Origin of the sequence: Klebsiella sp. GW_Kp182 (assembly GCF_040062275.1) — a bacterium.
Taxonomy (GTDB): domain Bacteria; phylum Pseudomonadota; class Gammaproteobacteria; order Enterobacterales; family Enterobacteriaceae; genus Klebsiella; species Klebsiella michiganensis.
Genome location: NZ_JBEAFQ010000044.1, coordinates 1 through 100107, shown reverse-complemented (window position 1 = coordinate 100107; position 100107 = coordinate 1). Strand labels below are relative to the sequence as shown.

The 100107-nt window shown below is 55.1% G+C and carries 87 protein-coding genes, 1 tRNA gene and 1 pseudogene; 45 read left to right on the top strand and 44 right to left on the bottom strand.

Features of this window, described 5'->3' with window-relative positions:
• The 6 genes from ABLU88_RS19435 to ABLU88_RS19410 all read left to right on the top strand — a co-directional run.
• A partial coding sequence (locus tag ABLU88_RS19435; protein WP_348837641.1) for a type I secretion C-terminal target domain-containing protein occupies positions 1 to 5864 on the top strand: 5864 nt, incomplete at its 5' end.
• Between the two features lie 167 nt (positions 5865 to 6031).
• Positions 6032 to 7468 (top strand): TolC family outer membrane protein, encoded by a 1437-nt coding sequence (locus ABLU88_RS19430; RefSeq protein ID WP_014228671.1) that lies wholly within the window; start codon positions 6032 to 6034, stop codon positions 7466 to 7468.
• Positions 7465 to 9612 carry a type I secretion system permease/ATPase gene (locus ABLU88_RS19425; protein WP_348837638.1) on the top strand — a complete coding sequence of 716 codons (2148 nt, stop codon included), beginning with the start codon at positions 7465 to 7467 and terminating at the stop codon, positions 9610 to 9612. Before ABLU88_RS19430 ends, ABLU88_RS19425 begins: the two co-directional genes overlap by 4 nt.
• A complete protein-coding gene (locus tag ABLU88_RS19420; protein ID WP_004849542.1) occupies positions 9609 to 10814 on the top strand; it encodes an HlyD family efflux transporter periplasmic adaptor subunit in 1206 nt (401 codons plus the stop codon). Before ABLU88_RS19425 ends, ABLU88_RS19420 begins: the two co-directional genes overlap by 4 nt.
• A 197-nt stretch (positions 10815 to 11011) precedes the next feature.
• Entirely contained in the window at positions 11012 to 14155 is a 3144-nt protein-coding gene (locus ABLU88_RS19415; RefSeq protein WP_348837636.1) for a glycosyltransferase, read from the top strand.
• Positions 14156 to 14197: 42 nt separating this feature from the next.
• Positions 14198 to 15136, top strand: coding sequence for a peptidase (locus tag ABLU88_RS19410; RefSeq protein ID WP_048263197.1), 939 nt, complete (start codon positions 14198 to 14200; stop codon positions 15134 to 15136).
• Positions 15137 to 15149: 13 nt separating this feature from the next.
• Here the strand turns inward: ABLU88_RS19410 and ABLU88_RS19405 are convergent, their stop codons facing one another.
• The 3 genes from ABLU88_RS19405 to rlmI all read right to left on the bottom strand — a co-directional run bounded on the left by ABLU88_RS19405 (position 15150) and on the right by rlmI (position 17890).
• Positions 15150 to 15851, bottom strand: a complete 702-nt coding sequence (locus ABLU88_RS19405; protein WP_032749730.1) for a helix-turn-helix domain-containing protein — start codon at positions 15849 to 15851, stop codon at positions 15150 to 15152.
• Positions 15852 to 16309: 458 nt separating this feature from the next.
• The gene (gene hspQ, locus ABLU88_RS19400; protein ID WP_009651933.1) at positions 16310 to 16627 is read right to left on the bottom strand and encodes a heat shock protein HspQ; all 318 of its coding nucleotides are present in this window, start codon (positions 16625 to 16627) and stop codon (positions 16310 to 16312) included.
• A 60-nt stretch (positions 16628 to 16687) separates the two neighbouring features.
• The gene (rlmI, locus tag ABLU88_RS19395; protein WP_064358353.1) at positions 16688 to 17890 is read right to left on the bottom strand and encodes a 23S rRNA (cytosine(1962)-C(5))-methyltransferase RlmI; all 1203 of its coding nucleotides are present in this window, start codon (positions 17888 to 17890) and stop codon (positions 16688 to 16690) included.
• A gap of 191 nt (positions 17891 to 18081) precedes the next feature.
• Here rlmI and ABLU88_RS19390 point away from each other — a divergent pair, with 191 nt between their 5' ends.
• Genes ABLU88_RS19390 through yccX form a run of 3 tightly spaced genes read left to right on the top strand, consistent with a single transcriptional unit; the run spans position 18082 to position 19772 of the window.
• Positions 18082 to 18636 (top strand): YbhB/YbcL family Raf kinase inhibitor-like protein, encoded by a 555-nt coding sequence (locus ABLU88_RS19390; protein ID WP_014228676.1) that lies wholly within the window; start codon positions 18082 to 18084, stop codon positions 18634 to 18636.
• 16 nt (positions 18637 to 18652) lie between these two features.
• Positions 18653 to 19441: an AraC family transcriptional regulator gene (locus ABLU88_RS19385; protein ID WP_064377507.1), complete on the top strand. Its 789-nt coding sequence runs from the start codon at positions 18653 to 18655 to the stop codon at positions 19439 to 19441.
• A 49-nt stretch (positions 19442 to 19490) separates the two neighbouring features.
• Complete coding sequence (yccX, locus tag ABLU88_RS19380) at positions 19491 to 19772, top strand: acylphosphatase (RefSeq protein ID WP_004849561.1); 282 nt, start codon at positions 19491 to 19493, stop codon at positions 19770 to 19772.
• On the opposite strand, the gene tusE is transcribed toward yccX, so the two are convergent.
• Both tusE and yccA read right to left on the bottom strand, forming a co-directional pair.
• Positions 19769 to 20098: a sulfurtransferase TusE gene (gene tusE / locus ABLU88_RS19375; protein ID WP_004849563.1), complete on the bottom strand. Its 330-nt coding sequence runs from the start codon at positions 20096 to 20098 to the stop codon at positions 19769 to 19771. The two genes, yccX and tusE, sit on opposite strands and share 4 nt — an antisense overlap.
• An 88-nt stretch (positions 20099 to 20186) precedes the next feature.
• On the bottom strand, positions 20187 to 20846 hold the full coding sequence (gene yccA / locus ABLU88_RS19370) for an FtsH protease modulator YccA (RefSeq protein ID WP_004100829.1): 660 nt from the start codon (positions 20844 to 20846) through the stop codon (positions 20187 to 20189).
• Positions 20847 to 21113: 267 nt separating this feature from the next.
• Here yccA and ABLU88_RS19365 point away from each other — a divergent pair, with 267 nt between their 5' ends.
• From ABLU88_RS19365 to ABLU88_RS19350, 4 genes are all read left to right on the top strand, one after another.
• A complete protein-coding gene (locus ABLU88_RS19365; protein WP_348837630.1) occupies positions 21114 to 22742 on the top strand; it encodes an ABC transporter substrate-binding protein in 1629 nt (542 codons plus the stop codon).
• A 141-nt stretch (positions 22743 to 22883) separates the two neighbouring features.
• A tRNA-Ser gene (locus tag ABLU88_RS19360) sits at positions 22884 to 22971 on the top strand.
• A gap of 326 nt (positions 22972 to 23297) precedes the next feature.
• Positions 23298 to 24089 carry an ATP-grasp domain-containing protein gene (locus tag ABLU88_RS19355; RefSeq protein ID WP_348837628.1) on the top strand — a complete coding sequence of 264 codons (792 nt, stop codon included), beginning with the start codon at positions 23298 to 23300 and terminating at the stop codon, positions 24087 to 24089.
• Between the two features lie 53 nt (positions 24090 to 24142).
• Positions 24143 to 24601, top strand: a complete 459-nt coding sequence (locus ABLU88_RS19350) for a hypothetical protein (protein WP_048263191.1) — start codon at positions 24143 to 24145, stop codon at positions 24599 to 24601.
• A gap of 245 nt (positions 24602 to 24846) precedes the next feature.
• Here the strand turns inward: ABLU88_RS19350 and ABLU88_RS19345 are convergent, their stop codons facing one another.
• The 11 genes from ABLU88_RS19345 to ABLU88_RS19295 form a co-directional block, all read right to left on the bottom strand.
• The gene (locus tag ABLU88_RS19345; RefSeq protein ID WP_102803828.1) at positions 24847 to 26139 is read right to left on the bottom strand and encodes a haloacid dehalogenase-like hydrolase; all 1293 of its coding nucleotides are present in this window, start codon (positions 26137 to 26139) and stop codon (positions 24847 to 24849) included.
• Between the two features lie 441 nt (positions 26140 to 26580).
• Positions 26581 to 27993, bottom strand: coding sequence for an OprD family outer membrane porin (locus ABLU88_RS19340; RefSeq protein WP_049083500.1), 1413 nt, complete (start codon positions 27991 to 27993; stop codon positions 26581 to 26583).
• 50 nt (positions 27994 to 28043) lie between these two features.
• Positions 28044 to 28802 carry an SIS domain-containing protein gene (locus ABLU88_RS19335; protein WP_049083501.1) on the bottom strand — a complete coding sequence of 253 codons (759 nt, stop codon included), beginning with the start codon at positions 28800 to 28802 and terminating at the stop codon, positions 28044 to 28046.
• On the bottom strand, positions 28799 to 29965 hold the full coding sequence (locus ABLU88_RS19330; protein ID WP_064405583.1) for a glycoside hydrolase family 88 protein: 1167 nt from the start codon (positions 29963 to 29965) through the stop codon (positions 28799 to 28801). Before ABLU88_RS19330 ends, ABLU88_RS19335 begins: the two co-directional genes overlap by 4 nt.
• Before the next feature lie 9 nt (positions 29966 to 29974).
• Positions 29975 to 30679: a sugar isomerase domain-containing protein gene (locus ABLU88_RS19325; protein ID WP_024359662.1), complete on the bottom strand. Its 705-nt coding sequence runs from the start codon at positions 30677 to 30679 to the stop codon at positions 29975 to 29977.
• 3 nt (positions 30680 to 30682) lie between these two features.
• A complete protein-coding gene (locus ABLU88_RS19320) occupies positions 30683 to 31174 on the bottom strand; it encodes a PTS sugar transporter subunit IIB (protein WP_025106174.1) in 492 nt (163 codons plus the stop codon).
• Between the two features lie 27 nt (positions 31175 to 31201).
• A complete protein-coding gene (locus tag ABLU88_RS19315; RefSeq protein ID WP_348837623.1) occupies positions 31202 to 31981 on the bottom strand; it encodes a PTS system mannose/fructose/sorbose family transporter subunit IID in 780 nt (259 codons plus the stop codon).
• The gene (locus ABLU88_RS19310) at positions 31974 to 32756 is read right to left on the bottom strand and encodes a PTS sugar transporter subunit IIC (protein ID WP_014228687.1); all 783 of its coding nucleotides are present in this window, start codon (positions 32754 to 32756) and stop codon (positions 31974 to 31976) included. Before ABLU88_RS19310 ends, ABLU88_RS19315 begins: the two co-directional genes overlap by 8 nt.
• Positions 32757 to 32759: 3 nt before the next feature.
• A complete protein-coding gene (locus tag ABLU88_RS19305; RefSeq protein ID WP_014228688.1) occupies positions 32760 to 33197 on the bottom strand; it encodes a PTS fructose transporter subunit IIA in 438 nt (145 codons plus the stop codon).
• The gene (locus ABLU88_RS19300; protein WP_014837997.1) at positions 33194 to 33925 is read right to left on the bottom strand and encodes a GntR family transcriptional regulator; all 732 of its coding nucleotides are present in this window, start codon (positions 33923 to 33925) and stop codon (positions 33194 to 33196) included. Before ABLU88_RS19300 ends, ABLU88_RS19305 begins: the two co-directional genes overlap by 4 nt.
• Positions 33926 to 34249: 324 nt before the next feature.
• Entirely contained in the window at positions 34250 to 35458 is a 1209-nt protein-coding gene (locus ABLU88_RS19295) for a pyridoxal phosphate-dependent aminotransferase (RefSeq protein ID WP_014837999.1), read from the bottom strand.
• A gap of 68 nt (positions 35459 to 35526) precedes the next feature.
• On the opposite strand from ABLU88_RS19295, the gene ABLU88_RS19290 reads away from it, so the two are divergent.
• Positions 35527 to 36624 carry a hypothetical protein gene (locus ABLU88_RS19290; RefSeq protein ID WP_025106176.1) on the top strand — a complete coding sequence of 366 codons (1098 nt, stop codon included), beginning with the start codon at positions 35527 to 35529 and terminating at the stop codon, positions 36622 to 36624.
• Here ABLU88_RS19290 and ABLU88_RS19285 read toward each other — a convergent pair.
• The 7 genes from ABLU88_RS19285 to ABLU88_RS19255 are packed head-to-tail and all read right to left on the bottom strand — an operon-like array spanning position 36608 to position 43287.
• Positions 36608 to 37531 carry a dihydrodipicolinate synthase family protein gene (locus ABLU88_RS19285; RefSeq protein ID WP_103815017.1) on the bottom strand — a complete coding sequence of 308 codons (924 nt, stop codon included), beginning with the start codon at positions 37529 to 37531 and terminating at the stop codon, positions 36608 to 36610. The genes ABLU88_RS19290 and ABLU88_RS19285 overlap by 17 nt on opposite strands.
• Before the next feature lie 10 nt (positions 37532 to 37541).
• Positions 37542 to 38711 carry a Xaa-Pro peptidase family protein gene (locus ABLU88_RS19280; protein ID WP_143439684.1) on the bottom strand — a complete coding sequence of 390 codons (1170 nt, stop codon included), beginning with the start codon at positions 38709 to 38711 and terminating at the stop codon, positions 37542 to 37544.
• A complete protein-coding gene (locus ABLU88_RS19275) occupies positions 38698 to 39798 on the bottom strand; it encodes a mandelate racemase/muconate lactonizing enzyme family protein (RefSeq protein WP_348837619.1) in 1101 nt (366 codons plus the stop codon). Before ABLU88_RS19275 ends, ABLU88_RS19280 begins: the two co-directional genes overlap by 14 nt.
• Positions 39795 to 40970, bottom strand: coding sequence for a M20 family metallopeptidase (locus tag ABLU88_RS19270; protein WP_109240754.1), 1176 nt, complete (start codon positions 40968 to 40970; stop codon positions 39795 to 39797). The genes ABLU88_RS19275 and ABLU88_RS19270 overlap by 4 nt, the downstream gene beginning before the upstream one ends.
• A gap of 13 nt (positions 40971 to 40983) precedes the next feature.
• Positions 40984 to 41724: an amino acid ABC transporter ATP-binding protein gene (locus ABLU88_RS19265; protein WP_004849580.1), complete on the bottom strand. Its 741-nt coding sequence runs from the start codon at positions 41722 to 41724 to the stop codon at positions 40984 to 40986.
• Positions 41721 to 42446 (bottom strand): amino acid ABC transporter permease, encoded by a 726-nt coding sequence (locus tag ABLU88_RS19260; protein ID WP_348837616.1) that lies wholly within the window; start codon positions 42444 to 42446, stop codon positions 41721 to 41723. Before ABLU88_RS19260 ends, ABLU88_RS19265 begins: the two co-directional genes overlap by 4 nt.
• Before the next feature lie 28 nt (positions 42447 to 42474).
• Positions 42475 to 43287, bottom strand: a complete 813-nt coding sequence (locus tag ABLU88_RS19255; RefSeq protein ID WP_009651954.1) for an ABC transporter substrate-binding protein — start codon at positions 43285 to 43287, stop codon at positions 42475 to 42477.
• A gap of 191 nt (positions 43288 to 43478) precedes the next feature.
• Here ABLU88_RS19255 and ABLU88_RS19250 point away from each other — a divergent pair, with 191 nt between their 5' ends.
• Positions 43479 to 44375 (top strand): GntR family transcriptional regulator, encoded by an 897-nt coding sequence (locus ABLU88_RS19250; RefSeq protein ID WP_154920323.1) that lies wholly within the window; start codon positions 43479 to 43481, stop codon positions 44373 to 44375.
• Between the two features lie 51 nt (positions 44376 to 44426).
• On the top strand, positions 44427 to 45212 hold the full coding sequence (locus ABLU88_RS19245) for an SDR family oxidoreductase (protein ID WP_064375155.1): 786 nt from the start codon (positions 44427 to 44429) through the stop codon (positions 45210 to 45212).
• Positions 45213 to 45376: 164 nt separating this feature from the next.
• Here the strand turns inward: ABLU88_RS19245 and ABLU88_RS19240 are convergent, their stop codons facing one another.
• Positions 45377 to 46813 carry a DHA2 family efflux MFS transporter permease subunit gene (locus ABLU88_RS19240; RefSeq protein WP_154920325.1) on the bottom strand — a complete coding sequence of 479 codons (1437 nt, stop codon included), beginning with the start codon at positions 46811 to 46813 and terminating at the stop codon, positions 45377 to 45379.
• 164 nt (positions 46814 to 46977) lie between these two features.
• Here ABLU88_RS19240 and ABLU88_RS19235 point away from each other — a divergent pair, with 164 nt between their 5' ends.
• Both ABLU88_RS19235 and ABLU88_RS19230 read left to right on the top strand, forming a co-directional pair.
• On the top strand, positions 46978 to 47568 hold the full coding sequence (locus ABLU88_RS19235) for a TetR/AcrR family transcriptional regulator C-terminal domain-containing protein (RefSeq protein ID WP_025106185.1): 591 nt from the start codon (positions 46978 to 46980) through the stop codon (positions 47566 to 47568).
• A 90-nt stretch (positions 47569 to 47658) separates the two neighbouring features.
• Positions 47659 to 48021 carry a RamA family antibiotic efflux transcriptional regulator gene (locus tag ABLU88_RS19230; RefSeq protein WP_154920327.1) on the top strand — a complete coding sequence of 121 codons (363 nt, stop codon included), beginning with the start codon at positions 47659 to 47661 and terminating at the stop codon, positions 48019 to 48021.
• A gap of 183 nt (positions 48022 to 48204) precedes the next feature.
• On the opposite strand, the gene ABLU88_RS19225 is transcribed toward ABLU88_RS19230, so the two are convergent.
• Complete coding sequence (locus ABLU88_RS19225) at positions 48205 to 49512, bottom strand: alpha-glucosidase/alpha-galactosidase (RefSeq protein WP_064377365.1); 1308 nt, start codon at positions 49510 to 49512, stop codon at positions 48205 to 48207.
• A 200-nt stretch (positions 49513 to 49712) separates the two neighbouring features.
• Between ABLU88_RS19225 and ABLU88_RS19220 the strand changes: the two genes are divergently transcribed.
• The 4 genes from ABLU88_RS19220 to ABLU88_RS19205 all read left to right on the top strand — a co-directional run bounded on the left by ABLU88_RS19220 (position 49713) and on the right by ABLU88_RS19205 (position 55704).
• Complete coding sequence (locus ABLU88_RS19220; RefSeq protein WP_046877475.1) at positions 49713 to 50552, top strand: AraC family transcriptional regulator; 840 nt, start codon at positions 49713 to 49715, stop codon at positions 50550 to 50552.
• Between the two features lie 275 nt (positions 50553 to 50827).
• Positions 50828 to 51442: a TetR/AcrR family transcriptional regulator gene (locus ABLU88_RS19215; RefSeq protein WP_014838012.1), complete on the top strand. Its 615-nt coding sequence runs from the start codon at positions 50828 to 50830 to the stop codon at positions 51440 to 51442.
• 75 nt (positions 51443 to 51517) lie between these two features.
• On the top strand, positions 51518 to 52627 hold the full coding sequence (locus tag ABLU88_RS19210) for an efflux RND transporter periplasmic adaptor subunit (RefSeq protein ID WP_200913724.1): 1110 nt from the start codon (positions 51518 to 51520) through the stop codon (positions 52625 to 52627).
• Entirely contained in the window at positions 52624 to 55704 is a 3081-nt protein-coding gene (locus ABLU88_RS19205; RefSeq protein ID WP_048263160.1) for an efflux RND transporter permease subunit, read from the top strand. Before ABLU88_RS19210 ends, ABLU88_RS19205 begins: the two co-directional genes overlap by 4 nt.
• A 191-nt stretch (positions 55705 to 55895) precedes the next feature.
• Here ABLU88_RS19205 and ABLU88_RS19200 read toward each other — a convergent pair whose 3' ends face one another.
• The 4 genes from ABLU88_RS19200 to ABLU88_RS19185 form a co-directional block, all read right to left on the bottom strand.
• Positions 55896 to 56123 carry an aromatic amino acid transport family protein gene (locus ABLU88_RS19200; protein ID WP_277395117.1) on the bottom strand — a complete coding sequence of 76 codons (228 nt, stop codon included), beginning with the start codon at positions 56121 to 56123 and terminating at the stop codon, positions 55896 to 55898.
• Between the two features lie 179 nt (positions 56124 to 56302).
• Positions 56303 to 57532, bottom strand: a complete 1230-nt coding sequence (locus tag ABLU88_RS19195; protein WP_348837610.1) for an aminotransferase class I/II-fold pyridoxal phosphate-dependent enzyme — start codon at positions 57530 to 57532, stop codon at positions 56303 to 56305.
• A complete protein-coding gene (locus ABLU88_RS19190; RefSeq protein WP_048263153.1) occupies positions 57505 to 58644 on the bottom strand; it encodes an MFS transporter in 1140 nt (379 codons plus the stop codon). Before ABLU88_RS19190 ends, ABLU88_RS19195 begins: the two co-directional genes overlap by 28 nt.
• A 44-nt stretch (positions 58645 to 58688) precedes the next feature.
• Positions 58689 to 59591 (bottom strand): DMT family transporter, encoded by a 903-nt coding sequence (locus ABLU88_RS19185; protein WP_103815028.1) that lies wholly within the window; start codon positions 59589 to 59591, stop codon positions 58689 to 58691.
• A 213-nt stretch (positions 59592 to 59804) separates the two neighbouring features.
• On the opposite strand from ABLU88_RS19185, the pseudogene ABLU88_RS19180 reads away from it, so the two are divergent.
• Positions 59805 to 60900: pseudogene (locus tag ABLU88_RS19180) on the top strand (iron-containing redox enzyme family protein).
• Here the strand turns inward: ABLU88_RS19180 and ABLU88_RS19175 are convergent.
• From ABLU88_RS19175 to ABLU88_RS19155, 5 genes are all read right to left on the bottom strand, one after another.
• The gene (locus ABLU88_RS19175) at positions 60876 to 61454 is read right to left on the bottom strand and encodes a TetR/AcrR family transcriptional regulator (RefSeq protein WP_004849617.1); all 579 of its coding nucleotides are present in this window, start codon (positions 61452 to 61454) and stop codon (positions 60876 to 60878) included. The pseudogene ABLU88_RS19180 and the gene ABLU88_RS19175 overlap by 25 nt on opposite strands.
• A gap of 433 nt (positions 61455 to 61887) precedes the next feature.
• A complete protein-coding gene (locus ABLU88_RS19170) occupies positions 61888 to 62853 on the bottom strand; it encodes an aminotransferase class IV (protein WP_348837646.1) in 966 nt (321 codons plus the stop codon).
• A gap of 15 nt (positions 62854 to 62868) precedes the next feature.
• The gene (locus ABLU88_RS19165; RefSeq protein WP_014228719.1) at positions 62869 to 63648 is read right to left on the bottom strand and encodes an amino acid ABC transporter ATP-binding protein; all 780 of its coding nucleotides are present in this window, start codon (positions 63646 to 63648) and stop codon (positions 62869 to 62871) included.
• 16 nt (positions 63649 to 63664) lie between these two features.
• The gene (locus ABLU88_RS19160) at positions 63665 to 64330 is read right to left on the bottom strand and encodes an amino acid ABC transporter permease (RefSeq protein WP_014228720.1); all 666 of its coding nucleotides are present in this window, start codon (positions 64328 to 64330) and stop codon (positions 63665 to 63667) included.
• A gap of 13 nt (positions 64331 to 64343) precedes the next feature.
• Complete coding sequence (locus ABLU88_RS19155; protein WP_025106197.1) at positions 64344 to 65015, bottom strand: amino acid ABC transporter permease; 672 nt, start codon at positions 65013 to 65015, stop codon at positions 64344 to 64346.
• Positions 65016 to 65157: 142 nt separating this feature from the next.
• Here ABLU88_RS19155 and ABLU88_RS19150 point away from each other — a divergent pair, with 142 nt between their 5' ends.
• The gene (locus ABLU88_RS19150) at positions 65158 to 66567 is read left to right on the top strand and encodes an MmgE/PrpD family protein (RefSeq protein WP_348837605.1); all 1410 of its coding nucleotides are present in this window, start codon (positions 65158 to 65160) and stop codon (positions 66565 to 66567) included.
• A gap of 4 nt (positions 66568 to 66571) precedes the next feature.
• On the opposite strand, the gene ABLU88_RS19145 is transcribed toward ABLU88_RS19150, so the two are convergent.
• Positions 66572 to 67396, bottom strand: a complete 825-nt coding sequence (locus ABLU88_RS19145) for a transporter substrate-binding domain-containing protein (RefSeq protein WP_024359628.1) — start codon at positions 67394 to 67396, stop codon at positions 66572 to 66574.
• Positions 67397 to 67796: 400 nt separating this feature from the next.
• Positions 67797 to 68723: a LysR family transcriptional regulator gene (locus ABLU88_RS19140; protein WP_004131117.1), complete on the bottom strand. Its 927-nt coding sequence runs from the start codon at positions 68721 to 68723 to the stop codon at positions 67797 to 67799.
• Positions 68724 to 68881: 158 nt separating this feature from the next.
• Here ABLU88_RS19140 and ABLU88_RS19135 point away from each other — a divergent pair, with 158 nt between their 5' ends.
• From ABLU88_RS19135 to ABLU88_RS19080, 12 genes are all read left to right on the top strand, one after another.
• Positions 68882 to 69970: a 4-oxalomesaconate tautomerase gene (locus tag ABLU88_RS19135; RefSeq protein WP_033836551.1), complete on the top strand. Its 1089-nt coding sequence runs from the start codon at positions 68882 to 68884 to the stop codon at positions 69968 to 69970.
• A 94-nt stretch (positions 69971 to 70064) separates the two neighbouring features.
• Entirely contained in the window at positions 70065 to 71303 is a 1239-nt protein-coding gene (locus ABLU88_RS19130; RefSeq protein WP_004849622.1) for an MFS transporter, read from the top strand.
• A gap of 79 nt (positions 71304 to 71382) precedes the next feature.
• Complete coding sequence (locus ABLU88_RS19125; protein ID WP_032749698.1) at positions 71383 to 72285, top strand: fumarylacetoacetate hydrolase family protein; 903 nt, start codon at positions 71383 to 71385, stop codon at positions 72283 to 72285.
• 21 nt (positions 72286 to 72306) lie between these two features.
• The gene (citC, locus tag ABLU88_RS19120) at positions 72307 to 73380 is read left to right on the top strand and encodes a [citrate (pro-3S)-lyase] ligase (RefSeq protein ID WP_049080255.1); all 1074 of its coding nucleotides are present in this window, start codon (positions 72307 to 72309) and stop codon (positions 73378 to 73380) included.
• Positions 73381 to 73404: 24 nt separating this feature from the next.
• The gene (gene citD, locus ABLU88_RS19115) at positions 73405 to 73695 is read left to right on the top strand and encodes a citrate lyase acyl carrier protein (protein ID WP_032749693.1); all 291 of its coding nucleotides are present in this window, start codon (positions 73405 to 73407) and stop codon (positions 73693 to 73695) included.
• The gene (gene citE, locus ABLU88_RS19110; protein WP_348837644.1) at positions 73695 to 74570 is read left to right on the top strand and encodes a citrate (pro-3S)-lyase subunit beta; all 876 of its coding nucleotides are present in this window, start codon (positions 73695 to 73697) and stop codon (positions 74568 to 74570) included. Before citD ends, citE begins: the two co-directional genes overlap by 1 nt.
• A gap of 33 nt (positions 74571 to 74603) precedes the next feature.
• On the top strand, positions 74604 to 76124 hold the full coding sequence (gene citF / locus ABLU88_RS19105) for a citrate lyase subunit alpha (RefSeq protein WP_032749691.1): 1521 nt from the start codon (positions 74604 to 74606) through the stop codon (positions 76122 to 76124).
• Positions 76121 to 76669 carry a citrate lyase holo-[acyl-carrier protein] synthase gene (citX, locus tag ABLU88_RS19100; protein ID WP_014228731.1) on the top strand — a complete coding sequence of 183 codons (549 nt, stop codon included), beginning with the start codon at positions 76121 to 76123 and terminating at the stop codon, positions 76667 to 76669. Before citF ends, citX begins: the two co-directional genes overlap by 4 nt.
• A complete protein-coding gene (citG, locus tag ABLU88_RS19095) occupies positions 76644 to 77516 on the top strand; it encodes a triphosphoribosyl-dephospho-CoA synthase CitG (protein WP_348837599.1) in 873 nt (290 codons plus the stop codon). The genes citX and citG overlap by 26 nt, the downstream gene beginning before the upstream one ends.
• Positions 77517 to 77548: 32 nt before the next feature.
• Entirely contained in the window at positions 77549 to 78115 is a 567-nt protein-coding gene (locus ABLU88_RS19090) for an alpha/beta hydrolase (RefSeq protein WP_014838027.1), read from the top strand.
• Positions 78116 to 78183: 68 nt separating this feature from the next.
• A complete protein-coding gene (gene acnB, locus ABLU88_RS19085) occupies positions 78184 to 80784 on the top strand; it encodes a bifunctional aconitate hydratase 2/2-methylisocitrate dehydratase (protein ID WP_348837596.1) in 2601 nt (866 codons plus the stop codon).
• Positions 80785 to 80892: 108 nt separating this feature from the next.
• Complete coding sequence (locus tag ABLU88_RS19080) at positions 80893 to 82326, top strand: anion permease (RefSeq protein ID WP_049080260.1); 1434 nt, start codon at positions 80893 to 80895, stop codon at positions 82324 to 82326.
• A gap of 137 nt (positions 82327 to 82463) precedes the next feature.
• On the opposite strand, the gene ABLU88_RS19075 is transcribed toward ABLU88_RS19080, so the two are convergent.
• Positions 82464 to 82676: a cold-shock protein gene (locus ABLU88_RS19075; protein WP_004849644.1), complete on the bottom strand. Its 213-nt coding sequence runs from the start codon at positions 82674 to 82676 to the stop codon at positions 82464 to 82466.
• A 664-nt stretch (positions 82677 to 83340) separates the two neighbouring features.
• Between ABLU88_RS19075 and ABLU88_RS19070 the strand changes: the two genes are divergently transcribed.
• The 3 genes from ABLU88_RS19070 to ABLU88_RS19060 all read left to right on the top strand — a co-directional run bounded on the left by ABLU88_RS19070 (position 83341) and on the right by ABLU88_RS19060 (position 85740).
• On the top strand, positions 83341 to 83562 hold the full coding sequence (locus tag ABLU88_RS19070) for a cold-shock protein (RefSeq protein ID WP_004849645.1): 222 nt from the start codon (positions 83341 to 83343) through the stop codon (positions 83560 to 83562).
• A 580-nt stretch (positions 83563 to 84142) separates the two neighbouring features.
• Positions 84143 to 84520, top strand: coding sequence for a RidA family protein (locus tag ABLU88_RS19065; protein WP_048263131.1), 378 nt, complete (start codon positions 84143 to 84145; stop codon positions 84518 to 84520).
• A gap of 191 nt (positions 84521 to 84711) precedes the next feature.
• Positions 84712 to 85740 carry an LLM class flavin-dependent oxidoreductase gene (locus ABLU88_RS19060; RefSeq protein WP_014228742.1) on the top strand — a complete coding sequence of 343 codons (1029 nt, stop codon included), beginning with the start codon at positions 84712 to 84714 and terminating at the stop codon, positions 85738 to 85740.
• Positions 85741 to 85783: 43 nt separating this feature from the next.
• On the opposite strand, the gene ABLU88_RS19055 is transcribed toward ABLU88_RS19060, so the two are convergent.
• The 5 genes from ABLU88_RS19055 to ABLU88_RS19035 all read right to left on the bottom strand — a co-directional run bounded on the left by ABLU88_RS19055 (position 85784) and on the right by ABLU88_RS19035 (position 90210).
• Entirely contained in the window at positions 85784 to 86119 is a 336-nt protein-coding gene (locus tag ABLU88_RS19055; protein ID WP_014228743.1) for a gamma-glutamylcyclotransferase family protein, read from the bottom strand.
• 107 nt (positions 86120 to 86226) lie between these two features.
• The gene (gene dsbG, locus ABLU88_RS19050; RefSeq protein WP_109240741.1) at positions 86227 to 86985 is read right to left on the bottom strand and encodes a thiol:disulfide interchange protein DsbG; all 759 of its coding nucleotides are present in this window, start codon (positions 86983 to 86985) and stop codon (positions 86227 to 86229) included.
• Positions 86986 to 87029: 44 nt separating this feature from the next.
• A complete protein-coding gene (locus ABLU88_RS19045) occupies positions 87030 to 87752 on the bottom strand; it encodes a DsbA family protein (protein WP_046877440.1) in 723 nt (240 codons plus the stop codon).
• A 6-nt stretch (positions 87753 to 87758) separates the two neighbouring features.
• Complete coding sequence (locus ABLU88_RS19040; protein ID WP_275050520.1) at positions 87759 to 89783, bottom strand: protein-disulfide reductase DsbD domain-containing protein; 2025 nt, start codon at positions 89781 to 89783, stop codon at positions 87759 to 87761.
• 46 nt (positions 89784 to 89829) lie between these two features.
• The gene (locus ABLU88_RS19035; RefSeq protein WP_032719734.1) at positions 89830 to 90210 is read right to left on the bottom strand and encodes a hypothetical protein; all 381 of its coding nucleotides are present in this window, start codon (positions 90208 to 90210) and stop codon (positions 89830 to 89832) included.
• Between the two features lie 908 nt (positions 90211 to 91118).
• On the opposite strand from ABLU88_RS19035, the gene leuO reads away from it, so the two are divergent.
• The 5 genes from leuO (at position 91119) to ABLU88_RS19010 (ending at position 96960) form a co-directional block, all read left to right on the top strand.
• A complete protein-coding gene (leuO, locus tag ABLU88_RS19030) occupies positions 91119 to 92066 on the top strand; it encodes a transcriptional regulator LeuO (RefSeq protein WP_014228748.1) in 948 nt (315 codons plus the stop codon).
• A 509-nt stretch (positions 92067 to 92575) separates the two neighbouring features.
• On the top strand, positions 92576 to 93055 hold the full coding sequence (locus ABLU88_RS19025; RefSeq protein WP_162557613.1) for a hypothetical protein: 480 nt from the start codon (positions 92576 to 92578) through the stop codon (positions 93053 to 93055).
• A 261-nt stretch (positions 93056 to 93316) separates the two neighbouring features.
• Complete coding sequence (locus tag ABLU88_RS19020) at positions 93317 to 94333, top strand: iron ABC transporter substrate-binding protein (protein WP_025106214.1); 1017 nt, start codon at positions 93317 to 93319, stop codon at positions 94331 to 94333.
• 23 nt (positions 94334 to 94356) lie between these two features.
• Entirely contained in the window at positions 94357 to 95931 is a 1575-nt protein-coding gene (locus ABLU88_RS19015; protein WP_032749680.1) for an iron ABC transporter permease, read from the top strand.
• Positions 95932 to 96960, top strand: a complete 1029-nt coding sequence (locus tag ABLU88_RS19010; protein WP_275050519.1) for an ABC transporter ATP-binding protein — start codon at positions 95932 to 95934, stop codon at positions 96958 to 96960. It begins immediately after the preceding gene.
• A gap of 10 nt (positions 96961 to 96970) precedes the next feature.
• On the opposite strand, the gene ABLU88_RS19005 is transcribed toward ABLU88_RS19010, so the two are convergent.
• Together ABLU88_RS19005 and hpxD are read right to left on the bottom strand one after the other, a co-directional pair.
• Entirely contained in the window at positions 96971 to 97939 is a 969-nt protein-coding gene (locus ABLU88_RS19005) for a PDR/VanB family oxidoreductase (protein WP_046877436.1), read from the bottom strand.
• Positions 97940 to 97952: 13 nt separating this feature from the next.
• A complete protein-coding gene (gene hpxD / locus ABLU88_RS19000; RefSeq protein ID WP_014228754.1) occupies positions 97953 to 98990 on the bottom strand; it encodes a molybdenum cofactor-independent xanthine hydroxylase subunit HpxD in 1038 nt (345 codons plus the stop codon).
• Positions 98991 to 99115: 125 nt separating this feature from the next.
• Here hpxD and hpxR point away from each other — a divergent pair, with 125 nt between their 5' ends.
• Entirely contained in the window at positions 99116 to 100048 is a 933-nt protein-coding gene (gene hpxR / locus ABLU88_RS18995; RefSeq protein WP_025106218.1) for a LysR family hpxDE operon transcriptional regulator HpxR, read from the top strand.
• Positions 100049 to 100107 lie beyond the last annotated feature (59 nt).

Here is a 100107-nt window from a genome sequence, read left to right as displayed (position 1 = left end):
ACAGCGACTCGGACTCGGATAGTGACTCGGATTCGGACAGCGATTCGGACTCCGATAGTGACTCCGACTCTGACAGCGATTCGGACTCCGACAGTGATTCGGATAGTGACAGTGATTCGGATTCCGACAGCGACTCCGACTCCGACAGCGACTCGGATTCTGACAGTGACTCGGATTCTGACAGTGACTCGGATTCCGACAGCGATGCCGATTCCGACAGCGATTCGGACTCGGACAGCGACTCGGACTCTGACTCTGACAGTGATTCGGACTCCGACAGTGACTCGGATTCTGACAGCGACTCGGACTCCGACAGTGACTCCGATTCTGACAGCGACTCTGACTCTGACAGCGACTCCGATTCCGACAGCGACTCGGATTCTGACAGTGACTCGGATTCCGACAGCGACTCCGACTCTGACAGCGACTCGGATTCTGACAGCGACTCCGATTCAGACAGCGATTCGGATAGTGACAGCGACTCTGACTCCGACAGTGATTCGGATTCAGACAGCGATTCGGACTCTGACAGCGACTCGGATTCCGACAGCGACTCGGACTCCGACAGCGATGCCGATTCAGACAGCGATTCGGATTCTGACAGTGATTCAGACTCTGACAGCGATTCGGATTCGGACAGCGACTCGGACTCCGACAGTGATTCCGACTCTGACAGCGACTCTGACTCCGACAGTGATTCGGACTCTGACAGTGACTCGGATTCTGACAGCGATTCTGATTCGGACAGCGACTCGGACTCTGACAGCGACTCGGATTCGGACAGCGATTCGGACACTGACAGCGATGCCGATTCCGACAGTGATTCGGACTCCGACAGCGATTCGGATTCTGACAGCGATTCGGACTCTGACAGTGACTCGGATTCCGACTCAGACAGCGACTCCGACTCAGACAGCGACTCCGATTCCGACTCCGACAGCGATGCTGACTCCGACAGCGATTCCGATTCTGACAGCGACTCGGACTCGGATAGTGACTCGGATTCCGACAGCGATGCTGACTCTGACAGCGATTCGGATTCCGACAGCGATGCCGATTCCGACAGCGATTCGGACTCCGACAGTGATTCGGATTCTGACAGCGACTCGGACTCCGACAGCGATTCCGACTCTGACAGTGATTCGGATTCGGACAGCGATTCGGACTCTGACAGCGATGCCGATTCCGACAGTGATTCGGATTCTGACAGCGATTCGGATTCTGACAGCGATTCCGATTCTGACAGCGACTCGGACTCGGATAGTGACTCGGATTCGGATAGCGACTCCGATTCTGACAGTGACTCGGATTCCGACAGCGACTCGGATTCCGACAGTGATTCGGATTCTGACAGTGACTCGGATTCTGACAGCGATTCGGACTCTGACAGCGACTCCGATTCCGACAGCGACTCGGACTCTGACAGCGATTCGGATTCTGACAGCGATTCGGATATCCCGCAGGCCAATGCGGATACCAATACCGCGCTGATCTCTGAGAACCATGACAATCTCGACGGGGTAAACGGTACGATTACCCAGCTGACAGGCGTGAACCTGCTTGGCGTGGTCGATGTTTCGCTGCTTAGCGGTAATAACTTTGACTTTACTGTCGCGAGTGGAACGACTCAGGATGTGGCACTGGATATTTCCGGCGGCACCACGCTGAGCTCGGCGGCGCTGATTAATACGCTACTGCTGCTGCTGGGTGGAACGAATACCTTCCAGGCCGATCTCGCGGTGGTGAATACGGTGACCGGAGAAGTGGTTGCGCTGGCGTCGAATGCGGTGACTATTACGGCGGGAGGCGTCAGCCTGGATTACAGCGGTAGCGCCAGCTTCAGCGACCTGCCGGAGGGGAACTATACGGTAGTGATTTCGTCGCCAACGAATACCGGGCTGCTGCCGACGCTGGTGAATTTCCTGGCGAATCTCAGCGTAGCGACCGCGGTGGATGTGGCGGTAACCGACTCCGTAGGATACGAGTCCGCGATTATCAGCGGTAACGTACTGCAGACGGATGCGGGTGGGGACGTCGGCGATACCGGTACGGATATTACTGTGACCAGCATCATTGTGACCTCGGTTCCGGGGGCAACGGCGGAACCTGTTAGCTCGGGGGGGACGATCGTTGAGGGCGCCTACGGTACGCTGGTGATCTATGCCGATGGTTCTTACACCTATCACGCGACCGGAGACGCTGACTCTGTCGGTCAAACGGAGGTCTTTACCTACACCATTACGGATGCGGATGGCGATACGGCAACGACGACGCTGACCATTAATATTGGCCTGGCCGATGATACGGATAGCGATGCTGATTCCGACTCCGACAGTGATTCAGACTCTGACAGTGACTCGGATTCTGACAGTGACTCGGATTCCGACAGCGATTCGGATTCTGACAGTGATTCCGACTCCGACAGTGATTCGGATTCCGACAGCGACTCTGACTCCGACAGTGACTCAGATTCTGACAGTGACTCGGATTCCGACAGCGATTCGGACTCTGACAGTGATTCCGACTCCGACAGCGACTCGGACTCCGACAGCGACTCCGACTCCGACAGCGACTCCGACTCCGACAGCGACTCTGACTCCGACAGTGATTCGGACTCAGACAGCGACTCCGATTCCGACAGCGACTCGGATTCTGACAGCGATTCTGATTCCGACAGCGATTCCGATTCTGACAGTGACTCGGACTCAGACAGCGACTCGGACTCTGACAGCGACTCGGACTCTGACAGCGACTCGGATTCTGACAGTGACTCTGACTCGGACTCAGACAGCGACTCGGACTCTGACAGCGACTCGGATTCTGATAGTGATTCCGACAGCGACTCCGACTCTGACAGCGACTCGGATTCTGATAGTGATTCCGACTCCGACAGCGACTCGGATTCCGACAGCGATATCGAGGCCATCCCCGATAGCAACAGCCCGGACGTTGTCGCGCTGGAAGGTAACCTGAACAACGTCAGCGGTACCAGCGGTCAACTGGTTGGCCTGACGTTACTCAGCACCGTCGATGTCTCGCTGCTGTCGGGCAATAATCTGCGCTTTAGCGTGGGTTCCGGAACCGTTGAGGATATGACGGTATCGGTGAACGGCAACTCGCTGCTGACGGCGAGCGGATTGCTGACCACTATCGTCAACCTGCTGGGGGCAGGAAATACCCTGACGGCCGATCTGTCGGTGGTGAATACGGCCACCGGCGAAGTCGTGGCGATTGCGGAAAACAGCGTCTCTATCTCGGCGAGCCTGCTTGGCGGGCTCTCCTATAACGGTACGGTCTCCTTCGCCAATCTGCCGGCGGGCGACTACACCATGGTTATCTCTGCGCCGGAAAGTAACGGCCCCCTGGTATCGTTGATCAACGCGCTGGCGGCGGCCCAGGTGGCAAGCTTCGTCAACGTGGACGTGACGGATTCGGTTGGCTACAGCGTCGGCGCCATTGAAGGTAACGTGCTGGATACCACCGCCAGCGGCGATATGCAGGATAGCGGTCAGGGCATCTCGGTCACCAGCGCGGTATCGGACTCCGTCGACGGATCGACCCCGGTTAACGTGACCAGCGCTGGCGTCAATATCACCGGGGCTTATGGGGTACTGACGATTCACTCTGATGGCAGCTATAGCTACCAGTTGACCAAAGGCGGGGCCGCTATCGGTCAATCGGATGTCTTTAGCTATACCATTACCGATGAAGCGGGCAATACCTCGACGACTAACCTGACGATTAATATCGGCGGCAACATCGAACCGGCGCAGGCCAATCCGGATGCTCAGGAAACGGATCTGACCGCGACGTTCGATACGCTCAACGGAGAAAGCGGTACCGTTGGCCAACTTGTCGGCGTCTCGTTACTCGGTTCCGTCAACGTTGGCTTACTCAACGGCAATAGTTTTGACTTTGACGTCGCCGCGGGGGCAAACGAAAAAGTGCTGCTCGCTGTCTCTGGGACCACCGGCCTGAGCCTGGGCGCGGCCCTGAGCACGTTGCTGAGCCTGCTGGGTGGCGCATCGTCCTTTACGGCGGATCTCTCTATCGTCGATAAGGCGACCGGCGAAGTGGTGCAGGTTCTGACCAACGCCGTCAACATTAATGTTAATGGACTCGGTCTCAGCCTGGGCTATAGCGGCGGCGGCTGGTCCTCAATGTTACCTTCAGGGTCGTACACGGCGGTGGTCTCTTCACCGAATACCGGCGGTCTGTTGGGCGCGCTGCTGGACCTGAACCTGGGCACCTTTGTCAACGTGTCGGTCACCGACTCTGAGGGCTATCACACCGACAGCCTGACGGGGAACGTCCTGCAAAGCGATGGCGACGGCGATGTGGCGGACACCGGGGTAAATATTAAGGTGACGAGCGTCACCGCCACCTCGGTGACCGACGCCGATCCGGTATCGGTCACCAGCAGCGGAACGACGATAGCCGGTGCCTGGGGATCGCTGACCATCCATAGCGACGGTAGCTATACCTATCAGCCGTACGGCGGAGTGAATAGTGTCGGCCAATCGGAGGTCTTTACCTACACCATAACCGACAGTCTGGGCCACACGGCGAGCACGACGCTGACGATCGATATCGACAGCCCGGCTTCGCTGGCGGTGAATGATGTCGTTGCGCTGAACGTGGCAACGGCGCTGGCAACGGTGAATGTTCCGGCGATTGACACCGCGGGGCTGAACACAAGCGGTAAGTCGACAACGGGCGGAGTATCAGCGAGTAAGTCGATTAACTTTAGCGTGGGGGCCGATCGCGAAATGGATACCCTCTCGGTGAATGTGAACTACACCGCGAGTGGATCGGTGGTCAATACCGTCAGGATTGACAGCACGGTCAGCATTTATCACGTACTCAGCGACGGCAGTAAGGTTCTGGTGTGGCAGGGGGCACCGACAGAAAATCTGACCACGATTATCGGCGCAACAGCCAGCGCTACGGATACGCTAACGCTAACGGGTGTGGCATTGAGCGAAGGAAATTACGAGATGGTCCTGGCTTCGAAAGCCACCGCCACTCTGGATTCTTTCTTAACGCCAGCGCCGAATTATACGGTTGGAGCTTCTATCACCGGTACGACGTTCGATACCGCAACGCACTATACGGTGGCAGGAACCAACGTCAGCGGGAATATCCAGAACGGAAACAACTCGGGCGGTACGGAAGATTTCCATGGCGTGCTGTATGCCTCATACACCGTCGCCGGACATACTTCCACTGGCAGTGCCGAATCCTGGACCTTCAACAGCAATGGCAGTATCACCACCAGCAACGGTAGCGCAGTAACCGGAAGCAGCGTCACAATTTACGGTGACTATGGCACCCTGACGATGGCGAATAATGGTTCTTATACCTACAGTCTGAAGGCAGGGATGGATGTGTCGACAATCACGCACAAGGAGGTCTTCGCCTACACGGTAAACGACAGCAATGGCGTTTCTTCCGCGGCGACGCTGACCATCGATCTGCATCCGCAGATTACCGGCAGCGTGAACGGCGACGATATCCACAGCACCGCTTATGACGATACCTTCACCCTGGGTATCGGGGCCGACACGGTGGTTTACAACCTGCTGGCCGATGACAATACCGGCGGCAACGGCAGCGATACCTGGAAGGATTTCTCGGTTGCGCAAGGGGATCATATCGATGTGTCGGCGCTGCTGGTTGACTGGGATGGGAACAGCAGCAGTCTGGGCAACTATGTGACCCTGAGCTACGTTGGCAATAACACGGTGGTATCCATCGACCGCGACGGCGGGGCCGGTGACCATCAATCAACAACCTTAATTACGCTGGAAGGGGTGCATATCAATTCGCTCAACGAGCTGCTTGATACAAATAACTCCAACTAATCGGCGTTATAGTGAACGGCACACGGAAGTGCCGTCCAGATTATTTATTGCGGAGGAATGAATCGGGCAGCGATCCGGGAGATAGCAGACCGTTATTTAATAAAAATAATGATGCGGAAATTATTATATCCGTTTTTTCAGTGCGTGAATTCTGAAGGGTAAATTTGATGCGTCTATTTAAACAAAAAAGGAATGTCATAACCTGCGGCTATACCGCTCTCTTTATTGCTTTGAATCCGCCGTTTTCAGGTCATGCGGAAAATTCATACTTGATGCCGAATGATATTAGCAGCCAGCGTTTAACCGATAGCCAACAGGTCGCGGGGTACAATGAAGAGATTATTAATAGCCAGACCCGAATATCCGGCCCGCTGGATATTAAAAAAGCGGTAAAAAATGCGGTCAACTGGCATCCGGCGATTACCCAGGAGGTCAGCAAACTCCAGGAAATGGCGCAGAAAGTTGACGTGGCGAAAGCCAAATATTACCCGCAAATTAGTGCGGGTATGAATAATGGTTATAGTAATACTTATTCTGATGCCGGATATACGCCATCGCTGGTCGTCTCGGTATCGCAAATGCTTTACGACTTCGGCAAAGTGTCCAGTTCGGTCAGAGCCGCCGACTCCGGCGTGGCCCAGCAGCAGGCCACCGTCATGCTGAATATCGACCAGGTCGCTCACGACACCGCCGCGGCGGTAGTGCAGGTGCAGGGCTATCAAAAGCTGGTCGACATCGCTAAAGCGCAGGTCGATTCGCTTAAACAGATTGGCGATCTTATTCGCCAGCGCAACGATGCGGGGGCGTCATCGTTATCGGACGTTGTGCAGACCGATACCCGCGTGGAGGGCGCGCAATCTACGCTCCTGCAATATCAGGCGGCCCTTCAGCGCTGGAAAGCCACGCTCGCGACCTATATCGGCATCGGCGGCATTGCCACGGTGACGGATGACCTTCCGCAGGGGATGGACGCCGCCTGCGCGGTATCCAAAATCGATTACCGCTCTGTTCCGGCGGTATTAGCGGCGCTGGCCCAGGCCGGCCAGGCTCAGGCTCAGCTGGATAACGCCAACGCGCAAATGCTGCCGACGATTTCCCTTGAGCCGGAAGTCACCCATTACCTCAACGATAACTACGCCAACAGCGCGGTACTGAATAAAACGCAATACTCCGCCTGGGTGAAAGTGCAAATGCCCATCTATCAGGGCGGTGCGATGACCGCCTCCCGCGACGCCGCCCAGCAAAGTCTGGCGGCGGCGAATGCGGCGATAAAAACCGCCCAGTTGGACGCCAGCCAGAAGCTGAACGCCTCTCGCGATGAAGCGGTTAATCTTGCCCAGTCGCTGGGGATTCAGAAACGTCAGCAGCAGCTGGGTGAGCAAACCCGGGCGCTGTATCAGGATCAGTATCTTCAGCTCGGCTCGCGGCCGCTGCTGGATCTGCTCAACGTCGATCAGGAAATTTACCAGGCCAGATTTAGCCAGGTCCTGACGGAATCACAACTGCGTTCGCTGGAGCTGGACTGCCTGTTCAGCACCGGCAAGATGCGCTCGGTGTTCGCGCTGGAAAAACAAAATATCCAGGGCGTGGAGATCCGCCCATGACCTCACAAAACGAACGCGCCGGGATACCGCATTTGCTCGATTGGTCTAATGCGATTGCTTTTATTGCCAACCACTATCGACAAAGCTTTTCTCCCGGCACGCTGCATGCCGCCGCCGAGTGGGCGACGCAGAAAACCCTGCCGGAGGCGCTCCGGCACCTGGCGCGCCACGCCGGGCTAAACTGCCAGTTTTTATCTCCGGGCGATGAGAAAATGTCGGCCTGGCGGCTACCGCTGGTCGTCCAGCTGCGCGACGGGCAAGTCGCCGTGCTCGAAAGCTTTGACGTTAATAACGCCGTCGGGGTGCGGTTTGTGAAGGAGCTCGCGCTGCTCAGCTACTGCCCGCTGGAAACCCTGCTGCCGGAAATTGAAAAGACCATTGCGTTTCGCCCGTCAGCGCCGGAAAGGGATATTCGCACCGAGAGCTACCTGGCCCGCTTTCAGCCGGACTGGCTGCGTAAAATTGTGCTGAAAGATATTCGCCCCTACCTGCACGTGATGCTGGCGTCTTTTGCCATAAACGTTCTTGCGCTGAGCGGTATTCTGTTTTCGATGCAGGTTTACGATCGGGTGATCCCGGCGCAGTCTTATCCCACTCTGTATGTCCTGTTCAGCGGCGTATTGCTGGCGGCGGTATTTGCTTTTGTGCTGAAAATTATGCGCGGGCACGTCACGGATCTGCTCGGCAAACGCGGGGATATTCGCGTTTCTGACCGGGTCTTCGGCCACGCGCTGCGCCTGAAAAACAGCGCGGTACCGCGCTCGACGGGGAGCTTTATTTCGCAAATCCGCGAGCTGGAGCAGGTGCGCGAAATGATGACCTCAACGATGATGACCATCGTAGCGGATTTACCGTTCTTTTTGCTGTTTCAGGTGGTGCTGTTTATCGTCTCGCCGTGGCTAAGCTGGATTGCGCCGGTGGCGACGATTCTGATGATCCTGCCCGGCCTGCTGCTGCAGCGCAAGCTCGCGGCGCTGGCCAATAAAAACCAGCATGAAAATACCTTGCGTAACGCCATTCTGGTGGAAAGCATTCAGGGGTTGCAGGACATCAAAATGATGCAGGCGGAAAGCCGCTTTTTGCATCAGTGGAATAGCTATATTGCCATTACCGCCGAGTCGGGGGTCAAAACGCGCAGGCTCACCCACGGCCTGGTCAGCTGGGGAATGTCGGTGCAAAACCTGCTCTATGCCACGGTGGTGGTGGTCGGCGCGCCGCTGGTGATTAATGGCGACATCACCACCGGGGCGATGGTGGCGGCATCAATGCTCTCGACCCGCATGGTGGCGCCGATGACCGCGCTGTGCGGCGTACTCGCTCGCTGGCAGCAGGTGAAAACGGCGAAGGCCAGCCTCGATAACCTGATGGCGCTGCCGGTCGAAGGGGGGCAGGACGAAACCCGGGTTCACCGCGCCGTGCTGCACGGCAATTACGAGTTCCGGCAGGCGGAATTCCGCTACGGCCTTAACGATGCCGCGATCCCGCTGCGTATCAACCAGTTATCCATAAAAGCCGGCGAGAGAATCGCCATCCTTGGGCGAATCGGCGCCGGTAAATCGACCCTGCTGCAGGCGATGATGGGCAACGTCGAGCTGGTTTCGGGCGAGCTGCGGCTGGATGATTTAAGCCTGCCGCAGCTCGACCTCGCGGATATTCGCCGCAACGCCACCTTGCTGACCCAGGAGGCGCGGCTGTTCCACGGCACCCTGCGCGAGAACCTGATCCTCGGGCGACCGGCGGCGACGGATGATGAAATCTTCTCGGTGCTTACCCTGTGCGGCGCGCTGGAGTTTGTGCGCAAACTGCCCCTCGGTCTTGAACACGTCATTATGGAAGGCGGGCTGGGGCTTTCAGGCGGCCAGCGGCAGTCGCTGCTGCTGGCCAGGACGCTGCTGCGCGATCCGAACATTATCCTGCTCGATGAACCGACCTCGTTTTTCGACGAGCGAACGGAAAAGGCCTTTGTGGAACAGCTGGCGCAGTGGGCCGGCGATCGAACGATGATCATCGCCACGCATAAAGCGGCGGTGCTTAATATCGTCGACCGGATCCTGGTTATCCAGGACGGGCAGCTGGCGCTGGATAAACCCAAAGCAACGGTTTTTGAGCAAGAGAAAGCCCGCGGCCAGGTGGTGAATATATGAATAAAATCCCCCTGATGGCCGATCACGACCCGGTGGCGCTGCTGCCGGATAGCGAAGAAGACGAGGCGAAAATTGTTAAATCGCGGCGGCTGATTCTCCTGCTGGCCGTTATGCTGCTGGTGGGCGGCGTCTGGGCATGGTTCGCGGTACTGGACGAAGTCTCAACCGGTACCGGAAAAGTGATCCCCAGCTCGCGGGAGCAGGTGATACAAACCCTCGACGGCGGTATTTTAACCGAGCTGAACGTACGAGAAGGCAGCAAGGTACAAGCCGGACAGGTTGTGGCGCGCCTCGATCCCACCCGCAGCGAATCTAACGTCGGCGAAAGCCAGGCGAAATATCGCGCCTCGCTGGCGGCGAGCATTCGCTTAACCGCCGAGGTGAACAATCAGCCGCTGGCGTTTCCCGACTCCCTGAAAGCCTGGCCCGCGCTGCTGGCGGAGGAGACGCGTCTGTACCATAGCCGCAAAGAGCAGCTGAGCAAATCGACGCGCCAGCTCGACGAGTCGTTAAAACTGGTGAATAGCGAACTGGCCATCACCGAAAGGCTGGCGAAAACCGGGGCGGCGAGCAATGTCGAAGTGCTGCGTCTTCGCCAGCAGGTCGCGGATATTAGTTTTAAAAAGATCGATCTCAATACCCGCTATTTTGTTGACGCGCGTGAACAGCTGTCAAAAGCCAATGCCGACGTGGCCAGCCTGGCGGAAGTGATAAAGGGGCGCGCCGATTCGGTCACGCGCTTAACCGTCCGTTCGCCGGTGCAGGGGATCGTTAAAAATATTAAGGTCAATACGATTGGTGGGGTTATTGCGCCCAACGGCGAGCTGATGGAAATTGTTCCGGTCGATGGCCGGTTATTAATCGAAGCGCGGATTTCACCTCGTGATATCGCTTTTATTCATCCTGACCAGCAGGCGCTGGTGAAAATTACCGCCTATGATTATGCCATCTATGGCGCGCTGAACGGCGTGGTGGAAACCATATCGCCGGATACCACTCAGGATGAAGCTAAACCGGATGTTTACTACTATCGGGTGTTTATTCGCACTGACTATGATTACCTGGAAAATAAAAGCGGCAAGCGTTTTTTAATTGGCCCGGGAATGATTGCCACCGTTGATATTAAGACCGGCGAAAAAACGGTCATGGATTATTTGGTCAAACCGTTTAATCGGGCAAAAGAAGCCTTAAGGGAACGTTAATCAACGGGCGAGCTTCTTATCGGCTACGGGCCATCGCCGTTTGCGGTCCGCCAGCCCGGACAAGACGCGTTGAGCGCCGCCTCCGGGGAGTGTGCCGGGCCGAGCCATCGGCGCAATATCTAAAATGGGTTTGTATGCAGTCTCTGATAATAATTTTTAAACATTCAACGCATTCTTGAATAAACGGAGAGGGGAAGATGGCGCTAAGTGATTTACTGCAACAAGCCTGCTTTCAGGCGAAAAAATTAAAATCCACCGTATTGCCCTCTGACTATCCGGCATGGGTAATCTTCTTTAGCGTCAGCGATGGCCAATCACGCGCGCATATGCATATTTCTCGCGGTACCAGCTTCGATCTCGCGTGGCTGGCGGGGGCCAGAGCGCTGCAGGAGTGGCGTAAAAAACAGGACAGCGAACCGCAGTGGCTGCGGGTTGACGTCGTGGACAGCGTGGAAAAGCTCAGCTGGCAATCCCTCAATGAAAAATTCATGGTCACCAAGCGTAACTATTTTCGCTTTGGCCTCGCGTTTGACCCGCAGTTTAATTGCGCAATGCTCGAGCAGGAAATTGCCGGCAACGCGCTGCTCTACGATGGCGATAACGGCGTCGTGGCGCCGAATAGCGTCAATCTGGAAAACTACGCCCGGCGGCGGTTTAAACAGACGCTTAGCTGGCCGCAGGATCCGCAGCAGCCGCTCTGGCGCTTTAAAACGCAGGGGATCTTCTGCGATCGTTTTGGGACAAAAGTAATGGAGCAGAGCGGGCGAGGTTCCGGCTATCGCGTTATCGGGGAAAACTGGCAGGACGAGTGCCTCGCCGAGGTGATTAAAAAAGGCACCGATTATCTGGCCCGTCAGGTAAAGCAAGACGGCCTCTACCATTACGGCTGGTTTCCCTGTTTCGACCGCCCGGTCCGATCCTATAACGCGCTGCGCCACGCCAGCTCCACCTATTCGCTGATCGAGGGCTGGGAAGCGACCCGTCAGCCGTCGGTTCGTCAGGCGATAGACCGCGCGATTGCGTACCTGGTTAACACGCTGATTGAAGTAAGGACGCTGGACGATGGCCGCGAGGCGGCGTTTCTCTGCGACGTGGGCGATGAGATCAAGCTCGGCGGTAACGCGGTAAGTATCCTGGCGCTGGTGAAATACACCGAAACGACCGGAGACCGGCAATATCTGCCGCTGATGGCGCAGCTGGCGACCGGCATCGCCTTTATGCAGGATCCGCTCAGCGGCCAGTTTGTTCACGTATTGAATAGCCACGATCTGTCGCTGAAAGCCAAATTCCGCATCATTTATTACGATGGCGAAGCGGCTTTTGCCCTTATGCGCCTGTACGGCCTGACCAAAGCGCCGCAGTGGCTGGAGATGGTGGAAAAAGCCTTCGCCTATTTCATTAAAAATAAGCACTGGCAGCACCATGACCACTGGCTGAGCTACTGCGTTAATGAGTTAACCCGCTTTCGCCCGGAAGAGAAGTACTTTCGCTTTGGCCTGAACAACGTGCGCGATCATCTTGATTTTGTGCTGCATCGCGTCACCACCTATCCCACGCTGCTGGAATTAATGATGGCGGCGTCTGAGATGGTGACCCGTCTGGACGCCTCGCCCGAGCATCGCCATCTGCTGGCGAATTTTGACCAGCAAAAGTTCTGGCAGGCGCTGGAAGTTCGGGCGCGCTATTTGCTGAACGGCTTCTTCTGGCCTGAGCTGGCGATGTTTTTTAAAAATCCCGCACGGATCGTCAACAGCTTCTTTATTCGCCACCACAGCTACCGCGTGCGTATCGATGACGTCGAGCACTACCTTTCCGGCTTTATCGCCTATCAGAAATACCATTTAGCGGCAAAAAAGCCGCTGCTCCCGCAGGACGAAGCGCCGCCGTCGAATAACGCGATCCCCGTTTTTCTGCTGGAGACGCTGCGCGACGTCGGCAACGGTATTGAGGTGGCGGCCATGCGGCGGGCGAAGCTCTTTACCGAACATTTGCGCACCGTGCCCTGGATAGTTACGGCGACGTGGAATCCCGAATTGTCCAGAGCGGTGCGGGCGCTGAAAGCACGCGGCGCGCTGCCCGAAGAGGTGCCGGTTTATAACCTCTATGAGTGGCTCAGCGATTGCTTTGAGATGAACGCGATCGCTGCGCTGGCGCCGCTGGTGGGCAATATCGAGCTCAGGCATGCCGTCAATCCCGGCGCGGATGTCGCGGTGGGTAAACACAACTTCCTGCTGCGTCCGCAGGGGAGAATCATCGAAGACTACATTGATAGCGCCGGCAATATTCTGCTGCGCAAAAGCTTTGACGAGAAAAAGGGCAACGTGCAGCTAAGCCATCTTGAAATTGCCCTGGCGGGCGGTGAAGTCAAACGCTTTGCTCAGGAAGAGGCGTTTTATGCGTGGATGCTGGAAACCCGGCTGGCGGAAAAAGGGCGCTGGCATTTTATCGTCGATAAAAATAAAACGTGGAAAAGCTTCGTCTGCTCGCGGCCCGCACAGCGCATGGCGTGTACGCTGAGCGCGATTATTCACTCCCATCATCAGCTGTCTAACGGCGCGCTGAAAAGCTCCTACCGGCATATCCTCGAACAGCCGGAGCTTGTCGATCGGCTGATTGTCCTCACCGATGAGCAGTGGCAGGACCTGCAGCTGGAGGGTTTCCCGGCCGCGCGGATGGCGGTGATCCCCAATCATCTCGATAACGGCAATATTCCGGCGAACCCGCAGAAAGCGCCGTCGCAGACGGTCATTTATCTGGCGCGCTACTCGGAAGAGAAGCAGCATGCCTTGCTGCTGAACGCCTTTCGTAAAGTGCTGACGGCGATCCCCGATGCGCAGCTGCACACCTACGGGGTCGGTCCGCTGCGGCGCAGCTTAAGCGCGCGGGTGGCGGAGTGGGGGCTGGAGAAGGCGATCCATATCAACGGCTTCACCTCCGACATCGCGCAGGCGCATAAAACGGCCTGCTGCGCGGTACTTTGTTCGACTCAGGAGGGGCAGTCTCTCTCCGCCGTGGAGGCGATGGCCTACGGTACGCCGCTGATTAGCTTTGCCATTAAGTACGGTCCGCGCGACATCCTGCAGGACAGGGAGGCGGGGATTCTGGTGCCCTGCGGCGATGAGGAGGCCCTGGCGGCGGCGCTGATCGCCGTTATCTCCGACAAGTCGCTGCAGCAAAGTATGCAGCAGGCCGCGCTGCGCAACGCCCAGCGCTACTACGGCAGCGCTATCGCCGGACGCTGGGCGGCATGGCTGCAGACAAGCGAGCGTCAGCTGGATGCCGGCGCGGAGCGCGGAAACGGGCTGGAAAAAAAGCGTCCTCGGGTGGTTAACGTTGGCTAACCGTCAGCGCCTTTTTTATTCCCGCGGCCCTCAGGCGTGGCGATGAGGCGAGTCATCGCGCTCCTTCTGGCATCCTGCTGCTGTTCGCCGCTGCTGGCGCGCGATGTGGTGCAGGTTTCCCGCTGCGTTCCCGGCTCTTTGCTTCATGCGCATCGCCTGGAAAAAGCGCACGTCGTGGATGACTTTCATATTTACTACAGCCTGCAGGGTAGGGACGCCCTGCAATATCCGCAGGATAGTACCGGCGACGGCGTGCCGGATGTCGTGAAAGACATTGCGAGCCAGCTCCAGGCTGCGAAATATCTCTACACCTCGCTGCTGGGCCTGCGCTCGCCGCTGCAGCAGAAAATTTATCGCCAGGCCCGACAGATCAACATCTACCTGCTGACGCTCCCCAAAGGTCACGGCCTGGCCTTCGATCGGGTGGCGGCAGAAACCATGGGTGACGGAACGGCGCTGCCCTGCGGCTTAAAAATTGTCCTTAACGCCGCGCTGCGGCCGGCGCGCAACATTACGCCAGCGCATGAATTATTCCATTTGTATCAATACGGCTACGGGGTTTTTAAACAGAAATGGTACCTGGAAGGTATGGCGCGCTGGATGGAAAATACCTTCAGACCCGCGCAGGAAAGAGTTGTGCCTTCATCCGGGGAGGTTGCCTGCGAGAGCAACGTTTCTCGCGGCTATAGCGCGGCCACCTTTTGGGCCAGCTATGCGCAGCAGGCGTTTGCCGCCACGCTAGTGCCGGATAACGCGCTGGCGTATCGCTATGTCGATGGCAGCCCGGTGTTTCAAACCCGGACGGTACCCGGCGGCGCGATGCTGGCGCCTTTTTTTCAGCAGCTTGCGCTCAGCAGCCGGCGCATTTCTGGTGAAATGAAGCTGCCCAATATCCGCTGGAGTGAACAGCAGCAGCGCGACGGGCGGTTCAGTCGCCTGATTTGCCAGGCGTTAGCCGCGACGGCGCAGAATAAAAAATAAGCGGTATGCATACTCATTCTGCTGGCTGCGCGGGCCCGGATTTTGAATAAAGCCTGTTCATCTTTTCCGGCAGATCAATAATATCCGTCAGGATGCCGCGCGATAAATGGATATAGCCGTCACTCTTCAGCTTCGATAATACCCGCATGATGCCGCTGCGGGACAAAAAAGAGTGGTCCATAATATAATTCACAGCAGTGATGTTATTCTTAATTGCATTTGGTTCATCAATAAGTTCGAGCAGATGGGTACGTATAATTTCGTATGCGGAGAGTTGTGATATCGTCATGCAATGGGCATAGACTTTGGCCGAACTATAATCCTGCAGCATCGCCAGCGATTGCCAGAGATGATATTTGACGACCTGCTCATGAAAAAAACGTTGTGGAATCAAAAGCAAGCGCGATGTTTCTTTCGTTTTAACATACAGATGGCGGGTATATGCCAGCTGGCAGCTGGCGCCAAAAATAAACGGCGCGCTTTCAGCATTAAGGATCATCCCATCGCTTATGCGGTTTAACGCCACGCTCCCGTCGAATAAAATGAGGCACTGTCTTTCACCATTCCGCGTCAGGCTGATGTTGCGTTTTTTGCTAATGGTGCAGGGCGTATGCTCTTTAGCGATTATCTCAATCAATTTTTCAATATGATCGGTGGGCTTCACGACTTTGCTTAAAATTTCATCGCGGAGCAGCGAGTGATTATTCCTCTTCATTGTTACCCTTTTAAAACAATGAGTTGAAAATATTATTGAATGGATGTTGTACGCGTCTAATAATCAATAATATGCTTTCTGTTGGCAACTTATCGAACATTGCCAGGATTATTTTCCTGCTATAAATTACGATTTGTAATCTAAAACCTGTAATTCATATTAGTCAATATAAATTGATTTTTTTTATTGTTTTTTTAAGCCAGGTAGATCTTTTTTTGCGGCTGGTCTTTTTGCGCAAAAAGTCATGTTATTGCGCGTGAGGAATTTCTCGCTTCGTTTTTGATTTTTTAACGCGGCGATAAGCGGAGTGAGTCAGATAGGTATATGTGTTTATTAAATAAAAAAGCGCGGCGTTTATTTTTTATCCTATTTGCCGCATACGCGGCGGCAAGGAGGAGATGAAAATAGCCAACGGGGTTTTAAACCTGGCGGAATCCAGGCGTAAAACCCACAAATGACTAGTTGCGCAATCGAGGCGCCTGCAGCTGCTGGCGAATGGTTCTGGCCAGTTCGTCCAGCGACGGCTGTTCAGGATGTTCGTCGCTGGGCTCGCTGCTCAGCTGCGCTTCTGCGAGATAAGTGTGAATCGGCTGGCCATCATCGTCTTCCATCACCACATGATACCAGGGCGCAAGGCGCAGTTCGTCGTTAGCGGCGATTTCATCCTCTTCCGGCTCCGTGAGCGAGTACTCGGGATCGACATCGACGATCACGCCCAGGTAGCCCAAAAGCGTGTGGCGAACTTGTTGGCCGATACCGAATTTGCTGGCTATCATAAGCACCTCCTGGGAGACATGATTACCTGCTATATGCGGGCCGATTCTCCACTTTTCAAGTTACATGATGCGGCAAGCAAACCCTTTCAGATACAGTCCTTCGGGGTAGGTTGCTATCACCGGGTGGTCGGCAGCCTGGCGGAACTGTTCTATAAATTGTACATCACGTCCGGCATCCAGGGCGGCATCGGCAATGATTTTCTGAAATAAATCGGTGGTCATCAGGCCGGAGCAGGAGAAGGTCAGCAGGACGCCGCCGGGATTCAGGAGCTGAATCGCCAGCATGTTGATGTCCTTATAGCCGCGGCAGGCGCCCATCAGCTGGCTTTTGTTTTCAACAAACTTCGGTGGATCCATCACAATCACGTCAAACTTTTCGCCGGCGTCGCGATATTTCCGCAGCAGCTTGAAGACGTCGTCGCGGATGAACTCCGCTTTAGACAGATCCAGCTTGTTCAGCTCAACGTTCTGCTTTGCGACGTCCAGCGCCTCCTGCGAGGTGTCAACGCTGACAACCTGACGGCAGCCGCCCATCAGCGCGGAGATGGCAAAACCGCCGGTATAGGAGAAGCAGTTCAGCACGCGCTTATCGGCGACGTAGCGACGGGTCGCCAGGCGGCTGTCGCGCTGGTCAAGGTAATAGCCGGTTTTGTGGCCGCCCTGAATATCTACCAGCAGCTGCATACCGTGCTCGGTAATCGGCAGCAGGGCAGGCGGCAGTTCGCCGACAACGGGCCCCTGCGCCAGCTCCAGCCCCTCTTTTTTACGCACCGCGACGTCGCTACGATCGTAGATAGCGCAGTTCGGAAACAGCGTTTGCAGCGCGCTGACAATCGACGCCCGCTGGTATTCGGCACCGGCGCTCAGCAGCTGCAGTACAAAAAAGTCGCCAAAACGATCGATGGTCACGCCCGGCAGGCCGTCGGACTCACCGGCTATCAGGCGATAGCTATCGAGCCCGTCGCGGGCCGCCAGCCACTCGCGCCAGGTGTGCGCCTGCTGCAGGCGACGTTCGAAAAAGGCGTTATCAATGGCTTCATTGCGATCGAAGCTCCAGACGCGGGCGCGGATCTGTGAAGACGGCGAATAGGCGCCGCGGGCTAGCCATTTTCCCTGCGAATCAACGATATCGATGGTCTCACCTGAACGGGCTTTACCTTCCATCCGGGCGACGGCGCCGGAGAAGATCCAAGGATGGCGACGCAGCAGGGATTTCTCGCGTCCTTTGGTTAACACTAAGCGGGGGAAAATGGAGTCTGTCATGGGGCTACCTTTAAGCAACGGGAATGTCGGCACCGAAAAAATGGCGCGTAGATTAGCACATGTGGCTGAGGCAAGCACCATTCCACCGGTATCGACAAGTGAGCGTTTCGGCACAAAACGCAGGCGCTTTGGCACAATAAAAAACATGCCGGGATCTTACAGTATTTCCTCACCTTACGGAGGAAAATACGATGAAAACAGGATTGAAGGTCGCAGCCGCGATGATGGTTATAATGAGCGGGACGGTGATTGCCGCGCCGTTTAGCGTCAGCAGCGCGGATATGCGCGACGGCCAGACGCTGGCGCAGACGCACTGGTTTGGCGGTTTCGGCTGCACCGGCGGCAATATCTCACCGCAGATCGCCTGGAAAAATGCACCGGCGGGTACCCGCAGTTTCGCGGTGACCGCTTACGATCCGGATGCGCCGACCGGGAGCGGCTGGTGGCACTGGACGGTGGTGAATATTGCCCAACAGGTGACTGGCTTAGCCGCTGGCGCCGGAGACAAAAATAACGCTAAACTGCCCGCCGGGGCGATACAGGGGCGCAATGACTTTGGCTATGCGGGTTTTGGCGGCGCGTGTCCGCCCGCCGGAGATAAACCGCATCGCTACCGCTTTACGGTATGGGCGCTTGATACCCCGACGTTGCCCATTGATGGCGAGGCCAGCGGGGCGTTAGTCGGATTTATGTTACACAGCCACGCTATCGCCAGCGCGCAGTTAACGGCGCTGGCCGGAAGATAATAAAAAGGGCGGCATGATGCGGAACATCCATTTTCACCATAACGCGTTAACGGCGGCGGAAATCACTACCCGTCGTTTATGCAAACTGCACCGCGTCACGCTGTTCTCGCCCGCGATCTGCCGGGTAAACCGCGGCAGTAAGGTCATTGTGCAGGGCGCCAGCGAGATGCTGGCAACGCCGCAGCAGCTGATTATTTTGCCCGCCGAGGTTGAGCTCGAGGTGATTAATCAGCCGGAAAACGGGCTGTTTTGCTCCGACCTGCTCTCTCTCACGCCGGAACTGCTGGCGGATTTTAAGCACCGCTATATGAGCGAGCCGCAGACCGGTCGTCTGACGTCGCTTTGCGCGCCGCTGGCGACGGAAATGTCGTTTATGTGGCAAAGCGTCCTGCGGGCGGTACGGGAGGGGCTCAGCGCCGAGCTGCAGCACCATCAGGCGATGGGATTGCTGCTGGCGCTGTATCAGGCTGGCTACGCCGGGCCGCTGCTCAACGAGCGGCGCGAGGACATAACCGGTCAGGTCAGGCAAATTATTATGCTGTCGCCTGCTGAAGCGTGGAGCGTGGCGAAAGTGGCTAAAATGCTCTTTCTTGGCGAATCGACGCTGCGCCGTCGTTTGCAGCTGGAGTCCCGGAGCTTCCGCCAGATCGTGGAAGAGGTCCGTATGGCCTACGCGCTGGGGCAATTACAGTCGACGTCGCGACCCATTGGCGACATTGCGCAAAGCAGCGGCTACCTGTCAGGCTCGCGCTTTAGCGCCCGTTTTCGTCAGCACTATGGATTATTACCTAAGCATGTACGCTGACGGAATTTGCTATCCTCTGTATTGAGTCATTGGCCGAAAAGGGGGGAACATGGCAACGGTTTGCACGATGGCGTGGGTATACGGCTCCGTTCAGGGCGTCGGGTTTCGCTATTCGACCCAGCGCGAGGCGCTGCAGCTGGGATTAACGGGATACGCGCGCAATCTCGACGACGGCGGCGTGGAGGTTCTGGCCTGCGGAGAACCGGACCAGGTGGAGAAACTTATTGCCTGGCTGAAGGCCGGTGGGCCGCGCAGCGCGCGGGTGGACAGGGTTCTGACCGAGCCCCATCAGCCCACCAGAGAGTGGCAGAAATTCGCCATTTTGTATTAGATGCATTTAACCGGTTTAGGCAGTCCGGCGATTTTTGTCGCCTGCTTAGCCGGGCCTTTCGGGAACAGGCGGTAGAGATAGCGGCTGTTGCCTTTCTCTTCGCCAAACTTGTTCGCCATGGCCTTCACCAGCATACGAATCGCCGGTGAGGTGTTAAATTCCAGATAAAAGTCGCGCACAAAGCGCACCACTTCCCAATGCTCAACGGACAGGCTGATGCCCTCCTGCTCAGCGATAACGGCCGCCATCGCTTCGTTCCACAGGGTTGTGTCCTTCAGATAGCCTTCGCTATCGGTCTCTATTTCATTGCCTTCAAAGATAAACATGATTCTTCACATACCGCTGAAAATGGCGGCAGTGTAGCAAAAAATAAGGCCCCGCATAAGCGGGGCCTGAGTACAGACGGGGAGAGGATTAGTCTCTGCTGGCGAAGCCAAGGATGCTCAGCAGGCTGACGAAGATGTTGTACAGCGAGACGTACAGGCTAACGGTCGCGCGGATATAGTTGGTTTCACCGCCGCGGATGATGTTGCTGGTCTCAAACAGAATGGCGCCTGAAGAGATCAGGATAAACACCGCGCTAATCGCCAGATGCAGAGCCGGCAGCTGCAGGAAAATGTTGGCAACCATACCGATAAGCACGACCACCACGCCCGCCATCAGCATTCCGCCGAGGAAGGACATATCTTTACGGGTGGTCAGCACGTAGGCCGAGCAGCAGAAGAACACCAGCGCGGTACCGCCCAGCGCCAGGCCAATCAGATCGCCCATACCCGCAGACAGGTAGGCGTTAAGCATTGGCCCCAGGATGTAGCCCAGAAAACCGGTAAAGGCGAACGCGGAAATGATACCCGTTGGCTTATTCGCGGTTTTATAGGTCAGGAACATCAGGCCGTACATACCGACCAGCGTCAGAATCAGACCCGGAGAAGGCAGCATCAGCACCGTGCTGGCCGTCGCCGTAATAGCGGAAAATGCCAGCGTCAGGCTAAGCAGGAAATAGGTGTTCCGCAGAACTTTGTGCGTGCTAAGTAGCGATGAACGGTCTCGCGACGATGTAATTATACGATCCATGAGTCACTCTCTTATGACAGATGTAATTAATAACGAAGCATAAAAAAAACAGGGCCTAAGCCCTAATGCTTTTACCCATCTTTACTCAAAGTCAGCGGGCTGAATGCAGCACATTATTCCAGGAAAAAAAGAATAAGTGGCATTTTTATTTGTTCGCCTTCCGGAGTCAGATCGAAATCTGATAACTCACTGAAAAATATTGCGTTATAGCCATTCTGCGACTAACTCTGGAGAGGGTACTCACGAAGCGTAACAAAGGCAAGGGATATGAAAATACAAAAATATAATCACATCATACGCGTACTGGTGGCCGTCGGTCTGTTCTCCATGGTCATCCCGGCGCTGGCCGCTCAGGTACCGCCGGGAACGGCGTTGGCCGAAAAGCAAGAACTGGTCAGAAATAACGGCAGCGAACCGTCGTCGCTGGATCCGCATAAAGTGGAAAGCGACGTTGAAAACAACATTATCAGCGATCTTTTTGAAGGGCTGGTCAGCGTATCGCCAACAGGAGAGATTGAGCCCCGGCTGGCGGAGAAGTGGGAGAATAAGGACAACACCGTCTGGACGTTCCACCTGCGTCCCGGTGTGACCTGGTCCGACGGTACGGCGATCACGGCGCAGGATATTGTCTGGAGCTGGCAGCGTCTGGTGTCGCCGCTAACGGCGTCGCCTTACGCGAGCTATCCCGGCAATATGCATATCGTCAACGGGGCGGAGATCGCGCAGGGGCAAAAAGCGCCCGAGACGCTGGGCGTCAAAGCGATAGATGATGTCACCCTTGAGGTCACCTTAACTCAGCCGAATGCGGCGTTTTTGGCGATGCTGGCGCACCCATCTTTGGTTCCGCTCGATAAAGTGCTGATATCGCGCTACGGCGACAAATGGACCAAACCGGAGCATATCGTAACCAGCGGGCCCTATAAGCTGTCGCAGTGGGTGGTGAATGAGCGCATTGTGGCCGAGCGCAATCCGCGCTACTGGGATAACGCGCATACGGTCATCAATAAGGTGACGTACCTGCCGATAAGCTCTGAAACCGCCGACGTCAACCGCTATAAGGCGGGAGAGATCGATATTGTGTATACGGTACCGATTAATCAGTTTGCCCAGCTCAAAAAAACCATGGGCGATCAGCTGGATGTTTCGCCGCAGCTGGCCACCTATTATTACGAATTCAACACTACCCGGCCGCCGTTTAACGACCCGCGCGTACGGCGGGCGCTGAATATGGCCCTCGATAAAGACATTATCGCGGAGAAGGTGCTGGGACAGGGGCAGCGTCCGGCCTGGCTTATCAGCCAACCTGACATCGGCGGGGTAAAGCTGCACAATCCCGAGTACGCCAGCTGGCCGCGCGAGAAGCGTATCGCCGAGGCGAAAAAGCTCTTGAGCGAGGCCGGGTATAATGAGACCCATCCGCTGGTCTTTAATCTGCTCTATAACACGTCCGAATCTCACCAGCGAATTGCCATCGCCGCCAGCTCAATGTGGAAAAAGAACCTTGGCGTTGAGGCGAAGCTGCAAAACCAGGAGTGGAAGACCATGCTCGACGCCATGCATACGCATAATTTTGACGCCGTGCGCTACGCGTGGATAGCCGACTATGACGACGCCGCGACGTTTCTCAATAACTTCCGCACCGGCGACAGTGAAAATACCAGCCAGTACAGCAACCCGGCCTACGATGAGGCGCTGCGCAATGCGGCAAAAGCCTCTGACACGACGGCACGGGGAAAGTTCTACCAGCAGGCGGAGGATCTGTTAGGTCAGGATGTCCCGGCCATTCCGGTCTATCACTACGTGCGCACCCATCTGGTCAAGCCATGGGTAGGGGGATTTACGTCGGATAAGCTGGGGTATTACTACACCAAAGATATGTACATCAAAAAACATTAACGCGAAGAGGGCGGTTTGCGCTGAAAATCTGCGCAAACTGCCTGAATTTCAGACGAATAACGCGTTTTTGTTTAATTTTAAGGCAGTTGAATAAATTGGTGCTTTACAGCCTGAACAGAGGTGTTTATAGTGCGCCTCATTGGAAGCGTGGCCGAGCGGTTGAAGGCACCGGTCTTGAAAACCGGCGACCCGAAAGGGTTCTAGAGTTCGAATCTCTACGCTTCCGCCAAATTCTAAATAAAATCAATAACTTAAAGAATGGTTTTGATTTTATAGTGCATAAAGTAGTACAAAAAGCCCGTTTATACGGGCTTTTTTACATCTAAAGTCCGTCCTTTGCTCAATAAATATCCTTTCAAATACTCATCATTCAGGTGAGGGCTAATGCATTTCGAAGCGGGCTCTGTAAAGACGTCAGTGAATAATCCCCCCGGCGTTAAGTCATTTAACACACTCCGAGCAGATAAACAGGCGAGTATATAAATTATACATCACTGCCAATAGAGTGTTACGTTACCCATAATATAGACAAATATTAAGAAAAGGATAGGTTTCATGCAAATAATTTACCCAAGTGATTATTTTAATCTGAATAGAGTTGATGAAAATTATGAGGATGAATTCAACTGTGCAAGTGACAACGGAGTAAAATGTGTTTTGCTATCATCACAGCATTTATTAGATAGCAAAATTAAACTTTCAGGAAACCTTGAGGCGCATGCACCAGTTATTTGGCGAGGCTGGATGCTTAAACAGAAAGAATATAAAACATTATACAATACTGTTAAAAGTCATAGTGCGGAAATGTTAGTTTCTCCTGATGATTACGCTTCTTGCCACTATATTACGGGCTGGTACGGATCATGTAGTGATTATACACCTGAAACTATTTTACTTACTGAGAATGATGATTTCGAAAAAATCACATCACGATTAAAATGGCCTTCATATTTTGTTAAAGACTATGTTAAATCACTTACGACATCGCGTGGTTCGATAGCGAAAAATGCCGAGGAAATACAGGGGATTTTAGCCCATATTAAACAATATCGCGGAGAAATAGAGGGTGGTGTCGTGCTTAGAAAGGTTGAGGACCTAAAACCCGAAACAGAACGTAGATATTTTTCATTCTATGGAAATGTCTACTCTGCTGATGATGTTATCCCTGCTATTGTTCATGAAATAGCGAAGCATATAGGCTCCCCTTTTTTCTCAATAGATATGGTTGAGACAGCTTCATCCAATCTTCGTTTGATCGAAATCGGCGATGGGCAAGTTTCAGATATCAAAGAATGGGACGTCCAAAAATTCGTTAAGATGATTATAAAGGCCAGCGTGTCTGGATGAGTATGTTTTAATATCAGCCTGGTTTTAAGTCTTCAGGATATGAGGCTCAAGGTATGAATAAAGTTAACAATATATATACTTGTTTTTTAAAATTGCTTGGTAAAAAAATTATCAAGTATGAAACGGCCGAGATTTATTTTGATGACTGGGAACCCTGGAATGATTTACCCATAAGAATCTACTTTGATGGAGGTGAGGTAATCTCTATTGCCTGGTCTAAATTTGATGAACTATGGTTAAGTAATGATCTAACGCTTCCGTTTTCGATTGAGTATAATCAAGTTCGCTGGGTGACAAATAGTCCAAAAGAAATCAGTGGATGTCTAAATAACAGGATATCATCGGTAAAACTTGGTGTGGATTATTTAGTTATTGAAAATAATAAAATAGAAGTATTTACACATTTGTTGGTTTATACAACTAACGGAATTTTGGATGTGTTTAATAATCTGGATGAAAATGGTTATTCTTTGACCTCAGGTTTTGATGGCAAAACAATGGATGTTGTATAGAGGACTTATGTCATAAATTGAATTTTGTTATTAAAGTTGCTGGATTTAATATGTTCATGCTTAAAAAGGAATGTTTGATTATACTGCGCAGTATTATGGTTTTTAATCCTTTAAAAATATCAACGTAAGGCGTTATTGTAAATAATGTACTATGACAAGGTCATGATGTTATATTTAAAGTAATTAATATCATTTCACTAGCAATGCCCCCGTTTCAAGTAAGAGGCATTGCTGTAAGTTGATAACTATGGTAAAGATACTTCGTTATTAGTGCCCATCAATATGCTACTTTGTGATGGTAAAAATTCCCCTTTATTTTCATCTCTTCCTTGTAATAATATTTTTGCATCATCTTTATTATAGTCACGAACGGCTTTAGCTGATAGCTCACCGATAATGGTGTCAGATGAGCGTAGCCGGTTAATAATAAGAACACACTTTGTGTCATTAAAGTCGGACATCATGTTTTGATCTCCTTCGCTATCGCCAGCAACTAATATTGGTCCTGTATTTTTGTAATGTTGTTGTATAAATTTCTTTATAGTTTCGGTTTTACCTTTACCTTGCGTCTGGGGATAGTATGGATCGAGGCTGTGAGTCAATCTACCTTCTTTATCATATAAGGGATGCATTGCATAGACATGAGACTCAGGAACAGAAAAACCATATTTTCCTGTAGTAACGATGCTTTTTATCACATCTAAAGCTGAAGCGGAAATGACATAAACATCAACACCTGCCTGCTGTAGGTTTTTATATAATGTCTGCATTTCTGGGATCAGCCTGAATCCGTTTTTCCATGTTACTGATACGATACCAGCTCGGCCTGCCATATCTGCCGGGCTTACCCATGTCACCTTTCCGATAGGCTGGTTATTTTGCCACTCAATAGTATCGTGCACTAAATCAGCTACTTCTTTTTTGGACATGCCAGAAAAAAGATACGTCACCCATGGATAAGATACCTCATGGTCGAATGACCCACCTATTGCATCATATAAATATCTCATTTTCACTATAAAATTCATATAATTGGAATTTTTTTTAATTTCATCAAGCGTTTTATTACCCGCAAATCCGCTGTAATTATTGTATAGCCATGTGTAGCTATCAATAATGTCTTGACCAATGAGGTTTATATTAACCGGTTGATGATTTTTATTATTATAATCCGAGTTAAAGTTTGAAGGCGGTATATCTTTGTAAATTATCTGTTTCAATATCTCAGGTTTCATCGAAAATTTAAGGTTTTCTAGTTGATAGATAAGCGTTGCCTCTTCGATATCCAGAAAAGCTGTTGTGTTGTCAAAATCAAAAACAGCATATAAAGAATGCGCAGGCTTCTGCTTTGCTTCTTGAATGAGCCTGTCAATTTTTCTTGAGTTGAACTCGTCCCAATTGCCGGTAACTATTTGCTTTTGTTGGGGAATTGTAGTTTCTAAATTTTGTGACACTTGATTTGTGTTACTGGCACTGGCCGTTGTTCCATATACTCCAAAAAATACGGATAGTAGTGCATATATTATTGTCATTTTCATGATTAATTCCTTTTTTAGGGTGCATTACCATCTGTAGCAAAAAGTAAAAGCTAGCTATATCAAAAATTGGCATCCTGATCATGAATGTGATGGTTATCATATTTTATGAATATATGAAAATGGTGAGGGAGTAAGCCAGAATTATCTACAGAGAAATGTTTAGTATGACAAGGTAGCAGGTCAAAAACAGTTCGAACTATCTCCGAGTGTTATTTTAATGTCACTTATCTATCTACGGCTAGTCCTGATGGTTCTTTTGCTTTCTTCGGCATCGTGCAATCCTGTCATACAAACCCCGAGCTATTTAATCGCTCGGGGTTTTTTCTTATGTGCCGCTATTCAGTATGCCATTCGGTTGAGTAACCCGCTCTGGCCGTTTGAAGCTGACAGGTGCGGTTCCCTTCGCAAAGTCCCCCTCATGCGCTGTTGAGGGGGGCGGGCTCAGAAGATATTGATGCTGTAGCCGACGATAAACTTCACGTCGTTACGATCGGTTTTATAGTTGCTGTCTGTCGCCCGGAAGAGCGCCGGGAGCAGGGTAAAGGAGAGGCCTTTCGCCATGCCGTCCGCCACCTGATAGCGAGCGGAAAGATCGAACGACACCATGCTCCCGTCGTACTTTCTCGTCGAACCGGTTTTACTGACATCGCTAACCACGTGCCAGCCGTAGGTTCCGGCACCGCCCAGGGTTAACTCCGGTAGATTAAGATCGGCAAAGTTATAACTCACGCCAAAACGAACCGCGCGGGCGCCGGAAACGTTAAAGTCTTCCAGCTGCGACAGCGTCGGCTGATAATCACGCTTATCGGAGTTCGCCCACGGGGTTAAGCGGAAGTTGTAATCTCCGGTGTTCGGGGCGTAGTTCTGACTATAGCCAAGGGACCACACGGTGTTGTCGTGGCTCAGGTTAAAACCAACCCCCACATAATATTCCGTTGCAGGATCTTTAATTTTCGACAGATCTTCAATGTAGCGCGCGCCCTGGTAGAAGAGCTTACTCTGCAGGGAGACATCCTTTGTCAACGTATCGTGACGCTCTACCTGTGCCTGCCAGTTGCGACGGTAGCCTTTACCTTCGCCATAGCCCACGTCAAGCACGGTACTGCCAAAGTTATAGACTGCGCCCACCGTGTGAATGTAATCGATGATTGCACCGGCTTTAATGGTTTTGCCGTTGTCATCGAGTCCGGCGGCGTTGTTCTGGTGCCAGGCCGTGGTCATCGGTTTAAAATCACGGCTCCAGTCGTTCTTGAAGCGGTCGGCCCAGGCGTAGGTCAGCCTCAGTTTGTCGAGGGTCAGGGCACTGTCAAACCCGCGAAAAGCGTGAGGGTTGAGGCCCCAGCTGCTTTTTACGGTACCGGAGTTAATGGGGGTATAGCCCGCGGCCAGCTTGAAGTTGGTGCCTGCATCGCCAAGATTGAGCTTGAGTGCGGCAACCGACACGCTCATGTAGGACTTCTCGCACGGGCTGAACTTGCCCGGCTCGCCGCAATCGTAGTCGTAGTAAAGGATCTCCGACTGACCGACGGTATGCCCGAGCTTAATGTTGGCGTTGCCCCAGAAATCAAAGCCAATAACGTCCTGGTAATAGCCTGAAATATAGCTAATTGCCACGTTACCGGTCTGGTTCTGGATCCCGGCTGGACCCAGTCCATATTTACCGGTCGCGGGGTCTTTTACAGCACGATGACGAATATATAGTGAGGTATTGAGATTTAATTTTCCTTCATCATAAAACGCTTTCTCAAACTGAGAAGGCGCTTCATAATCCGTTTCTTCTTCCGCAAAGGCATCTGCAGCAATAAAAAGAAACAGCGGTGTACACAGAGAAACTCTGAGTCTATGACTTGTCATTATTATATACCTTATAAAACCATGTATTATAGGGCGAGGGGATGTACTGCTTATTTAAAACTCGTGTTATTTATGAGCTCCGGGATTTGCGCACCGTATTTTTCGAGAAGATATTCATTATGTTTTGAGGAATTCGCAATGTTACCGCTCAAAAATACCGGCAGAGATTTATTTTCACTCCCCAGGTTCGCTATGATTTCCGCGAACAGGGTGTGCATAATAAATAGCCCGGTCATTGAGGAAACCGGCGCGAACGGCGTTGCATGCTCCGTAAGGGAAAGTACCGCATCACCGATTGGCACCTGGTTATCAATGGCGACATCCACGCAGTCCCGCAGCTTAAGGCCAGCCTTGTGCTTCGACGGCTGGGTCTCGGCATACAGAAAGCTGGTCAGCGCCAGGGTAAATGCCCCGTGCTGTTTTGCCCAGAGTGCTGCATCGACCGGAGCGGGGTTAATCCCGGAAGTTGAGATAACAATCAGCGCATCTTTACTGGTGATCGAGAATCTCTCCAGATGCTCAGCAATATAGTCATTCTGTTTTTCATAATATGATGAAGCAGCCGCCCCCTGATGTAACATTAAAGGTTCGATAAATATTGGCCGAACCGGGGCGATTCCTCCGGCACGATAAAATACATCTTCAGCGAAAATATGTGAGTGGCCGCAGCCGAAAATATAAATTACACCTCCCTGGTTAATGATTTTTGCCAGTTCCACGGCGGTGGAAGTGATTTTATGGCTTTGCTGTTGAGTAATGTCGTTAAGTTTTTTCTGGACGATATCTAAATAGCTCTGAATCATTGTCATAACCAGTATCCTGACCATTGTGGTTGGTAGACTCGGTATAACGCTTCCATATAGAAGTAATCTCCCCAGAGATTACATTCATCGATGCCTTTACCGAGGGCATAGGCGTAAACACCATGTTTAAGTAAGCCTTCGCAGACATCATCATCGCGGGCAGACGCGCCGCGCATTAATGCCAGCAGACACTGACGCGCCAGTTTCTGGTAACCGGCATCCGGAAAGTGCTTATGCGCTTCAAGCAGGCCGCAGACCGCAATCGCCAGCGCGGAGCTGTCTTTCGGGGCGTCCGGATCTGCAGCCAGCAGCAGATCCCAGGCGGGAACGCCGTCCTCCGGCAGGTAGCGGAAGAAATACTCGCAGGCCTGCTGCCACCGTTCGTAGTGGTCGGTTTCGCCGGTAGCCGACCAGTGAAGCGGGATGCCGAGAATGGCCCACGCCTGGCCGCGGGCCCAGCAGGAGTTATCGCTGTAGCCCTGAAAGGTTTTCCCGTGCGAAGGCGCACCGCTTGTCTGGTCAAAATAGAAGGTATGGAAAGTGGAGCCGTCTTCGCGAAAAATGTTGTTGATGACCGCCGCATAGTGGCGTTCAGCCACTTCCCGATAACGTGATTCACCGCTGATCTTTGCCGCCACGTGGAGCAGGGGAAGGTTAATCAATGAATCGATAATAAGCCGGTACTCCTGCGGGTCGTTAAGCGTCCCCCAGGCCTGGATAAAACCGGCGCTGGGGTGAAAACGGTTTACCAGCAGATCGGCCGCCGCCAGAATAAGCGGGGTTAGCGCTTCGCGCTCCGTCAGTTTCCAGTACGCGACTGCCGACAGGCTATAAAGGAAGCCGATATCGTGGTGATCGAGGACGTGGTGCGCCGCCAGGCGGGCTTTAAAACTCGCCACGTTGCGTTCAACGCCGTCCAGGTAGGCGCGATCGCCGCTGAACTCCCAGGCCATTGCCTGCATCCCGGTCCAGAATCCGTTGGTCCAGTCGTTATTCTCTTTCAGAACGTAGCGATTATGGATCGTGCAGGCTGAGGGGAATTTCTCGCCGTACAGACCCATGTTACGCGCGATGCGTCGCGCGCACGCCGTCAGCTCATCCCGACAGGCGTCGGGCGTGAGGGCAGGAAAGGGCAGCGGTGTGAGGCGATTCGACAGACTCTCTTTCATGATTTTTCCCTACAGCGTGAATACGCGCTCTTTGTACTGACTCATCAGCATGTCGTTGTATTCTTTACCGCCGGGCAGATTGATGCTGCGCATCACCGGCGGCGCGATACCTTGTTCCAGCAGCATCTCGATGCAGCGGATCACCACGTTATTGATGATGAAGGCCGCAGACAGCGAGGACACCGGACCGGTCATGATGTTGCCGTTATCCATACTTAGCGTGCAGTCACCGGACGGGCAGCCGTTATCGAGAATGACATCGGCATAGTCGCGAATGCTCTCGCTCGTTGGCGTCGACTCGCCGGCGTAGCGGGTGATAACCACCAGCTTCAGCCCCCTCTCCTTGACCTTGCGTGCCAGCTCAACGTGCAGCGGTTTAGTGCCGGAGTTGGAGATAATCACAAAGCAGTCTGACTCGCGCAGATCGAGCAGCCCGGAGAAGATGTCGCCAATCCCTTTCAGCGAATCAAACCAGCCGGTTGGCCCATAGAACTGGTCAATGGCTTTGGTATTGACCAGGCCGCCCGCACGACCGGCCAGCTCAACCGCCGCGGCAAACGAGTGGCCGGATCCAAAGCCGTGAATAATGCCGTTGGCTTTGACGCACTCGGCAAACAGCGCCGCCGCCTGCTCAACTTCAGCGCTCTGAGTAAGAAACACCTGATTCAGCGTCGCTAAAACATGCTGATAATACTGCTGCTGATGTGGTGACATCCCTTATCCCTTATCGGCTTTTAAAAACGTGGTGATACAGGCGTTCGGCTCTTCCGGCGTCATCTGCGCCGTCACCGCCACGCCTTTTTCCAGCAGCGCGTTGATGGCCGCGATCTCAGCATCGTTGACGCTGACCGAGCGTTTGATCTGGCGGCGATCGTCTTTGTTGGACATATTGCCGATATTGAGCTGTGGGAGGGCAATCCCGGCGTTCATCAGCTTCAGCGCCAGCTCCGGGGTCTTCAGCAGGATCAGTACGCGCTGACCGTCGTAGTTGCCGGCGAGGATATTGGCGCTGGCTTTCTCAAAAGAGAGAATAGAGGTGTTGCAGCCTTCCGGGGCTGCACTGCGCAGCAGCATTTTCTCTACCTCGTTTGCAGCTACGGCGTCGTCAATCACCATAATACGGTTGGCGTTGAAGTGGCTTACCCAGCGGGTGGCCACCTGGCCGTGGATCAGCCGGTCATCGACACGAATATGCACAATACCTTTCATGATAAATTCCTTAAATCAATGTGTTACTTAACCTAGAATATTCAGGTTGTAGCCGATAATACCTAAAGCAATCAGGACAAAAATGACCCGAGTCGAGTTCATCTTTTTGAGCCCCAGCAGCCACCAGGTGAACCCCACAACCAGCAACGGAATAAGCCCGGGCATAATCTGGTCGGCAATGCTCTGCAGCTTGAGCGACACTTCGCCGTAGCTGAATTCGAAATTAAGATTCGCCTTCACCACCGAGGGGATAAGCGCCCCGATAACCGTCAGCCCGAGAATATTGGCTGCGCGGGTAATTTTGTTGAGGCTATTGGTCAAAGACCCCAGCAGGTTGACCCCTTCCTGATACCCTTTGCTGATGCTAAAGCGCATAAACAGCATGCGAACCAGGGCGAACAGTAGCCAGAGAACAAGCCCCACCGGGTTGCCCTGCAGCGCGAGGTACGACGCGACAGAACCGATAATGGTGGTCGGAATAACAAAGAACAGCGTATCTCCGATGCCCGCCAGAGGCCCCATCAGACCGGTTTTGATCCCGGCAACCGCATCTTTGCCCGCAAGCCCGGTCTGCTCTTCCAGGGCGATGTTCACCCCGAGGATCCCCGGCGCCATGGTGTTGTTGGTGTTAAAGAACTGGCTGTGTACCTTCGCCGCGTTCTTCTGCTCTTCGGGTTTTGCGTACTTTTTCTCAAGGAACGGATAGATGCTGTACAGATAGCCCAGACCCTGCATTTTTTCGTAGTTCCAGCCTGACTGACCGAACAGGAACCAGCGCCAGAACACGCGTTTTAATACTTTATTCATCGCCCATTGCTCCATTTGCCGGGGATTCGGTAGTTTGCGTTACCTGTTTTTCTGAGTTGAAGACGTAAAGCGCAATTGCCAGACCCAGCAGCGCGGCGCCCAGCACCGGCACTTTCAGATAGGCCGCCAGGAAAAAGCCCAGAATCAGAAACGAGATGTTCTTCTTAATCGGTAAATAGCGCAGCAGGATGGAGATACCCAGCGCAGGCAGTAGGCCCCCGGCGACTTTAAGACCGTTCATGATGGACGCGGGGATCCAGGTCACGACGTCATTAACAAAGGTTGCCCCGAGGATCAGCGCCAACAGCACCGGCAGCATACGCGAGAGCGAAATAGGCACCTGGCCCAGCAGGTTCATCCTGGCCGCCGCCTTCACCTGACCCTCTTCAATCAGCCTGTCGGCCTTATGATGGATAAAGGTGTTGCTGAAGCGGGCGAGGATATCCAGCTGTACCATTAAGAGACCAATCGGCACCGCAATGGTGGCGCCAAACGCCGCGCCCTGGCCGCTGATGATCGCGAAAGTGGTACCCAGCACCGCACCGGTCATGTAGTCCGGGATCGACGCGCCGCCGAAGTTGCCCACGCCCAGTACCAGCAGGTTCAGGGTGCCGCCGACGATAAGCCCGGTGGTCATATCGCCCATAATGAGACCGGCAAAGAAGCCCGCCATGCTCGGTTTCACTAACCCAAGCGTCGTGTTGTTGCCGTCGTATATCGCCAGCCCTGAATAAAGCGTCAGTAACGCTATCTGCCAGACCGCAATGTGCTCCATTTTTTACTCGTCTCCGTCGTCTGTGTGGGCGGCAAGCGCTGCCTGCTGTAAATGGTAAATACCATCACGCGCCGTAGTTATTATTTCATTCAGCGAGGCTGGCGAGTGACTTTCATCAATTGCCATGGCCATTTCCAGAATTAAGTTTAAATTCATCCCAGAGAGCAGGGTGATATTATTCCATAGGTTGTTAGTGACAATAATCTCCATTGCGGAGTTATACGGCGAACCACTTTTTAAATCAGAGAGGATAATAATTTTGGATTTTGCTGCGCTAAGGATGGTGATTTTATCGAGAAGTTCCTGTTTAAATACTGCAATCCCTTTCTCACCATCCAGTTCAACTACATGAAGGTTTGGCTGCGCTCCGAGTATTAATTCTGTGGCCTGTCTGGCACCGCTGGCGAAACCCCCATGAGAGATTAATAATAATTGGTTCATCCTGCCCCCTTATCTGGCGTTCTTATTTCAATATAAAATGATTCTAACCGTTTCCAGGTCTCAATATATTCAATCACCTGACCTTGCTCGTCGTGGGTATAGCGTTTCATCATGATAACGGGCTGGTGAGCCGTGAGCTCAAGGTGCTGCAGGACTTCTGGCGCAGCATCGGTCAGGGCGCAGATGGTCTGCCGATAGGGCATGGTGTACATATCAAGACCATTGTTAACCTTAAAAGCCTCATAAATAGAGCTGAGTGCCGAATTCTTAATCGTCAATTGACTGGCGAAGTAGCGGGCCGGAATATGCGAAATCTGTAATGCATAAGGTTTGTTATTATCAAACTTTAAGCGCGCAATACGATAATATCTTTCATCATCATTTAACCCGAGTTTTTCTTTAATACACGGATCGTTTTCCAGTTCACAGGCGATAACTTTAACCGACTGCATGCCTTTTAAATCGTTATCTGATTCTGAGAAAATAATGTTCTCATTTCGTTTGGCTTTCGAAACAAAAGTGCCTTTACCCTGATAGCGAATCAGGTAGCCTTCATTGACCATTTCGTGAATAGCGCGAATAACCGTGGCGGAACTGACGGAGTAACGCTCTTTTAATTCCGACTCACTGTAGAATTTTTCCCCGGGTTTAAAAGTACCGTTTCTTATTTCATCTAACAGTGCTGCCTTTATCACCTGGTATTTCGTTGACTGTGCCGTTGCTTTCATTGTTTCGCCAGTTTCTGTTTACATTTATTTTATTTCGTAGGCTTACGATACCCGTACCCGATTGTCCGATCAACCTCTCAACTCAACTTAACCGGTTAACCTGTTAAGTTATTTCCTGGACTGTGATGCATTTCGCAATTTCGCCCCGACGGAGGGGGCAGGGGCGAGGAATTTTTGCCGCAGCGGCCGGGCGTGAACGCAAACTGATTGCCGCGCTATTGCGCTGGCGAGCTGAGAAAACGGAGCGCCCGCATTCAACAACTCCGGCCAGTACATCGCGCGGGGTTTTCTTTTTACAGGGCGCCATTGTAGTGCTTGCGTGCCCTAACGCAGCTGCGCGCAGGCTTCGGCAATCCGCTGACAGGCCTGCGTCAGCAGCCCATCTTCCACCGCGTAGGCAATACGTAAATACCCCGGCATGCCGAACGCGGACCCGTGTAACACGGCCACCTGAGTGTGTTCTAACAGCCAGTTCGCCAGTCCGCTGTCGTCGCGGAGAGTTTCGCCGGTGGGCGTCACTCGCCCAATGAGCCGCTGGCAGTTGGCAAACACATAGAATGCGCCCTGGGGAATGCCAGCGCTCAGGCCCTCGGTGGCGGCAATCATCCCCAGCACCTGCTGACGGCGTTTATCCAGCGTGTGCAGCCAGCCGTCTAAGAAGTCCGCCGAATGGTTAAGGGCAGCGACCGCCGCAGCCTGCGAAATCGCGCTGGGGTTGGAGGTGCTTTGTGATTGCAGGATCTGCATGGCGGCAATGAGCCACTGCGGCCCGCCCGCATAGCCCAGACGCCAGCCGGTCATGGCGTGGCTTTTGGACACGCCGTTCACCGTCAGCGTACGCGAAACCAGCTGCGGCGCGGCCTGAGCAAACGTGGTGAACGGGGTATTGTCGTAACGCAGCGGCTCGTAAATGTCGTCGGCCATCACCAGCACCTGCGGGTAGTCCGCCAGCACGTCTGCCAGCGCGCGCAGCTCCCGTTCGCTGTAAATCGCCCCGGTCGGGTTGCCCGGCGAATTGAGGATCAACCAGCGCGTTGACGGGGTGAGGGCGGCGGCCAGTTGTTCCGGCGTCAGCTTCCAGCCGTGTTGTTCATCGCAGGGCACAATCACCGGTTCGCCGTCGGCCAGAGAGACCATATCCGGGTAAGAGACCCAGTAGGGCGCGGGAATAATCACCTGCTGCCCGGCGTCCAGGGTTGCCAGAAAGGCGTTGAAAATAAGCTGTTTGGCGCCGCTCCCGGCGATGATCTCTTCCGGACGGTAGCGCAGCTGATTGTCGCGAGCGAACTTGGCGGCAATGGCCGCCTTGAGCGCTGCGGTGCCGGAAACGGCGGTATACTTAGTCTGGTGATGCACGATAGCTTCAATGCCCGCATAGCTAATATGGGGTGGGGTAGCAAAATCCAGTTCCCCTTCGCCCAGGTTGATAACCTGCTTGCCTGCGGCTTCCAGTACCCGTACCTGGTCAGAAATGGCCGCGGTCGGAGAAGGCCGTACGGATTGCATACGACGGGCGATTTGACTGTTATTCATAAATCCTCTTTTGTATCTAATGATTCAATTAATACAATTAGGTACCCAACATCAGCAGGAAACTCGCCGTGTCACCGATCTTTATTCTCGATAACAGCTCCGCGCCCGCCCGCTACGGTATCACCGCCAGCCTGTGGGCCAATCGTCTTGGGTTGCCCCTCTGGAGCCTTCGCCCCGACTTCGCCGGGGATGTACCCGATAGCCACCAGCACGTCATTCGTGCAGGGTACTGCGTGACCAGCGGCCTCTGGCGCAGCGATACGCTGCGTGAAGAGGTGCGCGATATCGCCCGCCTGCCGTCATCAGACGCCGTCATTGTGCTGGCGTCCTCGCAGGCGCCGCTTATCGCCGACCTGCCGGGCCAGCGGCTTTACAGCGACGACAGCCGCCACCGCCTGACGCTCAGCGATGGGCAACACACGCTGTTAGATCTCACCGCCGACCGCTACGGCCGCTGGGATAGCGGCGAGTCGTCGTCTGCCGGCGGGTCCTTGCGCATCGCGCTGATTGGCCGCGAGGCGGACCACCGTCTGGTCTATCCCGCCACGCTCGGCTCGCTGGGCGATGCCGCGGCGTCGCTGGGGCTGAACCTGGAGGTCCATTTCTTTGCGCCGGTCAGCCTGTCCACGGGATTACACGAGCTTCAGGCCTTCCAGGGCGTGGTGCTGCCAGGCGGTTCCTCGATGGCGGCGGTCAACGGACAAATCCGCGTGGCGGAAGAGACCCTGGCCCGCGGGCAGCCAACGCTGGGGCTGTGCCTGGGAATGCAGAGCATGATGACCGCAGCCGTGCGCCGTAGCCCGGGTTTCGAATCGGCCATTCCCGCGGAAGTCGCCCCCGATGAAGCCCTGCACAGCTTTGTTCCCTTTGCCGATGGCCGTCATCGCTGCGGCGTATTCCCTTTTTCCTCCGGGCTTATCCCCGGCGATATCCGCGAAATGCACTATAACCATCGCTACTGCTTTAACCCCGAGTTATTGCCGGCGCTGTCTCCCGGCGGGGTCAGCGTGAGCGCGCAAAGCGACGGTATCGTGGAAGCCGTTTCCCAGCCTGAGCTGCCGTTCTGGCACGGGGTTCAGGGGCATCCGGAACTGATGTCCCGCCCGGATGCGCCCCATCCGCTGTTCGTCGCGTTCCTACAGGCGGCGCTTAACGCGCCAGCGTAACCCCGCTGCGAGGGTCGCTGGCAAGCTCCTGCATTACGCGGGTCAGCTCTGCCAGCGCCGCGTCGCCGATCGGTTTTAACGGTGCGCGTACGGTGCCGCCGTTAAAGCCGCGCAGCGCCATCGCCGCTTTCACCAACTGCGGCTGACCGTGTTTGCGCGCCAGCGCCCGATACGCGTACCACAGCTGATGCAAATCGCGGGCGGTGGCGGCGTCGCCCCGTTCTACGGCGCGGAAGGTATTGACGATCAGCTCCGGCAGCGCGCCGCTGTTGGTCGTGCTGATGCCGTCAAACCCGGCCATCATCGGCCCGAGGAAAGCCAGATCGGAGGCACAGAACAAACGCAGCCGCCCGCGCAGGCGGTTGGCAATCTGATCGATGGCGGTTGGGTTGAGATCGCCCTGTTTGATGCCGACCACGTTCGGGATCTCTGCCAGCCGTTCCAGCAGCGCCGGGGAGAGGGTGATGCCGATGCCCGGCGCGTTGTACACCAGAATGCCGGTTTTGGATAACGGCGCCATCTCATTGAAGTAGCTGACGATCTGTTCGTCAGTGATTTCGCTAACAAAGGGGGCGGTGACCATCGGCAGCCCGCCCAGCTCGCTTGCCAGCCGGGTCAGCTCGCGGGCGTCGCGCGGGTCGGAACTGGCGCTGCACAGCATCACCGCCACGCGGTCGTCCACGCAGCCCATCACCTCATGAAACAGCTCTCGGCGTTCTTCGACGGTCATTACCGGAAACTCACCGTAGGTGCCGCCAATCAGCAGGCCGTCATAGCCCAGATCAATCACGCGTTCGATATTTTCACGCAGCGCCGGGAAGTCGATCGCGCCGCTGGCGGTGAACGGGGTGACGGTGATGTTGAAAATGCCGCGCAGGCGTTCACGGCACTCGTTGATATCTTTCATCTTTCTTTCCTTACAGCAGCGTTAATGGGCGAGCCAGGGAACCCAGCTGGCGATATCCGGTTTCAGTCACCACCACGGTTTCGCTGACGCCGACGGTGAATTGACCGTAGATACGCAGGGCCGGCGGGATGTGGAAGGTCATGCCAGGCTGCAGCTCGGTGGTGACGCCGCTGTACAGACTGAGAATGCCGCCTTCGCCCCAGTCCGGCGCGAAGGCGATACCGATGGAGTAACCGGTGCGTTTTTTGAAGTTTTCGGTGAATCCGGCGCGGTCGATCACCTTCTGGCAGGCCAGGTGCGGCGCTTCGCAGGTGGCGCCCGGACGAATGGCGTCGAGGGCGGCCTGCAGGGCTTCCTGACAAACTTTTTCCATTTCGATGGCGATAGCGGGCGGACGGCCCAGCCAGGCGGAGCGCATCATCGCGGCGTGGTAGCGATCGTGGGCGGCGGACATCTCCAGAAAGACCGGGTCGTTATTCTGCATCATCCGACGTCGCCACGTGCCGTGCGGCACGCCGCTGCGTGGGCCAGTAGAAACCAGCGGTTCCATGCCGACATACTCGGAACCGGCGGCAATAGCGGCCCCCATCATCGCGGAGACCAGCGCGTTTTCGTCCGCGCCGCTGCCAATCGCCGCCATCCCGGCGCGCATGCCCGCATCCACATAGCGCGCCGCGAGGGCGATTTTTTCCACCTCCGCCGCCGATTTCACCGCGCGCAGCGGTTCGATGACGCCCGCGGTATCGGCGATGGTGCCGAGCTTCGCCTGCAGGGCTTCATAGACGGCAATCGGCAGGAACCAGCCGCGTTTGTCCAGCCCAATGCGTTTGTTGAGCCAGCCGCGCTGTTGCAGCATGCCTACCAGGAAATCCACCGGGTTATCGCCATCCTGGTAGATGGCGGCGTCTGAAATAAAGGTGTTGGCGATAAAGTTAAAGTATTCGAGCTGGCGAATCACAAAGACCGGATCCCCTTCTACCGGCAGCAGCAGCGCCTGAAAGGTGTAATAGCCCGGCGTTTGCTGACCGGTAAGCCAGAAAATGTTTTCCGGGCCGGTCACGATCATCACGTCCACGCCCGCGCGGCTTAAGCGTTCGCGGGTACGCTGAATGCGCTGCGCATATTCGTCGGCGCGAAAGGCGGACTCGCTGCCCTGAATCACATTGTTAACATCTTGCATCATTAAACTCCTGGAGTAAGTTGGCCCGCGCGGCATCGAACTGCACGCCCAGACCGGGAGAGTCGTTAACGGCGACCATGCCATTGCGGTATTCCAGCCCGCTGACGGGATCGTCGGTTAATCCATCGGCGCCATACAGTTCGGCGAATGCCGGTTGCACCACGCGGCACAGCTGGAGCGCGGCGGCGGTGGCGGCATGGCCTTCATTCATCTGGCCAATCATGAACGGCACGTCGGCGAGTCGCAGACGGACGGCGGCGGCAAGCGTCGGAGCAAGCCCCCCCAGTTTCACCAGCTTGAGATGCCCCCACAGCGCACCTTTGGCGGCGATAAGCCGGGTGATGGCCGACTCGCTGTTGAGGCTTTCGTCGAGCATGATCGGGATGCCGTAGCCGTACAGTTCAGCAAGCTGGCTATCGTTTGCCGGGCTTAACGGCTGTTCGATATAGCTGAGATTCAGCTCGCGCAGATAAGGGAACGCCGCGTGAGCCTGCGCCAGCGACCACTGGCCGTTCACGTCAATCGCCAGCGAAATCTGCTGACCAAACCGCAGCCTCAGCTTTTGCAGGCGGGCCAGGTCGGTGGCGAAATCCGCTACGCCCGTGCGTAACTTCAGCTGGGTAAAACCGCGATCGACATAGCGCTGCGCCTGCGCCAGCATCTCTGCTTCGCTGCCCCAGAACAGCGTCTGATTGGTGTGCCAGGCGGGCAGGCCAGCTGGCGCCCCCAGCCAGGCGGCGACGCTGACCCCGTTCTGACGCGCCATTAAATCGTGCAACGCCATATCCAGCGCCATGCGCGACGGCGGCAGCAGCGTGCGGTCCTCCTCGTGCAGCGCGGCAAGTTGCGCCGCGGGCTCCTGGCGCCAGTCCCAACCGTTGAGGCGTTGAAGCAGGTTGTTCAGCACCTGCTCTTCGCGGTAGCCGTGCAGGTAGCGAATGTTGAGACGCACTTCGCCAATCCCCGTCACGCCACGGTCTTCCAGGCGCAACCAGAGGGTGTCGAGCGCCGTCACCGGGCCGGAGGCGGCGGTATGCAGCGTCACGCCGGCGTAATGCAGGTCTCCCCGAAAGAGCTGCGCTTTCATAAATCGGACGCCGGCGGCAGCATGGCGAGCGCAATATCGAGATAGATATCTGCCGCGGCGATAAATTCATCGACGGGGACGAATTCATCGGGCTTGTGGGCCACGGACAGCGAGCCGGGGCCAATCACCACGCCCTTTGCGCCCAGCGAACGGAAATGCACCAGGTCGCAGCCGCCCTGAAAACCAAACGGGCCGGGCTCGCTCTGTCCGTGACGGCGGCAGGCGGCAAGGCTTTGCTCGACAATGGCTTCGCTGCTGTCGGTTTGCGTCGCGCCGCCGGTGGTGGGCTGCCAGGCGATAATTTCTGCTTCCACGTTTGCCTGCGCGTACGCGTGGTCGAGCAGCTGTTGCAGTTCGGCTTTAACAACCTCTTCGTCTTCCCCCGGTACCATGCGGCGATCGAGCAGCAGCTCGCAGCTGTCTGGCACCACGTTGTCCGCATGGCCGCCGTGGATGCGGGTCACCGTCAGGCTGGCGTTGCCGACCAGATCGTGGCAGCGGCAACGCACCTGCAGGTGGTGGGCCTCTTCGATCAGCCCTAAAAGGCGCGCGGACTGGTAAATGGCGTTAACCCCCAGCTCCGGCGTGCCGGAGTGCGCGGTGACGCCTTTTACCCGCACGCGAGGACGCAAGCTGCCTTTGTGAGCCGAGAAGGTCGCATTCGATGTCGGCTCGCCAATCACCGCGAAATCAATCGCCGGCGGGGTGTCGCGTACGTAGAATTTCGCCCCTTCGCTGGCGACCTCTTCATCGGCGGTGAACACGCCCATCAAGGTGCCGGACCAGCGCTGACGGTTGGCGGCCAGCAGACGCAGGGCTTCAACCATCGCCACCAGCGGGCCTTTGGCATCGCAGGCGCCGCGCCCGTACAGGCGGCCATCGCGTTCGCTGAGGGTGAAGGGATCGCTCGCCCAGCCGCTGCCCGCCGGAACGGTGTCAATATGGGTGTTGAAGGCGAAGCACGGTCCCGGTCCATTGTGCAGGACGGCGATAACGTTGGTCCGCCCCGGCGCGTATTCGCTAAAGGAGAGATCGAACCCGGCGGTCAGCAGCCAGCCTTCCAGACATTCGGCGGCTTCACGCTCATGGCCCGGTGGATTTTCCGTATTGATGGCAACCAGCGTCGCTAAATCCTTTTTCATTCGTGCGCTGTCAACCTGGTAACTGGACATAGGAACTCCGTGATTAATGTAATATTTGCGTCAGGAAGCGCTGCGCGCGCTCGCTGACGTGGCCGGCGAAGAAATCACCGGTGCTGGCGCGATCGATAATTTCGCCGTCTTCCATAAAAAGAATGTTGTTGGCGGCCCGCCGGGCGAAGCCCATCTCGTGGGTCACCACCATGCTGGTCATCCCTTCCGCGCTGAGCTCTGCCATCACTTCCAGCACTTCGCGGATCATCTCCGGGTCGAGAGCTGAGGTGGGTTCGTCATAGAGCATCAGCTCGGGCTTCATCGCCAGGGCACGGGCAATCGCCACGCGCTGCTGCTGGCCGCCGGAGAGCTCGTCCGGAAAGTGGTCCGCGCGTTCGTTGATGCGCACCTTCGCCAGCAGGTTGTCCGCCAGCGTGCGGGCATCAATGCGGTTCATCCCCAGCACCGTCATTGGGGCCAGCATGATGTTTTCCGCCGCCGTCAGGTGCGAGAACAGCTCGTAGTTCTGGAACACCATGCCAATACGCTGACGCAGTTTGTGCACCGGCACTTCGCCCCGGCTGATGTGCTGGCTGGCGAAAAAGACGTCGCCGCTGTCGGCAGGTGAGAGCATATTGACGCAGCGTAGCAGGGTGGATTTTCCCGAGCCCGATGGCCCAATCAGCACCACGGTTTCCCCGCGCTGCACCTCAAGTGAGCAGTTCTTGAGCACGGTCTGGCGACCAAAAGTCTTATCAATGCCGATCATCTCCAGCAGCGGTTTCTCGCTCATGGTTCCTCCCGGGCGATTTTCGGTAATTTAAACAGGCGGGTCAGTCGCTTCTGGCTCTTGCTGCGCCGCTGTTTGGGATCCAGTACGCTTTCAAGCCGCGACTGGAAGATCATGAACAGGCTGGTGAGCAGCAGATAATAGAGACCGGCGGCGCAAAGCGCTTCGAAGTAGCGGAAGCTGGCGCTGGCGGTCTGGTTGGCGACCAGCAGCAGCTCCTGAACGGCGATAACCGACACCAGCGCGCTCGATTTCAGCATGCTGATCATCTGGTTACCCATCGGCGGCAGAACGATGCGTGCGGCCTGAGGCAGCACGATTTTTCGCATGATCTGCCCGTGGGTCATCCCGAGCGCCATGCCGGCGGTGCGCTGGCCGCTTTTTACGGCCTGCAGGCCAGAGCGCAGAATTTCCGCCATGTAGGCGCCTTCATTAAGCGAAAGCGCCAGCACTGCACAGGTAAACGCGGAGAAGCGTAAGCCGAAGCCTGGCAGCACGTTGTAGACAAAGATTATCTGGAACAGCACCGGCGTCCCGCGAAACAGCCACAGGTAGAAAAAGGCCAGCCCTCTCCCGGCGCGAAACGGCGCTTCCTGCAACAGCGCCAACACCAGGCCCAGCACCACGCCACACAACAGTGAGCAGAGGGTAATCAGTAGCGTCATCCACGCACCCTGAACAAACTCGGGTGAGAGGAAGTACTGCCACATTAGTTCGATCGACATAGCTTTCTCCGGTTAATGGCAAAACGGCTTAGAAAAGGGCAACGGAGTCAGGGAAGTTCCATTTCTCAATCAATTGCTTATAGGTGCCATTTTTGACGAGACCCTGGAGACCTTTTTCCAGCAGGGCCCGGGTTTCGGTGTCGCCTTTACGCACGGCAAACGCGATATGGGTATCCGCTTCGAATTCGTCGCCAACCGCGGCAAACATGCCCGCTTTTTCGGTTAACAGGGCGACGGTCCCCGGCGTGGAGAGGAACTCGGCATCGGCGCGGCCCTGGGCGACGGCGACGGCGGAGTCGGTGGCGGCGGGGAAGGTCATGACGTTAATGGCCGGTTTTTTGGCGTCCAGGCAGCGCTGGTTATCTGCCCGGGCCTGGCTCTCTTCGATCCCGCCGAGCGTCACGGCGATGTTTTTGCCGCAGAGGCTCAGGTCGCGTCCGGTGATTTTTGCCGGGTTACCTTTGCTCACCACCACGCGGCTGCCGATTTTCAGATAGGGCACGAAGTCGACCTGCGCGGCACGGGTAGGATTGACGTACATGGCGGAGTTGATGATATCGAGACGTTTCCCCTGCAGCGCTGGGATAAGCCCTTTGAACTCCATCGGCATCGGCGCAGGCGTCAGCTGGATCTCTTTGCTTAGCGCGTTAATCAGGTCGATATCGAAGCCGGTGAGCTTGCCCTCTTTCACGAACTCAAAAGGCATAAACGTCGCCGCCGTGCCGTAGGTCAGCTTGCCCGGGGCGATGGTTTCCACCGCAGCATGGCTTACCAGCGGAAGTGCAGTCAGCGCGAACATCAAGGTACGCACGCGGCGAAACAGTAAAGAATTGCTGGACATAGTCGTCTCCTGGTTAAGATTTAAATTGAATTTATTGAGTCAATAAATACAATCAAGCGTGTGAAAAAAATGTCTCATCCTGGTGCGTATTGCACGCTAATCGTGCAGTCCTTGCTTTGTTTTGCTGCGTTTTGTTGCCCGTGATATTGTATATATCGATCACAACAATGCATTTTAGGGAACCGTTCTCCATGCAGCCTGACTCCACTGCGAGCAGTCGCCGGATCGCCCGGCAAATACTCGACCTGATATCCGAAGCAAAATTCGATCCAGGTCATCATTTACGGGAGCAACATCTTGCCGATGCGCTGGGCGTGTCGCGTACGCCGGTGCGCGCCGGGCTAAAAGAGTTGACCCGAATGGGGGTGGTTGAAGCGCGTCCGAATCAGGGCTTTTTCCTGCTTAAACGCAGCAATGAGCTGGAGCTGCTGGAGATTGAGCAGTCCAAGAGCAATGACCAGAAGCTGTACGAGCAGCTGGTACACGATCGTATTGCGGGTGCGCTGCCGGAATCGTTTACCCAGACCGAAATCAGCCAGCGCTATGATGTCGATCGCGGCGTGCTGACCCGTACGCTGGTGAAGCTATCGGAGGACGGCCTGATTGCCCGTAACGCGGGGCACGGCTGGCGCTTCCTGCAAACCCTCAACTCCGATGTCGCCCTGCGCAACAGCTACGGTTTTCGCCTGATGATTGAACCGACGGCGCTGCTGACGCCCGGCCTGCATGTGGACAGGCAGATGCTTAAACGCCTGCGCGCCCGGCATCTGCGGCTCATCACCCACCCGGACATTACGCAGGTGCCGGCAAAAGAGATTTTCGAAACCGACGCTGAGTTTCACGAGCTGCTGGCAGAAGCCAGCGGCAACCTGTTCGTGTTACAGGCCATTCAGCAACAAAACCGGCTGCGCCGTCTGCTGGAATTTGGCAGCTATCACAATAAGCGCCGCGTAAAAGCGTGGTGTGAAGAGCATGTTGCCATCATCGATGCTCTGCGAGAGAACAAGCCGGAACAGGCGGCAGAGTTGATGAGAACGCATCTGCAATACGCCTTTGACCAGGTCAATGTTAAAAACGCCCGCGCATAACTGGCATCGCTCTTGCACATATTGCTTCTGAAAATACAATCAGGAGCACTTATGGATTTTCAGATACAACAACGTGTGGCGCTGGTCTGCGGTGCCGGAAGTGGTCTGGGACAGGCTATTGCCCTGTCCCTGGCGCAGGAAGGGGTGAAGGTGGCGGTCACCGGCCGCAGCGCGGAAAAACTGGCGCAAACGGTGGAACGTATCACCTTATTGGGCGGTACTGCCCGCGCCTGGCGGTTGGATCTCGCCGCCCCGGAGCAGTTTGATCGAGTGATTGCCGATATCCGCGAGCGGTGGGGCGATATCGATATTCTGGTTAACAACTCTGGTGGTCCGCCGCCCGCACCGGCGCAGGGGACGGATGGCGCCGTCTGGCAACAGCAGTTTTCAGTCATGGTCGCCTCGTTGATTCAGCTCACCGATAAACTCCTGCCCGCCATGCGCAGCCGCGGCTGGGGACGCATTATTACCACCACTTCATCCGGCGTGATAACCCCCATTCCCGGCCTCGCCCTGTCGAACGCGCTGCGCATGAGCCTGCTCGGCTGGTCGAAAACCCTCGCCAGCGAAGTGGCTGGCGACGGCGTGACGGTGAATGTGATGGTGCCAGGGCGCATCGCGACCGACCGCGTCAGTCAGCTGGATGCTTTCAAGGCGCAACGGGAAAACAGCAGTGCGGAAGCGGTCGCCGAAAAGAGTCGTCAGAGCATTCCGGCCGGGCGCTATGGCGAACCGCAGGAGTACGGCGCCGTCGCTGCGTTTCTGGCAAGCCAGCCTGCCAGCTACATTACCGGCGCGGTGATTCGGGTTGACGGGGGATTGATCGGCGCGATTTAGCCAGCGAGAGTGCGCCATGCCAGCCGGTTCGCAACGGGCTGGCATGACTGCCTATCAGCCGCTCCGAATTGTTTATTTTGCAGGCAACGAAATCCATTTCTGCAAATTTAACCAGCAGGCATTGGGAGCGGGTCTGACAGCGATTCATTTTCTGTTTAACGGGTTTATTCTTCCGGCGTTGTTAAAGTGGAATGGTTCACCATAAATAATGCGCAAAGCGCGAGCAGTACGGCCCCGCCGGTAAGTAGCCACCCGGCGTGGTGAAACGCGGCTAAGCTCCCCCGGGTATGGGCAAATCTGACGTAGCAGGCGGTCACCAGCGCCGCGCCCGCCATCGCCCCAACGCGCTGGAGGATATTCAGAACAGGTGCGGCATCAGCGACGTGACGGCTGCCAGCCATAGCCAGGCCCGCAGCCATCGCGGGCACAGTTGCCAGGGCTAAACCGAACCCTCTGACCGCTATTGCGCCCCCCACAAGCGTATAGCGACTTCCCGCATCAATCATTGTCAGTGGCAATGTGGCAAATGCCGCGAGCAAACCGCCAATGATAAGCACCGTTCGTGGCCCCAGCTTGTCAGAGAAGTAGCCGGCTACCGGAAATCCTATCGCCGAGCCGATTAACTGAGGGGTGAGAAGCAGGCCCACTTCAGCAAGCGTTACATGGCAAACGTCGCGGAAATATAAAGGAAGCAGGAACTGACCGCCAAAATTCACCGCGCCGCCGATAGCCATCAATACGGCAGATAAAGTGAAACCCCGATGCTTGAAAAGCTCGAGATGCAGTAAGGGGGACTCAATGCGCAAAGAGCGATAAATAAACAAGCAGGTGAATAGGGCGCCCACGCTGAGCATGATGACGTTCCAGCCATATTTACCACTATTCAGGCTGAGCTCTTTCATGCCTTCCATCAGCATCGGCAGGCTGCAGAAGACCAGCGCCAGTCCCAGCCAGTCCAGGGAGAGGGGCCTGTCAGTTTTTATTGTTGGACGGGGAAGCAGCTTCCATCCGGCCAGATAGGCGCACAGACAGAACGGCACCGTGATCCAAAATAATCCTCGCCATCCGCAGATTTCAAGCAGGACCGCGCCCAGCGATGTTCCCAGCAAGGGAGCAATGACGATCGCCACGCCAATCGTGCCAATCACCCGCCCCAGACGTTCGCGTCCGACGACCAGACCAAGGATCGTTTGCCCTGCCGGTACGAGTAATCCCCCTGCCAGGCCTTGCATAACTCTTGCGGCAAGCAGCACCTCAAAACGCGGGGAAAGGGCGCAAACTGCCGAAAAAATCGCAAATAAAATAAGGCCATAGAGCCAAAGCTGCGTAGCGCCAAACCGCCTGGCCGCCCATGCGCTAAGCGGAACGCCTGCCGCAAGGGCCATAAGATACGCCGTTGCTATCCATTGTATTGCCGTGTCCGTCACGCCAAGGCCGGCGGCCATCGCGGGCAGCGCCGCGCTCAGCATCGTTGATGAGAGCATCGTTGCAAACGCCCCCAGGGTGATGATGGCCGCCTGCATCCACAGCATCGGAGGTATGGCGTTTATCGGTCGCGGATGGGTTGTTTCCTTGACCCGCTTGTCTTGATTGATATTCATAAAAAGCCCCCTAAGGACGATGTGCGAAGAAATCTATCATTGATCAATAAACCTATCAATGATAGATTTATTTGCATTAAAGATTCCGCCAGGCGCTGAGTTCAGACAAAATGGCGCTTCACAGACCACTGGCCGGTTTGATGCATCAATAAAGGGGGAATATCATGGCGAAAATCCAGCGAGATCAGGTGATTGAGGCAGCATTAGCATTATTAGATGAGGTCGGCCTCGAAGCTATTACGACCCGTAAGCTGGCACAAAAACTGGGGGTGGAATCAGCGACGTTGTACTGGCATTTTAAGAACAAGGCCAGTTTACTTGAAGAAATGGCTTCCGCGGTTTTAGCCAAACACCATTCCCTGCCTGTCCCCGAAGATATTGCTGAATGGGCAAACTGGCTGGCGGATAACGCCCGTAGTTTCCGGCGCGCTCTGCTCGCCCATCGGGACGGCGCCCTGTTACATGCCGGGACATCACCGGCCCGGGTGGGAGGGGATACGTTTCGTCCCAAGGTGGCGTATCTTGCGCGCGTCGGTTTCACTGAGGCCGACGCCGCAATGATATTACTCACTCTGAGTGAATACACCCTGGGATGCGTATTAGAGGAGCAGTCCCGCTCGGGCGGTGATGGTAAGCAAATTTTATCAAAGACATCGCCAGGAAGTCCCTCTATCGAATCGCTGGTTTATCCCCATCCGGATACTGCGTTCGAATTCGGTCTGTCGTTGATAATGAAAGGGTTATTAGTGCCCTGAGCTTCACGCTGTGCCGGTGACAACATGATGTGCATACCTTACGCAAAAACTATCTTGATAAAACCGGCAGCATTCAGAAGGGGAGGCAACATGTTTATTTCCGAAACAGTGATAGCCGTCATCATTGACTGGATCGACAATAACTTACATAAACCACTGCGTATAGAACAGATAGCCCGTTATTCAGGGTATTCCAAATGGTACCTGCAGCGTTTGTTCTTGCAATATAGAGGCGAGAGCCTCGGGCGCTATATCCGTAATAAAAAACTGGACTCAGCGGCCCGCGATTTACGCGAGACCGATGAGAATATTTACAGTATTGGTTTGCGCTACGGCTATGACTCGCAGCAAACATTCACCCGATTATTTACGCGTCATTTTCATTTGCCGCCCGGTGAATATCGCAAGAAAAACAAAATAGCCTGTTACGTACCTGGTAAGGCTGAATCTTAATCTCCTTTCCGATAGCCCCGGCAAAGCCGCCGCAGAAAAATCGATGCGAAGAGATTTATCAAAAATAGAAAAACAGACAGCGCCGAAAAGACAAAACCTCCTGTTCTTTGAGTAAACATGGGGAACGGCGCGGAAAACGCCGCGCCTGGTGAGTTATCAGGAGGTAGCAGATCAGCAGAGCGATTAATGGTAGGCGGGAAGCCAGCTGCCGTGTGCTTCAATAAGTTCGTCGCACAGTTTGCGGATGTCATCGATCGACAGCTCTGCGGAAGTATGCGGGTCGAGCAGGGCGGCATGGTAGATGGCTTCGCGTTTGCGCGTCACCGCCGCTTCGATGGTCAACAGCTGAGTATTGATGTTGGTCCGGTTCAGCGCTGCCAGCTGCTCCGGCAAATTGCCGACGTAGCACGGCGTGACGCCCTGGCCATCGACCAGGCAAGGGACTTCGACGCAGGCCTCGGAAGGTAAGTTGGTAATCAGGCCGGTGTTGAGCACGTTACCGCCAATTTTGTAAGGCCGATCGGTTTCCATCGCTTCGATGATGTAAGACGCGTATTCATGGGTACGGCTGTGGGTCAGGCTGGTGTCATGGGTCAGCGCTACTTTCTGCTGCTGCCATTGGTCAATCTGTTCAATACACCGGCGCGGATATTCATCCAGCGGGATATTGAAGCGTTCAATCAGCTCCGGGTAGCTGCGTTTGATCCAGTAAGGCATATATTCGGCGTTGTGCTCTGACGATTCGGTGACGTAATAGCCGAAAGTTTTCATGATTTCATGGCGCACCATATCATCATGCTTGCCCTGCAGGGCGCTGGCCCGGCGCTTGATTTCCGGGTACAAATCCTCGCCGTGACGGCGAATGTCCAGCAGCCAGGCCATGTGATTAATACCCGCGATATGAAATTGCACGTCGTCGGTTGGCATATCCACGCTTTTCAACAGCGTTTCAGCACATACCTGAACGCTGTGGCAGAGTCCTACCGTTTTTACTTCCGTATGGCGCAGCATGGCGCCGGTTATCGTGGCCATCGGGTTGGTGTAGTTCAGCAGCCAGGCGTCCGGGCATACGGCTTCAATATCCCGTGCGAAATCAAACAGCACGGGTAGGGTGCGCAGCGCGCGGAAGATACCACCAATGCCCAGGGTATCGGCAATAGTCTGCTGCAGACCATATTTTTTCGCGATCGTGAAATCGGTGATGGTGCACGGATCGTAGCCGCCAACCTGAATAGCATTCACCACGTAATTGGCGTTTTTCAACGCCGCGCGGCGGTTCTCAACGCCAAGGTAGGCGGCGATCTTCGCTCTGCCCGCATTGGTATTGCGGTTGATATTATTCAACATGGCGAGGGATTCATTGAGACGGGCGCTGTCGATGTCGTACAGCGCAATCTCCACCTCTTTCAACGCCGGCGTCGTCATAATGTCGCCGAGTACGTTCCTGGCGAAAATGGTGCTGCCTGCGCCCATAAATGTCACTTTAATCATGGTATTTCTCCTTTCCTGCTGTTTTCACCAGGCAGAATGTACGCTGCGGCATGAACAGGAAATATGGCTAAATGTGATATTGGTATGGCGAAAAATGATGTCGCTATGAAAGTGTGAGCCAGCTCCGAATCTGGCTGAAACACGGTGACTTTACTGCAGGCATCTCTGATAACGTGGGTGAAAAAGAGAGAGCGCGACTGATGCACAAGACTTTTACCCTTAATCATACCGACAATATCGAATTGAATTTGTACCAGTACGGCGAGGAGAATTGTCATAAGGGACACCGCTTTGGCCCCGCAGTCCGCCAGCATTACCTATTTCATTATGTGATAAGTGGAACCGGCACATTTTACAGTGAGTTTGGCGCTTTTCCTGTCGGCGCCGGGGAGGGGTTTCTGATTCATCCCCATGAGGTGACAACCTACTGCGCTGATAATAGGGATCCGTGGCATTATATGTGGCTTGAGGTCGATGGGCTGATTGCCGCCAGAATTTTCGAGGAGTGTCATCTTAGCCGGCAATCTCCGGTTTATCGACCCAACCTGAATAAAGACGACTCCAGCGCCTCTGGCTACCTGCGGCAAATTGTCGAACATGGCGATGAGCATCCGCTGAAGGTGCAGGGATTGTGCTATCTCTTCTTTTCTTCGCTAATCAGCAATACGCCCGGCGAAAAGGCTTCCCTCCCTGATGACAAAACCCGGCATCTGCAAAGGGCGATCAAAAAAATTGAAAATCGCTACCACGAACATCTGACGGTTGATAGCCTGGCCGCCTATTGCAATATCAATCGCAGCTACCTCTGCCGATTGTTCAAAGGCGCCTACGGTATCGGCCCCAGGGAATACTTGCTTAATTTTCGTATGAATATCGCAGTGAGCCTGCTGAAAAACAGCGCTACGGCGATTAAAGTCGTGGGCATTTCCGTTGGCTATGAAAATCAGCTGCATTTTTCTAAAGCCTTCAGGAAGCTGTACGGCGTATCTCCGGCTAAATGGCGGCAAAAATACCTTTCTGAACAGCAGGCGCCGACTTGACGTCCGCCTGATATTTAACTCTGCGTTGAGGTTGAGTTAAGCAGTCATCCACGGAGCCGATGCTTTTGTTGGCAAAGGATTTTGTCTGGTACAATTTTGCTCGGGGAGCATCCGAATCTGGCCCAACAGCGTATGTCGCCTGACGCGGACGCTCCGGGCAGGTGCCGTCACCTGTGAGGATGATATTGCGCGATCCTGAAACAAGTCGAAATCGTGACTTAATTCTAAAATGGTCACTGGTTGTCAATCAAGGCGCATCACGCTAAGCTGAAAAAATGACTAAGAATATGAACGTCCCATCATCACGCGGCCCGCTCGATCACAGCGTCCGGGAGCAAATCGTCGACGCCGCCTTTGAGCATTTCGGGCATTACGGCTATGAAAAAACCACCGTGGCGGAGCTGGCTAAATCTATCGGTTTTTCAAAATCTTATATCTATAAGTTTTTCGAATCCAAACAGGCTATCGGCGAAGTGATCTGCGCTAACCGCCTGGAAATGATCATGGCCGCGGTACTCTCAGCGGTGGCTGACGCGCCGTCAGCCAGCGAAAAATTACGCCGCCTCTTCCGGGCGCTCACCGAAGCGGGGAGCGAACTCTTTTTTCACGATCGTAAACTCTACGATATTGCCGCCGTCGCCTCGCGGGAGAAGTGGCCTTCAACAGAAAGGTATGCGGAACGGCTGTTAAAGCTGATTGAGAGCATTCTTGTCGAAGGCAGGCAGGCCGGGGAGTTCGAAAGGAAAACCCCCCTTGATGAAGCCACTTATGCGATATATATGGTGATGTGCCCCTTCATAAATCCTGTTCAACTGCAGTTTAATCTCGAAACGGCCCCAACGGCGGCGGTTCTTCTCTCATCGCTGATTTTAAGAAGCCTGGCCCCCTGATTTGTGACCATTGACTTTATTGGTCACTAGTCTGAGAATGCGGAAACCATCCTGTTATTTGATTAAGGGTTTCCCATGCTCAGGCTTCATTCAGCCCGCTTTGCCGCTTGTCTTCTGCCGTTGGCCCTCGTGGCCTGCGGTGATAACGCCTCGAGTGACGATCCGCGCACCCAGCCGCCGCTCGTCAGATCAGCATCCGTAGAACTCGCGCACGATACCTCTCGCACCTATACCGGCGTGGTGGTGGCAAGAACGCAAAGCGATCTTGGTTTTAGAGTGCAGGGTAAGATCCTTGAACGCTTTGTTGATACTGGCCAGAGCGTTAAGCGCGGTCAGCCGCTGATGCGGCTGGATCCCGCCGACCTGAAGCTGCAGGCCGTGGCTCAGCAACAGGCCGTTGACGCCGCCAGGGCGCGCGCGCGAAAAGCCATCAGCGATGAGGCGCGCTACCGTGGCCTCGTTGGCGCTGGCGCAGTCTCCGCCTCGGAGTATGACCAGATTAAAGCGGCGGCAGATTCCGCGAAAGCGGATCTCAGCGCAGCCCAGGCGCAGGCAAACGTGGCGCAAAATGCCACGGGCTATGCCGTGCTGCTGGCCGACTCTGACGGCGTGGTGATGGAGACGCTTGCCGAACCCGGTCAGGTTGTCAGTGCCGGGCAGGCGGTGATCCGGCTGGCCAGAGCGGGGCAGCGTGAGGCGCTGGTACAGCTGCCGGAGACGCTGCGCCCCGCCATCGGCAGCGAAGCGCTGGCGACGCGCTATGGCGACGAAACGCAGCCCGTCGCCGCAAAACTGCGCCTGCTTTCCGATGCCGCCGATGCCACCACCCGTACCTTTGAGGCGCGGTACGTGCTGGAAGGCCCGTTAGCCAACGCGCCGCTGGGGGCGACAGTAACGCTGCACATCAAAAAACAGAGTGGGGAAAGCCAGGTCATGCAGGTGCCGCTGGCCGCGCTTTATGATGCGGGCAAGGGACCGGGCGTCTGGCGGATCTCCGCGCAGCCAGCCAGGGTCGCATGGCAGCCCGTCAAGGTGCTGAGCGTGGGCGAGGAGGCGGCGCAGGTAACGGGCGAGGTGAAGCCCGGTGAGAAGATCGTTGCGCTAGGGGCGCATCTTCTGCACGAGGGCGAGGCTGTCCGCCTGGCCGGGCAACCGGATACGGCCCGGACGGGGGACAAACCATGAGCCAGGGCCGCTTTAACCTGTCAGCGCTTGCGGTGCGCGAGCGCTCGGTCACGCTGTTTTTAATTATTCTGGTGACCATCGCCGGTATTTACGCCTTTTTTGGCCTCGGGCGAGCGGAGGATCCCCCCTTTACGGTTAAGCAAATGACGGTTATCACCGTCTGGCCCGGCGCGACCGCGCAGGAGATGCAGGATCAGGTGGCTGAGCCGCTGGAAAAACGCCTGCAGGAGCTCAAATGGTATGACCGCACGGAAACCTATACCCGGCCCGGCATGGCCTTTATCACGCTCTCACTCCAGGACAATACGCCGCCATCACAGGTGCAGGAAGAGTTCTACCAGGCGCGGAAGAAGCTTGGCGATGAAAGCAGAAACCTCCCCGCCGGCGTGACGGGGCCGATGATAAATGATGAATTTGCCGACGTCACTTTCGCCCTGTTTGCGCTGAAAGCGAAAGGAGAACCGCAGCGCCTGCTGGTCCGCGATGCCGAAACGTTACGCCAGCAGCTCCTGCACGTCCCGGGGGTCAAGAAAGTCAATATTATCGGCGAACAGGCCGAACGGATTTATATCTCCTTCTCCCATGAGCGTCTGGCTACCATGGGGCTCTCGCCGCAGGATATTTTCAATGCGCTGAATAACCAGAACGCATTAACCGCGGCAGGTTCAATTGAAACGCGCGGCGCGCAGATCTTTATCCGCCTCGATGGCGCTTTCGATGAATTGCAGAAGATCCGCGATACGCCATTTATTGCTCAGGGTAAAACGCTCAAGCTGTCCGACGTGGCAACGGTAGAACGCGGTTATGAAGATCCGCCCACTTTGCAGATTCGTAATCAACATGAACCGGCGCTGCTGCTGGGGATCGTGATGCGTGAAGGCTGGAATGGGCTGGCGTTGGGTAAAGCGCTGGATGCCGAAACGGCAAAAATCAATGCCAGTATGCCGCTGGGGATGACCCTGACGAAAGTCACCGATCAGTCCGTGAATATCAGCGCCGCAGTCGATGAGTTTATGATCAAATTCTTCGTCGCCCTGCTCGTGGTGATGGTGGTCTGTTTTGTCAGCATGGGGTGGCGCGTGGGGGTCGTGGTCGCGGCGGCGGTTCCCCTGACGCTGGCGGTTGTTTTTTTGGTGATGGAGGCCGCCGGTATCAACTTTGACCGCGTGACGCTGGGCTCCCTGATTCTTGCGCTGGGCTTACTGGTTGACGACGCGATAATCGCCATCGAAATGATGGTGGTGAAAATGGAGGAGGGCTACGACAGAATCAAAGCCTCCGCCTACGCCTGGAGCCATACCGCCGCGCCCATGCTGGCCGGTACCCTGGTCACGGCTATCGGCTTTATGCCGAATGGTTTCGCCCAGTCCACCGCCGGGGAATACACCAGCAATATGTTCTGGATTGTCGGCCTCGCCCTGATTGCCTCATGGCTGGTCGCCGTTGTTTTCACCCCTTATCTGGGGGTGAAAATGCTGCCGGATATCGCAAAGGTAGAAGGGGGGCATACCGCCATCTATGACACGCCGCGCTATAACCGCTTTCGCCGCCTGCTGACCCGCGTTATCGCCAGGAAATGGCTGGTGGCCGGTTCCGTCATTGCGCTTTTCGCGCTGGCGGTCATGGGGATGGGGCTGGTGAAAAAACAGTTTTTCCCCACCTCTGACCGCCCGGAAGTGCTCGTTGAAGTGCAGATGCCCTATGGCACCTCGATTGAGCAGACCAGCGCGGCAACGGCCAAAATAGAGGACTGGTTGGAAAAACAGCCGGAAGCCAGGATAGTTACCGCCTACATTGGCCAGGGTTCACCGCGTTTTTACCTGGCGATGGCCCCCGAACTTCCCGACCCGTCGTTTGCCAAAATAGTGATATTGACGGACAGCCAGGCATCACGCGATGCGCTCAAATTGCGGCTGCGGCAAGCCGTGGCCAGCGGACTGGCGCCTGAAGCACGCGTTCGCGTGACGCAACTGGTGTTTGGCCCGTATTCCCCTTTCCCGGTCGCCTGGCGAGTGATGGGGCCGGATACCGATACGCTGCGCGACATCGCGGACCGGGTTAAGGGCGTGCTGCAGGCAAGCCCGATGATGAGGACCGTCAACACCGACTGGGGATCGCGCGTGCCGACACTGCATTTCACCCTCGATCAGGACCGTCTACAGGCAACCGGCTTAACGTCCAATGCCGTTGCTCAGCAGCTCCAGTTCCTGCTATCGGGCATTCCCATCACCGCCGTGCGGGAAGATATTCGCTCGGTGCAGGTGACGGGGCGCGCCGCGGGGGATATACGTCTGGATCCGGCCAAAATTGAGGGGTTTAGCCTGGTCGGCAATGCGGGCCAGCGCATCCCGCTCGCGCAAATCGGGAAGGTGGAGGTCAGAATGGAAGATCCTTTACTGCGTCGCCGCGACAGAACGCCCACGATTACCGTGCGGGGGGATATTGCCGACAATCTTCAGCCGCCGGACGTTTCCGCCTCCATCATGAAACAGCTGCAGCCGATTGTGGACTCGCTTCCGCCAGGGTACCGCATCGAAATGGCGGGGTCGATTGAGGAATCGGCTAAAGCCACCCGGGCGATGGCGCCGCTGTTCCCCATCATGATCGCCCTGACGCTGCTGATCATCATTGTGCAGGTGCGCTCAATGTCGGCCATGGTTATGGTATTTCTTACCGCTCCGCTCGGGCTTGTCGGCGTGGTTCCCGCGCTGCTGCTTTTCAATCAGCCATTTGGTATCAACGCCCTCGTCGGGCTGATTGCGCTTTCGGGCATTCTGATGCGTAATACGCTGATTCTTATCGGGCAGATTCACCATAATGAGAAAGAAGGTCTCGATCCGTACCATGCGGTCATCGAAGCGACGGTGCAGAGAGCCAGGCCCGTCTTACTGACGGCCATGGCCGCCGTTCTGGCGTTCATTCCTCTGACCCATTCGGTGTTCTGGGGGACGCTCGCCTATACCCTGATTGGCGGGACGTTGGGGGGAACCGTCATGACGCTGGTGTTCTTGCCCGCGATGTATGCGATCTGGTTCAGGATCCGTCCTGAAGCCCGGCGCCATGCTGAACAACATTAAGGCGCTCGCCTGCCTGCTCAACGAGCGCCTGGCGTGACCGTCCGAAAGCAGAGAAAAGCGCCGCAGTCCGCGGCGCTTTTCATCACGCCTGAATATAGCGATGAATATTGGCTCCCATGGTGTATTGTTCGGCTGTCAGATTGGTAAAACCGGGAGTTTTTGAATATTCGGGTTATCCCGGTTCTTTTTTATTAAAGAAAAGCGTAAATCATCCGTAGCCAGAGTATGGCTCCAACGGCAATAATCATTTTCAGGATGAAGTTACTTGCCGGGAAAAAATATACCGCCGGCAGTGCGGAACGCCTGGCCTTAATGAGTAAATAAGGCGGCAATAATATACTCCACAGCACCAGCGAGATGCCGGCAAAGGCCAGGGCAGACAAAAATCCTTGCGGGGCAAATACAGGCCAGCGCGGCAGGAAAATAGGTCAAAATATGGCCAGCGGGCGTGAGCCCCGGCGGTTAATTTTGTTCAGCATATCCTCGAGATAATCACTCAAACCGATTGAGGCTGACATTAGAGAGGCTAAAACGGCAATACATCCAAAAGAGACCAGCATCCGTAGGCGGCCTGCCGAAGCAGGCCGGCAGCAGCTATTTATTTCGTGGCTTCAGCCAATGATTCTCTGAAGTTTTTATGGAAGTCGTCGATTTGCCCGCTCTCGTGGAGCGCCGACAATGCGCAGCGCAGAATGGCGTGCCCTTCTTCAACGGTTGGATACATCGCCACGGTCGTCGCGAAGCCGCGATCGTGCAGTTTTTTGCACATCGTGATGGCGAGATCTTCGTTACCAATCAGGATCCCCCGAATCGGCATCGTCGTACCCCGGTTAACGATGTCGATCTTGCCGAAAACTTCGTCAAAATAGCGAATGACGTTCTGAAGCTTCTCCTGGCGGGCAGCGACGGTGCCGTCCAGGTGGAGATCGGCGGCGGCTACGCAGGCGGCAATTCCAGGCAATGAAGGCGGCCCACCAAAGGCGTAGGTTGTGCCGTAGGTCTTAATAAATTTGATGGTCTCAGCGTCGCGACAGGCGATAAATCCGCCGTGTGAGCCAAAGGCTTTAGATAGCGAGCCGGCGATAATAATACGTTCGTCAAGCCGATGGCCGAGGCATGACATAACGTATCCGGAACCGTACTCTCCGTAGATGGAGGTGCCGTGCGCATCGTCTATATACGCGTAGCCGTCATACTGATGCGCCAGGCGGACAATATGCGCGACGGGGGCGACGCCGCCCATTGAGCCTACGCTGTCTGATACCGAGATCGGCGTTAATCCCTGGCTGGCTGCATAGCGAAAAGCCTCTTCAATCCGCGCCTTATCCTGAAAATCAATTCTGACGACTTCCCCAAACTGCTGTAAAAGCCCGCGGTTGATCTGCAACGTCGCGTGCGCGGTCTTCTCCATAATAAAATAGGTTTTTTTGCTGAACGTAAAATGCGGCAGCGTCCCGGATGCCAGCAGCGGCAGCACTGCGATATGGCAAGGGGTCACGGCGTTAAACGTCAGAGTATGAGCCCCATGCATGATGTCGTTCAGTCGTGCTTCCAGCTGCGGGAACAGATCGACTTTTACCCGCGTTCTGGCGACAGAAACCTGCACGCCAAAACGCTCAATGGCGTCGACAACCGCTTTTTTCAGCGCCGGGTGAGTCTCTAGCCCAAGATAAGAGCATGAGACAAATTCCACCATTTTTCTGCCATCTTCGAGGGTGATGACCTTGCCGTCCCTTTTTACCGCGACCAGTTCATTAATATGTTCAGAGAATACCCGGGTCTGATATTTTAGCGACCTGTCTATTTTCCTTTTTTGCCAGTTTTCCATTGCGTTACCTTCATTGTCGTGACTACCAGAAGAGACAGAATTGCCAGCGTTAACGTGCTTGCACCGAGGGTTCTGTCAAACCCCATACCGGTATCCGTTAGTTTTACGGCGAAATAGCTGATGGCGCCGGCGCTCACCGTTTGAATAAATCCGGTGACGGACGCCGCAATACCTGTTTTGCTGCCTTTGATTTGCAGTGCGATAAAATTCGCGCTCGGGTAATAGGCGCCAAGGGTGAGGTTAAAAATCATCGAGCCGGCGATGCATAATAGTAATGAGTGGCTGCCGATAATAAATGGGGTAACCGCCAGCGCATTCAGGATAAATAAAGTCCACGGGTTAATTATTCGCTCGAATTTGGCGATCTGATTGCCAATAATAAAAAATAATACGGAAGCAGAAAAGAGCAGCGAGTAGTGCATGGTGCTTAGCCCCAGCTGCTGCATAAAAATGGCCGGCGACAGCGAGATATAGCAAAACAGCGAACTCAGAATCAGCGAAACCAGCAGCGTACCCTGAATAAATGCCGGGGTGATAAACCCGGAAGAGGAGGGCGCCGCGGCCGCATCATGCTGCTTAAGGCGACGCGGAGAGAGCACAAGGGTGACGACGCTAAACAGGGCCATAACCAGGAATATCCAATTCCAGCTCAGATAGCCGAGGAGCGCGGCGCCGGCCAGCGGCGCAATAAGAGGAACCACCGCGCTGGCGGAAGAAATATCGGAAAGCGCGCGCTTGAGCGTTAGCGGGGAGAACGTCTCTTTAGCGATAGCTTTAGACAGGACCGGCCCGGCGCCGGCGCCCAGGGCCTGTAATGCCCTGCCGGCCAACAGCATCATTAAACTATCGGACATAAAACAGAGGAGGCTGCCCGCGAGGAAAAGCAAAAAGCTGGCCGTCAGTACGCGTAATTTACCCAGCTTTTCGCCAAGAAATCCTGATAATAACTGGCTCGCCGCGTATATCACCAGAAAACCACTAATGGTTAACTGAATAGCCGAATAATCGGTAGTAAACGCTTTTTGTAATAGGGGCAGCGCGGGCACGATCATATCTGTCGCCAGCGCGGAAACCGATGCGGCGAGAATAAGGTATAAGTATATCCTGAGCATGTTAAACTCTTCGGTGAATATGGGTTAAAACGTTAGATTATTATTTATGAATACGCCGCTGCTTTTTTAGCGACTGAGCAAATCGCGATTCCGGTCAAAATTAATAGCGAGCTCAGTAAATGATAGAGATGCGGCTGGGTATGTAAAAACACAATGCTTAATATGCCGCCGGAAAGCGGAATAATATGGGTATAAATCTCACCGCGAGTCGCGCCAATAGCCGCGATGCCTTTATTCCAGAACAGGTAGGCCAGCCACGAGGGGAAAATCACCAGATACGCCAGTCCAGTAAGGAAAGCGATATCGTGGTAGGCGGCGAATGAGGTGGCGGGGTGCAGCCACAGCCAGAAAATCACCACCGGAAGCAGAATAAGGGCACCAAGAAGCGAACTGACGGCGACGAAAGCATTGGCGGGGATACGACGATCTTTGTTACGCAACAGCGAGCAGTATACTGCCCAGCTTAGCGCCGAGCCCATTGCCCACAGATCGCCCTGGCTAAACCCTTTTAGCCCCTCTGCGTTGCTCAGGTTGCCATGCAGCAGGAGCAGCAGCACCCCTGCGGTACTAAAGATCACGCCCCACCAGTTCCGCGCCGATACCCGGTCATGGAAAATCAGGCGATTAATCATCAGCACCATACAGGGGGTCGCAGACATGTAAATCGCTGCGTTCAGCGCAGACGTCGACTGCAGACCAATATAGAGGGTTAAGGGAAAGCTCACCTGTCCACACAGCGTTAGAACCAGCAGCGTTGCGCCATTCTGGCGGAACAACGGCCGACTGTCGCGGATTTGCCGCTGATACAGCAATACCAGCAGTAGTGCGGTCAACGCCCATCTCGCTTCGGTCATGAGAATCGGATCCGCGCCCTGAACGAGAATATGCCCTACGACATAATTCCCTCCCCAAAACAGGGCCGCCAGCGTGAGTAACAGGTAAGGCATGCTCATTCCTTGCATCGCTTAGAACTGTACTAAATGGTAACTTTATTTTTTTTAATATATCAATTAAATTTTATGGTTATTGGAGGATTTTATTATTTTTTTATTTTAAATCATGCGTTTAAAAATTAGTTACCTGTGTGCAAAAAATCTGATTGCAGCATATTTGTCTGTACGATAACGTATACATACCATGCATTATACAGGGATAAATCAATGCGTAAGACAGAAAATGGTTTCACCGGGAACGAACAACATTCCGCAATGGCCAGGCTCTCTCTGGATGACATGATTGACCAGCTTCTTCACAGCAACGCGCTTTCACTGAAACTGACGGCCAATCCGCTACTGGCGGACAGAGCCTGGTACCTGACCGAAAATACCTGTACTAAGGCTTTTACCGCCAACGATCCGCAAGCGAAAAAACGTGCCCACAGCGCGCTGTTTAAACTCTACCAGGCGTGGCTGGCGGAGCCGCTATCGGCGGCGGCAAAAAACCAGTTTCATCCATTACTCTGCGGGATCAGAAGCTACATCGAATCAGAATGGCTCCGGGTGGAAAAAAAACGTTTCAGTTTCCCGATACCCGCGCTTGACGCCGGGAATATCGTTGAGGAACTCCGTCATTTATGTCAGAAACATCCGGCTTCGCACCATCCCCTCTTTGATTTCCTCTCCTCTTCCGCCTCTGCTACGCAAATAGACTATTTCTTCAAAAGCGATAGCGCGCTCAATCTGCTGTTTTTCGATCTGGTCGCGATGGGGCTGGTCGGCTCTCTGCCAGAAACGCGTGCAGAAATTGCCCAGAACCTTTGGGATGAAATAGGCCAGGGCAGCCAGGAGTTTACGCACGTTAATTTGTATAAGGATTTGCTGAAGCGCAGAGATATTGCGCTACCTGAAAACCATTTCGCCCATCTGTATGACTGGCAGGGGCTCGCCGGGTATAACGCGTTCATGCTGGGCGGCGTTAACCGTCAGCATTACTACAAATCGCTCGGCGTGATGGCGATGACGGAACTGCTGGACCCGCCGCAGTACCAGAAGCTCGTGACCGGGTGCCGTCGCATTGGCCTTACGGATCGCGACGTGCATTATTACGCGGAACATATCGAGGTTGATATCGGTCACGCCGATGGGTGGCTGAATAACGTTATCGTTCCGATCGGCAATAAAAACCCGGCTGCGCTGGAGGAGGTCTACGTTGGCGCAGCGCTGCGTCTTCAGACCTGCTGCGATTACTACGATTGTCTGCTGGAGGCGTTACGTACCGTTGTTGAACGCGAGTCAGAGGGTGCCGCCCTCTGAATAAATAAGCGCTTTTGCCGCGCTCCAGGCCGTTATTCCGGGAGGGATCTCCCGGCATTCCGAGGACTCCGCCTGCTGAGCGGCAATGGCGCCGTCAATCAGCATGAGCATCATCATCGCCACCCGTTCCGCAGGTTCCGGTTTTAACAGCAGGGTAAGAATGTCGCGGAAAAACTGGTAGAGGCGCGATTTAAACCGTGAGCATGTCGCCCGGATAGCGGAAGACGAGGTTCCATATTCAAACAGGGCGCGGGTGAACATGCAGCCGTGGAAATCCTCACAGGTGAACCAGTTATTGTAATATTCGAAGACGGCAAACAGCTTCTCGCGGCCCGAAGGTTTATCGGCGGTAATCTCCTGCAGCGCCTGCATAAACTCACTCTCTTTCTGCTGTAAAATATCAAGAATGAGCGCCTCTTTATCCGCATAGTAGCGGTAGAAGGTCATTTTGGAGATGCCCGCATTCTCCGATATCCGGTCAATACTCGGCGACTGATACCCCTCTTTGTTAAACAGAGACATTGACTGGCGGATAATTTCCGCTTGTTTTGGCTTCATACTGTTTCCCGTGGAATGAAGTAATACAGAGGGTTTCTGGTAGCGAGCAGTCATTCATTTGATATGGCGGGCGGCACGCTGCAACGACGTATGCGCAATGTCATCCCGATGGCCGATATCCCAGCCCCTGCGGTGAGCGGCATCAGTGAACGCGTTGACCCATAAAAATTGTTGTCGATTCTTACATCCGGCTGCAAAAAAAGCAAAAATCCCTCAGGCGATCTTTGCGCTGCGCGAATCAGAGCTGCGCTGGGCCGCCACGTTATGCCCTTAGCCCTCCACGCTGCGCGCGGGGAGGATAACGAGAGGCCCGGGAGAAGTCAGCATCCCCCCCGAACAGGGGGTGATGTTTTTGTGATGCACATCATAAAATAACGCCTGGTTATTGTGATGTTATTTGCAGTCAATGGATTTGCATTTGAATCAACCCGCGCTATCTCTGCGGGTTTTTTTTCGTCCGGCGATAGTCGGCGGGTGGCGACTCCGCCTGCTGTAAATAGTCCTGATACCAGCCGCTGATACGTTGGGTCACCGGATTTTCGTTGAGGTCGAAGCGCCTGCCGTCGAGCCTGTTTACCGGGGTAATACCTGCCAGCGTTCCGGTGACAAAAGCTTCGTCCGCAGTGAAGGCTTCGGCAAGGGTAAAGGATCTTTCCTGCACGCCGAGGCCCTGCTGGCGCGCCAGTGACAAGATCGTGTGGCGGGTAATACCGTTAAAGCAGTACAGGCCGTTTGAGGTCCACAGCTCGCCCTGGCGTACGATAAAAAAGTTGGTGGAATTGCAGCTGGCGACAAACCCATGAGGGTCCAGCATCAGCGCTTCATCTGCGCCGGCGTCCAGCGCCTGCAATAGCGCCTGGATCAAATTCAGGCGGCTGTGGGAATTAAGACGCAAATCGAAAACATCCGGCGCGCTGGTACGATAGGTCGAGGTGAACAGGGCAAGGCCGCGCCGTTTGGCCTGTTCATCCACAACCTTATATTCCGCCACGCAGACGATAGTGGCGCCGCCGAGGATAAAGCGCGGGTCCTGATTTGGCGTGCGCTTTTTGCCGCGGGTGATCATGAGCCGCAGATGGGCGCCGTCCGTCATACCGTTGATCTTCAGCGTGCTGTACATAATATTGGTTAGCTCCTCACGACTATGGCCGATATTGAGCTGGATAGCGGCCGCCCCGGCAAACAGGCGATCGAGATGCGCCTGAAGGGCGATCAGCTTGCCGTTCACCAGCCGCAGCCCCTCCCAGACCCCGTCGCCGCAGACGTAGCCGGAATCGAAAACGGAAACCGTGGCGCGATCGCGGTGAACGAATTCGCCGTTGACGTACACCTGCACATTGTCGTTGCGCGTATCCTGCAGGTACGCCTGACTGCTTTGAGCGGAGAGAGCTAAACTCATCATGTTTCCTTGCGGTTAAAATGCCCGTTCAGCGAAACGGGAAAGGAAGGCCTGGGTGCGCGGTTGGCGCGGATGGCGCAGCACCTCTTCCGGGGTGCCCATTTCATGAATCACGCCGTTTTCGATAAAAATCACCCGATCGGCGAAATGCCAGGCAAAGCCCAGCTCATGAGTGACCAGCAGCAGCGTCCGCCCCTCATCTGCCAGTTCACGGATGGTATGCAGCACTTCCCCCACGAGTTCAGGGTCGAGGGACGAGGTGGGCTCATCGAATAATATTATCTCTGGCGCCATTGCCAGGGCGCGAGCAATAGCGACGCGCTGCTGTTGACCGCCGGACAGGCTGCCGGGCCAGGCCTGGTGCTTATGGCCGAGCCCCACTTTTTCCAGCTGCGCGTGGGCAATGCGCATCGCCTCTTCGCGACGCATCTTTTTCACCGATATCAGGGCTTCGCTGACATTTTGCAGCACCGTGAGATGCGGGAAGAGATTAAATTGCTGAAACACCATCCCCACGCGCTGGCGAACATCGCTCAGCTGTTTTTCGCTATAGCGCCGCTGACCGCGGCTGTCGATTTTACCGAGGGTAACGCCGTCCAGTTCTACGGTGCCAGCGCTGGGTATTTCCATAAAGTTCAGACAGCGCAGCAGGGTGCTCTTACCCGAGCCACTGCCGCCAATGATGGCGATTTTCTCACCGGCATAGATATCTAAATCGATGCCCTGTAACACGCTTTGCGCACCAAAGCGTTTGTGCAGGGCGCGTATCCGCATGACGACTTTTTTCTCTGACATGGCCTTTCTCATCATATTAAGGATGTGGACGGTAGCGGCGCTCCAGACGTGCCGCCAGGTAACTTCCGGGCCAGATCAGCACAAAATAGAGCAGGGCGACGACGGTGAAAATCTCCACCGGGCGATACCAGGTACTGCTTAGCAGCCTGCCCTGATACATCAGTTCGTTAACCGTGAGAATCGAGGCCAGGGAGGTCACCTTCGCCAGTTCAATCATGCGGTTTGTCAGGGCTGGCAACATACGGCGAAATACCTGCGGCAGGATAATACGCCGCAGCATCACGCCCGGCGGCATGCCTAAGGCTTTTGCCCCTTCCCACTGCCCGCGTTCGATGGACTGTAGCCCGGCGCGAAAAATCTCGGTGCTGTAGGCGGCGGTATACAGGGTTAACGCCAGCGCGGCGGCGCCAAAAGTGGAAAACTGAATGCCCACCAGCACCGGAAAGGCATAGTAGAACCAGATGAGCTGGATAAGCACCGGCGTATTGCGGAACACCTCGACAAAGGCGCTGGTAAGGGGATAAAAATAGCGCGGCCCGCGGGCACGGACGACGCCAACGGCAAGCCCGATCAGCGTGCCGACAATTCCCGCCAGCAGCCATAGCTCCAGCGTAACGCCCAGTCCCTTCAGCAGTACCGGCAAGTTTTGCCAGACAAGGGAAAAGTCCCACTGATAATGCATGGTTGTTCTCTCGTTAACGTGAGTCGGAGACGGCAAGGCGTCGTTCAAGCAGCTGGCTGCCCTGGCTGATAATCAGCAGCAGGGTGAAGTACATCACCGCAATAAGCGAATACACTTCCAGGGGCCGGTAAGTCTGACTGTTGATTTGCATCGCCTGATACAGCAGCTCGCTGTACGCCAGAGACGAAGCAAGGGCGGTGGATTTGAGCAGTTCGAAAGAACGCTCAAGGAAAGGAGGAATCATTCTGCGCAGCGCCTGAGGGAAAATGACCCGGCGGAGCGCGGTGGCGCGCGACATGCCCAACGCCTTCGCGCCTTCCCATTGTCCGGCGCCGATCGACTGGATGCCGCCGCGGTAAACTTCGGCATAAAACGCGGCCGACTGGGCGGAGAGCGCCAGTACCGCGGCAGCAAACGGCGAGAGCGTCAGCGGGCTGACGACTGGCAGAGCGTAGTAGATCCAGAAGAAGTGGACGATAGCGGGAGTATTACGATAAAAGCCGATCAGTATCAGCGCCGGAAGACGGAAGAACGTTAGCGGCGAGGCCTTCATCAACGCCAGCGCAATGCCGGCCAGCATGCCGAATAAAATACTGGTGACGCCGATCTGAATGGTACCCCACAGCCCCTCCAGCAACAGCATGCGATATGGCCAGATGGCGGCAAAATCCCATTGATACGACATAGTTCTGGAACCCCTGAAAAACGCAAAACGATGGTGATGGTTTTAGAACGACATCATCTTAGCAGTAGCGAAATGTGATAATTAAATAATAAAAACCATTGCTATTATCTCTTTTGGTTATAAATATTTACGCGAGAAAGCAATGCCAAACTCTGATTCCTTAACCGCTACGCTGGCGCGTTTTGCCGGCGAACTTACCCCGGCTGCGATACCGGCGTCGGTGAAAGCCAGGATCGCTCTGCATTTTATCGATAGCCTGGGCTGCGGCGTTGCCGGCTGCGAAGACAGCGTGCTGCGGAAAAGCGCGCGGGTTATTCGTAGCCAGTACGCGACCGGCAAAAGCGCGGTGCTCGACGGTGGAACTCCGCTCTCCGCCAGCGGCGCCGCGTTCCTCAACGCCGCTGCGATAAACGCGCTGGATTATGACGATGGTTTTGAAGTCGCCGGGCGGGGGATGGGGCATCCCGGCGCCACGCTGGTGGCCGGGGCGCTGGCCGCGGTGGGCCAGGGCGGGCCGGTCAGCGGCGGGGCGTTGCTGACCTCTCTGGTGGCGGCCTGGGAAATCAACAGCCGCGTGATTATCTCTCAGCAGCCGAGTCCTGAACGGTTTCAACAAGTGTACGGCGTGTGCCAGCACGAATCGCTGGGGGCGGCGGTGGCGTATGGTTTACTGCGCGGCTGCGATGCCGCGGGGCTGGAAAATAGCCTGGGACTGGCCGCCTCGTTAACCCCTTTGCCCACGTTGCATAAATACAACTGGCAGGCGCGTCCACTGGTTTCGTTTAAGGATTACAACGCGCCGGCGGCAGAGGCCGGCGTACGCGCGGTGGAGCTACACCTCGCGGGGATAGTGGGGCCGCGCGAGATACTCGATGGTGAACAGGGATTCTGGCGGATGTCAGGCTCCGACCGTTTTCAGCCAGAACGGCTGACGGAGCATCTGGCGAGGCACTGGCAGCTCAGGCACGCCAGTTTCAAAGACTATCCGGTATGCCGCTGGATGCATACGGCGCTGGCGTCGTTTGAGCGTCTGCTGGACCGTATTCCGTCGCCAGAGTCGATTGAGCGGATTCGCGTTTACGGTAGTTTTACCCTGGCGCGTTTTTTCGCCGACGCGCGTCCCGTCAGCAATACCGATGCGCAGTTCAGTCTGCCGCTGGCGATAGCCTGCCTGGCGTTTAAAATCGCGCGTCATCAGTGGAGCAGCGATCGGACGCGCGGTGCGGCGCCACTCCTTGCCTTCGCTGACCGGGTTGAAATCATCGCCGATGAGACCTTTGAACAGCTGATGCTGCAGCATCGCCGTCCCGCCGCGCGCGTGGACATTGTGGTAAAGGGAAGGACGATCGCCGGAGAGCGTATCGACTTCCCGCCGGGGTGTGCAGAAAATCCGCTGCCGGAACAGCGGATCGTGGATAAATGCGAGGCCAACCTGTCATCACGCCTCAGCGCGCCGCGGGCAGCGCGGCTGATTGACGCTCTGCTGGATATGGAACGCTGCGCGGACATTGGCGCGGCAATCTCGCCGCTTCTGTCCGCGCCAGGAGAGTAGTCGCTTATTTCCACTCTTCTTTAATCACCGAGGGCACTTTGCTGATATCCACACCGCGTAGCTTAAGGGCGTCTTCATAAAACTGTTTGCTCTGTCCCGACTGGTAAATTTTGGCAAACTCTTCATTCAGAAAGTTGCGGAAGCGGGGATCGCTCTCTTTGCGCAGCGCGCCGCCGGTGCTGATGGCAATAATCGGTTTTGGCAGAATCAGGTTGCCTTTGTGCACTTTTGCCTGCTGCAGAGCCAGCGCCGGGTGGACGTACGAGAGGGCGTCGACGCGTCCGGCGTAGAAGGCTGCGACGCCTTCATCCATATTGGTAAAGCGCACCAGCTGCACTTTGGGTAATTTTTTGGTCAGTATCAGGTCCGGGCTGCTGCCGAGCGTGACGCCAATCTTAATATCCGGGCGATTGAGATCTTCCCAGCTCTCGGCCTTCACGCCGTCGCGGATCAGGACCCCCTGCGCATACCAGAGGAAGGGCTGGTCGGAAAAGTCGGCGGCTTTGCGGCGTTCATCGGTGGGGTCCAGCACCAGCATGGTATCAATCTGCCCGGCCTGCAGCGCGGCGACCGCATTTCCCCAGGTGGTCTCCACCGGCACCAGTTTTACGCCTAAATCTTTTGCCAGTACTTTACCCACGTTATAGCCAATGCCGTTCCACTGACCGGTGGCTGGATCTTTGAAATACCACGGTTCTCCCTGCGCGACGCCGATGCGCAGTTCGCCCGATTGCTTAATATGATCCCAGGTGGACTCTTCGGCATGGCTGAAAAAAGGCGCGGCGGCGATCGCCAGCGACAACAGCAATTTATGAATTTTTGTTGGCATATTTTTACCCTGATGAGAAAGTCATTTCTGAAAAACAACGTATTACGCGAACACGATAACGGAGTTTGTTATCAGTGCATTATTATTTTTTGGTTTAACTCATGCCCGAATGTTATTTGCTGATACCTAACCGGTTTCGCTTAAATTACGGCGCGTTGCACATATTATTCATAACTTAATGCGCTATTGTTCTAAGGTGCTTTATTTCCGTCGCCGAATATAAAAATTCCGATCTGGTGGGAGTCATAGTTTGCCGGGACGTTAAAAATATCACTTCTGACAGCCAGGCTTATAAAAGAGCGACAATAATTGCCAGACGAGCGCGTCCCCGGCCTGAAAATGATATCGCCGCGTCCCTCACGCAGCGTCAGGCGCTAGAGTGCCGAAGATAAAAGCGGCTCTACCGGGTAAATTTCCCTATCCACGGGCTGCTTGTATCCTGTGACCAGAGTTGTAATAGCATCTCCCTGAACTTTTCCGCTGCAGGGCTCAGCGCCGTTTCTCTGCGCAGCACGAGACCGAGCGTGCGGCGAATAACCGGCTCAACGAGCGGACGGCTGACAAGAATGTGATGCTCATCGGTCGGCATGGCCAGACTGGGAACCACCGCCACGCCAAGCCCTGCCTCTACCATACCCAGCGACGTCGACAGATGCCTGACTTCATAGAACCAGTTGGGCTTCCAGTCCATATTCTCCAGCGCTTGATCGATCAGCGAGCGGTTACCGCTTGAACGTCTAACGCCAATAAGCCTGAAGTTGGCCAGGTCTTCCCACAAGATCAGCGATTTCTGCGCCAGTTCGTGGTCCCGTCGGCAGGCTAATACGAAAGGTTCATTGACCAGCGGCGAGAAATCGATATTGGGATGTGTGATGTTTATCATGTTTATGCCGAAATCTGCGTCACCGTTTAAGACGGCTTCAAGACAATCGCTGGCGCTATGCTCGAGGATGCGGATACGGATATTGGGGTAGTGATTGTTATAGTCCCTGATGACCGAAGGGAGGAAATAGAACGCCGCGGTGGGGAGGCAGGACAGGGTGACAACGCCGCTTTGATGGGTGGCCATTTCTTTAATACTCAGGATCGAGCTTTCATAAAAATCTATTAAATTCTTTGCCTTAGGTAAAAACTCTCTGCCTACAGCCGTGAGTTTAATGTTTCTGGTTGTCCGTTCAAATAGCGTAGCTCCCAGCTGCTCTTCAAGTTTTTTAATCCGGCGGGTTAACGCCGGTTGGGATGTGTGAAGAAAATGTGATGCTCTTGTGAAACATCCAATTTCTGCAATTTTAACAAACGCTTGTATACCTTGAAGATCGTGCAGCATGAGATTTCACTCCAGACTTTATCGCGATGCAAACACACTAACCTAACTGCTATTTATACGCAAAACGTATTAATCGATGGTTTTATTGGCATTAGAATTATGTATTCGTCTGTGGAATCCTGACATTGCTCTTATCAATGCGTGAAACGAGAAACATAATGTTAAAGATTCCTTGTGTACTGATGCGTGGCGGTACTTCGAAAGGCCCGGTGCTTCTGGCCAGTGATTTACCGACAAAAATTGAAGAACGCGATGCTGTGCTGCTGGGCTTAATGGGCGCGGGTCACGAACTTGAAATTGATGGTATTGGCGGCGGCAGCCCCCAAACCAGTAAAGTCGCGATTGTTAGCCCCTCGGACAGTCCGGATGCTGACGTCGACTATTTATTTGTTCAGGTGATGGTCAACGAGCGCCGCGTCGATACCACGCCTAACTGCGGTAATATGCTCTGTGCCGTAGGGCCCTTCGCGATTGAAAAAGGCCTGGTTAAGGCGCAAAGTCCGGTGACGACAGTGCGAATCCGCAACCTGAATACCGGTACGCTGGTTGATGCGGAAGTACAAACGCCGAATTTTTATGTCAACTATGAAGGTGATACGCACATTGATGGCGTTCCCGGCTGCGCTGCGCCGATTGGCCTGACTTTCCTTAACTCCGCCGGATGCAAGACGGGAAAGCTGCTGCCAACCGGTAACATCGTCGATGTGATTGATGATGTGGAAGTCACCTGCATTGATATGGCGATGCCGATGGTGCTGATTAGGGCAGAGCGGATGGGCAAAACGGGAGACGAATCACCGGCCGACCTCGATGCCGATCGCGCGTTTATGAATAAGCTGGAAACGATCCGGCGCAAGGCAGGTGCGAAAATGGGGCTGGGCGATGTCGCCGATAAAGTGATCCCTAAACCGGTTCTGCTGAGCGCGCCCGGCGCAGGCGGGACCATCAGAGTTCGTTATTTTATGCCTCATACCTGCCATAAATCACTGGCTATTACGGGCTCTATCGGCATATCCACGGCCACGATAATTGAAGGATCGGTGGCCCATCACATTGTGGCCGACCAGCCGAGGACGCCGTATACCAATATTATTAATATTGAACATCCGAGCGGAAAAATTTCCGTATCTTTACTTAAAGAGGGAGATGATATTGAGAAAACGCGTGCCGCAGTGATTAGAACCTCCCGTAAATTATTTGAAGGCACGGTTTGCGTCCCGGAATATGTTTTAGCGGAGGAGTTATAAATATTTTATATCATTAATGCGGTGCAATACTGATGTCCTCTCGCGTGTAGTTGCTACATAACTCTGTACCTAAAAAAATAATGTCGAGGATTTTATGGCTATAACCCATACGAAAGATAATCAGCTTAATTCTGCTCCCGTCAAGGTCAGTAATTATATTCGGATCATCCTGGCCCTGGCGCTATCCGGCCTTGCAGAATTAGCCTCACTCTTTTTTATTCAACCTCTGTTACCCGTTCTCGCCGTCGAATATGATGTGCCGGTGAGTCAGGTGAGTATCATTCTCTCCGCAGAAACGGCGCTTCTGGCTATCGGTTTATTATTCACCGGAACGCTGTCCGATCATTACGGCAGAAAAAAATTAATTATCGTTTCGCTGCTACTTGGCGGACTGCTGACGATGCTCTGTCCTCTGGTCGAATCATGGGCGATGCTGGTGGCCCTGCGTGCGGTTATTGGCCTGGCGCTCAGCGGTATCGCTGCTGCCGCAACCGCCTATATCAGCGAGGAGGTCGCGCCGGTGGTGGCGGGGGTGGTCACCGGATACTTCGTTTTTGGTAACTCGATGGGAGGGATGTCCGGGCGTATTGTGGCCAGCCAGCTGATCGACCATATCTCAATAAATACCATTTTCTATGGTTTTGCGATCAGCCTGATTTTGGTGGCTTTGCTGGTTTACTTTTTACTCCCGGCGTCTCAGAACTTTAAGCCAACGCAAAACCTCAACGTTCTTCGCGTGGTGAAAGGCGCGGCATCTCACTTTAAAAATAAAAAGCTGGCGTTAGCCTTTGTGATTAGCTTCATCATCTTTGGGGTATTCACCTCTCTCTATAACTACCTGGCTTTCTTCCTGAAAGGCGAACCCTTTCATATTTCTCCGGCGAATGCGGGCCTGCTCTCCTTTAGCTTTGCCTTAAGCTTTTTCACCGCCCCTCAGGCGGGACGACTTTCCGCAAAATACGGCAGTATGAGAGTCCTGCGCGCGCTGTTTGTGATGATGGCGCTGGGAATGCTGCTGACTTTAACGTCTAACGTCGTCACCTTTATTATCGGCGCGGTCATTTTTACCGGTTGTTTCTTTGGTTGTCACTCCATTGGCTTAAGCTGGGTAAGTAAAAATGCAACGCATGCACGTGGCCAGGCCGTCGCGCTGTATCTGTTCTTCTACTACATGGGCGGCTCAGTGATTGGTTTCGTGAACGGCTTTGTTTTCCACTCTATGGGCTGGCAGGGGATGACGGGATTCATTATTGCGCTACTGGCCGTGGGGGCGGTGGTTGCAACGTATTTGTCTTCCAGCGAAACAAAAGCCATGGTTCCGGTTGAGTCTTAAACCCTTCGTGGCGAAGTGAATGACTCACGTCATCTCCAGTGGCGTGAGTAAAGAAATTCAATGTTAGTAAGGTGTCATCATGAAATTAGCAAGCTATGTTCATCATGGTCGTAAGAGTTATGGAATTTTGACGGATACAGGCATTATTGACCTGGGTGGCAAGATTGGTCATCAATATCGTACGCTGAAGGACTTACTGCAGTGGGGCGCTATTGAGATCGCCGGCCAATATGTTAATTATCCGGTCGATGTCATGATGGCTGATATTACTTTTTTACCGGTCATTGAAAATCCAGGGAAAATTTTCTGCGTCGGTATGAACTATGCGGAAAAAAGAAAAGAGTTTTCTGAAACCAGCGATGCACCGACCCTCTTTATTCGTTTTCCTGACTCGCAAACCGGTCATGCAACGCCGATATTAAAACCCGCGCTATCCAATGAATTTGATTATGAAGGTGAGCTGGCCGTTATTATTGGCAAACCGGGTATGAATATCGATACTGACGCTGCCCTGAGCCATGTTGCAGGTTATAGCTGCTATATGGATGGATCGGTGCGCGACTGGCAGCATGCCTGGTTTACCGCCGGGAAAAACTGGCGGCAGACCGGCGCGTTTGGTCCCTGCCTGACAACCGTTGATGAAATACCCGATCCCCACCGCTTGTCTATTCAAACCTATTTGAACGGCATTATGGTTCAGAATGATTCGACGAGCAGTATGATCCATAAAGTTGCCGATCTGATTAGCTATATCAGTACTTTTACGGCGCTCAGCGCCGGCGATGTCATTATTACCGGCTCCCCTGGCGGCGTCGGTAAAAAAAGAACGCCCCCACTCTTTATGCACGAAGGCGATCGGGTCGAGGTGGTAATTGAAAATATTGGGCATCTCATGAATACGATTGTCGAATCAAAACCGCAGCACGAATTGCAGATGTCGTCGTCTCCGCGGGCTCAGACAAGATTATTTGACGCTCATTAAGGTATGGGCAGGAGAAACAAGATGTACACCGACCAAACGCTAGAATTCGAGAAAGTGGAAACTAGCAACGGTACCTTCAGAGACGAAATTATTCTCTTTCTGAAGAACAATGGATTAGGCATCGACGGCGACATTGAGCAATTTGTTGTCGCGCGCTGCCAGCGGCAGCTGGTTGCCTGCGCCGGGCTTGCGGGGAATACGTTAAAATGCATTGCGGTTGCCAGAGAGTGGCGCGGGACGGCGTTAGGCCTGAAAATCATTCATGAAGCGGAGCTGCAGGCTGTTCAGAACGGCGAACATCAGCTTTTTCTCCTGACGTGTCCGGATAATGTGCGGTCATTCCAGGGATGCGGATTTTATCCTTTGGTCACCCTCGATAACAGGGCGACGCTGATGGAGAATTCGCCGGTTGGCATCCATCGCTACTGCCGCCAACTGCGGGGCCAGCATTTGGTGACGGCCGGAAATATCGGCGGGATTGTGATGAATGCAAATCCCTTTACGTTAGGGCACCAGTATCTGATTGAGCAGGCTGCAAAAGCGTGCGACTGGCTTCATGTCTTTGTCGTTGAGGAAGATCTGTCCACGTTTTCCTTTCGGCAACGGTTTGCCATGGTTCAGGAGGGGTCACGGCATCTGCCTAATATTACGGTCCATCCTGGCTCAAAATATATTATTTCTCGAGGAACATTCCCCGGTTACTTTCTCAAAGAAAAACAAATTATTAACGAGGTGTATGCCGCAATCGATTTGCTTATGTTCCGCCGTTACATTGCACCGGCTTTAAATATTAATCAGCGCTTTGTTGGTACTGAACCCTTCTGTAAGGTGACCGCGCAATATAATGACGCAATGCATCACTGGCTGGAGGATGAGATGACAATACCTGCCGCCAGTATCAAGGTGAATGAGATTCAGCGGATGACCGATATGAATAATCTTCCCATCTCCGCCTCTGCGGTCAGGAAGTTGTTAAGTCACGAAGATATGCACACCGTTAAAAGTATGGTGCCTGCAACTACGATACCTTATTTATATAAATGGTTATCAGCGAATCAATCTAAGCAGCCCGATTTAGATATGGTTGATGCTTAATAAATCATTGTTCAGGATATTTATATGAAAATATTACATGCGGCAATCGCCGGGACGCTGGAATCCAGCGACCTGGTTGTCAAAGTCAGCCCCTACGATGATGGGCTCGATATTACTATCAACAGCGAAGTGTACAAACAATTTGGTGAGCAGATTACGGCGGTGGTTAATGAAACACTTTCCGCATTAAACGTTACGCAGGGGCAAATTATTGTTGAGGATAAGGGCGCGCTGGACTGCGTTATCCGCGCCAGAATGCAGGCGGCGATTTTACGGGGAACGGCCAGCAGCGAAATTGTGTGGGAAAAATTATGATGAAAAAATTACGCCGTAGCATGCTTTTTTTACCGGGTTCAAGCGCCGCTATGCTTTCAACCGCCTTTATTTATAAACCCGATTCAATCATGTTTGACCTGGAAGATGCGGTCTCGTTGAAAGAGAAAGACAGCGCGCGGCTGCTGGTGTTCCATGCGCTACAGCATCCTATGTATAAAGATATTGAAACCGTTGTCAGGATTAATCCGCTGAATACGCCATTTGGCTTAAAAGACCTGGAAGCGGCGGTGCGCGCTGGCGTCGATGTTATCCGTTTACCCAAAACCGATACGCCGGAAGATATTTACCAGCTTGAGCGTGAAATTGTGCGTATTGAAGAGAGCTGCGGCCGCCCGGTGGGCTCTACGCAGCTGATGGCGGCGATTGAATCGGCGGTGGGGGTCATTAATGCCGTCGCTATCGCCAGGTCCTCTCAACGCCTGATGGGGATTGCGCTGGCGGCGTTTGATTACGTTATGGATATGCAAACGGAACGCGGCGACGGTACCGAGCTGTTTTACGCGCGCTGCGCGGTATTACATGCGGCCCGCGGGGCAGGTATTGATGCGTTTGACGTGGTCTATGCCGATATTAATGACGAGGCCGGCTTTTTGAAAGAAGTGGGTTTGATTAAACGTATGGGCTTTAACGGTAAGTCGCTTATTAATCCGCGGCAGATAGAGATCTTACATAATGCCTATGCCCCCACTCAGGAAGAAGTTGATTACGCGGAGCGTGTTATTGCCGCGGCCGAAGAAGGGGAGCGTAGCGGACTTGGGGTGATTTCACTGAACGGCAAAATGATTGACGCGCCGATCATCAACCATGCCCGGGTGGTTATTGAACGTAAAAATGCCTCCGGCATCCGGCAATAATCTCCATTCAGTCACCAGCAACAGGATTTAACTATGAATCAATTAACCGAAGCCCTTCATAATATATCCGGCGCCCAGCATCAGTATGAGGTATTTACCGGCGCAAATACCCATACGCCCTATCTTGCGGATACCCGGCAAAAATATCAGCGCAAACTTTTTGACACGCTGGATGAAGTTTTATCGCGCTGCGATTTACGCGATGGGATGACCGTTTCATTTCATCACGCCTTCCGCGAGGGTGATCAAGTGATTAACTACGTTATGGCCAGGCTGGCGGAAAAAGGCCTGCGAGGGCTGACGCTGGCGTCAAGTTCCCTGATGACCTGCAACGCGCCGCTGATCGAGCATATTAAACACGGCGTTATTAGCAAAATCTATACCTCCGGGATGCGCGGTGAATTAGCGGATGCGATTTCACACGGCCTGATGGAGGAGCCGGTACAGATCCACTCGCACGGCGGCAGGGTCAATCTGATTGAAAAGGGTGAAATTAATATTGATGTCGCGTTCCTGGCGGTCTCCTGCTGCGACGAATATGGCAATGCCAGCGGCAGCGGCGGCAAATCCCGATGCGGCTCGCTTGGCTACGCGATGGTCGATGCAAAATATGCCCGCAAGGTGGTTTTGCTGACGGAAAGCATTGAGCCGTTTCCGTATATGCCGGCCAGCATTATTCAGGATCAGGTTGATTATATTGTCAAAATCGACAGCGTAGGCGACCCGGCGAAAATCAGCGTTGGCGCCGCGCGCGTGACCAGCAATCCGCGAGAGCTGATGATCGCGCGGTCTGCTGCGGACGTCATTGAGCATTCCGGTTATTTTCGCGATGGCTTTTCTCTGCAAACGGGATCGGGCGCGGCGTCCACCGCCTGTACGCGATTCCTGGAATCCCGCATGAGGAAACACAATATCGTCGCCAGCTTTGCCTTAGGCGGCATTACCGGCAGTATTGTCGATCTGCATGAAAAGGGGCTGATTACTAAGCTGCTGGATACACAAAGTTTTGATGGCGCGGCGGGGGAGTCGCTGGCGAAAAATCCGCACCACGTTGAAATCTCGACCAGCGTTTACGCCAACCCGGCGGCGAAAGCCGCCTGCTGCGACCGCGTGGATATCGTCATCTTAAGCGCCCTGGAAATTGATACGGATTTTAACGTCAACGTTCTGACCGGCTCCGACGGCGTGATGCGCGGGGCATCGGGCGGACATTGCGATGTCGCGGCGGCGGCAAATTTAACTATCGTGGTCGCGCCCCTGATCCGCAGCCGCATTCCCACCGTCGTCAGGCACGTCACGACCCGCGTAACGCCGGGAGAGAGCATTGACGTGCTCGTCACCGACCACGGCATTGCCGTGAATCCTGCCCGTCCGGAAGTCAAAGAGAGGCTGACGGCGGCCGGTTTGCCGGTCGTTGACATCGAAGCGCTTTATCAGACATCGCTGGTAATTTCTGGCGAGCCGAAACCTATTGAGTTTACCTCGCGCATTGTCGGCGTCGTGCGTTATCGCGATGGCAGCGTCATTGATGTGGTAAGGCAGGTGAAAGAATGATCGGCGAAACAACCAACGCTTCCTGCGCCCCTCTCACCCTTGAGGAAGTCCTCAAAGCCAGAGAAGCGCGCGCGAGTGTACAACAGGCGTGGCTGCGCCGCTTCGAACAACCAATGGTATCCACCACGCTCGTCTGGCCCGGAGAGGTAAAAGATACGCCGCTTGCCCGGCAGGTTATGGCGGAGGCGACGGACGCGTTCAGCCAGCTGCTGCGGAAACATCGCTGGGGCGTTTCCAGACACGACGTTCGTTTTCAGCCCACCGGGCCCGAAGCGTTCTGGTCCGTAGCGGCGCCAGCCTGGATGATCAAGCACGTGACGGCGCATCTTGAAGATCATCATCCTCTCGGGCGTCTGTGGGATATCGATGTTTTTTGTCCCACATCCGGATTAATTAAGCGCAGCGCGATCCGACAGCCGATGCGCAAATGCTTCATTTGCAATGAGGCTGCCCACGTCTGTTCCCGTATGCGCCGCCATTCTCAGAATGAACTTGCGCAAGTGATTGAGGATTTAGCCTATGACTATTTTCGCGGTCAACGCTGAACGGGCTGAGCAACGGGAAAGCATCGCCTGGCTGGCTGCCGAGGCGATGTATCGGGAAGTGAGATTAACGCCAAAGCCCGGGCTGGTTGATGGCGAGAACAATGGTGCGCATCGTGATATGAACATCGCGCTGTTTATGGCCAGTATTCGCGCCGTCTCGCCCTGGTTTCCGCGCTTTTTTGCGCAGGGAAAGGCGACGGCGGATTTGCCTGCCCCGCAGACGCTATTGGCGATAAGGCCCACAGGACTGGCCTGCGAACAGGCGATGTTTAACGCCACGGGGGGAGTAAACACCCACAAAGGCGGCATTTTTTCCCTTGGCCTGCTGTGCGCCGCCGCTGGGCGTCTTGTTAAGCGCAACCAGATGCTTAGCCAGCGCAATCTGTGCGAGGAAACCCGCACGATGTGCGCGGGCCTGGTTAGCCAGGAACTGAAAAGAAAGGGCCTCGCTAAAACCAAAGGCGAGCATATTTTTCAGCGCTTCGGGCTTAGCGGCGCGCGAGGTGAGGCTGAGAACGGCTTTTATACCGTCAGGCAGTTTGGGCTGCCGCAGTGGCAGAAAGCGCGGCGGGAGGGGTTATCTGAGCAGGATGCGCTGCTCAGGATGCTGCTGGCCCTGATGGCCTTCAACCCCGATACCAATGTGGTGTCCCGGGGCGGGCTGAGCGGCCTGCAGTATGTGCAGCGCTATGCGCAACGCGTTCTGAAGATAGAACACCTGGCGGGTGAAAAGCTCAGAAAAGCGCTGAGACACATGGATAAGGCGTTGATTGACAGAAATATTAGCCCTGGCGGCAGCGCGGATCTCCTTGCCGTTGGCTGGGTACTTTCCCATTACCCGGCCTGACGGGCGGTACTGAACGTGGAGAGGAAGGCTTTATGACTACCCAACGTCTGGAACAGCTCAGCGAGAAGTTGACGATTATTCTGGTGCCGGGCCTGCGAGATAGCGATGAGCATCACTGGCAAAGCTGTTGGAGTCGTCGTTTTCCTTTTTGGAAGCGGATAAGCCAGCGGAACTGGCTGGAGCCGGATATCGATGCCTGGGTATCCGCTATCCGTCGGGAGCTGGCTACCTGTCAGCGGCCGGCCGTGCTGGTCGGCCACAGCTTTGGGGCGCTCGCCGCATGTCGCCTGATTCAGACGCAAAAGGTGAACATCGCAGGTATCGTCATGGTTGCCCCTGCGGAGCCATCGCTCTTCGAACTGGACGAGGCGGTACTTCCCGAGAGGCTGCGGGTGCCCAGCCTCCTGTTTGCCAGCCGAAACGATCCGTTAATGACCTTTAAGCGAGCGCAGTACTGGGCGCAATGCTGGGGAGGGCGGTTAATCGATCTGGGTGACGCCGGGCATATTAATGCTGAGTCCGGATTCGGGGAGTGGAATTATGGTCTGGAGCAGTTAGCAGAATTTTGTGAAGGCTTACCGCAATTTATTAAAAGTTAATTTTACCAACCGAATATCGCTATTACATAAACAACCTTCAGATAAATAACATCTGAAACGGAGAGCATATGTTAGAAGCTTATAATAAGCATGTGGACGAACGCGCTGAAAAAAATATTCCACCGAAGCCGTTAACCGCTGAGCAAACGCAAGAATTAATTACATTACTGACCAGCAAGACCTGCGATGATAAACATGCCCTTGTACAGCTGTTAGCGCATCGCGTGCCGCCGGGCGTCGATCCGGCGGCGAAGATTAAAGCCGATTTTCTTTATCAGCAGATCAAAGAAGAAAACCCGGCGAGTATTATTGCGCCTCAGCAGGCTATTGAACTGCTGGGCACCATGCAGGGCGGTTATAATGTTCAACCGCTCATTCACTTACTGGACGATCCCCGCTGGGCCAGCAGCGCAGCGGAACAATTAAGCGCCACGCTGCTTATTTTTGAAAAATTTAAGGATGTGGAAGAAAAGGCGAAACAAGGAAATGCCTGGGCGCAAAAAGTGATTCAGTCATGGGCCGACGCCGAATGGTTTTTACGTCGTCCGGCGCTGCCGGAGAAGATCACGCTGAAAGTATTCAAAGTGACGGGGGAAACCAATACTGATGATTTGTCCCCTGCGCCCGAGGCATGGTCACGTCCGGATATTCCTCTGCATGCCTTGTCCATGTTGTGTCATTCGCGCGACGGCGTCAGCCCGGATGAACCGGGAAGCCGTGGGCCGATACGACAGCTAGAGCAGTTAAAGAAAGAGGGCTACCCGCTGGTCTACGTCGGCGATGTCGTCGGCACCGGCTCTTCGCGAAAATCGGCCACTAACTCTATTTTATGGCACCTTGGCAACGATATTCCATGGGTGCCGAATAAACGAAGCGGCGGCTTTGTTTTTGGCGGCAATATTGCGCCCATCTTTTTTAATACCCTGGAAGATTCCGGCGCGCTGCCCCTTGAAATGGATGTTTCCGCGCTATCCACGGGAATGCTGATTGATCTCTATCCGTATCGCGGGGACATTTGCGAAGCCCACAGCCAGCGTCCTGTCACCTCATTTTCCCTGAAAACGGACGTTCTGCTGGATGAAGTGCGCGCCGGAGGGCGCATTCCGCTGATTATTGGCCGCAGCCTGACGGCCAGAGCGCGGCAATCACTGAACCTTGCGCCCTCCGACGTTTTCCGCCGGCCGAAAGCGCCGGCACCCTCCGCCGCCGGCTTTACGCTGGCGCAGAAAATAGTGGGGAGAGCCTGCGGCGTTGCCGGGATCCGACCAGGACAGTACTGCGAGCCGCGAGTCACCACCGTCGGTTCGCAGGATACCACCGGAGGAATGACGCGCGATGAGCTTACCGATCTGGCCTGCCTGAGTTTTTCCGCTGATTTGGTTATGCAGTCTTTCTGCCATACCTCGGCCTATCCCAAGCCGGTTGATGTGAAGCTGCATGAAACGCTGCCCGAGTTTATCAGCCGCCGAAACGGCGTGGCGCTGAAGCCGGGTGATGGCATTATCCACTCCTGGCTTAACCGTATGCTGATTCCTGATACCGTGGGGACCGGGGCGGATTCGCACACCCGTTTCCCGCTTGGCATCTCTTTTCCCGGGGGCTCCGGGCTGGTGGCCTTTGCTGCGGCAACGGGCATTATGCCGCTGGATATGCCGGAGTCCGTACTGGTCCGTTTTACGGGAGAGATGCAGCCGGGGATAACCCTGCGCGATCTGGTTCACGCTATTCCGCTCTATGCCCGCAAGCAGGGATTACTGACGGTGGAGAAAAAAAATAAGATCAATATTTTCTCCGGCCGTATCCTGGAAATCGAAGGGCTCGGGATGCTGAAAGCGGAGCAGGCCTTTGAACTGGCCGACGCCTCGGCCGAACGCTCCGCAGCGGCGTGCGTGCTGCGTCTGGAAGAGGAGAACGTGGCGGAATACCTGCGCTCCAATGCCACATTGCTACGCTGGATGATTAATCAGGGTTATGAAAATGCCGACACGCTGGCGCGGCGAATTGCGGAAATTGAGGCGTGGCTGGCGAATCCGTCGCTGCTGGTGGCCGATGAGAACGCCGAATATGCCGCGGTGATTGAGATCGATCTCACGGAAATTACCGAACCCATCGTCTGTGCGCCGAACGATCCGGATGACGCCCGGCTGCTGTCGGAAGTCGCGCGTACGCCGATAGATGAGGTCTTTATTGGCTCCTGCATGACGAATATTGGCCATTTCCGCGCCGCCGGTAAAATTATTGCCGACGCCCGCGAGATACCCGTACGGCTGTGGCTGGCTCCGCCGACGAAAATGGATGCGCGTCAGCTTGCCAGTGAAGGCTACTTTAATCAGTTTATAAAAACGGGCGCCAGAATCGAACCCGCCGGCTGTTCGCTGTGTACGGGGAACCAGGCGCGGGTACGTCAGGGCAGTTCCGTTGTTTCAACATCGACTCGTAACTTCCCGAATCGTCTGGGCACCGATGCGAACGTTTTTTTAGCATCGGCGGAGCTGAGCGCCGTGGCGGCGATGATAGGGAAAATGCCGACCGTTGAACAATATTTCTGGCACATGGATAAAATCAAAGCAACAAGGGACGATATTTATCGTTACCTGAACTTCGATCGGCTGCCAGAGTATCAGTCAACGAATGATGGAAAAAATATTATTAAAACATTCGCTGGCTAATTCTTTACTGCATTAAGCAATAACGGTGAATAGCTCACTTGTTCAGCGGAAGCTTCAGAAGAAAGAGGCTTCTGCTTTTAATGACACGGATTGTAGCCGAGGTGAAGCATGTTGAAGTCAAAGCTAATAAAAATAGCGGTGCTTATTTTTATTATTATATTAGCAATCATCATTCCCCCCCCCGCGGGATTAACGAAAGAAGCCTGGATACTGGCCGGTATCTACCTGGCGTCCATTATAGGGCTGGTGAGTAAGCCTTATCCTGAGCCGGTTATCATGCTGTCGGCGGTAGGCTTGTCGTGCTTAACGGTGGCACGATTTGATGACTCCCCCGTCAGGTCAATGGATGTACTGAGCGGTTTTTCCTCGGGAACGACATGGCTGGTATTTAGCGCGTTTACTTTGAGCGCCGCTTTTGTCACCACCGGATTAGGGAAACGTCTGGCGTACTGGTTTATTTTAAAGTTCGGTGGGACAACCCTGCGGCTGGGGTATGTCACGGCGCTGTTGGATTTAATGCTGTCACCGGCGACGCCCTCTAACACCGCACGCGCCGGCGGCGTCGTATTCCCGATTATCAATAGCATTGCCCTGGTGTTAGGTTCAACGCCAAAAGAGAGTCCGCGTCAGGCCGGACGTTATCTGATGGTGAATATCTATATGGTGACTAAAACCACCAGCTATATGTTTTTGACCGCGTTTGCCGGAAATGCCTTAGCGTTACAGTTAATTTCCGATATTTTTCATATCCGCATAAGCTGGGTAGGGTGGGCTCTGGCGGGGGTACCGCTTGGGCTATTGATGTTAGCCGTCATTCCTTATATCACCTACAAAATAGTGCGCCCGCAATTAAAAGAAATAGACAATGTAAAAATAGCCACTGCGGGCCTGAATGACCTGGGGCCCGTCAGTTCGAAAGAGAAAGGGCTGATCGTGGTCTTTATCTCCGCACTCTCCGGCTGGATATTTTCTCATTATCTGGGGCTGAATGAATCCTCCGTTGCGGTGATTGCCATGGCTGGCGCTTTGCTCACGAATGTCATTTGCTGGAATGATGTGCTGCAAAATAAGGGCGGCTGGAATACGTTAATCTGGTACGGCGGCATTATTGGACTGAGTGCGACCTTAAGCAAAGAGGGATTTTTTAAATGGCTTGCCGCCTTTATGTCCGAGCATCTGGATTTCCTCGGCGCCGGTAACACGACCATTGTGATTATTGTTTTTTTAAGCATCGTCGTGCGCTATTTATTCGCCTCCGGCGGTGCATACGTCGCGGCTATGGTTCCCGTCTTCGCCACCGTCGGACTGGTTACCGGAACGGCGCCTGCGCTGCTGGCGCTCGCCATCCTGTTTTCTAACTCTTACGGGGGCTGTATCACGCACTATGGCGGTGCCGCCGGGCCGATTATCTTTGCCGCCGGTTATAACGATATTAAATCCTGGTGGTTAACCGGGACCATAATCGCTTTATTAACGTTTCTGCTGCATATGGTTGTCGGCATTCCGTGGTGGGGCTTTTTGATTCAGCACGGAATACTCTGAGGCCAGCCTTGTTTTTTATTACCTGACGGCTCGCGATATAACGAAAAAACCCCGACATGATGTCAGGGTTTTTTAACTGGCGTGAGTCCATCATCGGCAGCGAAGCTGAAATCTACCGCCAGCAAATAAAGCGCAGCTTAGATGGCGAAGACGTTACCGGCAGAAGGGCCTTTCTGGCCATCTTCAATGGTGAATTCGACTTTCTGGCCTTCGTTCAGGGTTTTAAAACCGCCGCCCTGGATAGCGGAAAAATGTACAAACACATCTTTGCTACCGTTGTCCGGGGTGATGAAACCAAAGCCTTTCGACTCATTAAACCATTTTACTAAACCAGTCATTTTATTAGACATTGATAATACCTCAACATATCTGAGCCTTACGGCGAAAAGGTTTCGCACAGAATCTAATTAATAACGATAAGGAGACTCAAAAGGAAGAATTATCAACGGATAACACTTAAGATGAGGACTGCTTTACTGAACCGCTTTATTATGTCTGTGTACTTAACCGACCAATCATTAGTCACATACTTCACCGCGGATAGCAAGACTTATTTCAATTGATATTGCCGGGGCGGAGAGTGATACGGGAAGAGGGGGGAGTGATTCACCAGCGACTTATTGATGACGTAATGATAATAACTTTCAGTATTTCATTGGGTTAACTCGATTTTTGGTTACGGTGACGTGGATGAATCTGCAGAGAATGTTTTTTTATTTTTCCGAACAGGCTCACACGGCGGTGAAGCCATATCACCGGTCGCAGCGCGATTAATTTAGGCCGTTTCTCATTATTAATCCCCATCGGGGTATCTGGACGGCTAAAATTTCATTTGCTTATTAATGGTATTCATGCCTTAATGAAATTATTAATCCGAAAAAACGCATGCACTTAAAAATTTTACCGGCCCGTTCTCATTACCAGGCGCTATCGCTGATACCCCCTTTCTTTTGAGTCCATACGTTTAATCCGACACGTTTTCTGTCAATTACCTGATGCGCAACTGGAGTCAGTATGTCCTCAAGAATTAAAGGTCTGGTCAAGTGGTATAATGAGTCGAAGGGATTTGGTTTCATTTCACCTCTCGATGGCGGTAAAGATATCTCGGTCCATTGCTCGGCGCTGCGTGGTGATAATTTTAATACCCTGTTTGAAGGCCAGAAAGTTGAATATGCCATACTCCATAGAGATGACAAAGGCCCTGCCGCCACCCATGTCATACTGTGCGATAAATAACGATTTATAGCGTTACGCCCGCGATAGCGAAAGCCGTGCTGGCGATATCACGACGGCCTGTCCCAGGATTTTCCTCCCTTATTCCATGTCCTGTCCCTGAGCGCAACGACAGCCGCGTTGCGTACGGTTTTTCTTATCCGGCGATGCGGCAGAAATGCGTTCAACGGATTCTGGAAGCGCGTACAATTCATCGGCTTTCAGTCAGTATTTAAATCCGATGACAGGGGATAGTGATGGTCAGACGCTTTTTGGTGTGTTTCTTCATGCTGTGCGCATGCTCAGCCTATGCCGCTAACGGCGGGAATGGCGGCGACGGTGGGAATGGGAATAACTCGGATGGGGGCAATGGCTCTGATGGCAGCGCGACCGCGTCGGGACGCGATGGTTGCCCCGGCGGAACGCAGCCTGACTCGTCCGGAAAATTTTATCTTCCAGGCACAAAAGAGCCGTGCAATCCGGGCAAGCAGGATGCCATGAAAAGCGCGCGCCATTAGCCTTAACAGCCGCTGTTTAGCGGCTGACGACAAGACCGCCGAACGAGTGAGGCAAGTCAGTTTCTTGTTAAATAAAGGAGGAGTGTATGGGTCAGATGGTACGAAAAAATTACCCTGAACTGGGCGAGGTCAAGGCGCCCTACGTTCATTCGGTTAAGCACGGGAACACGCTCTATATTTCAGGGCTCACCGCGTTTGGCACCCGTGCGCAGCAGGCCGGTATTGGCGCACAGGCGGAGGAGGTTTTTACGCAGATACGAACCGTTGCCCGCGCCGAAGGCATCGATTTTTCCTCTCTTATCAAAGTCACGATCTTTATCACTTCTTTTGATGAGATCGACGAGTTGCGCAAAGTGCTTTACCGGAACTACGGCGATCATCTACCCGCCAGCTCGCTCGTAGAAGTCAGCCGCCTGTTTTCTGCGGATCTCAAAATAGAAATTGAGGCGATATTCGGCCTGTGAGCCAGTGTTTATTGCCCGGGCCGCGGTCTGCGCCGCCGGGCAGACTCAATCAATTTATTTGAAGCATTCGGTTAAACAAACAATATTTATTCTCACCTGGTTATGCGTAAAGTAGAGGCATAACGCGGCAGACACGTTTTTCATTATGCGCCACCTGCCAACGACCTCCCTGCAACCCAGGACACCACGTCATGAAAAAGATTGGCTTTTTGTCATTTGGTCACTGGACGCCGTCGCCGCAGTCCGGGACGCGTTCGGCCGCTGATGCGCTGCTGCAATCCATCGATCTCGCCGTTGCCGCCGAAGAGCTGGGCGCGGATGGCGCCTATTTCAGGGTGCATCATTTCGCCCGCCAGCTTAGCTCGCCGTTTCCTCTGCTGGCAGCGGTCGGGGCGAAAACCAAACGTATTGAAATCGGCACCGGCGTTATCGATATGCGCTATGAAAACCCGCTGTATATGGCCGAGGATGCGGGCGCGGCGGATTTAATCTCCGGCGGCCGTTTACAGCTGGGTATCAGCCGCGGCTCGCCGGAGCAGGTGATCGATGGCTGGCGCTATTTTGGTTATGTTCCCGGCGAGGGCGAAAACGAGTCCGACATGGCGCGCCGCCACACCGAAGTGCTGCTGGACGCGCTGCGCGGAGAGGGGTTTGCGAAACCTAACCCGCAGCCCATGTTCCCCAATCCGCCGGGACTGCTGCGGCTTGAGCCATATTCTGAAGGGCTGCGCGAGAGAATCTGGTGGGGCGCCGGTTCGAATGCGACGGCAAGATGGGCGGCAACGCTGGGGATGAACCTGCAAAGTTCGACGCTGAAAGACGATGAAACCGGTGAGCCGTTCCATATCCAGCAGGCGAAGCAGATCCGCGCCTATCGCGAGGCCTGGGCAGAAGCGGGCCATACGCGCACGCCGCGGGTTTCGGTCAGCCGCAGCATTTTCGCTCTGATGAACGATCGCGACCGGATGTATTTCGGTTCAGGCCGTGACGAGAGCGATTCGATAGGTTTTCTCGACGAGAAGACCCGCGCCATTTTTGGCCGTAGCTACGCCGCCGAGCCGGATAAGCTGGTCGAACAGTTGAAGCAGGACGAGGCGATTGCCGAAGCGGATACGCTGTTACTGACGGTGCCGAACCAGCTGGGCGTGGAGTATAACGCCCACGTGATTGAGTCCATACTGAAGCACGTTGCGCCGGCAATGGGCTGGCGCGACGCATAAACCCGCGCTGAGCGACGCCCCGCAGGCGCGGGGCGAAAGGGTTTTACGCTGCGACCTTTGGCTGTAGCTGATAGATCCAGGCGGTCACGCGCTGGCCGTCTTCCATGGTAACGTCAACGGCAACGCGGTCGTAGCCCTCTTCAAACGCATCCAGCATTGGCCAGTGGGCGCTAAGATTCGCGGACAGGAACAGGTAGCCGTCGACCCGAGGCCCGTTGTTGTCGAGCACGATCCCCGGAAAATCCGCCGCCGCTCCCCAGCCGCGTTCATAAAACAGACCCTGCACATAGCCGGGCAGCCACTCGCCGCCAATGTTGTCCATAATATGGGCATTGGAGTGGCCCGGACGCAGCGTGCCGTAGACAAATAAACGTTCCATTATTCCTCAATCACTCAAGCGTTGAAGGCCCGGACGGGCAGAGCAGGTCATAAAATACGAGCTCTGGCCGGGGTTGGCAAGGCGCCCCGCGGGACGCCCGCTCTTCATCAGGGCTCAGGTCCGAACATCTCCAGCAGCTGTTTCTTGTCGGGCATGCCGACCACCTGCTGGAGTTCATTCTGTTCATTCATGTAATAGATGGCCGGCGTCGCGCTGGCGCCCAAATCATCCATCAGCTTTTGGTTATGCTGAAGAAGATTAAAGGTTTCGCGCGGCGTCACGCCGTCAAAGCGCGGCACTTTTTTGCCGCCGGAGAGTTCATACTCTTGCCAGGCGGCTACCGGATCTTTGGCATTCAGGATTGCCGTGGCGTATCGGCCGCTTTTCGGGTTGAGAAAGGCAACCAGCAGGGTATTCAACTGGACCTTACCGGCTTTTACCCACGGCTGCGCCGCCGACCAGAACGTCTTGCAGTAAGGGCAGAACGGATCGGCGAAGACGATGACTTTTCGGGCCGCCGAATCCGCGCCCTCCTTGAGCGGCCCGGCATCGTTCAGCTTCTTCCACATTTCGCGGCCTAATGGGGTATAGATCGCTTCTTTAAAATACCCCTCGCTGAGGTTTTGCCCTTTATCATCATAAAGATACCCGGAAATGACGTGCTTTCCGTCCGGGGTTAAAAACAGGGTCACCCCCATATCCTGATACTGACCGACCCAGCCTTTTACGCCGCCGGGGGAGTCTATCTCCTTGATAATTTTGATCCCTTGCTGTTCACCAAAGTCTTTAACTATCTGGGGAATCGCCCCCTCCGCAAGCGCCAGGCCCGGTATCATCCAGGCCGCCAGCAGGAAAATATATTTCATCATATCGCCTCTCAATGCAGGGGGAGCGCTCCCCCTGACGTGGGTTACTGTTTTTTCAGCGCATCGCCGATTGTGGCATCAAATTGCTCCCAGGGGATCCAGCCCGACAGCATCTCATCGCCAATTAGCGTGGCCGGCGTTCCCTGAATGCCGAGCTTTTCGGCGACAGAGAAGCTTTTCTGAATCGTCTCCAGGCTTTGCGCATCCGGCTTAGCCACGATGACGCCCGCCTTTTTTTTCGCCTGCTCAAGGCTGGCGCCGTCGTGATACCCCTTTTTTGCCATCAGGATCGCATTAAATTTGGCGAACTGTTCAGGATGCGTGCGCCACAGGGTGAGCGCATCCCTGGCCGCGGTCATTGAGCTTTCGGAGCGCCAGGGCAGAAACTTAAAAATCACCGCAACATCCGGGTATTTTTCCACAATCTTCTCCAGATAGGGGTCAAACTTTTTACAATACGGACAGTTATGATCCGTAAAGACCACCAGCGTCAGCTTCGGCTTTTGCGCGCCGATTCGCGGTGAGTGGGGGTCGTGAAAGAGAAAATCGCCGTACTGCGACAGCACCTGCTTGAGCGATTCCTGTTCCGCCCGGGCATTCTGCCGATCGAGCTTATCGGCCGCGGCGATCAAAATTTCAGGATGGCTGAGCAGCGTCTCCTGGACCAGTGCCTGCACGCGAGCCTCCTGCGCCGGCGTGAGCGGCGACGAGGCTGACGCCGTCAACGACGCCGAGAGAAGAAGAAAAGTGAGCAGCGTATTTTTCATCGTTAATTAACCTCTGGCATGAGTGAGCGCGTTCAGGACGCTTTGTTGATCGAGCAGCGGCGGGAGCGTCTCTCCTTGCGGCACGCCTGGACCGTAGACCTGATTGAAGGGAATGGCGTAACGATTTCGGCTTTGCAGGAAACGGGCGATCGGCTCAGAGGGCTTGCTCCAGTCGCCGCGCAGCGCGACGACATCCGGCTCAGCCAACGCGCTGATGATGGCGGGCTGATTTAACACCCGGTGTTCATTGACTTTGCACGTGACGCACCAGTCGGCTGAGATATCGATAAACACCCGTTTGCCATCCGCCAGCGCGCTCTGGATGGCCGCCTCGCTGAGAGGCTGCCAGCGAATTTGCTGAGCGTTAGCCTCCGGCGACGAGACGATAGCACCCTCGGCGAGCAGGCCGCGAACCTGAAAGCCGGCAAACGCCGCCAGCGCGATAATCACCAGCCAGAAGGCTGGCGTCGCTCGCGGACGAGCGACTAACAAGGCAATCGGGGCCGCCACGGTGAGGGTCAGCGTCAGCATGCCGCCCGCCGTTTCTCCCAGGTGCAGGCCGAGCAGCGTCGTCAGCCAGAGGCTGGAGGCCAGCATCATGACGCCAAGCGCCATTTTCAGGGTGTTCATCCAGCGGCCGGGGCGGGGGAGCAGGGCGGCGGTTTGCGGGAACAGGGCGACGAACAGCCACGGCGCAGCCATCCCTAGCCCGAGCACCAGAAAAATCAGCCACAGCTCCTGAAGCGGAGCGGCAAGCGCGAAAGCGACGGCCGTGCCCAGGAAGGGGGCCGAGCAGGGCGTTGCCAGCAGGGTGGCAAAAACGCCCTCGCAGAAGCTGCCCGCCATCCCGGCGCCGCCGGCGGTCGCCAGCCGGCTCACGGCTGCCGAGGGAAGCAGCATCTCGACTACCCCGAAAAGGTTCAGCGAAAAGAGAAAGGTGACGGCAACCATTAAGCCGATAAACCAGGGATTCTGAAACTGGATCCCCCAGCCCAGCGATGCGCCGGTGAGCTTCAGTATCGTCACCATCAGCGCCAGCAGAGCAAACGAGGTCAGAATACCCGCGCTGGTGGCCAGAAAACGCAGCCTGACCATGCCCCGGTCTGAACCGGCCTGCAGCACCGCGCTGAGCTTCATGCCCATCACCGGCAATACGCACGGCATCAGGTTAAGGATTAAGCCGCCGAGCAGCGCGAAAAGCACTATTTTCCCGAGACTAACCGTCGCCGCCGGGGCGAGATCCGCGCCAGTCGTAAGTTTTATCTGCTGCGCTTTTTCACCATTTGTCAGCACCAACGACAGCGCTTTTCCTGCCAGCGTGGCGGGTATTTCTCCCCATTCGTCGGTGACCGGTACCGTCACCTTGAGGTGGCTGCCCTCGGCGCGAATGTCCGGATCGCCGGCCACAATTCCCCCGTCCATAGGGTCAAAATAGATCCCGGGGTTTTTCCATTCGCCGGTCGCGGTGGCGGTGATGACCAGCTGGCTCCCGACCCGATGCGCGGCAAGATCGTTGGTCACGCCGGTATCTGCCGGGACAGTGCGCATGGCCCGGGCAAAGGCGCCCCGGAAATCGCCGTCCGCGGGCTGATTGAAATCGAGACGCAGCCGGTAGTCGGTCAGCAGACAGACGTTGCTGCAGGTCGATAGCGTAAGCGTGCCTTCCAGCACGTCGCCGGGGGCGGCGGCGATCGTCATCGGGATCGCGACCCGGTCATGGTAGCCCTGGGTCGTCAGGCCGGAAATCTTGAATCTTGACGGGGCAGGCCAGTACCACCGCGCCTGTTCCCCGTTGTTCCAGATGATTTGCGGGGCGACGCCGCCTTCGCCCGGCGAGCGCCAGTAGGTTTTCCAGCCGGAGGCCAGCTCAATAGAGAGCAGTCCGTCGATCCGATCGTTTCCTTTTTCCGCCTGGAAGCGGATCCGGGCATGGTCGTTTTGCGGGGATGTCAGCCATCCGGTGTCCGCCCCGTGGGCAACGCCCGCGCAGGCCAGCAACAGGAAGACGAAGCCCCTGAAGATATTCAGCATTTTTTTCTCCGTGAATTAAAAAATTAATCGTTTAAGAACGATTTTTTCATTCACGGAAAACGCAGTTTTTAAGGTGTATTCGCAGCGTGGGCGGCCGGACGGGATCGTCCCGGAAAACCACCGGACGCCCTGCGGTGAGCAGCTGAAGCAGGGCGAGGAAGAGTATGACGGCAGGTAAGGCGCCATCAAAGAATAGCGGCTGCGCGCAGAGCAGGGATTTAGCGCTCAGCTGACAGGGCGAGGGGCCTGGCTCAGCCTCCTCAGAAGACGGCTGCTGGGCCTGCGCGCTGAAGGATATCGCCTGCGTGCGGGCGCCGACATCGGCCAAAAAATGGTGCAGATAGGCCGCCCGCTGAACAAGGCAGAATGCCATGACCAGGCAGGTCAGTATCAAAAACCATTTACCAGGAAGCCGACGATTGTGCATAGGGTACCAGGACAAGACAGAACCCGAGGATCATAAACAATCCTTATCAATGTACAAGAGGCTGGCGTGTAAGGTTTTGTCTGGATGGATAACGTTGCCGGCGTATGCGGCGGAAAGGCGGGCGTTCAGGTATTTCGTACATTTATATTATTTACAGCGTTGATGCATCCGGCTACTATTCGCGTCGCTAAGCGGTACCGGCACGCCGCTGCCGGACGTGACTGCTTAGCGCCTGACCGCCATTAGCTCATCTGGAAGAGCGAACGACGTACGTTGTAGGGAACGGGGTTCGAGGCCTCGATGGCGGCCCAACACTTGCTTAGCGAATCTGCGTGGTATCGGTAATAAAGCCTCCCGCTTCTGTTGAACACGCCTCTGAACATCTTTTATCACTCCTTTTAGATCTCTTTCCTGCTATTGCTACATAGCCGTTATTATTGCCTGTGAAATAATTTCTCTTCTCTCGCTATTACTCGCGACGGAATGTGATTGCCTGGTTTTATCGCGACTGCCCCGGCAAAGGAATATCTGAATTTGGAGTGTTTAAGATTTACCTAAGCAAATCTGAATAATTTTAATGTGAATCTACTTATTAGGATTTAGTCGCGTATTTTTCAGAAATTTCATCACTTTTTATATGGTATTCTCCCTTGTTCAAGGAGTGAACGAAGGAAAAAAGAATGCTTTACCGCTATGCCGTTTTCTCCAGAAAACATAATACGTTTCATATTCTTTTACTGTTTACCATTTTGATAATAAGTTTCATACATTTGAGCGTGCTGCTGGAAACCGATAACACATGGCTGCTGGGGCCGATGGTGATTTATCTGCCCATTTTTTTCCTTTGGCGAAAGGTCTCAGTGTTACGAAGCAGAATCGCTGATTAATGTGCTGGTGGAGTTCCCTACATGAGTGAAAATACAACATCTAAAGCAACCTCTGAACCGAAAGTCCGGCAGCCCGTCTTGCGGAAAGTCGATCTTAACCTGTTAACCATTTTTGATACCGTTATGCAGGAGCAAAGCTTAACCAAAGCGGCGCACACGCTGGGCATGTCTCAGCCGGCGGTCAGCAGCGCGGTCTCTCGCCTGAAGGTGCTGTTTAAGGATGAACTGTTCGTCCGCAACGGCCGCGGGATAAAACCGACGGAGCGCGCCTTTCAACTGTTTAGCTCAGTTCGTCGCGCGCTGTCGCTGGTGCAAAATGAGCTGCCGGATACGCTTTTCGACCCGCTGGACTGCGAACGTAATTACAACCTTTGCGTCTGTAGCCCGCTGGATAACTACCTGACTCCGCTTATTTTTAACAAAATCAGCGAGATTGCTCCCAGGGTCACTCTTTCCTTTAAATCTTCGCTAAGTCAGCAGGTGACAAATCAGCTGCGCTATCAGGAGGTGGAATTTGTACTCGATTACAACAAATTCAATCATCCGGAATTTACCAGCATCCCGCTGTTCCATGACCGAATGGTGCTGGTGGCCAGGCGCAACCATCCGCGTATCGCATCGCCGCTGAGCGAGGAGGATATTTATCGCGAGCAGCACGCCACCGTCGCGCTGGATCGCTACGCCTCCTTCAGCTATCCCTGGTATAGCTCTGAAGAGCAGCAGGCCTGCGTCGCTTTTCACGGTAACGCGATGGTCAGCGTGTTGAGCGTGGTGTCGCAAACCAATATGGTGGCTATCGCGCCGGAATGGCTGGCGAAAGAGTTTGAAGAGCAGTTTGCGCTACAGCTGCTGCCGCTGCCTTTAGAAATGGACAGCCGTACCTGCTATCTTTCGTGGCATGAAACGGCGGGCCAGGAGAGAAGCCATCGCTGGATGGCGGAGCTGCTAATAAAAATTTGCCAGCGCTAAATAGACCTGAAGAAATGCCTGGTAAGACGCCAGGTATTTTATTATTCACGCTCAACTCTCGCCCTGAAAATTAATTAAGATCCCTCCTTTATTCTTGTTCATCAGGCAATGATGACCGGATAAAATACGCTGTATTAATAAAATTAACCCACCAGAATTTCATTAAAAAATCTATTTACCGAAAATCGCGCATTTCTCCGGCAGAGCCAACCGGCGGTTTCTGTACCCAATGGATTTCGAGTTGCTTTGAGGCGGCAAGAGAGAGACAAATTCGTCGGAACGAATTTGACCAGCCGAAGGCTGGCCGCCGGTGAGAGCTGGAGCCTCTCATTAATCCCCAGGAATTTACTCAAGTAAGTGACTGGGGTGAACGAACGTAGCCAACAAAAAAGCAACTTGAAAGACGACGGGTATATACTCTTATTATCCAGCCGGGCCGACGCCTGAACCAGGGGATGATGTTGATGCGCAGAAAAATGATGAAGCCTGCGGTGGCCGTCGCCGCCCTGATGATGTCATCGACGGCCCTACAGGCGGATGAAATCAACCTGTATTCGGTTAATACCGGCTCCTGGATTTACCATCTGTCGAACAACCACGGCCAGTACACCGAAGGTTTTGACAACCAGTTTGCCTCCGTTGAGCGCAGGTTCTCCGAAGATTCGCCGTACAGCCTGCTGGCCGGAACGATGAAAAACAGCTTTGACGATCGCTGCATTGCGCTGGGGGTTCGCCGCGACTGGGTCTCGTTGGGCAACGGCTGGGTGTTTAAGGGAATTTATGGCTACGTTGGCGAGTTTTTTTTCTCGGCCTTCGAGCACTGCGGCGATCATGGTTCTTATAAGGATTTTAAAGACGCCACCGGCATCGGCTTTTCTCCCTATATTTATCATGGTTTTCAGTACAACTTTACCAATTATTTCGGCGTTGAAAGCGGAATTATTCTTCCCGCCGTCTTTGTGGTGAGCATACAGTGGAGTTTTCGCTAATACAGTGGCGAAAACCCGCCCGCTGTGGGGCTTTGAAAGAACCGTAATAAAAAATGAATTCATCTTAAGGTTATTTTAATCTTCACCGCGACGGTTATTTTTTTATAGCATTTTTCTCGCCCTTATCCGCCCGCGCTCAGTACATTTCACTTTTTTCATTAGATGGTAATTGTTTGCATTATCATTCACATTCCTCTGTGATTTAATCCTTGCCGGCCGGCGGCCAGTGACTCTTCGCCCACCTCTATTAAGGATTAGTTTATGCGTTTTCGTCTGGTGTCTTATTGCTCCGCTGCATTGATGGCTTCTTCCGCGTTTATTGCCCCGCAGGCGCTGGCGGCGGCCAGCAGCGACGGGATTGTGGTCTACAACGCGCAGCATGAAAATCTGGTGAAGTCCTGGGTTGACGGCTTTACCAAAGAGACGGGAATTAAAGTGACGCTGCGTAACGGCGGCGACAGCGAGCTGGGTAATCAGCTGGTGCAGGAGGGGACGGCATCCCCGGCGGATGTCTTTCTGACCGAAAACTCCCCGGCGATGGTGCTGGTGGATAACGCGAAGCTGTTTGCGCCGCTGGCGGCCGAGACCCTTCAGCAGGTCGCCCCGCAGTACCGCCCTGAGCACGGCCGCTGGATAGGCATTGCCGCCCGCAGCACCGTATTCGTCTATAACCCGGCGAAAATCAGCGAAGCGCAGCTGCCGACATCCCTGATGGATCTGGCGCAGCCGCAGTGGAAAGGGCGCTGGGCCGCTTCGCCATCCGGCGCGGATTTTCAGGCCATCGTCAGCGCCATGCTGGCGCTGAAAGGCGAGCAGGAAACCCTGGCATGGCTTAAAGCGATGAAAACCAATTTTGTGGCCTACAAGGGCAACAGCACGGTGATGAAAGCGGTGAATGCCGGTCAGATTGATGGCGGCGTTATCTATCATTACTACCGCTTTGTCGATCAGGCGAAAACCGGCGAGAACAGCAAAAATACCCGTCTCCACTACTTTAAAAACCAGGATCCGGGCGCCTTTGTCAGCATTTCCGGCGGCGGCGTGCTGGCCTCCAGCAAACATCAGGAACAGGCTCAGGCCTTTATCAAGTGGATCACCGGCAAGCAGGGACAGGATGAGCTGCGCACCAATAACGCCTTTGAATACGCCGTTGGCGTCAACGCCGCGTCCAACCCGAAGCTGACGCCGCTGAAAGCGTTAGAGGCGCCGAAGGTTGAGCCGTCTTCGCTGAACAGCAAAAAAGTGGTTGATTTGATGACCCAGGCTGGCCTGCTGTAATCGTCCGTTAAAGTGAACACGCTATGTCTTCTCTGAGTTTCGCGCTCGGAAAAAAAGCCCAACGCCTGCCCGAGCGCAGGCGTCCTGCTTTTCCGATGATCGCGTTAGCCGTTCTGTTTTCTCTGCTGGCGCTTTTGCCGCCAGGTTTTGTTATTGCCGTAGGGGTCGATACCGGCTGGGAGACAATCCAGGCGCTGGTCTTTCGCCCGCGCGTCGCTGAGCTGTTGAGCAATACCCTGTGGCTTATCGCGCTGACGGTACCCCTGTGCATTGCGCTGGGCGTTGGCCTGGCCTGGCTGACGGAGCGCACGCTGCTGGCGGGGCGGCGGCTCTGGTCGGTGCTGGCGGTAGCGCCGCTGGCGATCCCGGCCTTTGTGCAAAGCTACGCCTGGGTCAGCGCGGTGCCGGCAATGCACGGCCTCTCTGCCGGGGTGTTTCTTTCGCTGCTGGCCTACTACCCGTTTATCTATATGCCGGTTGCCGCCGTTCTGCGGCGGCTGGACCCGACGCTGGAAGATGTTGCCGCCTCATTAGGTACGCCGCCGTGGCGGATCTTTTTCCGCGTGGTTTTGCCCCAGCTCAGGCTGGCGATATGCGGCGGCGCGCTGCTGGTGGCGCTGCATCTGCTGGCGGAGTTTGGCCTGTTCGCGATGGTGCGTTTTGATACCTTTACCACCGCCATCTATGACCAGTTCCAGTCAACCTTCAGCGGCCCGGCGGCGAACATGCTGGCCGGAGTGCTGGCGCTCTGCTGTCTGGCTATTTTGCTGCTGGAAGGGGCGTCGCGGGGGAAAGCGCGCTATGCCCGCATCGGTTCGGGCGCCGCGCGCGAACAGCAGCGGCAGCCGCTGGGCCGGCTGGCGACGATCCCTCTCCAGCTCGCGCTGCTGACGCTGGTGATGCTGGCGCTGGGCGTTCCGCTGATGGTGCTCTGCCGCTGGCTATGGCTGGGCGGCGTGGAGAACTGGTTAAACGCCGACCTCTGGCTCTCCCTGCGACAAACGCTGCTGCTCGGCGCGGTGGGGGCTCTCCTCACCACCGCCTGCGCTATTCCCATTGCCTGGCTGGGCGTTCGCTATCCGCAGCGTCTTATTCGACTGCTGGAGGGGTGTAACTACATGACCAGCTCTCTGCCCGGCATCGTGACGGCGCTGGCGCTGGTGACGGTCACCATTCACTACGCGCGCCCCATCTATCAGACCGAGGTCACGCTGCTGCTCGCCTGGCTGCTGATGTTTATGCCCCGGGCGCTGGTCAACCTGCGCGCCGGCATCGCGCAGGCCCCCGTGGAGCTGGAAAACGTCGCCCGCAGTTTGGGCCGCAGCCCCGGACGGGCGCTGTGGAGCGTGACCATGCGGCTGGCGGCGCCGGGCGCGGCGGCGGCGGCGGCGCTGGTGTTTCTCGGCATCACCAATGAGTTGACCGCCACGCTGCTGCTCTCTCCGCTCGGCACCCGCACGCTGTCGACCGGCTTCTGGGCGCTAACCAGCGAAATTGATTACGTCGCCGCCGCGCCTTACGCGATGCTGATGATTCTGCTTTCGCTGCCGCTGACCGGCATTCTCTATATCCAGTCGAAAAAAATCGCAGGCCTGTAAATGCTTGAACTCTCCTCAATCTCAAAATCTTTTGCCGGTACGCGGGTGCTCGAAAACCTGAATCTGACGGTGGCCGCAGGCAGCCGGACGGCGATCGTTGGCCCCTCCGGCTCCGGTAAAACCACGCTGCTGCGGATCCTCGCGGGTTTCGAAACGCCGGATAGCGGACGCATTGTTATGCAGGGGCGCACGCTGTTTGCGCAGGGGACATTTATTCCCGCCCACCTGCGCGGGGTGGGCTACGTGCCGCAGGAAGGCGCACTGTTCCCCCATCTGAACGTCGCGGACAATATCGCCTGGGGCCTCGACGGCAGCCGGCAGGAGAAATATCAGCAGGTGGCGGCGCTGATGGAGAGGGTGTCGCTGGACCGTCAACTGGCGAACCACTGGCCGCACGAAATCTCCGGCGGTCAGCAGCAGCGCGTAGCCCTGGCGCGCGCGCTGGCGCAGCGGCCCGCGCTGATGCTGCTGGATGAGCCTTTTTCCGCCCTCGATACCGGGCTGCGCGCGGCCACGCGCAAAGCCACCGCCGATTTACTGGCGCAGGCCGGGGTCGCGTCGATTCTGGTGACTCACGATCAGAATGAAGCGCTCTCCTTTGCCAGCCAGGTCGCGGTGATGCGTCAGGGACGTTTTGCCCAGGTCGGCACGCCGTATGAGGTCTACAGCCGTCCCGTCGATGAAGAGACGGCGCTATTTCTCGGCGATGCGCTGGTGCTGCCCGCCGAGCTTCGCGGCGGGCGGGCGCGCTGTGCGATTGGCGAAATTTCAACCGATGATCCGCATGCCGTCGGCCAGGGAAGGGTCATGCTGCGCCCCGAGCAGCTGGTTATCTCCCCCTCACCGGCGGATGGACAGTCGCTCACCGTACGCGATGTGGACTTTAGCGGCCACCTGTCAACGTTAACCCTGGCGATGCCCGGCCAGGGCGAGCCGCTGATCGTCAAAACCGTCAGCCGGCAGTTATGGCGGCCGGGGGCGGCGGTACGCATTGAGGTGGTGGGCAAGGCGCGGGTCTTTGCCCGCTAGCGCCGACGGGCTATAAATCAATGCACAGATTCGCCGACCGGCTGCGGGAGCAGCACAGGGCGATCTGCTGCGCGCCGGCGGATTTCTCCGCCTCCGACTGCACGGTGTCGCGGTGGTCGACAACCCCCTCGATAACCGGCGTCAGGCAGGCGCCGCAAATCCCCATCTCGCAGGAGAGGGGAACGGCGACGCCGTTCTCCTGGAGCACCTGGGCGATGGTCTTATGCGGGGGCACCGGCCACCGCTCTCCCGAGGACGCAAGCGTCACGCTAAACGTTTCTCCCTCCTCAGCGCCGGCGGGCAACGCGACAGGCTGAAAGGCTTCGCTATGGATCAGCGTTTCCGCCCAGCCCTGTTCCATGGCGACCCGGCGCGCGGCGGCCATAAATCCCTCTGGCCCGCAGAGATAAATCGGATATCCGGTATGCGTCTTGTTCAGCGCGGCGGCTAAATGCTGCCGGGCGCTGTCTCCTTCGCAAGAGCTGTGAATCACCACGCTTTCGGCGCGGAATCGCCGCTGCAGTTCGCGGACAAACGCCCCCTGAGCGCGATTTTTCAGGTAATAGTGCAGCGTAAACGGCACGCCCTCCGCCTCCAGCCTTAGCGCCATTGCGTACAGCGGCGTAATGCCGATACCGGCGGCCAGCAGCGTCACCCGCTCCGCCGCCCGTAAGGGAAACAGATTGCGCGGGGGAGAAATCAACAGCGTCTGGCCGGGGCGCAGCTGCTGATGGATATAGCGCGAACCGCCGCGTGACGCTTTCTCCAGCGCCACGCAGATCAGGTAGCCGTCGTCTGCGTCCTCCGGGCCGGTCAGCGAATACTGGCGGATAATGCCGCACGGCAGATGAAGGTCAATATGCGCGCCGGGCTGCCAGGCGGGGAGCGGTCGCCCGTCCCGCGCCACCAGCCTGACGGCGAGGTTCTGGCTGCCCTGGCGCCAGAGGCCGTCAACGATAACCTCTACTACATCGCTCATGATGGCTCTCCACTTAAACGAGGAAAAAGTCGCCGAAGCCCATTTTTTTCAGTCCGCGGCGATAGGCGATGGAGCTGCGATCGGCGGGGATATGCGCTTCGAGCGTTAAATCCAGCGGCAGTCTCTCCGGGCGCTGGGTCTCCACCATCAGGCGATCTTCCTCAAAGACGCGCAGGTTAAAGGCGTGAACATCCTCTACCGGTACGTGCAGATCGAAATTACGCGCGATGGGCGCGAACATCCGGGTTATCCGCGAGGAGACCGGCGAGGCGGCGTTCATAATCACCAGCCTGGCCTCACCGGGAAAATGAATCGTCAGGGTGGCGGTAAACGGCAGATGCATCTCGAAATGGCGCAGCCACTGGAAGCCCTCCGGCGCGCGAAACTCGGAGCTGGCGGGATAGTTGCCGACCGAACTCCAGTAATCGGCGATAAAACCAAACGACGTCTCCTGCGGGTTATAGTTCGGCACCACCTGGTTATCCGGGTCGGCGAAAGTATCGGTATGGATCCAGGCGAAATGGGCGACATCCAGAAAGCCCTCGACCTGGCGTCCCGCAAAGCCGTTGACCTCAAAGGCCGGGCAGTTGATTTGCTGAAAGCCGTCGTCGTGCCAGTGCGGCATCACCGGCAGCGGCATCGGGTTCTCCGGGTCGAAGGCCAGGCAGGTCCAGATCAGGCCATAGCGCTCCTCAACCGCAAAGCTGGTGAGGTTGAGCTTCGCCGGTACCGGCTGGTCGGGGCTGGACGGGATACGGTTACAGCGGCCATCTTCGCCGAAGCGCAGGCCGTGGTACGGGCAGACGATGCCTTCTTCATCGTGAAAGCCGAGCGTCAGCGGCACGCCGCGGTGGGGACAGACGTCGCGAGCGACCACCACCTGGCCCTTAATACGATAGATCACCAGCTGCTCATCAAGCAGGGTGGCTTTTACCGGCGCGGGGCCGATATCGCAGGCGCGGGCGACCGGGTGCCAGCATTTCGCCAGGCGCAGCCAGTCCTCCGGCTCAAAGGTGCAATGGGCGGGTGGGGTGGGTTGTGGTCTGTTCATGGCTTCTCTTCCTGCTCACAAAAACATTTGTTTAATTGTTGTGACTTTATTGTTGTCATATTAGGGTGTTGACATCCATCAGCAAGAATTCATCCAGCCGTTGCAAAAAAGAGAACAGGTCACCGATGAGCCCATTTTCACGTTTCGCCCTCTATTTTGCCGAGGTCGCCCGCAGCGGTAGCCTGCGGCGGGCGGCAGAAAAGCTGCATATTTCCGCCTCGGCCATCAACCGGCAAATCTTGCAGGCGGAAGAGGCCTTCGGCACGCCGCTGTTCGAACGCCTGCCGGAAGGGCTGCGCATGACCACCGCCGGAGAGCTGCTGTACGACAATCTGCTGCGCTGGCAAAAGGAGTTTCATCTGACGCGGCAAAAGTTTGATGAGCTGCAGGGGCTAAAGCGCGGCACCGTTAGCCTTGGCATGGTGCAGGCGCTAGCGGAAGGGAGCTTTGCCGCCGCGCTGGCGGAGATTATCGGCAGCTGGCAGTGGCTCGAGCTGAATTTGCAGGTCGCGGATAGCCATACCGTCAGCCAGAAGGTGCGGCAGGCGGATCTTGATTTCGGCCTGATTCTGGATCCTGAAGGCCAGGCCGGACTGAGCGTACTGGCCTTTGCTGAGCTGGAGATGGGCGCGGTGATGCGTCCGGATCACCCCCAGGCGCAGGCTGCGATGCTGTCGCTAGGCGAGCTCAGCGAGGAGCGGCATATTGTTCCCGGCGCGCCGCTGATCGTCCACGATCGGGTCGCGATGCTTTATCGCCATTATGATTTTTTCCCGGCGAACAGTATCAGCTGCAACGATATCCGGCTGATTAAATCGCTGGTGCTTAAAGGCGGCGGCGTGACTATTCTCAGCCGTCTGGACGTGCTGGAAGAGGTGAAGCTCGGGCAGCTGGCGTTTGTCCCGCTGCGCAACAAGCTGCTGCGACCGCTCACCCTGGCCCTGTGCACCGCGCCATCGCGCCAGCTCTCCCGCCCGGCGCAGATGGCGATCCAGAAGCTGACCGCCGTGATGGAGGAGATGCAGGCCGGGACAGCGGCTTCCCCCCCGTCTGCGTAATATGCCCGGCCTGAAATACTCTGCGGCCTGCTTCCCCGGTGGCGCTGCGCTGACCGGGC

What these genes read in the sequence shown, in the direction of transcription:
- ABLU88_RS19430 (WP_014228671.1), top strand. Translation starts at nt 6,032, where the DNA reads ATGCGTCTATTTAAACAAAAAAGGAATGTCATAACCTGCGGCTATACC.
- ABLU88_RS19425 (WP_348837638.1), top strand. Translation starts at nt 7,465, where the DNA reads ATGACCTCACAAAACGAACGCGCCGGGATACCGCATTTGCTCGATTGG.
- ABLU88_RS19420 (WP_004849542.1), top strand. Translation starts at nt 9,609, where the DNA reads ATGAATAAAATCCCCCTGATGGCCGATCACGACCCGGTGGCGCTGCTG.
- ABLU88_RS19415 (WP_348837636.1), top strand. Translation starts at nt 11,012, where the DNA reads ATGGCGCTAAGTGATTTACTGCAACAAGCCTGCTTTCAGGCGAAAAAA.
- ABLU88_RS19410 (WP_048263197.1), top strand. Translation starts at nt 14,198, where the DNA reads ATGAGGCGAGTCATCGCGCTCCTTCTGGCATCCTGCTGCTGTTCGCCG.
- ABLU88_RS19405 (WP_032749730.1), bottom strand. Translation starts at nt 15,851, where the DNA reads ATGAAGAGGAATAATCACTCGCTGCTCCGCGATGAAATTTTAAGCAAA.
- hspQ (WP_009651933.1), bottom strand. Translation starts at nt 16,627, where the DNA reads ATGATAGCCAGCAAATTCGGTATCGGCCAACAAGTTCGCCACACGCTT.
- rlmI (WP_064358353.1), bottom strand. Translation starts at nt 17,890, where the DNA reads ATGACAGACTCCATTTTCCCCCGCTTAGTGTTAACCAAAGGACGCGAG.
- ABLU88_RS19390 (WP_014228676.1), top strand. Translation starts at nt 18,082, where the DNA reads ATGAAAACAGGATTGAAGGTCGCAGCCGCGATGATGGTTATAATGAGC.
- ABLU88_RS19385 (WP_064377507.1), top strand. Translation starts at nt 18,653, where the DNA reads ATGCGGAACATCCATTTTCACCATAACGCGTTAACGGCGGCGGAAATC.
- yccX (WP_004849561.1), top strand. Translation starts at nt 19,491, where the DNA reads ATGGCAACGGTTTGCACGATGGCGTGGGTATACGGCTCCGTTCAGGGC.
- tusE (WP_004849563.1), bottom strand. Translation starts at nt 20,098, where the DNA reads ATGTTTATCTTTGAAGGCAATGAAATAGAGACCGATAGCGAAGGCTAT.
- yccA (WP_004100829.1), bottom strand. Translation starts at nt 20,846, where the DNA reads ATGGATCGTATAATTACATCGTCGCGAGACCGTTCATCGCTACTTAGC.
- ABLU88_RS19365 (WP_348837630.1), top strand. Translation starts at nt 21,114, where the DNA reads ATGAAAATACAAAAATATAATCACATCATACGCGTACTGGTGGCCGTC.
- ABLU88_RS19355 (WP_348837628.1), top strand. Translation starts at nt 23,298, where the DNA reads ATGCAAATAATTTACCCAAGTGATTATTTTAATCTGAATAGAGTTGAT.
- ABLU88_RS19350 (WP_048263191.1), top strand. Translation starts at nt 24,143, where the DNA reads ATGAATAAAGTTAACAATATATATACTTGTTTTTTAAAATTGCTTGGT.
- ABLU88_RS19345 (WP_102803828.1), bottom strand. Translation starts at nt 26,139, where the DNA reads ATGAAAATGACAATAATATATGCACTACTATCCGTATTTTTTGGAGTA.
- ABLU88_RS19340 (WP_049083500.1), bottom strand. Translation starts at nt 27,993, where the DNA reads ATGACAAGTCATAGACTCAGAGTTTCTCTGTGTACACCGCTGTTTCTT.
- ABLU88_RS19335 (WP_049083501.1), bottom strand. Translation starts at nt 28,802, where the DNA reads ATGACAATGATTCAGAGCTATTTAGATATCGTCCAGAAAAAACTTAAC.
- ABLU88_RS19330 (WP_064405583.1), bottom strand. Translation starts at nt 29,965, where the DNA reads ATGAAAGAGAGTCTGTCGAATCGCCTCACACCGCTGCCCTTTCCTGCC.
- ABLU88_RS19325 (WP_024359662.1), bottom strand. Translation starts at nt 30,679, where the DNA reads ATGTCACCACATCAGCAGCAGTATTATCAGCATGTTTTAGCGACGCTG.
- ABLU88_RS19320 (WP_025106174.1), bottom strand. Translation starts at nt 31,174, where the DNA reads ATGAAAGGTATTGTGCATATTCGTGTCGATGACCGGCTGATCCACGGC.
- ABLU88_RS19315 (WP_348837623.1), bottom strand. Translation starts at nt 31,981, where the DNA reads ATGAATAAAGTATTAAAACGCGTGTTCTGGCGCTGGTTCCTGTTCGGT.
- ABLU88_RS19310 (WP_014228687.1), bottom strand. Translation starts at nt 32,756, where the DNA reads ATGGAGCACATTGCGGTCTGGCAGATAGCGTTACTGACGCTTTATTCA.
- ABLU88_RS19305 (WP_014228688.1), bottom strand. Translation starts at nt 33,197, where the DNA reads ATGAACCAATTATTATTAATCTCTCATGGGGGTTTCGCCAGCGGTGCC.
- ABLU88_RS19300 (WP_014837997.1), bottom strand. Translation starts at nt 33,925, where the DNA reads ATGAAAGCAACGGCACAGTCAACGAAATACCAGGTGATAAAGGCAGCA.
- ABLU88_RS19295 (WP_014837999.1), bottom strand. Translation starts at nt 35,458, where the DNA reads ATGAATAACAGTCAAATCGCCCGTCGTATGCAATCCGTACGGCCTTCT.
- ABLU88_RS19285 (WP_103815017.1), bottom strand. Translation starts at nt 37,531, where the DNA reads ATGAAAGATATCAACGAGTGCCGTGAACGCCTGCGCGGCATTTTCAAC.
- ABLU88_RS19280 (WP_143439684.1), bottom strand. Translation starts at nt 38,711, where the DNA reads ATGCAAGATGTTAACAATGTGATTCAGGGCAGCGAGTCCGCCTTTCGC.
- ABLU88_RS19275 (WP_348837619.1), bottom strand. Translation starts at nt 39,798, where the DNA reads ATGAAAGCGCAGCTCTTTCGGGGAGACCTGCATTACGCCGGCGTGACG.
- ABLU88_RS19270 (WP_109240754.1), bottom strand. Translation starts at nt 40,970, where the DNA reads ATGTCCAGTTACCAGGTTGACAGCGCACGAATGAAAAAGGATTTAGCG.
- ABLU88_RS19265 (WP_004849580.1), bottom strand. Translation starts at nt 41,724, where the DNA reads ATGAGCGAGAAACCGCTGCTGGAGATGATCGGCATTGATAAGACTTTT.
- ABLU88_RS19260 (WP_348837616.1), bottom strand. Translation starts at nt 42,446, where the DNA reads ATGTCGATCGAACTAATGTGGCAGTACTTCCTCTCACCCGAGTTTGTT.
- ABLU88_RS19255 (WP_009651954.1), bottom strand. Translation starts at nt 43,287, where the DNA reads ATGTCCAGCAATTCTTTACTGTTTCGCCGCGTGCGTACCTTGATGTTC.
- ABLU88_RS19250 (WP_154920323.1), top strand. Translation starts at nt 43,479, where the DNA reads ATGCAGCCTGACTCCACTGCGAGCAGTCGCCGGATCGCCCGGCAAATA.
- ABLU88_RS19245 (WP_064375155.1), top strand. Translation starts at nt 44,427, where the DNA reads ATGGATTTTCAGATACAACAACGTGTGGCGCTGGTCTGCGGTGCCGGA.
- ABLU88_RS19240 (WP_154920325.1), bottom strand. Translation starts at nt 46,813, where the DNA reads ATGAATATCAATCAAGACAAGCGGGTCAAGGAAACAACCCATCCGCGA.
- ABLU88_RS19235 (WP_025106185.1), top strand. Translation starts at nt 46,978, where the DNA reads ATGGCGAAAATCCAGCGAGATCAGGTGATTGAGGCAGCATTAGCATTA.
- ABLU88_RS19230 (WP_154920327.1), top strand. Translation starts at nt 47,659, where the DNA reads ATGTTTATTTCCGAAACAGTGATAGCCGTCATCATTGACTGGATCGAC.
- ABLU88_RS19225 (WP_064377365.1), bottom strand. Translation starts at nt 49,512, where the DNA reads ATGATTAAAGTGACATTTATGGGCGCAGGCAGCACCATTTTCGCCAGG.
- ABLU88_RS19220 (WP_046877475.1), top strand. Translation starts at nt 49,713, where the DNA reads ATGCACAAGACTTTTACCCTTAATCATACCGACAATATCGAATTGAAT.
- ABLU88_RS19215 (WP_014838012.1), top strand. Translation starts at nt 50,828, where the DNA reads ATGACTAAGAATATGAACGTCCCATCATCACGCGGCCCGCTCGATCAC.
- ABLU88_RS19210 (WP_200913724.1), top strand. Translation starts at nt 51,518, where the DNA reads ATGCTCAGGCTTCATTCAGCCCGCTTTGCCGCTTGTCTTCTGCCGTTG.
- ABLU88_RS19205 (WP_048263160.1), top strand. Translation starts at nt 52,624, where the DNA reads ATGAGCCAGGGCCGCTTTAACCTGTCAGCGCTTGCGGTGCGCGAGCGC.
- ABLU88_RS19195 (WP_348837610.1), bottom strand. Translation starts at nt 57,532, where the DNA reads ATGGAAAACTGGCAAAAAAGGAAAATAGACAGGTCGCTAAAATATCAG.
- ABLU88_RS19190 (WP_048263153.1), bottom strand. Translation starts at nt 58,644, where the DNA reads ATGCTCAGGATATACTTATACCTTATTCTCGCCGCATCGGTTTCCGCG.
- ABLU88_RS19185 (WP_103815028.1), bottom strand. Translation starts at nt 59,591, where the DNA reads ATGCCTTACCTGTTACTCACGCTGGCGGCCCTGTTTTGGGGAGGGAAT.
- ABLU88_RS19175 (WP_004849617.1), bottom strand. Translation starts at nt 61,454, where the DNA reads ATGAAGCCAAAACAAGCGGAAATTATCCGCCAGTCAATGTCTCTGTTT.
- ABLU88_RS19170 (WP_348837646.1), bottom strand. Translation starts at nt 62,853, where the DNA reads ATGAGTTTAGCTCTCTCCGCTCAAAGCAGTCAGGCGTACCTGCAGGAT.
- ABLU88_RS19165 (WP_014228719.1), bottom strand. Translation starts at nt 63,648, where the DNA reads ATGTCAGAGAAAAAAGTCGTCATGCGGATACGCGCCCTGCACAAACGC.
- ABLU88_RS19160 (WP_014228720.1), bottom strand. Translation starts at nt 64,330, where the DNA reads ATGCATTATCAGTGGGACTTTTCCCTTGTCTGGCAAAACTTGCCGGTA.
- ABLU88_RS19155 (WP_025106197.1), bottom strand. Translation starts at nt 65,015, where the DNA reads ATGTCGTATCAATGGGATTTTGCCGCCATCTGGCCATATCGCATGCTG.
- ABLU88_RS19150 (WP_348837605.1), top strand. Translation starts at nt 65,158, where the DNA reads ATGCCAAACTCTGATTCCTTAACCGCTACGCTGGCGCGTTTTGCCGGC.
- ABLU88_RS19145 (WP_024359628.1), bottom strand. Translation starts at nt 67,396, where the DNA reads ATGCCAACAAAAATTCATAAATTGCTGTTGTCGCTGGCGATCGCCGCC.
- ABLU88_RS19140 (WP_004131117.1), bottom strand. Translation starts at nt 68,723, where the DNA reads ATGCTGCACGATCTTCAAGGTATACAAGCGTTTGTTAAAATTGCAGAA.
- ABLU88_RS19135 (WP_033836551.1), top strand. Translation starts at nt 68,882, where the DNA reads ATGTTAAAGATTCCTTGTGTACTGATGCGTGGCGGTACTTCGAAAGGC.
- ABLU88_RS19130 (WP_004849622.1), top strand. Translation starts at nt 70,065, where the DNA reads ATGGCTATAACCCATACGAAAGATAATCAGCTTAATTCTGCTCCCGTC.
- ABLU88_RS19125 (WP_032749698.1), top strand. Translation starts at nt 71,383, where the DNA reads ATGAAATTAGCAAGCTATGTTCATCATGGTCGTAAGAGTTATGGAATT.
- citC (WP_049080255.1), top strand. Translation starts at nt 72,307, where the DNA reads ATGTACACCGACCAAACGCTAGAATTCGAGAAAGTGGAAACTAGCAAC.
- citD (WP_032749693.1), top strand. Translation starts at nt 73,405, where the DNA reads ATGAAAATATTACATGCGGCAATCGCCGGGACGCTGGAATCCAGCGAC.
- citE (WP_348837644.1), top strand. Translation starts at nt 73,695, where the DNA reads ATGAAAAAATTACGCCGTAGCATGCTTTTTTTACCGGGTTCAAGCGCC.
- citF (WP_032749691.1), top strand. Translation starts at nt 74,604, where the DNA reads ATGAATCAATTAACCGAAGCCCTTCATAATATATCCGGCGCCCAGCAT.
- citX (WP_014228731.1), top strand. Translation starts at nt 76,121, where the DNA reads ATGATCGGCGAAACAACCAACGCTTCCTGCGCCCCTCTCACCCTTGAG.
- citG (WP_348837599.1), top strand. Translation starts at nt 76,644, where the DNA reads ATGACTATTTTCGCGGTCAACGCTGAACGGGCTGAGCAACGGGAAAGC.
- ABLU88_RS19090 (WP_014838027.1), top strand. Translation starts at nt 77,549, where the DNA reads ATGACTACCCAACGTCTGGAACAGCTCAGCGAGAAGTTGACGATTATT.
- acnB (WP_348837596.1), top strand. Translation starts at nt 78,184, where the DNA reads ATGTTAGAAGCTTATAATAAGCATGTGGACGAACGCGCTGAAAAAAAT.
- ABLU88_RS19080 (WP_049080260.1), top strand. Translation starts at nt 80,893, where the DNA reads ATGTTGAAGTCAAAGCTAATAAAAATAGCGGTGCTTATTTTTATTATT.
- ABLU88_RS19075 (WP_004849644.1), bottom strand. Translation starts at nt 82,676, where the DNA reads ATGTCTAATAAAATGACTGGTTTAGTAAAATGGTTTAATGAGTCGAAA.
- ABLU88_RS19070 (WP_004849645.1), top strand. Translation starts at nt 83,341, where the DNA reads ATGTCCTCAAGAATTAAAGGTCTGGTCAAGTGGTATAATGAGTCGAAG.
- ABLU88_RS19065 (WP_048263131.1), top strand. Translation starts at nt 84,143, where the DNA reads ATGGGTCAGATGGTACGAAAAAATTACCCTGAACTGGGCGAGGTCAAG.
- ABLU88_RS19060 (WP_014228742.1), top strand. Translation starts at nt 84,712, where the DNA reads ATGAAAAAGATTGGCTTTTTGTCATTTGGTCACTGGACGCCGTCGCCG.
- ABLU88_RS19055 (WP_014228743.1), bottom strand. Translation starts at nt 86,119, where the DNA reads ATGGAACGTTTATTTGTCTACGGCACGCTGCGTCCGGGCCACTCCAAT.
- dsbG (WP_109240741.1), bottom strand. Translation starts at nt 86,985, where the DNA reads ATGAAATATATTTTCCTGCTGGCGGCCTGGATGATACCGGGCCTGGCG.
- ABLU88_RS19045 (WP_046877440.1), bottom strand. Translation starts at nt 87,752, where the DNA reads ATGAAAAATACGCTGCTCACTTTTCTTCTTCTCTCGGCGTCGTTGACG.
- ABLU88_RS19040 (WP_275050520.1), bottom strand. Translation starts at nt 89,783, where the DNA reads ATGCTGAATATCTTCAGGGGCTTCGTCTTCCTGTTGCTGGCCTGCGCG.
- ABLU88_RS19035 (WP_032719734.1), bottom strand. Translation starts at nt 90,210, where the DNA reads ATGCACAATCGTCGGCTTCCTGGTAAATGGTTTTTGATACTGACCTGC.
- leuO (WP_014228748.1), top strand. Translation starts at nt 91,119, where the DNA reads ATGAGTGAAAATACAACATCTAAAGCAACCTCTGAACCGAAAGTCCGG.
- ABLU88_RS19025 (WP_162557613.1), top strand. Translation starts at nt 92,576, where the DNA reads ATGATGTCATCGACGGCCCTACAGGCGGATGAAATCAACCTGTATTCG.
- ABLU88_RS19020 (WP_025106214.1), top strand. Translation starts at nt 93,317, where the DNA reads ATGCGTTTTCGTCTGGTGTCTTATTGCTCCGCTGCATTGATGGCTTCT.
- ABLU88_RS19015 (WP_032749680.1), top strand. Translation starts at nt 94,357, where the DNA reads ATGTCTTCTCTGAGTTTCGCGCTCGGAAAAAAAGCCCAACGCCTGCCC.
- ABLU88_RS19010 (WP_275050519.1), top strand. Translation starts at nt 95,932, where the DNA reads ATGCTTGAACTCTCCTCAATCTCAAAATCTTTTGCCGGTACGCGGGTG.
- ABLU88_RS19005 (WP_046877436.1), bottom strand. Translation starts at nt 97,939, where the DNA reads ATGAGCGATGTAGTAGAGGTTATCGTTGACGGCCTCTGGCGCCAGGGC.
- hpxD (WP_014228754.1), bottom strand. Translation starts at nt 98,990, where the DNA reads ATGAACAGACCACAACCCACCCCACCCGCCCATTGCACCTTTGAGCCG.
- hpxR (WP_025106218.1), top strand. Translation starts at nt 99,116, where the DNA reads ATGAGCCCATTTTCACGTTTCGCCCTCTATTTTGCCGAGGTCGCCCGC.